This window comes from Acidaminococcus intestini DSM 21505, assembly GCF_000425045.1.
Lineage (GTDB): Bacteria > Bacillota > Negativicutes > Acidaminococcales > Acidaminococcaceae > Acidaminococcus > Acidaminococcus intestini.
This window is the reverse complement of record NZ_AULA01000002.1, coordinates 1-115343: the sequence shown is the minus strand read 5'-3', so window position 1 is coordinate 115343 and position 115343 is coordinate 1. Positions and strand designations below refer to the sequence as shown.

General features: G+C 50.4%; 113 protein-coding genes, 1 tRNA gene and 5 pseudogenes (1 of these 119 running past the window's edge). 108 read left to right on the top strand and 11 right to left on the bottom strand.

Annotated features, from left to right (window positions below; translation table 11 throughout):
- The 7 genes from prmA to H503_RS13025 form a co-directional block, all read left to right on the top strand.
- Positions 1-195 carry the 3' end of a 50S ribosomal protein L11 methyltransferase gene (prmA, locus tag H503_RS0101620; RefSeq protein WP_009015927.1) on the top strand. It extends 747 nt beyond the left edge of the window, so the window shows 195 of its 942 coding nt (coding positions 748-942); its start codon lies beyond the left edge, outside the window; its stop codon occupies positions 193-195.
- Positions 188-931, top strand: coding sequence for a 16S rRNA (uracil(1498)-N(3))-methyltransferase (locus H503_RS0101615; RefSeq protein WP_248604822.1), 744 nt, complete (start codon positions 188-190; stop codon positions 929-931). Before prmA ends, H503_RS0101615 begins: the two co-directional genes overlap by 8 nt.
- A gap of 2 nt (positions 932-933) precedes the next feature.
- On the top strand, positions 934-2241 hold the full coding sequence (gene mtaB, locus H503_RS0101610; RefSeq protein ID WP_009015925.1) for a tRNA (N(6)-L-threonylcarbamoyladenosine(37)-C(2))-methylthiotransferase MtaB: 1308 nt from the start codon (positions 934-936) through the stop codon (positions 2239-2241).
- A gap of 60 nt (positions 2242-2301) precedes the next feature.
- Positions 2302-2637, top strand: coding sequence for a histidine triad nucleotide-binding protein (locus H503_RS0101605; RefSeq protein ID WP_009015924.1), 336 nt, complete (start codon positions 2302-2304; stop codon positions 2635-2637).
- A gap of 94 nt (positions 2638-2731) precedes the next feature.
- Complete coding sequence (rpsU, locus tag H503_RS0101600) at positions 2732-2908, top strand: 30S ribosomal protein S21 (RefSeq protein WP_009015923.1); 177 nt, start codon at positions 2732-2734, stop codon at positions 2906-2908.
- Between the two features lie 20 nt (positions 2909-2928).
- Positions 2929-3378, top strand: coding sequence for a GatB/YqeY domain-containing protein (locus H503_RS0101595; protein ID WP_016459436.1), 450 nt, complete (start codon positions 2929-2931; stop codon positions 3376-3378).
- 156 nt (positions 3379-3534) lie between these two features.
- Positions 3535-3894 (top strand): hypothetical protein, encoded by a 360-nt coding sequence (locus H503_RS13025; RefSeq protein ID WP_026385395.1) that lies wholly within the window; start codon positions 3535-3537, stop codon positions 3892-3894.
- 6 nt (positions 3895-3900) lie between these two features.
- On the opposite strand, the gene H503_RS12795 is transcribed toward H503_RS13025, so the two are convergent.
- Positions 3901-4035 carry a hypothetical protein gene (locus H503_RS12795; protein ID WP_014128735.1) on the bottom strand — a complete coding sequence of 45 codons (135 nt, stop codon included), beginning with the start codon at positions 4033-4035 and terminating at the stop codon, positions 3901-3903.
- 380 nt (positions 4036-4415) lie between these two features.
- On the opposite strand from H503_RS12795, the gene H503_RS0101575 reads away from it, so the two are divergent.
- Positions 4416-5414 (top strand): alpha/beta hydrolase, encoded by a 999-nt coding sequence (locus H503_RS0101575; protein ID WP_009015921.1) that lies wholly within the window; start codon positions 4416-4418, stop codon positions 5412-5414.
- Positions 5415-5565: 151 nt separating this feature from the next.
- Here the strand turns inward: H503_RS0101575 and H503_RS12920 are convergent.
- The 3 pseudogenes from H503_RS12920 to H503_RS12650 form a co-directional block, all read right to left on the bottom strand.
- Positions 5566-5877, bottom strand: a pseudogene (locus H503_RS12920) (transposase); the annotation flags it as partial.
- Positions 5878-5911: 34 nt separating this feature from the next.
- Positions 5912-6079, bottom strand: a pseudogene (locus tag H503_RS12880) (transposase); the annotation flags it as partial.
- A pseudogene (locus H503_RS12650) lies at positions 6077-6631 on the bottom strand (helix-turn-helix domain-containing protein); the annotation flags it as partial. The pseudogenes H503_RS12650 and H503_RS12880, both read right to left, overlap by 3 nt.
- A 297-nt stretch (positions 6632-6928) precedes the next feature.
- Here H503_RS12650 and ahpC point away from each other — a divergent pair.
- Both ahpC and H503_RS0101560 read left to right on the top strand, forming a co-directional pair.
- Positions 6929-7492: an alkyl hydroperoxide reductase subunit C gene (gene ahpC / locus H503_RS0101565; RefSeq protein ID WP_009015776.1), complete on the top strand. Its 564-nt coding sequence runs from the start codon at positions 6929-6931 to the stop codon at positions 7490-7492.
- 63 nt (positions 7493-7555) lie between these two features.
- Positions 7556-9232 (top strand): FAD-dependent oxidoreductase, encoded by a 1677-nt coding sequence (locus H503_RS0101560; protein ID WP_014128732.1) that lies wholly within the window; start codon positions 7556-7558, stop codon positions 9230-9232.
- 112 nt (positions 9233-9344) lie between these two features.
- On the opposite strand, the gene H503_RS0101555 is transcribed toward H503_RS0101560, so the two are convergent.
- Both H503_RS0101555 and H503_RS0101550 read right to left on the bottom strand, forming a co-directional pair.
- A tRNA-Pro gene (locus H503_RS0101555) sits at positions 9345-9421 on the bottom strand.
- A gap of 30 nt (positions 9422-9451) precedes the next feature.
- Positions 9452-11104 carry a DUF4127 family protein gene (locus H503_RS0101550; protein WP_014128731.1) on the bottom strand — a complete coding sequence of 551 codons (1653 nt, stop codon included), beginning with the start codon at positions 11102-11104 and terminating at the stop codon, positions 9452-9454.
- A gap of 71 nt (positions 11105-11175) precedes the next feature.
- Between H503_RS0101550 and rsmD the strand changes: the two genes are divergently transcribed.
- The 4 genes from rsmD to H503_RS0101530 all read left to right on the top strand — a co-directional run bounded on the left by rsmD (position 11176) and on the right by H503_RS0101530 (position 13660).
- Positions 11176-11733, top strand: a complete 558-nt coding sequence (gene rsmD, locus H503_RS0101545) for a 16S rRNA (guanine(966)-N(2))-methyltransferase RsmD (protein WP_014128730.1) — start codon at positions 11176-11178, stop codon at positions 11731-11733.
- 49 nt (positions 11734-11782) lie between these two features.
- Complete coding sequence (gene coaD / locus H503_RS0101540) at positions 11783-12271, top strand: pantetheine-phosphate adenylyltransferase (protein WP_009015772.1); 489 nt, start codon at positions 11783-11785, stop codon at positions 12269-12271.
- A gap of 27 nt (positions 12272-12298) precedes the next feature.
- Positions 12299-12847: a hypothetical protein gene (locus H503_RS0101535; RefSeq protein ID WP_009015771.1), complete on the top strand. Its 549-nt coding sequence runs from the start codon at positions 12299-12301 to the stop codon at positions 12845-12847.
- 318 nt (positions 12848-13165) lie between these two features.
- The gene (locus H503_RS0101530; protein ID WP_016459442.1) at positions 13166-13660 is read left to right on the top strand and encodes a radical SAM protein; all 495 of its coding nucleotides are present in this window, start codon (positions 13166-13168) and stop codon (positions 13658-13660) included.
- Between the two features lie 327 nt (positions 13661-13987).
- Here H503_RS0101530 and H503_RS0101520 read toward each other — a convergent pair whose 3' ends face one another.
- Entirely contained in the window at positions 13988-15196 is a 1209-nt protein-coding gene (locus H503_RS0101520) for a tRNA(Met) cytidine acetate ligase (protein WP_026385393.1), read from the bottom strand.
- A gap of 117 nt (positions 15197-15313) precedes the next feature.
- On the opposite strand from H503_RS0101520, the gene H503_RS0101515 reads away from it, so the two are divergent.
- From H503_RS0101515 to H503_RS0101280, 48 genes are all read left to right on the top strand, one after another.
- Positions 15314-16510 carry an acetate/propionate family kinase gene (locus H503_RS0101515; protein ID WP_026385392.1) on the top strand — a complete coding sequence of 399 codons (1197 nt, stop codon included), beginning with the start codon at positions 15314-15316 and terminating at the stop codon, positions 16508-16510.
- A 65-nt stretch (positions 16511-16575) separates the two neighbouring features.
- Positions 16576-17079 (top strand): YceD family protein, encoded by a 504-nt coding sequence (locus H503_RS0101510; protein ID WP_009015767.1) that lies wholly within the window; start codon positions 16576-16578, stop codon positions 17077-17079.
- A 24-nt stretch (positions 17080-17103) separates the two neighbouring features.
- A complete protein-coding gene (gene rpmF / locus H503_RS0101505) occupies positions 17104-17286 on the top strand; it encodes a 50S ribosomal protein L32 (RefSeq protein ID WP_016459444.1) in 183 nt (60 codons plus the stop codon).
- Positions 17287-17634: 348 nt separating this feature from the next.
- Positions 17635-18225: a transcription factor FapR gene (gene fapR / locus H503_RS0101500; protein WP_009015766.1), complete on the top strand. Its 591-nt coding sequence runs from the start codon at positions 17635-17637 to the stop codon at positions 18223-18225.
- Positions 18209-19225: a phosphate acyltransferase PlsX gene (gene plsX, locus H503_RS0101495; RefSeq protein ID WP_009015765.1), complete on the top strand. Its 1017-nt coding sequence runs from the start codon at positions 18209-18211 to the stop codon at positions 19223-19225. Before fapR ends, plsX begins: the two co-directional genes overlap by 17 nt.
- A 3-nt stretch (positions 19226-19228) precedes the next feature.
- The gene (locus tag H503_RS0101490) at positions 19229-20239 is read left to right on the top strand and encodes a beta-ketoacyl-ACP synthase III (protein ID WP_009015764.1); all 1011 of its coding nucleotides are present in this window, start codon (positions 19229-19231) and stop codon (positions 20237-20239) included.
- A complete protein-coding gene (gene fabD / locus H503_RS0101485; RefSeq protein WP_009015763.1) occupies positions 20236-21183 on the top strand; it encodes an ACP S-malonyltransferase in 948 nt (315 codons plus the stop codon). Before H503_RS0101490 ends, fabD begins: the two co-directional genes overlap by 4 nt.
- 1 nt (position 21184) lies before the next feature.
- Entirely contained in the window at positions 21185-21928 is a 744-nt protein-coding gene (fabG, locus tag H503_RS0101480) for a 3-oxoacyl-ACP reductase FabG (RefSeq protein ID WP_009015762.1), read from the top strand.
- Between the two features lie 36 nt (positions 21929-21964).
- Positions 21965-22207 (top strand): acyl carrier protein, encoded by a 243-nt coding sequence (locus H503_RS0101475; RefSeq protein ID WP_016459446.1) that lies wholly within the window; start codon positions 21965-21967, stop codon positions 22205-22207.
- Positions 22208-22309: 102 nt separating this feature from the next.
- Positions 22310-23263: an NAD(P)H-dependent flavin oxidoreductase gene (locus tag H503_RS0101470; RefSeq protein ID WP_009015760.1), complete on the top strand. Its 954-nt coding sequence runs from the start codon at positions 22310-22312 to the stop codon at positions 23261-23263.
- Between the two features lie 12 nt (positions 23264-23275).
- Positions 23276-24523 carry a beta-ketoacyl-ACP synthase II gene (gene fabF, locus H503_RS0101465; protein WP_009015759.1) on the top strand — a complete coding sequence of 416 codons (1248 nt, stop codon included), beginning with the start codon at positions 23276-23278 and terminating at the stop codon, positions 24521-24523.
- A gap of 6 nt (positions 24524-24529) precedes the next feature.
- Positions 24530-25246, top strand: coding sequence for a ribonuclease III (rnc, locus tag H503_RS0101460; protein ID WP_009015758.1), 717 nt, complete (start codon positions 24530-24532; stop codon positions 25244-25246).
- Positions 25247-25312: 66 nt separating this feature from the next.
- A complete protein-coding gene (locus H503_RS0101455) occupies positions 25313-26311 on the top strand; it encodes an elongator complex protein 3 (RefSeq protein WP_009015757.1) in 999 nt (332 codons plus the stop codon).
- On the top strand, positions 26292-27500 hold the full coding sequence (locus H503_RS0101450) for an alanyl-tRNA editing protein (protein ID WP_009015756.1): 1209 nt from the start codon (positions 26292-26294) through the stop codon (positions 27498-27500). The genes H503_RS0101455 and H503_RS0101450 overlap by 20 nt, the downstream gene beginning before the upstream one ends.
- 148 nt (positions 27501-27648) lie before the next feature.
- Positions 27649-28380 (top strand): 30S ribosomal protein S2, encoded by a 732-nt coding sequence (gene rpsB, locus H503_RS0101445; protein ID WP_009015755.1) that lies wholly within the window; start codon positions 27649-27651, stop codon positions 28378-28380.
- 39 nt (positions 28381-28419) lie between these two features.
- Entirely contained in the window at positions 28420-29301 is an 882-nt protein-coding gene (gene tsf / locus H503_RS0101440; RefSeq protein WP_009015754.1) for a translation elongation factor Ts, read from the top strand.
- 281 nt (positions 29302-29582) lie between these two features.
- Positions 29583-30308: a UMP kinase gene (gene pyrH / locus H503_RS0101435; RefSeq protein WP_009015753.1), complete on the top strand. Its 726-nt coding sequence runs from the start codon at positions 29583-29585 to the stop codon at positions 30306-30308.
- Positions 30308-30871, top strand: coding sequence for a ribosome recycling factor (gene frr / locus H503_RS0101430; protein WP_009015752.1), 564 nt, complete (start codon positions 30308-30310; stop codon positions 30869-30871). The genes pyrH and frr overlap by 1 nt, the downstream gene beginning before the upstream one ends.
- Entirely contained in the window at positions 30871-31119 is a 249-nt protein-coding gene (locus tag H503_RS0101425; RefSeq protein ID WP_009015751.1) for a PASTA domain-containing protein, read from the top strand. Before frr ends, H503_RS0101425 begins: the two co-directional genes overlap by 1 nt.
- A complete protein-coding gene (locus H503_RS0101420) occupies positions 31103-31276 on the top strand; it encodes an indolepyruvate ferredoxin oxidoreductase subunit alpha (RefSeq protein WP_009015750.1) in 174 nt (57 codons plus the stop codon). The genes H503_RS0101425 and H503_RS0101420 overlap by 17 nt, the downstream gene beginning before the upstream one ends.
- Positions 31277-31342: 66 nt before the next feature.
- Positions 31343-32131, top strand: a complete 789-nt coding sequence (locus H503_RS0101415) for an isoprenyl transferase (protein ID WP_009015749.1) — start codon at positions 31343-31345, stop codon at positions 32129-32131.
- A gap of 3 nt (positions 32132-32134) precedes the next feature.
- Positions 32135-32935 (top strand): phosphatidate cytidylyltransferase, encoded by an 801-nt coding sequence (locus H503_RS0101410; protein ID WP_009015748.1) that lies wholly within the window; start codon positions 32135-32137, stop codon positions 32933-32935.
- A gap of 34 nt (positions 32936-32969) precedes the next feature.
- Positions 32970-34130, top strand: a complete 1161-nt coding sequence (locus H503_RS0101405) for a 1-deoxy-D-xylulose-5-phosphate reductoisomerase (RefSeq protein WP_009015747.1) — start codon at positions 32970-32972, stop codon at positions 34128-34130.
- Positions 34131-35147, top strand: coding sequence for an RIP metalloprotease RseP (rseP, locus tag H503_RS0101400; RefSeq protein WP_009015746.1), 1017 nt, complete (start codon positions 34131-34133; stop codon positions 35145-35147).
- An 11-nt stretch (positions 35148-35158) separates the two neighbouring features.
- Positions 35159-36229, top strand: coding sequence for a flavodoxin-dependent (E)-4-hydroxy-3-methylbut-2-enyl-diphosphate synthase (gene ispG / locus H503_RS0101395; protein WP_014128721.1), 1071 nt, complete (start codon positions 35159-35161; stop codon positions 36227-36229).
- Positions 36229-37944, top strand: a complete 1716-nt coding sequence (locus H503_RS0101390) for a proline--tRNA ligase (RefSeq protein ID WP_009015744.1) — start codon at positions 36229-36231, stop codon at positions 37942-37944. Before ispG ends, H503_RS0101390 begins: the two co-directional genes overlap by 1 nt.
- 25 nt (positions 37945-37969) lie before the next feature.
- A complete protein-coding gene (locus tag H503_RS0101385) occupies positions 37970-38656 on the top strand; it encodes an MgtC/SapB family protein (RefSeq protein WP_016459447.1) in 687 nt (228 codons plus the stop codon).
- Positions 38657-38664: 8 nt separating this feature from the next.
- A complete protein-coding gene (locus H503_RS0101380) occupies positions 38665-42297 on the top strand; it encodes a PolC-type DNA polymerase III (RefSeq protein ID WP_026385391.1) in 3633 nt (1210 codons plus the stop codon).
- A 152-nt stretch (positions 42298-42449) separates the two neighbouring features.
- A complete protein-coding gene (locus tag H503_RS0101375; RefSeq protein ID WP_014128717.1) occupies positions 42450-44057 on the top strand; it encodes an MBL fold metallo-hydrolase RNA specificity domain-containing protein in 1608 nt (535 codons plus the stop codon).
- A gap of 218 nt (positions 44058-44275) precedes the next feature.
- Positions 44276-46096, top strand: coding sequence for a translational GTPase TypA (gene typA / locus H503_RS0101370; RefSeq protein ID WP_009015245.1), 1821 nt, complete (start codon positions 44276-44278; stop codon positions 46094-46096).
- Positions 46097-46252: 156 nt separating this feature from the next.
- Positions 46253-47551 carry a purple acid phosphatase family protein gene (locus H503_RS0101365; RefSeq protein WP_016459448.1) on the top strand — a complete coding sequence of 433 codons (1299 nt, stop codon included), beginning with the start codon at positions 46253-46255 and terminating at the stop codon, positions 47549-47551.
- A 127-nt stretch (positions 47552-47678) separates the two neighbouring features.
- Positions 47679-48623, top strand: coding sequence for a hypothetical protein (locus H503_RS0101360; protein WP_009015243.1), 945 nt, complete (start codon positions 47679-47681; stop codon positions 48621-48623).
- Positions 48624-48882: 259 nt separating this feature from the next.
- Entirely contained in the window at positions 48883-49344 is a 462-nt protein-coding gene (locus H503_RS0101355; RefSeq protein WP_009015242.1) for a ribosome maturation factor RimP, read from the top strand.
- 15 nt (positions 49345-49359) lie between these two features.
- Positions 49360-50439 carry a transcription termination factor NusA gene (gene nusA / locus H503_RS0101350; RefSeq protein WP_009015241.1) on the top strand — a complete coding sequence of 360 codons (1080 nt, stop codon included), beginning with the start codon at positions 49360-49362 and terminating at the stop codon, positions 50437-50439.
- On the top strand, positions 50436-50702 hold the full coding sequence (rnpM, locus tag H503_RS0101345; protein WP_014128714.1) for an RNase P modulator RnpM: 267 nt from the start codon (positions 50436-50438) through the stop codon (positions 50700-50702). The genes nusA and rnpM overlap by 4 nt, the downstream gene beginning before the upstream one ends.
- Complete coding sequence (locus H503_RS0101340; RefSeq protein WP_014128713.1) at positions 50699-50992, top strand: L7Ae/L30e/S12e/Gadd45 family ribosomal protein; 294 nt, start codon at positions 50699-50701, stop codon at positions 50990-50992. The genes rnpM and H503_RS0101340 overlap by 4 nt, the downstream gene beginning before the upstream one ends.
- Positions 50993-51014: 22 nt before the next feature.
- Positions 51015-53579: a translation initiation factor IF-2 gene (gene infB, locus H503_RS0101335; protein WP_016459449.1), complete on the top strand. Its 2565-nt coding sequence runs from the start codon at positions 51015-51017 to the stop codon at positions 53577-53579.
- Positions 53580-53590: 11 nt separating this feature from the next.
- On the top strand, positions 53591-53950 hold the full coding sequence (gene rbfA, locus H503_RS0101330; RefSeq protein WP_009015238.1) for a 30S ribosome-binding factor RbfA: 360 nt from the start codon (positions 53591-53593) through the stop codon (positions 53948-53950).
- Complete coding sequence (locus tag H503_RS0101325) at positions 53943-54899, top strand: DHH family phosphoesterase (RefSeq protein ID WP_009015237.1); 957 nt, start codon at positions 53943-53945, stop codon at positions 54897-54899. The genes rbfA and H503_RS0101325 overlap by 8 nt, the downstream gene beginning before the upstream one ends.
- 1 nt (position 54900) lies before the next feature.
- Positions 54901-55767 carry a tRNA pseudouridine(55) synthase TruB gene (gene truB, locus H503_RS0101320; protein WP_009015236.1) on the top strand — a complete coding sequence of 289 codons (867 nt, stop codon included), beginning with the start codon at positions 54901-54903 and terminating at the stop codon, positions 55765-55767.
- Positions 55768-55776: 9 nt separating this feature from the next.
- Positions 55777-56715, top strand: a complete 939-nt coding sequence (locus H503_RS0101315) for a bifunctional riboflavin kinase/FAD synthetase (RefSeq protein ID WP_009015235.1) — start codon at positions 55777-55779, stop codon at positions 56713-56715.
- 109 nt (positions 56716-56824) lie between these two features.
- Positions 56825-57091, top strand: a complete 267-nt coding sequence (rpsO, locus tag H503_RS0101310) for a 30S ribosomal protein S15 (RefSeq protein ID WP_009015234.1) — start codon at positions 56825-56827, stop codon at positions 57089-57091.
- Between the two features lie 131 nt (positions 57092-57222).
- Positions 57223-58401, top strand: coding sequence for a M20 family metallopeptidase (locus H503_RS0101305; protein WP_009015233.1), 1179 nt, complete (start codon positions 57223-57225; stop codon positions 58399-58401).
- On the top strand, positions 58398-59138 hold the full coding sequence (locus tag H503_RS0101300; RefSeq protein WP_009015232.1) for a YoaK family protein: 741 nt from the start codon (positions 58398-58400) through the stop codon (positions 59136-59138). The genes H503_RS0101305 and H503_RS0101300 overlap by 4 nt, the downstream gene beginning before the upstream one ends.
- A 73-nt stretch (positions 59139-59211) precedes the next feature.
- A complete protein-coding gene (locus H503_RS0101295; RefSeq protein WP_009015231.1) occupies positions 59212-59850 on the top strand; it encodes an ABC transporter ATP-binding protein in 639 nt (212 codons plus the stop codon).
- Positions 59847-60638, top strand: a complete 792-nt coding sequence (locus H503_RS0101290; RefSeq protein ID WP_016459450.1) for an ABC transporter permease — start codon at positions 59847-59849, stop codon at positions 60636-60638. Before H503_RS0101295 ends, H503_RS0101290 begins: the two co-directional genes overlap by 4 nt.
- Positions 60639-60847: 209 nt before the next feature.
- Positions 60848-62305, top strand: coding sequence for a nicotinate phosphoribosyltransferase (locus tag H503_RS0101285; protein ID WP_009015229.1), 1458 nt, complete (start codon positions 60848-60850; stop codon positions 62303-62305).
- Positions 62306-63025: 720 nt separating this feature from the next.
- Positions 63026-64009, top strand: a complete 984-nt coding sequence (locus tag H503_RS0101280) for a gamma-glutamyl-gamma-aminobutyrate hydrolase family protein (protein ID WP_009015228.1) — start codon at positions 63026-63028, stop codon at positions 64007-64009.
- A gap of 89 nt (positions 64010-64098) precedes the next feature.
- Here H503_RS0101280 and H503_RS0101275 read toward each other — a convergent pair whose 3' ends face one another.
- Positions 64099-65040 (bottom strand): LysR family transcriptional regulator, encoded by a 942-nt coding sequence (locus H503_RS0101275; protein ID WP_026385390.1) that lies wholly within the window; start codon positions 65038-65040, stop codon positions 64099-64101.
- A 277-nt stretch (positions 65041-65317) separates the two neighbouring features.
- On the opposite strand from H503_RS0101275, the gene H503_RS0101270 reads away from it, so the two are divergent.
- From H503_RS0101270 to H503_RS0101130, 27 genes and pseudogenes are all read left to right on the top strand, one after another.
- A complete protein-coding gene (locus H503_RS0101270) occupies positions 65318-66646 on the top strand; it encodes an enolase C-terminal domain-like protein (RefSeq protein ID WP_009015226.1) in 1329 nt (442 codons plus the stop codon).
- A 106-nt stretch (positions 66647-66752) separates the two neighbouring features.
- A complete protein-coding gene (locus H503_RS0101265; protein WP_009015225.1) occupies positions 66753-68168 on the top strand; it encodes a GntP family permease in 1416 nt (471 codons plus the stop codon).
- A gap of 63 nt (positions 68169-68231) precedes the next feature.
- A complete protein-coding gene (locus H503_RS0101260; protein WP_009015224.1) occupies positions 68232-69188 on the top strand; it encodes a hydroxyacid dehydrogenase in 957 nt (318 codons plus the stop codon).
- A gap of 50 nt (positions 69189-69238) precedes the next feature.
- Positions 69239-69442: a 4Fe-4S dicluster domain-containing protein gene (locus H503_RS0101255; protein ID WP_026385389.1), complete on the top strand. Its 204-nt coding sequence runs from the start codon at positions 69239-69241 to the stop codon at positions 69440-69442.
- The gene (locus tag H503_RS0101250) at positions 69443-70591 is read left to right on the top strand and encodes a 2-oxoacid:acceptor oxidoreductase subunit alpha (RefSeq protein WP_009015222.1); all 1149 of its coding nucleotides are present in this window, start codon (positions 69443-69445) and stop codon (positions 70589-70591) included.
- Positions 70591-71406: a thiamine pyrophosphate-dependent enzyme gene (locus tag H503_RS0101245; RefSeq protein ID WP_009015221.1), complete on the top strand. Its 816-nt coding sequence runs from the start codon at positions 70591-70593 to the stop codon at positions 71404-71406. Before H503_RS0101250 ends, H503_RS0101245 begins: the two co-directional genes overlap by 1 nt.
- Positions 71407-71408: 2 nt before the next feature.
- The gene (locus tag H503_RS0101240) at positions 71409-71939 is read left to right on the top strand and encodes a 2-oxoacid:acceptor oxidoreductase family protein (protein ID WP_016459453.1); all 531 of its coding nucleotides are present in this window, start codon (positions 71409-71411) and stop codon (positions 71937-71939) included.
- 83 nt (positions 71940-72022) lie between these two features.
- Positions 72023-73717, top strand: coding sequence for a dihydroxy-acid dehydratase (gene ilvD / locus H503_RS0101235; protein ID WP_014128704.1), 1695 nt, complete (start codon positions 72023-72025; stop codon positions 73715-73717).
- A 100-nt stretch (positions 73718-73817) separates the two neighbouring features.
- Positions 73818-74165: a VOC family protein gene (locus H503_RS0101230; RefSeq protein WP_016459454.1), complete on the top strand. Its 348-nt coding sequence runs from the start codon at positions 73818-73820 to the stop codon at positions 74163-74165.
- Between the two features lie 111 nt (positions 74166-74276).
- Positions 74277-74510, top strand: a complete 234-nt coding sequence (locus H503_RS12915) for a nitroreductase family protein (RefSeq protein ID WP_016459455.1) — start codon at positions 74277-74279, stop codon at positions 74508-74510.
- Positions 74468-74770: pseudogene (locus H503_RS0101220) on the top strand (nitroreductase family protein); the annotation flags it as partial. The gene H503_RS12915 and the pseudogene H503_RS0101220, both read left to right, overlap by 43 nt.
- Before the next feature lie 26 nt (positions 74771-74796).
- Entirely contained in the window at positions 74797-76116 is a 1320-nt protein-coding gene (locus H503_RS0101215; RefSeq protein WP_009015216.1) for an acetyl-CoA hydrolase/transferase family protein, read from the top strand.
- Between the two features lie 355 nt (positions 76117-76471).
- On the top strand, positions 76472-77017 hold the full coding sequence (locus H503_RS0101210; protein WP_026385388.1) for a flavodoxin family protein: 546 nt from the start codon (positions 76472-76474) through the stop codon (positions 77015-77017).
- 953 nt (positions 77018-77970) lie between these two features.
- Positions 77971-79368, top strand: a complete 1398-nt coding sequence (locus tag H503_RS0101205) for a hypothetical protein (RefSeq protein WP_016459457.1) — start codon at positions 77971-77973, stop codon at positions 79366-79368.
- A 753-nt stretch (positions 79369-80121) separates the two neighbouring features.
- A complete protein-coding gene (locus tag H503_RS0101195) occupies positions 80122-81510 on the top strand; it encodes an MATE family efflux transporter (protein ID WP_071604132.1) in 1389 nt (462 codons plus the stop codon).
- A 347-nt stretch (positions 81511-81857) separates the two neighbouring features.
- A complete protein-coding gene (locus H503_RS12785; protein ID WP_021736494.1) occupies positions 81858-81992 on the top strand; it encodes a hypothetical protein in 135 nt (44 codons plus the stop codon).
- A gap of 138 nt (positions 81993-82130) precedes the next feature.
- Entirely contained in the window at positions 82131-82919 is a 789-nt protein-coding gene (locus tag H503_RS0101180; RefSeq protein ID WP_016459460.1) for a putative hydro-lyase, read from the top strand.
- 64 nt (positions 82920-82983) lie between these two features.
- The gene (locus H503_RS0101175; RefSeq protein WP_009015210.1) at positions 82984-83526 is read left to right on the top strand and encodes an LOG family protein; all 543 of its coding nucleotides are present in this window, start codon (positions 82984-82986) and stop codon (positions 83524-83526) included.
- Positions 83523-84080, top strand: coding sequence for a phosphodiesterase (yfcE, locus tag H503_RS0101170; RefSeq protein WP_009015209.1), 558 nt, complete (start codon positions 83523-83525; stop codon positions 84078-84080). Before H503_RS0101175 ends, yfcE begins: the two co-directional genes overlap by 4 nt.
- Positions 84081-84360: 280 nt before the next feature.
- On the top strand, positions 84361-85458 hold the full coding sequence (locus H503_RS0101165; RefSeq protein ID WP_009015208.1) for a glutathione S-transferase family protein: 1098 nt from the start codon (positions 84361-84363) through the stop codon (positions 85456-85458).
- Between the two features lie 20 nt (positions 85459-85478).
- Positions 85479-86822, top strand: a complete 1344-nt coding sequence (locus tag H503_RS0101160; protein WP_009015207.1) for an MmgE/PrpD family protein — start codon at positions 85479-85481, stop codon at positions 86820-86822.
- Positions 86819-87652, top strand: a complete 834-nt coding sequence (locus tag H503_RS0101155) for a transporter substrate-binding domain-containing protein (protein ID WP_248604821.1) — start codon at positions 86819-86821, stop codon at positions 87650-87652. The genes H503_RS0101160 and H503_RS0101155 overlap by 4 nt, the downstream gene beginning before the upstream one ends.
- A gap of 54 nt (positions 87653-87706) precedes the next feature.
- Complete coding sequence (locus H503_RS0101150; RefSeq protein WP_009015205.1) at positions 87707-88396, top strand: amino acid ABC transporter permease; 690 nt, start codon at positions 87707-87709, stop codon at positions 88394-88396.
- Positions 88389-89111 carry an amino acid ABC transporter permease gene (locus H503_RS0101145; RefSeq protein WP_009015204.1) on the top strand — a complete coding sequence of 241 codons (723 nt, stop codon included), beginning with the start codon at positions 88389-88391 and terminating at the stop codon, positions 89109-89111. The genes H503_RS0101150 and H503_RS0101145 overlap by 8 nt, the downstream gene beginning before the upstream one ends.
- On the top strand, positions 89108-89917 hold the full coding sequence (locus H503_RS0101140) for an amino acid ABC transporter ATP-binding protein (protein WP_009015203.1): 810 nt from the start codon (positions 89108-89110) through the stop codon (positions 89915-89917). Before H503_RS0101145 ends, H503_RS0101140 begins: the two co-directional genes overlap by 4 nt.
- A complete protein-coding gene (locus H503_RS0101135) occupies positions 89896-90381 on the top strand; it encodes a GNAT family N-acetyltransferase (RefSeq protein ID WP_009015202.1) in 486 nt (161 codons plus the stop codon). The genes H503_RS0101140 and H503_RS0101135 overlap by 22 nt, the downstream gene beginning before the upstream one ends.
- Positions 90382-90480: 99 nt before the next feature.
- On the top strand, positions 90481-90915 hold the full coding sequence (locus H503_RS0101130) for a hypothetical protein (RefSeq protein WP_009015201.1): 435 nt from the start codon (positions 90481-90483) through the stop codon (positions 90913-90915).
- 478 nt (positions 90916-91393) lie between these two features.
- Here H503_RS0101130 and H503_RS0101125 read toward each other — a convergent pair whose 3' ends face one another.
- The gene (locus H503_RS0101125; protein ID WP_009015200.1) at positions 91394-92572 is read right to left on the bottom strand and encodes a MalY/PatB family protein; all 1179 of its coding nucleotides are present in this window, start codon (positions 92570-92572) and stop codon (positions 91394-91396) included.
- Positions 92573-93175: 603 nt separating this feature from the next.
- Between H503_RS0101125 and H503_RS0101115 the strand changes: the two genes are divergently transcribed.
- The gene (locus H503_RS0101115) at positions 93176-95869 is read left to right on the top strand and encodes a YadA-like family protein (RefSeq protein ID WP_248604820.1); all 2694 of its coding nucleotides are present in this window, start codon (positions 93176-93178) and stop codon (positions 95867-95869) included.
- A 64-nt stretch (positions 95870-95933) separates the two neighbouring features.
- Here H503_RS0101115 and bioB read toward each other — a convergent pair whose 3' ends face one another.
- Positions 95934-96905, bottom strand: coding sequence for a biotin synthase BioB (gene bioB, locus H503_RS0101110; protein ID WP_009016193.1), 972 nt, complete (start codon positions 96903-96905; stop codon positions 95934-95936).
- 299 nt (positions 96906-97204) lie between these two features.
- Between bioB and garD the strand changes: the two genes are divergently transcribed.
- On the top strand, positions 97205-98725 hold the full coding sequence (garD, locus tag H503_RS0101105) for a galactarate dehydratase (RefSeq protein WP_016459464.1): 1521 nt from the start codon (positions 97205-97207) through the stop codon (positions 98723-98725).
- 93 nt (positions 98726-98818) lie between these two features.
- The gene (locus tag H503_RS11715) at positions 98819-99058 is read left to right on the top strand and encodes a DUF1653 domain-containing protein (RefSeq protein WP_016459465.1); all 240 of its coding nucleotides are present in this window, start codon (positions 98819-98821) and stop codon (positions 99056-99058) included.
- 905 nt (positions 99059-99963) lie between these two features.
- Here H503_RS11715 and H503_RS0101090 read toward each other — a convergent pair.
- Positions 99964-100182 carry a DUF1858 domain-containing protein gene (locus H503_RS0101090; RefSeq protein WP_014128690.1) on the bottom strand — a complete coding sequence of 73 codons (219 nt, stop codon included), beginning with the start codon at positions 100180-100182 and terminating at the stop codon, positions 99964-99966.
- 413 nt (positions 100183-100595) lie between these two features.
- Here H503_RS0101090 and mraZ point away from each other — a divergent pair, with 413 nt between their 5' ends.
- From mraZ to H503_RS12910, 16 genes and pseudogenes are all read left to right on the top strand, one after another.
- Positions 100596-101018 (top strand): division/cell wall cluster transcriptional repressor MraZ, encoded by a 423-nt coding sequence (mraZ, locus tag H503_RS0101085; RefSeq protein ID WP_016459466.1) that lies wholly within the window; start codon positions 100596-100598, stop codon positions 101016-101018.
- A 21-nt stretch (positions 101019-101039) separates the two neighbouring features.
- On the top strand, positions 101040-101969 hold the full coding sequence (gene rsmH / locus H503_RS0101080; RefSeq protein WP_016459467.1) for a 16S rRNA (cytosine(1402)-N(4))-methyltransferase RsmH: 930 nt from the start codon (positions 101040-101042) through the stop codon (positions 101967-101969).
- A 94-nt stretch (positions 101970-102063) separates the two neighbouring features.
- Positions 102064-102489 (top strand): FtsB/FtsL family cell division protein, encoded by a 426-nt coding sequence (locus tag H503_RS0101075; RefSeq protein WP_016459468.1) that lies wholly within the window; start codon positions 102064-102066, stop codon positions 102487-102489.
- A 105-nt stretch (positions 102490-102594) separates the two neighbouring features.
- Positions 102595-104085, top strand: a complete 1491-nt coding sequence (locus tag H503_RS0101070) for a UDP-N-acetylmuramoyl-L-alanyl-D-glutamate--2,6-diaminopimelate ligase (RefSeq protein ID WP_026385382.1) — start codon at positions 102595-102597, stop codon at positions 104083-104085.
- Entirely contained in the window at positions 104082-105461 is a 1380-nt protein-coding gene (locus H503_RS0101065) for a UDP-N-acetylmuramoyl-tripeptide--D-alanyl-D-alanine ligase (protein ID WP_014128687.1), read from the top strand. Before H503_RS0101070 ends, H503_RS0101065 begins: the two co-directional genes overlap by 4 nt.
- Positions 105458-106423, top strand: a complete 966-nt coding sequence (gene mraY, locus H503_RS0101060; RefSeq protein ID WP_009016202.1) for a phospho-N-acetylmuramoyl-pentapeptide-transferase — start codon at positions 105458-105460, stop codon at positions 106421-106423. The genes H503_RS0101065 and mraY overlap by 4 nt, the downstream gene beginning before the upstream one ends.
- A gap of 16 nt (positions 106424-106439) precedes the next feature.
- Positions 106440-107819, top strand: coding sequence for a UDP-N-acetylmuramoyl-L-alanine--D-glutamate ligase (gene murD, locus H503_RS0101055; RefSeq protein WP_016459469.1), 1380 nt, complete (start codon positions 106440-106442; stop codon positions 107817-107819).
- Positions 107819-108934: an undecaprenyldiphospho-muramoylpentapeptide beta-N-acetylglucosaminyltransferase gene (murG, locus tag H503_RS0101050; protein WP_009016204.1), complete on the top strand. Its 1116-nt coding sequence runs from the start codon at positions 107819-107821 to the stop codon at positions 108932-108934. The genes murD and murG overlap by 1 nt, the downstream gene beginning before the upstream one ends.
- Positions 108935-108938: 4 nt before the next feature.
- A complete protein-coding gene (gene murC, locus H503_RS0101045; RefSeq protein WP_009016205.1) occupies positions 108939-110330 on the top strand; it encodes a UDP-N-acetylmuramate--L-alanine ligase in 1392 nt (463 codons plus the stop codon).
- Positions 110327-111265 (top strand): D-alanine--D-alanine ligase family protein, encoded by a 939-nt coding sequence (locus tag H503_RS0101040; RefSeq protein WP_009016206.1) that lies wholly within the window; start codon positions 110327-110329, stop codon positions 111263-111265. The genes murC and H503_RS0101040 overlap by 4 nt, the downstream gene beginning before the upstream one ends.
- A gap of 5 nt (positions 111266-111270) precedes the next feature.
- Positions 111271-112131, top strand: a complete 861-nt coding sequence (locus H503_RS0101035) for a cell division protein FtsQ/DivIB (protein WP_009016207.1) — start codon at positions 111271-111273, stop codon at positions 112129-112131.
- Between the two features lie 15 nt (positions 112132-112146).
- Entirely contained in the window at positions 112147-112839 is a 693-nt protein-coding gene (locus H503_RS0101030; RefSeq protein ID WP_009016208.1) for a DUF881 domain-containing protein, read from the top strand.
- A gap of 1 nt (position 112840) precedes the next feature.
- Positions 112841-113167 (top strand): small basic family protein, encoded by a 327-nt coding sequence (locus H503_RS0101025; protein ID WP_009016209.1) that lies wholly within the window; start codon positions 112841-112843, stop codon positions 113165-113167.
- 170 nt (positions 113168-113337) lie between these two features.
- On the top strand, positions 113338-114459 hold the full coding sequence (gene ftsZ, locus H503_RS0101020; RefSeq protein ID WP_009016210.1) for a cell division protein FtsZ: 1122 nt from the start codon (positions 113338-113340) through the stop codon (positions 114457-114459).
- A 23-nt stretch (positions 114460-114482) separates the two neighbouring features.
- The gene (gene nrdR, locus H503_RS0101015; protein WP_009016211.1) at positions 114483-114950 is read left to right on the top strand and encodes a transcriptional regulator NrdR; all 468 of its coding nucleotides are present in this window, start codon (positions 114483-114485) and stop codon (positions 114948-114950) included.
- 218 nt (positions 114951-115168) lie between these two features.
- Positions 115169-115343: pseudogene (locus H503_RS12910) on the top strand (ISL3 family transposase); the annotation flags it as partial.

The window sequence follows — 115343 nt, the reverse complement described above, 5'->3', positions numbered from 1 at the left end:
ATTGCTGACATCATCATCACGCTCCTTCCCGATGCATTCAAAAAGCTCCGTCAAGGCGGGCTCTTCCTCGCCTCGGGCGTCATCAAGGAGCGCCTTTGCGATGTGGAAAAAGCGGCTCGGCAACATGGTTTTACTGTCCTTGATGTTAAAAACCGTGCTGGTTGGACCGCAATCACCATGAGAAAGGATGCCTGACGTGTACCGTTTCTTTTTAGGCAAACCCTTTGCCGATACCCTGGAAGTGACAGGCCAGGATGCCCATCACATGGGCCATGTCCTGCGCATGAAAGTAGGGGACGAGGTTCAAATCGTAAGCCTTGACCAGATTGCCGCCGTTATGAAAATTACGGCCTTTTCCAAAGATGCCGTCACCCTTGAAACAGTACGGATCCTTGAAGAAAACCACGAACCGACAGTGAGGGTCACCCTCTATCAGGGGCTTCCCAAGCAGGACAAGATGGAATGGATCATCCAAAAAGCCATTGAACTGGGTATTTCGGAGATCCAACCTGTCAGTATGGCTCATTGTGTCGTTCGCCTTGATGAGGGGAAAACTGCCAAAAAGCTGGAGCGCTGGCAAAAGATTGCTGAGGCAGCGGCCAAGCAAAGCAAGCGGGATATCGTCCCTGTTATCAAGGCCCCTCTGCCGGTAGCGCTCGCCCTGACTTCCTGTGAAGCGGACCTAAAGCTCATGGCCTACGAAGTCGAGGAAGAAGGCAGCCTGCGCAGGACTCTTCAGAAGACTCCTGATGCAAAATCCATTGCTCTTCTCATTGGGCCTGAAGGCGGTTTTTCAGGGGATGAATTTGATCTTGCTGCTGCCCATGACTGGCAGTCTGTCAGCCTTGGACCACGCATCCTGCGCACGGAAACCGCGGCTCTTGCGGCCCTTGCGGCTATCCAATACGAAACCGGAAACCTGGGAGGTTAAGTGTGAAGCACAGCATCAGTTTTTATACTCTGGGCTGCAAAGTGAACCAGTCCGATACGGCTTCCATGGAAAAACTTTTCCGTGAAGCTGGCTATGAAATCGTTCCTTTTGGAGAAGCCAGTGATATTTGTCTCATCAATACCTGCGTCGTCACCAATATGGGGCAGGGGAAATCCCGGCGCATGATCCGCCGTACCATCAAACGTGATCCCAAACCGCTCATAGTCGTTACAGGGTGTTATCCCCAGACGGCGCCGGAAGAGGTTGCGGCCCTTGAGGGCGTGGACCTGCTTGTCGGCAACCGTGACCGGGCCCGCATCGTTGAGCTTGTGGAAGAGCGCCTCGGTGAGCGGGACGCGGCGCCCGTCAATGACGTCCTTGACCTGCCTGTAGGCAGTGAATTTGAAGATCTTGCGGCTTCTGTCGATGACAGCCGTGACCGGGCCTTCCTAAAGATTCAGGAAGGCTGTGATCAGTACTGCTCGTACTGCATCATCCCCTATGCAAGAGGTCATCTGCGTTCCCGACCGCTATCAAGTATCCGCCGCGAAGTGGAGCACCTTACAGAAGAAGGGTATAAGGAAGTCGTTCTCCTTGGTATCCATCTTGGCTGTTATGGTAAGGAGACGGCAAATGGCGAGCGTCTCTCCGATGCCGTTAGCGCTGCCCTTTCTGTACCGGCCCTGTGCCGTCTGCGCTTAGGCTCCTTGGAATCGGTGGAAGTCCAGCCGGAGCTCCTTCGGCTCATGCAGGAAGATCCGCGTTTTTGCTGCCATCTTCATTTGCCTCTTCAATCTGGCTGCGATAAGATACTAAAGGCGATGAACCGGCCTTATGACACAGCCCGCTTCAAGGAGCTCATTGATAGGATCCGTGCAGCTGTTCCGGATGTAGCCATTACAACGGATATCATAGTCGGATTCCCGGGGGAGACGGAAGCTGACTTTGCCCAAACCCTGACCTTTGCTGAGGCCTGCGGCTTTGCCAAGATCCATATCTTTCCTTATTCCAAACGCAAGGGAACGCCGGCAGCAGAACGGAAGGACCAGCTTTCCAATAAGGAAAAGGAAGACAGGGTCCATCGTTTGGAGGCAGTGGACCGCAAAGGAAATGAAATCTTCCGAAAGACCCTCATTGGGCGCCAGTACCCCGTCTTGTGGGAACAAATAGGCAGGAAAGGGCTTTGGGAAGGTCTCACACCCAATTATGTCCGGGTCTACCTTAAGTCCGAAGAAGACCTTACGGGAACCCTTACGACCGTTGCCGTAACCGGCCTTTTTGATGATGGCGTCCTTGCCGAACCCTGCTGACAGTCAGTGATGAAGGGGACGCACTCAAGCGTCGCCCGTCAAGAGAAAGAGGTGTTTTTTATGAGTGATTGTGTATTTTGTAAAATTGTTTCCGGTGAGATTCCAAGCCCCCGCGTCTATGAAGATGATGAAGTCATTGCCATCAATGACCTTAGTCCCATAGCACCAATCCATGTCCTCATCATTCCCAAGAAACACACGGAAAATATCGTTACGGCGCCGGTGGAACTGGTGGCTCATGTAAAGAAAATCCTGCCGGAAGTAACAAAAAAACTTGGAATTGCTGAAAAAGGCTTCCGTCTCATTGTCAATACAGGCGCCGAAGGCGGCCAAACAGTTCCTCATTTGCACTTCCATATCCTGGGCGGTAAAGAACTAGGTTGGCCGAAGCTCTAAAATCGTTGACAGGTACCCCTCTTTTACGGTATAATAACCGAGTGTTAATGTTAAATTACACTTCCCGAAAGAGATCGTGGAGGGAGGGATATAGATGACTGAGATCAGAGTTGGCAAAACTGAATCCATTGACAGTGCGCTTCGTCGTTTTAAGCGTGCGACTCAGAAGGCCGGCGTCCTCTCCGAAGTGAGAAAACGCGAACACTATGAGAAGCCCAGCGTAAAACGCAAAAAGAAGTCTGAAGCTGCCAGAAAACGCAAATCCAGATAATTCGTTTGGGGGCTTTAGTGATGTCTTTACGAGAACTCTTGCAGACGGATATGAAGACCGCCATGAAAGAACGGGAAAGCGGTAAGGAACGCCTTTCCGTCCTGCGTATGGTCTGGGCTGCTGTCCGGAACAAAGAGATTGATGAAAAGACCGAACTTACGGATGATGCCGTCATGGCCGTCTTGATGAAAGAAGTCAAGCAGCGCGAAGACACCATCAAGGAAATCAAGGATGCCAATCGTCCTGACCTTGTCGCTAAGAACGAAGAGGAAATCGAGATTCTTAAGAAGTATCTCCCCGAACCGCTCAGTGATGAGGAACTGAAAAAAGTGATTCAAGATGTCATTGCCACAACCGGCGCCAAGTCCATGAAGGACATGGGAAAGGTCATGGGCCGGGTACTTGCCCAGACCCAAGGCCGCGCAGCTGGTTCGCGCGTCAGTGCCCTCGTCAAGGAATTGCTCAAATAGTAAAAAACTCCGAATAGGTGAGCCTATTCGGAGTTTTTTGTTTTTCACCAGCCATTGGGAAAGTCCTCAAAATCATCGTAAGATTAGACAGGGAGAGCTTTTGTTTGTTCCCCATCTTCTTTTTTATTCTTTTTAACTTCCTAAGGGGATGTAGTGATGGTCATTCCGGCAGAAAATAAAAATCTTCCAACCAATGACCAGAGAGGAGAAAAATTCATAAAATTATGCTATAACTTGGTTCCTCACGCATTTTTGGGGGATGCCAAATCATACGTAGGTAAAGACAGGTACCGAATCAAGGTAAAAAAGTATCTGTCGTTCTTGTACCCATACGCATTTCGTTTGGCAACCGTGATTTTGTTGTTGCATCCTTCCAATCGGCCTGTGTTAATAGGGCATTTGGCGGGGGTTGCCAGACCGTCGATTCGCTTTTCCTTCAGCTTGGCGAATGGTGTCCCAATGGATGCCCGCTATCTTCTGCACGCCGGCAATCGTAAGGCCCTGGGAAAGCAGTGATTTAATCTACACAGCGGCCCGTTTGGTGATTCTCGTTCCAGGACATCTGTACGGATTGAGTTCCGTAATCGTTTCCTGACAGCAAGGGCACAGGAAGCGGTACCCCTCGAAAAGGACAGTGCGCCTGGCATTTGGCTGCATAGGCACCGTCCTTAGGCGGGTTCGGTACGTGCCATAGACATGCATCGGCTCTCCGCAGCAAGGGCAGAGGAAATCGGTATGATGTTTCTGGCCGGTGACCACCCATGCCGTGGAATCATCCAAAGGATCTTCAGGGAAGAAAACAAGGTAATTGGGGTCTTGACAAAAAAGGTCTGCTTGAATAATGTACTAAATAGAGGATATCTCAATTCTCCTTTATTTTGGTTTGGTCACCTTATATTTTGGAGAATTTGATGTCCTTTTTCAATATCCATCTGTCTATGACTCCACAAATTTCCGTGAAGAACCTTGATAATATATGGTTATTTATGTATAATACAAATAAAGTGAAAATTATTTCTATTTAAAAGGAGTAAAAAATGAGATTGACAAAAATATTACTGCCTCTTTTTGTCGGATTTATCATTACAGCCCAAGGCTTTGCAGCTGAGCTCACTTCCATGCATAAAATTTTACCTGAATATCGTGAAAAAGCTGCAACCTTCCTCTTTCATATGGAAAATGAAGCAGATGTAGAAGCTTTTATGAAAGCTCCTGTTCAGTCCTTCCCCAATATAACTCCTGAAGTAATACATGCGGACAATGTTGAATTACGTATTTATCGTCCTAAAAATACAGAAAGCGGTACCGCCCTGCCTGTTATTTACTATTCTCACGGTGGTGGATATTTGCTGCGTGGCGCTTATAACAATATGCCTAAATACCAAATGATGGCTGACCGAATGAATGTTGCAGTAGTAACACCAAAATACAGAACTTCAATGGAAGCTTCGTTCCCTGCAGCACTTGAGGATGCGTACAAAGGCTTAAAATTTGTTAAGACTAGCGGTGCTAACTACGGCTTGAACACTGATAAAATTATAATCATGGGCGATAGTGCCGGTGGTGGATTAACGGCTGCTTTAGCTCTCTACAACCGCGATCACGATAATCTAAAGCTCAACGGACAAATTTTGATTTATCCTATGTTGGATAGCCGTACTGGCAGTAAGGATGACATTTATAATGCTCCGTACACAGGCCAAGTTTGCTGGGATCGCGAAACTAACGCGTTTGCATGGAAAAAGTTGGCCGGTTACAAAAAGATTCCTAAAAAAATGCGTCAATATTATTCTCCTGCCTTTGCTAAAAACTTAAAAGACTTACCGCCAGCCATGATTTATGTTGGCGATTTAGATCTTTTTGTAAATGAAGACATCAGCTATGGCAATAAATTAATTTCTCAGGGGATTGATACGGAAATGCACGTAATCCCGGGCGTTTACCATGGTTTCGATGCAGCGGTTCCAAATGCTAAAGCAACTATTGATTTCTGGAATACTGTTGCTTACAAAGTTGATTGTTTTATGAACAGATAAATATAAATTAATGGAATTTTGGTTGGTATCTGCATGGGTGTTAAGGCATGCGTCAAAAATTATGGTCATTTTATTGGAGGGTATGAAGAAAAGTCTGTAAATAAGGTCTTCTATGATATATAGTAGCGTATGCTAATTGTATACGCTAATCTTACGGAATTAATCGATTTGGATACATAATAGACAGCTCGCCTCTGACCTTGCCCCAGTTTCTAATAGCCATAGTCCATTTCTTAGTGGCTTCAAACGTTGCAAGATATAACGTTTTTAGCAATGCCTGCGCACTCGGGAAAACGTTTCTCTGGCAATTCAAGCGGCGGTAGGATGAATTCAAACTCTCTATCGCATTCGTGGTATAAAAGACCGTACGAACCTCTGTTGAAAATTTAAAAATTGGTGAGATGACATCCCAATTGTCAAACCATCGCTTCATGGACGCCGGATAATAGGGCGTCCATTTTTTCGGTTCTTTGTCAAATTTTGGGGTGCTAAAGTGTCTATGCTCTCCTGAAGAGGACATGCACGAAAGATAGTGCGTGTCCTTTTTCGTTGCGTGTGTTAATGTACAAGATCCTATGACGAAAGCGCTCAAAATTGCGCAGACCAAATGAGATCCGTTTTACCACCTTGATTTTATTGTTGCAGCCTTCAGTAAAGCCGTTGGTGGTTCGTGCCGGAAGAATGACCATTATCCGCTTGGCTTCAGAGTCAGTGATGATGACTTGGTACTTCTGACCGGCAGCATTTCCTTTAAATTCATCGATGGAAAGCACGCGGGGAAGGTGACTGGGACGAGGAATATGGACTTCATTAAAGACGCGAATGACCTGGCTGGTGCTGACATGGCATCGTCTGGCCGCTTCTTGGAAAGAAAGGTGTTGACGCAGCTCCTGGAGCATGACTTGTTGAAGCGAGGAAGAGGTTTGGAAATACGGAGAGGCAAAGGGGCTCTTCTCGTTAACTGTGTGACCACAGCTGCATCTATAGCGTCTCTGGCGATACAGGAGATGCAACTTTTTATGGAGAAGTGGGGAATGTTTGATGAGGCGCGTATAGTAGCCCTTTATGCGTCTTGTAGTGGCCTTGCAATGAGGGCGGATGTGTTCTTGAGGCGGCAGCTGAACCGCTAAAACCAAGGCTGATTCCGTTTCCTTTAAATTTTGAATCCATTCCTCTTTAATTCCTGTTAATTTTTCGATATAATCTAGGGAAGGCATATGTATTCAACTCACTTTCTTTATTGTTTGATCACTTTAATTGTAAGGGATTTGAGTGCATATGACTTTTTTTTATTGAAAAAAAGTAGGCGCTGAAAGGACACGCACCCAGACGGTCACGTTAGCGCCCCAAATTAAATTATAGAACCAAGAAAAGGCTTCCATCAATATCTATTATTGACAGAGAAAAAGTATCCTGTTATACTGTACGTAGTTAGTCAAAACTAACTTTCGCTTCCATCCATCTTTCCCAGCAAATGAAGCGGGAAATCAAGTACCAAAGGAGGATTCTACATTATGAGTCTCATCAACAAAGAAATCAGTGATTTTTCCGTCAAGGCCTTTCACCATAATGAACTCACAGACGTGAGCAAGAAAGACGTTCTTGGTAAATGGTCCCTCTTTTTCTTCTACCCGGCAGACTTTACCTTTGTTTGCCCTACGGAACTGGAAGATCTTGCTTCCAAATATGAAGCCTTTCAAAAGGCGGAATGCGAAATCTATTCCGTTTCCTGCGATACCGCGTTTGTCCATAAAGCCTGGCATGACGCATCGGAAAAGATTGCCAAGATCAAGTATCCTATGCTTGCTGACCCGACCCATGTTCTCGCCAAGGATTTTGATGTCCTTATTGAGGAAGCCGGTGTTGCTGAACGCGGTGCTTTCATCGTCAATCCTGAAGGACGCATTGTCTCTTATGAAGTGACAGCAGGTAATGTCGGGCGCAATGCCGATGAACTTTTCCGTAAGCTTCAAGCCTGCCAGTTTGTCTATGAACACGGTGATGAAGTTTGCCCGGCTAAATGGCAGCCTGGCGAAAAAACGCTGAAGCCGAGTCTTGACCTTGTGGGTCAGCTCTGATTCCTTTGTGTCCCTTTTTATAGGCCTTTGCCTTCTGTGAGCAATTCTCCCCTTTGCTGATGGATGGCGAAGGCCTTCTTTCCAAGTAAAAAGGAGCTTTCTATGATGCAAGTTGCCTCATTATATGATGTTCTTATTATTGGCGGCGGCCCTGCTGGTCTCACGGCAGCCCTTTATTTGGCACGGGCCCGCTATCGCGTCCTGGTCCTTGAAAAGGAAAAATTTGGCGGGCAGATTACCATTACGCAGCGGGTCGTCAATTATCCTGGCGTTCCCTCCATTTCGGGAATGGCCTTGGCAGAAACCATTCGCAGACAGGCCGAATCCTTTGGCGCGGAGGTTATCCTTGCCGAAGTGACCGGTCTTGAAGGAACCGGTGTGGTAAAGACTGTTCATACGGATAGGGGTGATTTCAAGGGTTTTGGAATTCTTCTTGCCACGGGTGCCCATCCGCGCCGTATCGGATTTGACGGCGAGGCCGCGTTTCAAGGCCGTGGTGTTGCCTATTGTGCGACATGCGATGGGGAATTTTTTACGGACCGTGATGTCTATGTTGTGGGCGGTGGTTTTGCTGCGGCTGAAGAAAGTGTGTTTCTTACGAAGTACGCCCGCCACGTGACAGTCCTCATCCGCGGTGATGGGTTCAAATGCGCCGCAAGCGTGGCCGAGCCGGCCCTTCACCACAATAAAATCACGATTCTGCCGCACCATGAAGTGGTCCGTGTCGAAGGAAACGGCATGGTGGAACAGCTTGTTGTCAAAAATAACGTGACTGGAAAAAAGAGGACCCTTTCCGCCCAAGACGGCGGTCCCCTCGGTGTTTTCGTCTTCGTCGGATATGAACCGGAAACCGCCCTTGTCAAAGGACTCGTCGACCTTGACCGGGAGGGATATATCGTAACGGACCGAGCCCAAAAAACAAGCCGGGACGGAATCTATGCGGCAGGTGACGTCTGCATCAAGCCCCTGCGTCAGGTTGTCACCGCTGTGGGGGATGGTGCCCTTGCGGCAACGGAACTGGAACGCTATGCAGCAAAGATGCAGAAAAAGACGGGTCTCCGTCCGCAATCACCTCACCCTGCCAAAAGTCCGGAAATAGCTGTACCCGCTTTGCACATAAAAGAAACAGATGCTGAGGAAAATCCTCTTTTTTCAGCAGATATGAAAAGGCAGATGAAGGGTCTTTTTGACCGCATGGCATCATCCTTGATCCTTGAAGTCCATGAAAACGAATCATCTGCTTCAAAGGAACTGGAAAGATATATCAAAAACCTCTGCAGCCTGACAGACAAGATTTCCTATCAAAAAGGGGCAAACAGTACGGAAGCGGCACCCTTTGTGGCCGTTCTTCGGGCAGAAGGGGAACCTACAGGCCTTCTTTATTACGGCGTTCCCGGCGGTCATGAATTTACTCCCTTCCTCTTGGGCCTTTATAATGCGGCAGGGCCTGGGCAGCCTTTATCAGAGCATGATAGAGCAGCTATCCTTGCCCTGCCAGCTCATGAAATTGATTTGATTGTATCCCTTACATGCAGGATCTGCCCTGATGTGGTGACGGTCGCCCAGCATATTGCAGCCCTTAATCCCAAAATTACGGTCCGTGTCCGTGATCTTGTCCATCATGGTCACTGGAAGGCGCGTTATCATATCATGGGCGTTCCCTGCCTTATCGTTGATGGGGGAAGGGATGTGCAGTTTGGAAAAAAGACCATGAAGGATCTCCTTGATCTCTTGGCATAAGAAAAGATCTGTTCCATCACGAAAAAAAGCTGAGGAAATGAATGTCATTTCCTCAGCTTTTAGGTAATAAAAAAGGAGCCTACCGCTCCTTTCGACCATCCAAATAAAAAGATGGTCGGGACGACAGGATTCGAACCTGCGGCCTCCTAGTCCCGAACCAGGCGCGCTACCAAACTGCGCTACGTCCCGAACAATCAACTTCTTGAGTATAATCGAAATTTATTCTTTTGTCAATTCTTTTTTCCCAAATTTTGGATGGACTGTCAAATCGATTTCAAAAGCCCGCTGCCAAGGAAACGCACTTTCAAAGGAAAGGTCCTGAAGGTAATAGGCGTCATGCTGATCCTGGTAAAAAGGTTCCTGACGCAGGGCCCAGACAAGGAGGGTCTTATAAAAGAAGAGTTCCCTTCCCAGATAATCTTGGGCGCCTGCGAGACTTTTCTCCGAAACAGGGACCTCGGGTGACCCATTTAGACCCGCAAGGACCGCCATGTGGGGCCGAATAACTTTTTGGTAGGCCCAGTCATCCAGGAAGCGGGCCGCATTGAAGGTGAGATTCTGGGCATAAAGACGGGGGAGCTCGTTTTGTGGCAGGTCATGGGCCCGCATGGAAACAATATTTCCCTGGGCAACGGCTGTACCAATGGCGTTTGATGCCGTATTCCATCCTGAATAGGCAAGAAGGCGGCCAATGGGGACCTCCTCCTTGACAAGGGTAGGAAGCAGGCACTCACCGCCCGCAAAATGCATGGATAGATCAACGAGGGCCAGGGGTTTTTCCTTCATGAGTGTCTTTACCCGGTGGGCCACGGGACGGTAATTTTCCGTGCGGTCCGTGCCGCAGTGAATGAAGAGATAATAGTCGGCTTCTTCGTCACTGGCTGTTTCAACGGCGCCAGAAAGGGCAATCTTTTCTTCGGCGATTTCCTGCAAGGTCAATGGAACAAAGGGCAAGGTGTAATCTTTCATGGCGTCCGATCCATAAAGGACCTTGACACGCGGCCGGTGTCCGCTTTCCTGAAGATAGATGCGGCTTGCAGCAAGGGCCCCAAGCTCATCTGCGCCCTGGCTTGTCATGATGGGCGGGTGGACATCGTAATTTTTTACATAACTTTTGACATTGAGCCGATTGTAATTGGGCAGCCCAAAGGGATGGGCATCATCCTGCCCAATCACAAGATCCGTGACAGGATGCTTGGTGGAAAAGTCGATGAGCATCTGGTTAAATGTGTCATTATCCCGATAGAGTGTCATATATTTCCATTTGAGATCCATAGGGATTTCTTTCTTGACGCTTTCATAAAGGGGTTCATCATAGGGCAGGCCGCGGATCTTTTTATCCATATTGACGGCCCAGGTCATAAGATGCCATTGGTACCATCGGTCGGGAAGGACTTGATCACTGATGAGCAGGCGGGGAATGACCGTGAAAAGGGAATATTCCTTTTGAGGATTCTTCTCCATGAGCGCTTCCAGGCGATCGAAAAATTGTGCTGTTGAAGCGGCATCGGCAGGGACAAGGCGGGAATGCAGGAGCCCGCCAAATAAAAGCAGGTCAGTAGATAGGAGGGCACCCCTGCGCCCAGGAAGATCCTTTTCAACATAGTCCCAGACCTGGGGAATATGGGCCGGCACTTCATACCAGTCCATCAGTTCATGGGGCGGTGCTGCAAAGTGGATGCCGGCAAGGGCCCCCAGTTCTTCCGTGAAGCGGCGGCACGGGGGCCGGTCATCAAGGGGAACAAAGGTCCAAGATTCAGAAATTGGCACCGGGGCCGGAGAAAAGGGCACGCCTTTTGGGGCCAAGGTGTGGTACAATACACATACTGCCGCTGCGGCGGCCCCACATAGGTAAAGGGGTCCTTTCTTCATGGCTGAGCTCCTTTCTTTTGACAATCAAATGAGTTTGCTATTTATTATATACGATGGGAGGCAATTTGTGTATGCGAATCATTACGGGACGGGCCCGAGGTATGAAACTGCTTCCACCCAAGGATTATGCCGTACGGCCCACGAGTGACCGTGTCAAGGAAGCACTCTTCAATATCATCAAGGACCGTATTGCCGGCGCTGTGGTTCTGGATGCCTTTGGCGGCACGGGAAACTTAGCTCTGGAAGCGTGGAGCAGGGGGGCAAGGAAAGTCGTCCTCTTTGATAAGAACCGCGAAAGCCTGCGGCTCATTCGTTTTAATGTAGAAAAGGCAAAGGCAGGGGCTGACGCCATTATCCGTCATACCGATGCCATCAAGGGCATTGCCGACGCCAAGGGTAATGGGGAAATCTATGATCTTGTTTTTTCCGACCCCCCTTATGATAAAGGACTCAATGAGGCCCTGTACAAGGCGCTCTGCCAACACGGCATCCTTCGCGACGGCGGTCTTTTGGTTCTTGAACATTCCCTCCTTGAAGATCCCCGGGAGTATGTGAAGGCAGGGACGGAAATCAGGATCGAAAAATATGGCGATACGAAAATCTCACTAATTGAGTGGAAATCTCTATAGGGATTTGATATAATGATGGTTAGAATTCGACTGTTATGGAGGACTTTTCATGCGCAGAGCAGTCTGTCCAGGAAGTTTTGATCCTGTGACCTTGGGACACTTGGATATTTTTGAACGAGCAAGCCATATGTTTGACGAAGTCATTATCAGTGTATTCGTCAATCCCACGAAGGACAAGGCCCTTTTTCCCATGGAGGAACGGGTTGCCCTCATTGAAAAAGCGACGGCTCACCTTCCCAATGTCAGGGTGACAAGTTTTTCGGGACTCCTCAATGAGTTCTGCAGGAAAGAAGAAGCCGCGTTCATTGTCCGGGGCCTTCGGGCGTTTTCCGATTTTGAATATGAATTCCAGCGGGCGCTTTTGATGAAGAAAATCGATCACAGTATTGAGACGGTCTTCATCATGACGGACGAAAGATATTCCTGCCTCAGTTCTTCCGGTGTCCGGGAGATGCTGTATTTCGGCGGCGATATCACGGGGTTTGTTCCCCCTTCGATCAAGGATGATATCATGAAGCGCGCACGATCGGCGCAGTGAAAAAAGAAAAGGAAGGAACGGATAACTATGGAACTGGATAATATCTTAGACGAATTGGATGATGTGCTGTCTTCTGCGGGATCGATTCCTGTTTTGAACTACAAGCTTGTCAAGGCAAGCGATGTGGATATGATCCTTGAAAAACTGCGCGGGGCTGTACCTCTTGAAATCAAACGGGCCCATGACCTGTTGGAAGAGCAAAAGGATATCAAGGAAAAGGCCCACGCGGAAGCTGACCAGATCATCGAGCAGGCCCGGGCCGAAGCCGACCGGATAGTCGACCTTGCCAAAGCCGAAGCCGACCGGCTTGTCCGTCAGGAAGAAGTTGTGAAAGCGGCGGAAGATAAGGCCAACAGCATCATTGCAACGACCCAGCAGTATGACCGCGATATGCGTGCTGCCGCAGATGCCTATGCGGATAAGCTCCACAGCGAATCCATGCAGTATGCCATGGATGTTTTCAACTATCTGGAAGAAAACCTCAACAAGACCTTGACGGCAGTCCGTGATAATGGTCAGGCCCTGCGCTCGTCCTATGAGTCAGACAACCAGATTGAATCGGGCGATCGGAAATAAACAAACAAAAAAGGAACCACTGCGTTAGCGGTGGTTCCTTTTTGTTTGTTGACGAAAAGCAGGCATCGATTATTATAAATTGCTTGAACGTGCACATTAATAAGATATGCTCGTGATGAATGAGGCTGTCCAGGCCTTATTCCGCTGGAAAGGAGCCATCAAGCACGATACAGAGCCCGTTTATCGACCATCTTATGAAGCTGGAGTGCTCCTCAATGAAGCAACGATTGGCTGCAGTCATCATGCCAATCGTTCTGCTCCACGTAGCGGGGACAGCCTTTTTCCGCCGTCTTTTTGTCCCAGATCCAGGAAGATCTCTTGGAGGTACGATCCTATTATGGGAACGGGGTCAAACAGATTATTCTTGTAACCGGAGATGCTTTTGCCTTGCCTACCAGGGACCTTAAGGGCATAGGAAAACTGATTGCTTCTATTTTCCCTCGTATCGATACCATTTCCATGTATGCTTCTATCAGGAACATCAAGGACAAGACCGATGAAGAGCTTCTGGCGCTCCGTGCCCTGAAGCTGAATGATTTCAACATTGGGGTTGACTCTGGCAGTGAGGCTGCCCTTGCTTTTTTTGATGAAGGCTTTCCCCTACATGAGGCAAAAGAGCAGCTTTTGCGCTTAAAACGTCTCGGCTGCTGCTATAGCATCAATTTGATGCTGGGGGCAGGCGACAGGGGAAAGGGACTGGAAAGTGCCAGAGCTAACGCTCTTTTAGCGAACTTGGTCCAGTCGCGGCTGATTTTTGGCTCACCCCTTCATGTTGATCGGGGCAGTGCCTTGGGGCGCCTTATCCAGGCGTGACAGTTTGCCGAAAACATCCTTGGCGAACAGATGGAAGAAAAGCTTGCCTTTTTGAAAGCACTGAATCTTCAGGATATAGAATTTTTTGGCCTCCATATGTCAAATGTCCTTCCCATAAATAGGCAGTATCCCCGCGATGAAAAGGTACTTGTAAGGGAGCTCGATGGGCATTATGCCGCTTTCCCAGAAACCCTGAAGCAGGCGCATCCTGAACGGGGACGGGAAGGCCGCGTTCTATTGTAACCCCCTTATTAGCAGGCTGCAGAAAATCACCGTGACAAAGGTTAGCCTTTATATCACGGTGATGGACTTTTAACAAGGATACGGTCAGTCCTTGATGGGAGCCTCTTTATAGTCACGGCCGGTAGCGGTCCCTGTTGCCACAAGTTCCCAGAGTGAAGTGGCCGCAAGGTCAAGCTCGAGTTTCCGCCTTGCTTCTTCGTTAAGGTGCCGGGCGGTATCTTTATTGACGAGCGAAAAAAGAGGGCGCGTTGCTGTTTCTTTCATCAGATGGAGAAGCTCTTTGCCTCGCTTTGAAAAAGCAAGGACACGCAGATAAGGGGCCTCGTCACTAAGCCCTGTGAAGGCCTTTGTTTCACCGGTACAAAGCAGCTGGAGCATGAGCCGCCGGATACGGGAACGGGAATAGCGTCTGCCGCTGCAGGCTGCCGCGATGGCGTCAAAGGAACCTTTTCGGCGGGCTTTTATAAGGGCTCTTTCAAGGCCTTCAGTGGCTTCAATATGGCGGGAAAGATGCTCGGCATCGGTGCTTTCAAGGGCGTAAGCCATCAATAGATCAAGGCGCTGCTTATGGAAAAGGGGAGAGGGGAGGGAGGCCAGATGGGCCTCTTCCTCTTTAGCCTGGATCCCCATGGCTGCAAAAACGGTAGCTGAGGGTCCTTCTTCCTCAAGAAAATGACGCAGGGCAGCCGCGCTTGCCGCTTTTTCCGTAAGACTTTCTTCATTATAGGGAGTTCCCTCTCTCAGGATGGGAAGAAGTGCGGCCGAGGGGAAGACCTGCCTTGCCATTTTTGCATAGCTAAGGGCAAGAAGGTTGTTGGAGCCCTTAAAAAAAGAGGCGTAAGCGGGGTCTTTTTTTGTGTAGGCTAGGGCCATGCTCTCAGCATAGGAAGTTCCTGCTTTCAGGACCCTTTCAAAAGCTTCGTGGTCCGGGGGTTCAGCAGCCAGCATGGTTAGTTTTGCTCGATCCGGATCTTCCATGCCAAAAGAAATATGGGTGACGAGGCCTGTGTGGCGCATGACCGAAAGGGCTCCGGCGGCAAAATGATCAGCTGAGCGCAGGACGCTTGCGGCGGGAAGTTCCAGAACGAGGTCGACCCCGCCCCGCAGGGCAAGTCGGGCCCGTTCCCATTTATCCCATAGGGCCAGTTCCCCACGCTGGGTGACGGAGCCGCTCATGACGGCAATGATGGGAACGTTACCCAAGGTCTTACGAATCACGTTGATTTGGTGGGCGTGCCCCTTGTGAAAGGGGTTGTATTCAGCCGTTATGGCGGCGACCGTTTGTAGTTCCATAAAATTCCTTCCTCAAATCGTTTTACAAGACGTCAATTCTTTGATATATTATTATAGTGCTGATTCAATCAGAAAAGAAACTGGTTTTTTGACCAGCAACAATCAGGAGGCTAGGGAATGAAGATTTTTGTTGTTAACTGTGGCAGTTCTTCCATTAAGTATCAGCTGATCAACATGGAAGATGAATCCGTCATCGCCAAAGGCCTGGTAGAACGTATCGGTATCGATGGTTCTGTCCTGACCCACACGCCGGCAGGCAAGGATAAGGTTCGCATGGAAAGCGAGATCCCCGATCATGTAGATGGGATCAAGAAAGTCCTTGCTGTCCTTGTTGACCCCAACCATGGTGTCATCAAATCCATGGATGAAATCGATGCCGTTGGTCACCGTGTTGTCCATGGCGGCGAAGTGTTCAGTGAATCCGTTCTCGTTACGGAAGAAAACCTGAAGCAGATTGAAGCCCTGAGTGATATGGCTCCGCTTCATCAGCCGCCTAATGTTGCTGGTATCCGCGCTTGCCAGAAACTGATGCCGAACACCCCGCAAGTGGCTGTCTTTGATACGGCTTTCCATCAGACCATGCCTCCTGTGGCCTTCATGTACGGCGTCAAATATGAAGAATACAAAAAGTACGGAATCCGTAAATACGGCTTCCATGGTACGAGCCATCGCTATGTAGCTGCCTGTGCCGCTGAGCTTCTCGGCAAGAAACCGGAAGATACCAAGATCATTACTTGCCATTTGGGCAATGGGTCTTCCATCACCGCTGTTGATGGCGGCAAATCCGTGGATACGTCCATGGGCTTCACGCCTCTTGATGGGGTCCTCATGGGCACCCGCTGCGGCTCCATCGATCCGGCAATCGTTCCGATCTTGATGCAGAAAAAGGGTCTGGACAATGCAGGAATGGACAAATATATGAACAAGGAATGCGGCGTTCTTGGCATCTCCGGCATTTCCAGCGACTTCCGTGACCTCGAAGATGCGGCCAATAAAGGGGACGAAAAAGCACAGCTTGCCCTTGACATGTTCTGCTATCAAGTCAAACGCTACATTGGTGCCTATGCAGCTGCCATGGGTGGCGTTGATGCCATTGTCTTCACGGCTGGCGTCGGCGAAAACGATATCGGAACCCGTGCCAAGGTCTGCAAAGGGCTTGAATTCCTCGGTGTTGAACTCGACGCTGAACGCAACAATGTTCGCGGCAAGGTTACGGAAATCAGCAAGGCTGACAGCAAAGTCAAAGTCTTCCTGATTCCGACGAACGAAGAACTCGTCATCGCCCGCGATACGAACCGCCTTTGCGGTAAATAAGGAATTCCCTCCTTTGTATTGACAAAGAAAGGGGACACCGTTATAATAAAGCGGTTGATACTATTATGATAAAGATCAATGTAGCAGAAATCAAAAAGCAGCTTATAGGTTCGGCATCCTATCATTATGAACTGGATCCGGAAGCCCTTGACCTCACGGAAGACGATGTTTCCCTTGAGGGTCAGGTGGTGGCGGACTTCACGCTCCATAATGGGGGAGAGTTGATCCTTCTTGATGGAAGCCTTCACTTTTCTGTCAAAGGAGAATGTGGACGCTGTCTCAAACCTTTGGTGCAGCCCCTGGTTTCCACTTTGGAAGAACGGTACTATCCGGAAGGAACGGAGAACCTTCCCGATGATGCTTTCACTTATAAGTTTGATGTGGTTGATGTTACGGATGCTTTGAGGGAGTCCCTTCTGCTGACTGTTCCTGCACGTATGCTGTGCAAACCGGACTGCAAGGGAATCTGTCCGGTCTGTGGAGCTGATAGGAACGTGGCACCATGCAATTGTGACACAAGAACCATCGATCCTCGATTACAGGCTCTCGAGGCATTGTTAGAGAAATAGGTTGAGTTTAGGAGGTGTTTCGTAATGGCAGTACCAAAGAGAAAAATGTCTAAAGCTCGTCGCGATTCCCGTCGCGCTAATTGGAAACTGACTGCTCCTGGCTTGGTTGAATGTCCGCAATGCCATGAGCAGATGCGTCCTCACCATGTATGCCCTGAATGCGGTTACTACGATGGTAAGGAAGTCGTCAAGACCGAAGAGGAATAAGACATCAAGAAAAAAAGGCCATCGCTTTTGGGCGGTGGCCTTTTTTCCGTTTCAGCCTGATCCTGGAGCGCAGGAAGAGTCACTGCCTATTCTTGAGTGCCTTTTGTACAGGATCTTCATAGGCTTTTTGCTCAGCGCAGGGTCGTTTGGGGTAGAGCAGTGTCTTTGATGCCAAGCGCTTTTCGGGTAGGTTTTCCTCGTTTTGACGGCAGCACTTTCCAGAGGGGAATGTCACCGTTCTTTCACCTTTTATAGGCCCTTTTTACTTGCTTTTTAGGCTCGTTATCTTTATAATGAGTGTAGCTGTTATGACTAGGTACTAAAAGTAGGTGTAAAGTAGGTGATGGAATGGGCTCAGCGCAAAGTAAAAAGGTGCGTCAGCAGCGCCTCGAAGCTGCTCTTATCAAGAATCCTTTCCTGACTGATGCCCACCTGGCAGAACAGTTTGAGGTCAGTATCCAGACCATTCGGCTCGATCGGCTGGCCCTTGGGATCCCAGAACTTCGGGAACGGACGCGCCATATGGCGGAAAATGCCCAGAAGAAGCTCCAGGCGATTACCAGTGAAGACATTGTGGGTGAACTCATTGACCTTGAAATTGGGGTGAGCGGCATTTCCATGATGACCGTCAATAAGGAAATGGTCCTGCAAAAAACCGGTGTATGCCGGGGGCAATATATGTTTGCCCAGGCCAATTCCCTGGCTTTGGCCGTTATTGACGCACCGGCAGCCCTGACGGGCGTGGCCAATGTAAAATACAAGATTCCTGTTCTCAGCGGTGCCGTCCTTGTGGCGCGGGCCGAGGTTGTGAGAAAGCAGGAAGACAAATATACCATCTGGGTCAAGATCAGAAACAATCGGAAAGAGGTCTTTCGGGCCAAATTCCTGATTGTTTCCTTACCTGAAGAGAGGAACCAAGAAAATGAAAATCGCAGTTGATGTCATGGGAACCGATTACGGTCCTGCTGAAATCATTAAAGGCGTCCTTCAGGCTGTCAAGGAATATGGCTGCGATGCCGTCCTTGTCGGTGACGAGGACGTCATTAAGGCTGAACTTCGCAGGGAACACGAGGAAAACAATCCCCATGTGACCATCCACCATGCCAGTGAGGTCATTGAAATGAAGGATCACCCTGGCATCAGCGTCAAAAAGAAGCGGGATGCTTCCATCGTTGTTGCAACCGATCTTTTGCGCCAAAAAGAATGTGATGCCCTTGTTTCTTCGGGAAGTACAGGGGCAGCTGTTGCTTCTGCCCTGTTCGGCTTGGGCCGTATCAAGGGCATTGAACGGCCGGCTATTGCAACGGTTATTCCAAGTCTCACAGGGGCAACGGTCCTGTTGGATTCTGGTGCCAAGGTGGACGCAAAACCGGAGCAGCTTGTCCAAAGTGCCATCATGGGATCGGTTTATGCTGAATCCCAGCTTGGTATCAAAAATCCCCGGGTCGGACTCCTTAATATTGGGGAGGAAGAGACCAAGGGAAATGAGCAGTGCCTTGCAACGTATCCACTTCTTAAGGCCAATCCCCATATCCATTTCATCGGGAATGTGGAAGGCCGGGACATCAATAAAGGAACCGTCGATGTTGTTGTCTGCGACGGTTTTACGGGAAACGTTGTCTTAAAGACCATGGAGGGGCTTGGATCTGCTGTCTTGGAAATCATTCGTTCCGCAGTTAAAGGCAGCGGTTTCCTTTCCAAGTTTGGGGCCCTTCTTATGAAACCTGCCCTGACGGAAGTGAAGCGGAAAATGGATGCCTCCGAATATGGCGGTGCCCTGCTTCTTGGCGTACGTGCCCCCTTCATCATCTGCCATGGCAGTTCCAAAGCAAAAGCCATCAAGAACGCCGTGAGGGTAGCCATTGAACTGACAGAAAAGGATATTGTCGGAAAAATTGGCAGGGAAATCCTCCGGGACGAAGAAAGTGGGGAATTATAACTTATGTCAGGAATCAGTGTGGGTTTTTTGGGGATGGGTTCCTATGTCCCTGAAAAAATCATGACAAACTATGACCTGGAAAAATTGGTTGATACGAGCAATGAATGGATCGTGGAACGCACGGGTATCCGGCAGCGCCATATTGCCGCTCCGGAACAGGCAACCAGTGATCTTGCCTTTATCGCTGCCCAGCGCGCGCTGGATGATGCCAACTTGAAAGCGGAAGACTTGGACCTTATTGTAGTTGCTTCCGAGTCACCGGACATGAAGTTTCCTTCTGTGGCCTGCATGCTGCAGGACCGGTTGGGAGCCAGCCATGCCGCGGCCTTTGACCTGGGCGCGGGGTGCACGGGATTTGCCTATGCCTGCGGGATTGTCAGTCAGACCATTGCCTCCGGCCTTTATAAGCATGTGCTTGTTGTAGGGGCAGAAACCCTTTCCCGGATCCTTGACTTTACGGACCGCAATACGTGCATCCTCTTTGGTGATGGCGCCGGTGCGGCTATTCTGGGACCGGTAGAAGACGGTTACGGCATCCTTTCCGTAGATCTTGGAGCCGACGGCTCCGGTGGAAAATACCTGAATATGCCCGGCGGGGGATCGCGTCATCCAGCAAGCCACGAAACGGTGGATCACCATGAACACTTCATCCACATGAATGGAAAAGAAGTCTTTAAATTCGCTGTTCGCGTCCTCGGCCGCAGTGTCATGAAAGCCTTGGACAAAATTGGCATGACGAAAAATGATATCGACCTTCTGGTGCCGCACCAGGCCAACGTACGGATCATTGATTCTGCGGCCAAACGGCTTGACCTTCCGCTTAATAAAGTCATGGTCAACGTCGATCAGTATGCCAATACATCCGCCGCGTCCATTCCAATTGCCCTGTGTGACGCCCGTGACCAAGGCCGCTTGAAACGGGATGAAATTGTTGTCCTTGTCGGCTTTGGGGCTGGGCTCACGTATGGATCCCTTGTCATCAAATGGCAGAAAACAGAGGAGGCCAAAAAATGAGTAAGATTGCGTTCATGTTCCCTGGTCAGGGTTCCCAGAAAGTAGGGATGATGAAAGACCTTTATGATAATTACAGTGTCGTAAAGGACGTTTTCAAGGAAGCTGACGAAGCCCTTGGCTTTTCCATGACGGACCTTTGCTTCAAAGGCCCGGAAGAACAGCTGCGCCTGACCTATAATACACAGCCTGCAATTTTGACGTGCAGTGTCGCTGCGATGAAAGTCCTGGAAGAAAATGAAATTATTCCCTCCGTTGTAGCCGGTCATTCCTTGGGTGAATATTCTGCCCTTGTCTGTGCCGGTGCCATGAGCTTTGCCGATGCGGTCCGCACGGTCCGCAAGAGAGGCCAGTTCATGCAGGAAGCCGTCCCCGTTGGGGAAGGTGCCATGGCTGCCATCATTGGCCTTGATACAGATAAAATCAAGGAAATCTGTGCAGAAACGGCAAACATGACGAATCAGTGTGTCCAGGCAGTCAACTTCAACTGCCCTGGCCAGATTGTCATCGCTGGTGCGACGGAAGCTGTCCATAAAGCCTGTGACAGGCTGAAGGAAGCCGGTGCCAAACGCGCCATCCTCCTTCCTGTCAGTGCTCCCTTCCACAGCACGCTCATGCAGCCTGCTGCAGATCGTCTGAAGGAAGTCCTTGACAGCGTTGAGATCGTGGATGCCAAGATTCCCGTGGTGGCAAACGTCAATGCCAAGCCGGAAACAAAGGCGGATGAAATCCGCTCCCAGCTCGTCCTGCAGGCCGCAAGCCCTGTATTATGGGAAGATTCGGTCCGCCGTATGATGAATGACGGCGTCGATACCTTTGTGGAAGTTGGCCCTGGCAAAGTTCTCTGCGGCTTCATCAAGAAAGTGGACCGTTCCTATGCACCGCTCAATGTGGAAGACATGGAATCTTTGGAAAAATCGCTTGCTTATTTAAAGGAGGTTCGATAAAATGACGTTATTCGGCAAGGTAGCGCTTGTAACCGGCGGTTCTCGCGGCATTGGCCGTGCCATTGTCCTGACGCTGGCAAAAGCAGGGGCTGACGTGGCCATCAATTATGCCGGCAATACAGCCGCCGCTGAAGAAACCGCAGAAGCTGTCAAGGCAATGGGCCGCAAGGCCATTGTCCTTAAAGGGGATGTTGCCGATACAGCTGTCTGCGAAGACATGATCAAGCAGGCAGTCGCTGAATTGGGACGCCTCGATATCCTTGTCAACAACGCCGGAATCACCCGTGATGGGCTTCTGATGCGTATGAAGGAAGAAGATTGGGATGCCGTTATTGCAACGAATCTCAAGAGCATGTATAACTGTTCCAAAGCCGTTATGCGCACCATGATGAAGCAAAAGGCAGGCCGAATCATCAATATGGCCTCCGTGGTGGGCGAGACGGGCAATGCCGGTCAGGCCAACTATGCCGCTGCCAAAGCGGGCGTCATTGGCTTTACCAAGGCTCTTGCCAAGGAAGTGAGTTCTCGCGGCATTACAGCAAACGTCATTGCACCGGGCTTTATTGCTACGGACATGACGAAAGTCCTCGGAGAGTCCGTTCAGGAGGAAATGCTCAAGACCATTCCTCTGGGACGCCCTGGGGATCCGCAAGATGTTGCCAATGCAGTCTTATTCTTCGCCAGCGAAGAAGCTGCTTATATAACCGGCCAAGTTTTAAATGTGGACGGTGGCATGGTAATGTAGTATGATTGTATGAAGAAGGGGAAGGAGGTGAAAGGTATGAGCGAACAGAGCACTTTCGAAAAAGTAAAGGCAATCACCGTTGACCAGCTGAGCGTTGCTCCGGAAGACGTAAAGATGGACTCTACTTTCATCGATGACTTGGGAGCTGACTCTCTCGACATTGTTGAGCTGATCATGGCATTTGAAGAGGAATTCAACACGGAAATCCCCGATGATGTTGCTGAAAAGATCCGCACCGTAAGAGATGCAGTAGAACTCCTGGATAAAGCTGACAAATAATCGGATATCCATCCAGTCGGAAGGTCCCTTTTCGGGACTTTCCGAGCTTTATCCTATTTTTTATTGATTTGATTTCCATGATCCTGAAATGGGGGATTTTAGTTGAAATTGCCAGAACTGAAGATTGGTGAAAAAGTTGCCACTGTGCCGATTGTGCAGGGTGGTATGGCGATCCGTCTTTCAACGGCCCGCCTGGCAGCTTCAGTAGCCAATGAAGGCGGTGTAGGCCTCATTGCTGCTTCCGGCCTGCCGTTTGATGAACTGCGCAAAGAAATCCGCCTTGCCCGGAAACTTTCCAATGGCAAGGGTATGATTGGCATCAATGCTATGGTAGCCGCTCGTGAATTCAAGGGGCTCATTACTACGGCAGCACAGGAAAAAGTCGATTTGATAGTGGCCGGCGCCGGCTTTTCCCGAGATATGTTTTCCGTCGGCAAGGAATATGGGGTTCCCATTGTTCCAATTGTTTCCTATGCCAAACTTGCGAAAATTGCTGAACGCTTGGGCGCTTCCGCTATTGTTGTGGAAGGAACAGAGGCCGGTGGCCATCTGGGGACCCAACGTTCGATTAAAGATATTCTGCCGGAAATCCTTTCGGTTGTTAAGATCCCGGTCATTGCGGCCGGCGGCGCCATCACGGGCAGTGATGTAGCCGATCTCCTTCATATGGGTGCCAGCGGCGTCCAGATGGGGAGCCGTTTTGCTGCGAGCGAGGAATCCAATGGAGCACCTCAGCTTAAGGAATTTTACTTGAAGATGACGAAAGATGATGTGATCCAGATTGATAGTCCCGTGGGATTCAAGGGTCGCGCCGTCCTCAGTCCGTTTTCCAAGGCTGCCTTGGAAGGGCATCCGCCAAAGCCGCTTACTTGTGACAGCTGCCTCAAGCACTGTTCTCGAAGCTTCTGCATCATCAAGGCCCTGACACGGGCCCAGCAGGGAGATCTTGAAACAGGTCTCGTCTTTACGGGCGCCAATATGTGGAAAATCAAGGAAATATTACCTGTTCATGAAATTTTCAGGAGACTGAAAGAAGAATTAAGCAAATCTTACTAAGAGGTGATCCCTTTGAAACGAAGAGTCGTCGTAACAGGCGTCAGTGCCATTACCCCGATTGGTATCGGTAAAGACGAATTTTGGAAGAACCTGACGGCAGGTAAAAGCGGTATTGGCCGCATTACCCTGTTTGATCCGTCCCGTCTGAACTGTCAGATTGCTGGGGAAGTCAAGGACTTTGATTTCGGTCAGTATGGGGATAAGAAAGAAGCCAAGCGGATGGACCGCGTGACCCAGTTTGCCGTAGCCTGCGGCAACATGGCATTTGCTGATTCAGGGCTCAAGCTCGAGGACGAAAATCCCAAGCGCATCGGTGTCTGCGTTGGCTCCGGTATCGGCGGTATGCAGACTTTTGTTGATGTGGCCATGAAGTACGCTGAAAAGGGTCCAAGCCGCATCAGTCCTTTCTTCATCCCGATGGAAATTCCCAATATGCCGGCCGCCCAGATTGCCATTGCCCTTGGCCTTAAAGGACCGAATACGGCCATCGTTACGGCTTGCGCAACAGGGACCAACTGCATTGGTGATGCCCTGCGCACCATTCAATACGGTGATGCCGATGTCATGCTTGCCGGGGGCAGTGAGGCTGCCATTACTGAAATGGCCATCGCTGGCTTTGATAACATGAAGGCATTGTCCCGCAATAATGAGGAACCGGAAAAGGCATCTTGCCCCTTTGATAAAAAAAGAAGCGGTTTTGTTATGGGCGAAGGCGCGGGTGTCATTGTCCTTGAAGAATTGGAACACGCCAAAAAACGCGGTGCCCATATCTATGCCGAAGTCATCGGCTACGGCTATAACAGTGATGCCTATCACATCACGGCTCCGGATCCGAGCGGGGAGATGCCGGCAGAATGCATGCTTGCTGCCATTTCTGACGGCGGAATCACGCCGGACGATGTCAGCTATGTCAATGCCCATGGGACATCGACCCATCGCAATGACCTTAATGAAACGCTGGCCTGCAAAAAGATTTTTGGGGATCGTGCCAAACAGGTGCCCATCAGCTCCAATAAATCCATGACGGGTCATCTGCTTGGGGCTGCCGGCGGCATGGAAGCCGTTGCTTCCGTCCTCACTATTGAAACCGGCATCATTCCTCCGACCATCAATTACGAAGATCCGGATACAGAAGATGAAATGGATCTTGACTACGTCCCCAATGTTGCCCGCAAGGCAGATGTGGACGTTGTCCTTTCCAATAATTTCGGCTTTGGCGGCCATAATGCCTGTGTCGCCTTCCGGAAATACAAGGACTGACCTTACATGCGCAAGGAACGTAAAGAGGCCCTGGAAAGCTTCCTTGTCCGTCTGGGTGTCACGATGCAGGATCTGTCCCTCATGGATACGGCCCTGACCCATTCTTCCTATGCCTATGAGTGCAAGGAAAAAGTGGTTCCGGAGTTCAACCAGCGCCTTGAGTTTTTGGGTGATTCCGTTCTCAGCCTTGTTGTCAGTACCCATCTGTACCTTGCCTACCCGGAGATGGATGAAGGAGCGCTTTCCAAGTTTAGGGCATTCCTTGTTTGCGAAGAGACCTTGGCGGAACTGGCTCAAGACCTTGCCATTGGAGACTATCTCCTCCTTGGCCGAGGGGAATGTCACATGGGTGGCCGTTACAATCCTTCCATCCTGGCAGATGCCTTTGAATCCGTTATGGGAGCGTACTACCTTGATGCAGGATATGAAAAGGTGAGGGATCTCCTTACAAGGGTCCTCATCGACAAGATCCCGGAACTGACCGCGGATGGGATCGATCGGGACTATAAGACCCGCTTCCAGGAACTCATCCAGGCACAAGGACAGACGGATATCCATTATGAAGAAGCGGGCTTTGACGGACCGCCCCATAACCGGACCTTTTTTATGAAGGTCATTGTAGGGGAAAAAACCTACGGAACCGGTTCGGGAAGGACGAAGAAGCTTGCTGAGCAGCGCGCTGCCCGTGAGGCACTGCGCCTAGTAAAGAAAAAGCAGGGGTGACCCTGTAAGAAACCTGTCACAAGGAGATTCTCCTTATGGCGGGTTTTTCTTGTACGAGGAGAGGCTATGATCATTCCCCTTTTTGTTTCCTTTAAAGGCTGTCCCCATCGCTGCCTTTTCTGCAATCAGCCCATCATCAACGGTACTGCCTATCATGGCGTGGAAGATGTCAAGAGTCAGCTCAGGACCCTTGCCGGCTGGGTCAGAAAGGACCATCGCAATGAGCTTGCTTTTTATGGCGGTTCCTTCACAGCCCTTCCGTTGGCGGAACAGGAAGCCCTGCTGGAACTTGTCATGCCTTATCGTAAGGCTGGCTATTTTACGGACCTACGCCTTTCCACCCGGCCTGATGCCATAAGTCCAGCCAGCTTAAGTCTGCTTAGAGACTACGGCGTTCGCACAGTTGAACTGGGCGTCCAGTCTCTTGACGATGTAACGTTGACGCTTCTTGACAGGGGACATGACGCGCACTGCGTCTATGAGGCCACGGCACAGCTTCAAGCAGCAGGCTTTGCTGTCATCCATCAGCTTATGGTCAATTTGCCTGGGGAAACGGAAGAAACCCTGAAAAAGACCCTTCGCGGTGTTACGGCCATGCATCCAGAGGGATGCCGTATCTATCCGCTCCTTGTGATTGAGGGAACCAAACTTGCCGATTGGTACCGTAAGGGGTGTTATACGCCCCTTGACCTTGCTGAAACGGTTCGCCGCTGCGCCTATCTTTACGAAGGGCTCACAGCAGCTGGCATCCCCGTCATCCGGATGGGGCTTCAGCCCGATGAGGATCTTAGGGCGCCGGGCAGGATTCTCGCCGGTCCCTTCCACCCCTCTTTTGGGGAACTCGTCCATTCCTATGTCTGGCAAAAAAAGATTGACGCCCTTATTGCAGAGCAGAAAAGCGGGAATTATAATATGGTTATTACGGTGCCAGACCGCCTTTCTTCTATTGTACGGGGTCAGCATCGTTCCAATATTCGGCACTGGGAAGCTTCCGGAAGGATCAAGGTCCAAGTGGAAGCTGGGTGCCAATTCGAGGTGACCTTCCATGACCAAAAAATGGTATGAAAATGATTCACTCCGCAAGGAGTGCAGCGCGACGGTTCTGTCGACAAAGGAAGTGGGGGACCATTTTGAAATCGTCCTCGATGGAACCGTGATCTTCCCCGAAGGGGGCGGGCAGCTTTCCGACCAGGGCTGGATTGATGATATTCCCGTCTATTACGCGGCTGAATCAGGAGATGACGTGCGCCATTTTACCCACAAGGCCCTGCCGGTGGGGGAAAAAGTGACCGTTCGCCTCGATTGGGATGTCAGGCTTGACCGCATGCAGCAGCACTGCGGAGAGCATATGTTGAGTTATGCTTTTTGGAAGACCTGCGGCGCCAATAATGTAGGGTTTCATATGAATGAAGAGAGCGTGTTCATTGACCTTGATAAGGAAGTAGACGAAAAAACCGTCAAAGAAGCGGAACTTTCAGCCAATGCCGCGGTTTGGGAAAATCATCCCATTACCCTTCATTATGTTCCTTACACGGAACTCGGAAAGTATGGCCTTCGTAAGAAAAACGATAAGCTGCGGGGCATCGTCCGCCTCGTCGATATCAAAGAGGGCGATACCTGTACCTGCTGCGGGACCCATCCGCCCTTTACGGGCATGGTGGGGCTCATCAAGGTCATCCGCTTCAACCGCTATAAAGGCGGCAGCCGCATAGAGTTCCTCTGCGGCAAACGAGCCGTGGAAGCCATCCATGAACGCAGTCGCATCCTGGAAGAAACGAGCAATCTCCTTTCTGTCAAAAGTGAAGAAGTCCTGCCAGCTGTGGAAAAACTCCATCAGGAAGTCCTAGACCTCAAGGCTAGCCTGCGGGAAAGGACCCAGGACCTTTTCCAGGCTGAGCTGCCTGCCCTTTTGGAAAAGGCACCTCTTCTTGCGTCAGGTACACGTTTTGTCTTCGTCCTGACCGAAGGAACCCCAAGGGACGGGAAGAGCCTCATGAAACTATTGACAGGAAAGGAAAAGATCTTGGCGGCCCTTATCCTTAAAAATGGCGATAAGGTCATGTACCAATTTGCCGCGACAAAAGGGGCAGAAGAGCGCTGCCGTGACTTGTGTACCATGGCAGGAAACGTCTTTCATGGCCGCGGTGGGGGCAGCCCGACATCGAGCCAAGGCGGGGGTATAGCCGGGTCTGATTGGAAGGCACAGGCAAAGGCTCTTGAAAAGGCCATGCTGGAAGCGCTTAACAGCAAATAACAAAAAGCTTGCTTAATCAGACCTTGGTATGCTATAATGCTATCCGGTGCGCACAGCACCCCTAACAACACACGCAGCGTTTGACGTACCTGTCCTTTTTAGGAGATTCGGAAAATAGCTGCGGAGGAAAAAACAGGAGGAAATAAAAATGGCTATTGTATCGATGAAACAACTTCTTGAAGCAGGCGTACACTTCGGTCATCAGACTCGCCGCTGGAACCCTAAGATGGCTCCTTACATCTTCACGGAACGCAACGGAATCTATATCATTGACCTGCAGAAGACCGTCAAGAAAGTAGAAGAATGCTACAACTTCCTGCGTGAACTGGCGGCCCAGGGCGGTAAGGTTCTCTTCGTTGGAACGAAGAAACAGGCCCAGAGCGCAATCAAGGAAGAATCCACCCGTGCTGGCATGTTCTATGTCAACGAAAGATGGCTCGGCGGTATGCTGACCAACTTCAAGACCATCCAGACCCGTATCAAACGGCTCCATGAACTCGAAAAAATGGAAGAAGACGGCACCTTTGCCCTGCTTCCTAAGAAAGAAGTCATTGTGCTTCGTCATGAAATGGCGAAACTTGAAAAATACCTCGGCGGTATCAAGGAAATGAAGAAACTTCCGGATGCCATCTTTGTTATCGATCCCCGCAAGGAACACAACACGATCCTGGAAGCCCGCAAGCTCCATATCCCTGTTGTTGCCACGGTTGACACCAACTGCGATCCGGATGAAGTGGATTACCTGATGCCGGCTAACGACGACGCTATCCGTGCCGTCAGACTGCTCACCAGCAAAATGGCTGATGCAATCCTCGAAGGCAAGGCCAGTGCTGTCGACGAAGAAGCTGCTGAAGCAAAAGCAGAAGACGCTGCTGAATAATCATCAGCATTAGCAACATCACTTGAGGAGGAAAAACACATGGCAATTACTGCAAGTCAAGTCAAGGAACTGCGTGAACGCACCGGCGCTGGCATGATGGACTGCAAAAAAGCCCTGACCGCTACCGACGGCGATATGGATAAAGCCATCGACTACCTGAGAGAAAAAGGCCTGTCCAAGGCGGCTAAGAAAGCCAGCCGCGTTGCTGCTGAAGGTCTTGTTGATATCTATCTGGACGAAGCAAACAAAGTGGCTGCTCTCGTAGAAGTCAACTGCGAAACTGACTTTGTCGCCAACACCGATGATTACAAGAACCTTGTTCATTCCATTACCAAACATGTTGCCCTGACGAAACCGGCTGATATGCAGGCCCTGCTCGATTCCACTTTCACTGGTTCTGATAAGAAGGTCAGTGAAATCGTGACGGAAGCCATCGCTAAGATTGGTGAAAAAGTTGATATCCGCCGTTTCTCTGTCTATGAATATGGCAGCCATACCCTGGGTCACTATATCCATGGCGCAGGCAAGATTGGCGTCCTCGTTGAACTCGAAGGCGGCGATGAAGAACTGGCCAAACATGTTGCCATGCACATTGCAGCTGCTAACCCTGGCTACATGGATCGCACTGTTGTGCCGGCTGATGTTCTGGACCATGAAAAGGAAGTTCTTGCTGAACAGGCTCGCAACGAAGGCAAACCGGAAAAGATCATCGAAAAGATGGTCATGGGCCGCATCCAAAAATTCTATAAGGAAAACTGCTTGGTTGATCAGGAATTCGTCATGGATCCTGATAAGACCATCAGCGGTCTCCTGAAAGAAAAGAATGCCAAAGCCATTCGCTTTGTCCGCTATCAGCTTGGCGAAGGCATTGAAAAGAAGCAGGAAGATTTTGCTTCTGAAGTCCAGAGCTTCATTAAATAAGAAATAAAGTATGGAAAAGGAGGAGGCTGTACCGAAAATTGCGCCATGCGTTTTTTGGGCAGCTTCCTTTTTTGCGGCCTGAAATGGTGTAGGAGGCAGAATCCGTGACAAATTTGGATTCTGTCTTGCATGTACCCTTTTTTTTTCATATAATGAATGAAAGTGGATAAAGGGGGAAGTGCCCCCCTTTTGCTGAGAAGGAGCCCGCATCCATCCTTTGGGTTGGGATGCCTTCTTGCTTCTTCCAAATGATAGATGACTCATGGGAGGAATGTAAGCAGATGTCAGCAAAACGAAAATTCAAACGCGTCATTCTTAAACTCAGTGGAGAAGCCTTAGCAGGAGAAAAAGGTTATGGTATCGATCCTGTAACGGTAGACAGCATTGCCGGTCAGATCCAAGCCGTCCGTGAAAGCGGATTGGATGTCGCCATCGTCAACGGCGGCGGCAACATCTGGAGAGGTCTTTCAGGCAGCTCCAAGGGTATGGACCGCGCGACTGCTGACTATATGGGAATGCTCGCAACGGTCATCAACTCCTTGGCTCTCCAGGACGCCTTGGAAAACCGCGGCGTGCCGACTCGGGTACAAACGGCCATTGAAATGCGTCAAATTGCTGAACCCTACATTCGCCGCCGTGCTGTACGGCACCTTGAAAAGGGCCGTGTCGTGATCTTTGCGGCTGGAACGGGGAATCCTTATTTTTCAACGGATACGACGGCTGCCCTGCGCGCCGCTGAAATCGAAGCCGACGCTATCCTGATGGCTAAAAAAGGCGTCGATGGGGTTTATGACAGTGATCCGAAGAAGAACCCTGAGGCCAAGAAGTTCGATCATCTTGAATACCTTGAAGTCATCCAAAAGAATCTGGGTGTCATGGATTCCACGGCAATCAGTCTCTGCATGGATAATGATATTCCTATTGTTGTATTTAATATTGACCGCCCGGGCAACATTGCAAAGGTGGCCGCGGGAGAAGAAATTGGAACCGTAGTAGGAGGACTCTGATGGCTACGATTGAAGAACTGAAAGCGGACAGCGAAAGAAAGATGACAAGTGCCCTTAAGGCCCTGCATACGGAACTTGCTGCCATCCGCACGGGAAGAGCAACACCGTCCCTGCTAGATCAAGTCAAAGTAGATTATTACGGAACGGCGACCCCTGTCAACCAGCTTGCCAATGTTTCCGTTCCGGAACCCCGCATGATTGTGATCCAGCCTTGGGACAAGAGCCTGATGAAAGAAATTGAAAAGGCAATCATGACGAGCGACCTTGGTCTGAATCCCAATAATGATGGGACTGTCATTCGTCTGAGCCTGCCTATTTTAACCGAAGAAAGACGTAAGGAACTCGTCAAGGTTGTTCATAAAAAGGGTGAAAGTGCCCGTGTTGCCGTCCGCAACATCCGTCGTGAATACAATGATGCCGTGAAGAAACTGCTGAAAGGCAAGGAAATCACGGAAGATGATTCCAAGGATGCTATGGATGCTTCCCAAAAACTGACTGACCAGTATATGAAGCAAATCGATGACATCCTTGCGAAAAAGGAAAAGGAAGTCATGTCCATCTAATGGAATGTGAGATGATTGTTCCCGACCTGGTCGCCCGTCCCCTTGCAGAAGCCGTCTTGATGGCCAAAGAGGCGGGACTTTCGGTGACGCTTGTGAAGGCTGAACCGGCCTTCCATCGTGATACGCTAGTCTGGCGCGATGATTTTGCTTACGTGTTGAAGCAAATCAATGCGCTTGACCATAAAGTAACATTGATTATTGGTTGTCAATTTGAAGGGAGGTGTACACATAATGGCACACAAGATTGATCAAGATGCATGCATCGGTTGTGGTTCCTGCGCTGGTACCTGCCCGGTTGGTGCTATCTCTGAAGACAATGGCAAGTACAAGGTTGATGAAGCTAGCTGCATCGACTGCGACGCTTGCACCGGCGCTTGCCCGGTTGGCGCTATCGCTGCTGAATAAGCAGGAGGCGCGTTGCGCAGCTTGCAATGATGCAGGCTGCGCTAATTTTTTTATAGGGGAACGCTTATGTTAACTCATCTTTTTCGCTCCGAACCGTCCACTCCTTCGGCACAAACCCATCCTGCCAGTGAGGAACTGGACCTTAAAAAGATTCCCCGCCATGTTGCCATGATCATGGACGGTAATGGCCGCTGGGCCAAACGGCAGGGAAAACCGAGAACCTTTGGTCATACCTATGGGGCCAAAGCGCTGCGCGAAATTGTGCGCTATGCTGATTCCATCGGGATAGAGGCCCTCACAGCCTACGCGTTTTCCACGGAAAATTGGAAGCGCCCCGTGACGGAAGTCAGTTTCATCATGAAGCTCCTTGTTGAATATCTCACCAATGAGCTTGAAGAATTCAAGAAATACCAGGTCCGTATGCGTTTCATTGGCTCCCGCAAGGAGCTGCCCGACCTTGTCCTCAAGAAGATGGAAGAAGCCGAGCAGGAAACAAAGGACAATCAAGGAATTCTCTTAACCATCGCAATCAATTACGGCGGACAGGCGGAAATCCTTCACGCGGCAACGGAGATTGCCCGGCAGGTGAAGGCTGGTACGCTGCAGCCGGATGACATAACAAAGGCTCTATTTGAGGACCATCTCTATACACGGGGCATCCCTGCTCCGGATCTTTTGATCCGCACGGGCGGTGACCTCAGGGTGAGCAATTTCCTGCTCTGGCAGATTGCTTATTCGGAACTGTGGACGACAGACGTCTGCTGGCCCGATTTTACGCCGGAACGATTCAAGGAAGCGCTCCTCAGCTATCAAAAACGGGACCGCCGCTTCGGCGGCCTGACAAAGAAGGCGTAACTCATGGGACAACGAATCCGTACGGCACTCATTGCCATTCCAATTGCTCTCCTTTTGATCAAACTGGGAGGTCTGTTTTTTTCACTGGGGACTTTGTTGCTTGCTGCCGTAGCATATAAGGAATATCGGGATATGATTCACGCGGCAGGTTATGACCTTTATGGAAAGGCCGCCTTTTTAGGCATTGTGCTCCTTGTAGCAGCAGCTTCCCTTGTTTTTTTGGATAGCTCCTTATCCCATGCACTCCTTGTGCCTGTGACCATCCTTTTTTCCCTTCTGATCATGCTGGATGGTCTGTTTCATCATGGGGAGGGCCAGTTTCTTGAAAAAACTGCTTTGAGCACGCTTTCCCTGCTTTATATTGGGCTTCCTTTTGCCCATTTCATCTTTCTTCGCTCTCTGGGGGAAGGTCTCCTCTGGACAGTCATGGTAGGAACCTGGGCCAGTGATACGTTTGCCTATTTTGGTGGCAGGATGTGGGGAAAGACGCCGCTGGCACCGACGGTCAGCCCCAAAAAGACTCGGGAAGGCGCTCTTTGCGGTTTTTTGGGAACCCTTGCCGTTATCTATCTCATTGGGCATACCTATCTTGGCTATCAAAGCGTTCGTGTCCTCATCCTTGCGCTCTTGGTCGGTTTCTTTGCCCCTTTGGGCGATCTTGTGGAATCCATTATGAAGCGTTGCTGTAAGATCAAGGATTCAGGCACCTTCTTTCCCGGTCATGGCGGTGTTCTTGACCGCTGTGACAGCTTGATTTTTTCCATTCCAATTGCTTATTACTTCGTGGAGTTCTTCCTTTTTTGACGGAAGGATCCCCATCTATCGATAAGGAGACGCTATGAAAGGTCTATCCATCTTAGGGTCGACCGGGTCCATTGGAACCCAGACCCTTGAGGTTGTGGCGGCAAGCCCTGAAAGGCTCAGTGTTGCAGCCCTTGCTGCCCATACCAACGATGCGCTTTTGGAAGCGCAGATCCGGAAATTTCGGCCGCACGTGGCCGCCCTCAGCGATGAAAAGGCTGCCGCAAGGCTGCGGGCCCGCTATGACGGACCTACGGAAATCCTTTCCGGTGAAGAAGGCATCCTTGCCTGTGCGACGGTTGGAGAGGCGGACACAGTTCTTGGAGCCATGGTCGGTTATGCAGGCTTGAAGCCAATCCTTGCCGCCATTGCAGCCCATAAGAACATCGCCCTTGCCAATAAAGAAACCCTTGTTGCAGCCGGAAGCCTTGTCATGGACGCGGTTAAAAAAAATGGCGTGCGCCTGACCCCTGTCGACAGTGAGCACAGTGCCATCTTCCAATCCTTGGAAGGCAATGACCACAAGGCCTTGAAACGCATCCTGCTTACGGCTTCGGGAGGTCCTTTCCGTGGCAAGAAACGGGAAGAACTAAGGCACGTAACCGTCAAGGAATGTATGAACCATCCCACTTGGAGCATGGGAACGAAGGTTACGCTTGATTCATCGACCCTTGCCAATAAGGGGCTTGAGGTCATCGAAGCCCATTGGCTCTTTGAGGCTTCCTATGATCAAATTGTGCCCATCATCCATCCCCAAAGCATTGTTCATTCCCTCGTGGAATATCAAGACGGGGCTGTCATTGCCCAGCTTGGCGCGCCCGATATGCGGCTGCCCATCCAGTATGCGCTCAGCTATCCAGAGCGCTGGCCCGTTCACTTTGAAACCTTGGACCTTCTTTCCTGTGGGCCCCTGACGTTCTTTGAACCGGACCGGGAGGTCTTCCGCGCCCTGCCCCTTGCCATTGAAGCCGGTAGGGCAGGCGGCATCATGCCGACAGTTTTCAATGCGGCAAACGAAGTGGCAGACGATGCCTTTATCAAAGGACAGATTCCTTTTCTTGCCATGGCCGACCTCATTGAGGCCGTCCTCAGCAAAGTGGAACCTGTTTCCCCATTATCCTATGAAACAATCGTGGAAGCAGATCGTAAAGCGCGGGAAGTGGCCCGCACCCTTCTGTCCTCCATGGGGGAGGTCTAAATGACGACCCTTCTTGCCGCGCTTATTGTCTTTGGCGTGCTCATCACAGTGCATGAACTGGGCCATTTTGCGGCGGCTAAACTTGTCGGGATGCAGGTCGATGAATTTGCCATTGGCTTTGGTCCCAAACTTTATCAAACCGAGGAAAAGGGCACGGTCTATACGCTGCGGGCCCTGCCGCTTGGGGGATTTAACCGTATTGCCGGCATGGAGCCTGGCGAGGAAAACGTGGAAAATGGCTTTCATACAAAACCCCTGTGGGCCCGAATGGTAGTCATCCTTGCCGGTGTCACCATGAACTTTCTCCTGCCGCTTTTGCTTTTCTTCGGAATCTTCTTTTTCCATGGGACAGAGACCCCGGTCAATGAACCCGTCTTGGGCCGCGTTATGGATCATCAGCCTGCCAGCGATGCCGGACTGATGAAGGGGGACCGGATCATTTCCATCAACGGAACGAAACTATCGGCCTGGACGGATGTGTCTACCCTGATCCAAGAAGCAGGCAGCAAGAAAAGCACGCTTGTTATCCAACGAGGAGGGAAGACCCTCGAAAAGACCTTGATTCCTCAATTTGATCAGGAAGCGGGACGCTATCTGATCGGGGTCATGCCTACTTTGGAAAAACGGCCTCTAGGTCTTTCGGAAAGTGTCCGTTACGCCGTATTAACGGAAGGCCGTATCATGAAGGGAATGGTGGATGGCCTGCGTCAGATCCTTACCGGCAAAGCGGGAGTCAATGTGGCAGGCCCGATTGGTGTGGCGCAAATGGCGGGCAGTGTGGCCCAGGAAGGCATGATTCCCTTTTTGACCTTTATCGCCTTTTTGAGTCTGAACCTTGGTATTTTGAACCTCATTCCTATACCGGCCCTTGATGGGGGTCAGTTCCTCATCCTCGCTGTTGAGGGTATCCTTCGGCATCCCCTTCCTCCTAAGGCCAAGGAACGGGTTCAGCTCGTCGGTGTCGCTCTCATCCTGGGGCTCACGATTTATGCAACAATCAGTGATATCCTGCGCTAAGGAGATGTAATATGGAAAGAAGAAAAACGAGGGAAGTACAGGTCGGTTCTGTCACCATTGGCGGCGGCCATCCCGTCGTAGTCCAATCCATGACCAATACAAAGACGGAAGACGCGGCAGCCACCCTTGCCCAGATCCGTGACCTGCAAGAACTGGGCTGTGAAGTGATCCGCTGTGCGGTTCCTACCATGGAGGCTGCAGAGGCCCTTTCCGTCATTACCAAGGAAAGCCCCATTCCCGTCATTGCCGATATCCATTTTGATTATCGCTTGGCCCTTGCCGCTATTGATGCCGGAGTTTCGGCCTTGCGTCTCAATCCGGGCAATATTGGGGGACGGGACCGGGTAGAGGCCGTTGTCAAAAAGGCCAAGGAACGTCGTATTCCTATCCGAATTGGTGTCAATGCGGGCTCGCTTCCCAAGGACCTTTTGGAGGCCTACGGTCATCCTACGGCCCATGCTATGGCAGAAGCGGCTTGGCGGCACATCCGCATCCTTGAGGAGATGGATTTTCATGATATCGTCATTTCCTTGAAGGCCCATGATGTACCCCTTACGGTAGAGGCCTATCGAAAGATGGCGGCGGCCTGCGATTACCCCCTTCATGTAGGCATTACGGAAGCGGGAACCTATCATATGGGCATCGTCAAATCTGCCGTTGGCATTGGTACCCTCCTTGCTGAGGGTATTGGGGATACGGTCCGTGTATCCCTTACGGGGGATCCTCGCCCAGAAGTCGTAACTGCCTATGAAATTCTCAAGTCCTTGGGCCTCCGTACCTATGGGCCGACCCTTGTTTCCTGTCCAACTTGCGGCAGAACCTGTGTTCCCTTGGAAAAGCTTGCCTTGGAAGTGGAAAAACGACTCTCCGGTCTCCGCGATCCTTTGACCATTGCTGTCATGGGATGCGCTGTCAATGGTCCTGGTGAAGCCAGGGAAGCCGATGTGGGGATTGCCGGCGGAAAAGGGGAGGGTCTTTTATTCCGCAAAGGGGAGATCCTTCGCCGTGTCCCAGAAGATGAACTTGTCGATCAGCTGTTTGTTGAAATCCATAAAATCATTGAGGAAAGGAAGAACTCATAATGCTCGTTTCAAAACTCTATGCGCCGACCCTTCGTGAAGTGCCGGCAGAAGCTGTCCTTGAAAGCCACAAATTGATGCTGCGTGCTGGCTATATCCGTAAGATTGCTGGCGGGCTTTATACCTACCTTCCACTGGCGTGGAAAAGCATCAAGAAGATTGAACGCATCATCCGGGAGGAAATGGACGCCATCGATTCGCAGGAAATCATGATGCCGATTGTACAGCCTTCCGAAATCTGGAAGGAAAGCGGCCGTTGGGATGTCTATGGGGCGGAAATGTTCCGTGTGCGGGATCGCCACGGCCGAGAATTCTGCCTGGGCCCAACGCATGAAGAAATGATTACCACCCTCGTTAAGAATGAGCTCCATTCCTACCGTCAGCTGCCGACGAGCCTTTATCAGATCCAGAGCAAGTTCCGTGATGAAAAGCGGCCCCGCTTCGGCCTCATGAGAAGCCGCGAATTCATCATGAAGGATGCCTATACCTTCGATGCGGATGAAGCGGGCCTTGATGAGTCCTATCAGAAGATGTATGATGCCTACGCCCGCATCTTTGACCGCTGCGGGCTCAACTACCGACCGGTTGAAGCAGACCCCGGCGCCATTGGCGGCAATGGATCCCATGAATTCATGGGAATCGCGGCAAGCGGCGAAGCTGGCATTGTGTACTGTGATACGTGTGATTATGCAGCCGATGTGGAAAAGGCTGAATGTGAAGCCCTGCCCAGCCAAGAGGAAGCTCCGCGCGAGCTTCATACCATAGGTACCCCGGGCTGCAACACCATTGAAGCGGTCTGTGAGTATCTCCATGCACCGATTGAAAAGAGCGTCAAGGCCGTTGCTCTGACAAGCGATAAGGGCGGTCTGATCCTTTGTTTTGTCCGCGGCGACCATGAAGTGAACGAAATCAAGGTCACCAATGCGGTTGGGGCCAATGAAGTCATGATGGCTTCCGACGAGCAGATCCGGGCGGCAGGAACCGTTCCGGGCTTTATGGGCCCTATTGGACTCGACCTTAATAAGTGCACCATCCTCATTGACGCCACGGTCATGAATATGCACAATGTCTGCTGTGGTGCCAATGAAGTGGATACCCATTATGTTGACGCCGAACCTTGTCGTGACTTTGTCTATACCAAGGTCCTTGACATCCGCACGGCCCATGAAGGGGACCAGTGCCCTCACTGCAAAGGGCATTTGAAAGAAGCCCGAGGCATTGAAGTGGGGCAGGTCTTCAAACTCTATACCAAATACTCCGAAGCCCTCCATGCCACGTTCCTTGACCCGGAAGGGAAGGAAAAGCCGTTTTACATGGGCTCCTATGGCATCGGTGTCGGCCGGACCCTGGCAGCTGTTATAGAACAGTACCATGATGCAAACGGAGCCATCATGCCCAAAAACATCGCCCCTTATGAAGTAATCGTTTTGCCTGTCAATGTAAAGGATGAAGAAAGCTTTGCCAAGGCAGGGGAAATCTATCAGGCCCTCAATGCCCAGGGAATCGATGCCATCCTTGATGACCGTGATGAACGGGCTGGTGTCAAATTCAAGGATGCCGACCTCATCGGTTATCCCGTCCGCGTCGTGGTTGGCCCCAAGACTTTGCAGCGGGGCGCCATGGAAGTCAAGGTTCGCTATACCGGTGAAATGTGCGATTTGCCCTTGGACGGGGATTACGTGTCCGCTTTGAAGGATATCCTTTCCAAGACGTTGTAAGCTGATCGTGAAGGAGGTTTGACCCATGTTTGACACTCAGTTCATGCATCTTGTGCTCCGGCTTCTCCTAACCGCTTTTCTCGGCGGGATCATTGGTCTGGAGCGCAGCGCCGGAGACCGTCCGGCAGGCCTTAGGACCCATGTGCTGGTGGCAACGGGGTCAGCCCTTTTGATGATTGTTTCCATTTATGGCATTGACGGTCATCCTCTGAACCGCGACCCGTCCCGGATTGCTTCCCAGGTTGTGACCGGTGTCGGCTTCTTAGGCGCCGGTACCATCCTGCATGAGGGACTTACGGTCAAGGGGCTTACAACCGCGGCCAGCGTCTGGATGGTTTCTGCCATTGGGCTTACCGTTGGCTGCGGTATGCTTGGTCTGGGGGTCGTGGCTACCATCGTGTCCCTCATTACCTTGATGGCCATTCGGGGAATCGAAAAAAAAGTCCTTCCTTCGGGACGCAATGTGAAAGTAAAGCTCGCCATCGTCTGTGAGAGCAATCCGGACAGTATGATGGATGTCATGGACTACTTTTCCCGTCATAACGTGAAGACCCGCGTCCTTGATATGGCAAGCCGGCCGGAAGAACAAACCTTACGGATCGTTGTCAATGCCAAGATCAGCAAATATGAAAATGCCAATGAAATCCTTGATGGACTCCTCCAACTGAGAGCCGTCAAAAAAATAAAGAATCTGTCGAATATGGAAGAATAGGAGGCATCATGCATTCTGAGAGTTATCGGATCATTCCGGACAGACATAACTTCCTTTCCTTCCTGCAAACGTTGGAACTGTCTCCGGAACAGAATGCCTGTATCAGGAAAATCCCGCTTGACTATGTTGAAATCAATGAGCGGACCAATACGTGGAAGATCTCCTATGGCGTAGAAACCAATCCTCTGGAAGAACAGAACCTCATGGCAGTGGCAAAGAAAATTGCCGCTGCCTGCTGCGTTGAGGAGGTCTCCTTCATCAATGAAAAGGCGAGGGATGTCTATCCTCCCTGTGAGGAAGATAAACCGAGGGATTCCGTGGACGTTGCTTTTTCTTTGCCCGAAATGCCGGAAATGGAAATCATTCCTCTTCCGGAAGAACCGCCGGAACTGCTGGACGAGAATGAAGAACCCATGGATGCGGCCGCGGAAATGACCTTTCAAAGCAAGGCCTATCAAAATGCCCTGCGCGCCCTGCAGCAGCAGGGCAATCAAAAAAGCGGCGGCAAGGATGTCGTCTATGGCCGTAAGATAACGAAAAAACCGCGGACCATGGATGAAATTGTCGAAGAGGAAAACGGCGTTGTCGTTGAAGGTGACGTTGTTGGCTTTGAAGAACGGGAACTGCGGACCAATGCTGTTATCCTTTCTATTTTGCTGCGCGATGAGACGAATGGACTCTTGGCCAAGATCCGTTTTGGGTCCTTTAAGGAAGAAAATGATTTGGTCAAGAACAAGAAGGAGGCAGAAGCTCTCCAGAAAAAGATTCCCAAGGGATCCCATGTCCTTATCCAGGGCAATGTGGAAGTGGACCGCTATGAAAACAGCGAACTGGTCATGACCATCGTCAAGGGCATCATGCTCCTGCCCAAAAAAGCACGGGAAGACAAGTCGGAAGTCAAGCGGATTGAGCTTCACTGCCATACCAAAATGAGCAAGATGGATGGCCTGACGCCTATTGAAGAACTTGTCGATACGGCGGCAAAATGGGGTCACAAGGCCCTTGCCATTACGGACCATGGTGTGGTCCAGGCTTATCCTTTTGCCTATGATGAGGCAGTGAAGTTCAAGGACTTCAAGCTGATTTTTGGGGTAGAAGGATACCTTTGCCACAGTAAGGAAGATAAGAAAAATTACCACATCATCCTGCTGGCAAAAAGCTTTGCTGGCCTGCGGAACCTATACCGCCTTGTGTCCCTTTCCCACTTGCAGTATTTTGGGGGAAAGCCAAAGCGGCCCCGTATGACCAAGGGACTCATTGAGCAGTACCGCGACGACATCATCATTGGTTCAGCCTGTGCAGCCGGTGAAGTTTACCGCGCAATCCTTTCGGGAGCAAGCCACGAAGAGCTCCTTCAAATTGCCGATTTTTATGATTACCTTGAAATCCAGCCCTGCGGGAATAACCAGTACCTGCTCCGCGATGACCGTTATCCGGAAATCAATACTTGGGAAGACCTGCAGACCATCAATAAAAAGATTCTCGCCTTGGGGGATGAATTGGGAAAACTCGTCGTAGCCACTTGCGACGTCCACTTCCTCAATCCTGAGGATGCCATTGCCCGCCGCATCCTGCAGGCCGGTATGGGCTATCCTGATGAGGAGCAGCCGCCCTTGTACCTGCGGACAACGGAAGAGATGCTTGAAGAATTTTCCTATTTGGGGAAGGAACGGGCCTATGAGGTCGTTGTCGAAAATACCAATAAGATCAACGACATGATTGAAAAGTTCAAACCTGTCCCAGACCGAGATCAGCTCTATTCCCCGATGATTCCCGGGGCGAAGGAAAAAGTGGAATCCATGAGTTATGGCAGGGCCCATGAATGGTATGGACCAAAACTGCCTAAAATCGTGGAGGACCGCCTTAAACTCGAACTGTCATCCATTATTGGCAATGGCTTTTCCGTCTTGTATTACATTGCCCACCTGCTCGTCAAAAAATCCAATGACGACGGGTACATGGTAGGGTCCAGAGGCAGTGTAGGTTCTTCTTTTGTTGCAACCATGCTGAACATTACGGAAGTGAATCCCCTTCCGCCGCATTATCGCTGTCCTCATTGCTACCATACGGAGTGGTTTACCGATGGCAGTGTCGGCTCCGGTTTTGACCTTGCTGACAAGGCTTGCCCGGAATGCGGGACCATGATGGTCAAGGATGGCCACAATATCCCGTTTGCCGTCTTTCTGGGATTCCACGGGGATAAAGTTCCTGATATCGATCTGAACTTCTCCGGTGAATACCAGCCGCGGGCCCATAAATACACAGAAGACCTCTTTGGTCGGGATAATGTCTTCCGCGCCGGCACGCTGGGAACCATTGCCGATAAGACGGCTTATGGCTACATTAAGAAGTACTATGAAAACCGCAACGAACCCAAACGGACGGCTTTTATCGAAGGCCTCATCCCAAAGCTTGTCGGTGTCAAAAGGACCACCGGTCAGCATCCGGCCGGGATCATGGTTGTGCCGCGCGATCTTGACGTCCATTATCTGACGCCTGTTTCCTACCCAGCTGACGATCCGACCTGCGGCACCATCACGACCCATTATGATTATTATTCCATCAATGACCGTATCGTTAAGCTTGATATCCTCGGCCACGATGATCCGACCATGATCCGTATGCTTGATAACATGCTGGGGGAGGGCTACTGCAAGAATATTCCTGTAGGCGACCCTGATACGATGGAGCTTTTCCTTAGTACCAAATCCATTGGTGTGTCCCCTGAAGACATCATGACCGACGTTGCGACCTACGGTGTCCCGGAATGTGGGACCCGCTTTGTACGGCAGATGATTTCTGACGTTAAGCCAAAGAATTTTTCCGACCTCCTGCGTATTTCCGGGTACTCCCACGGAACCGACGTATGGCTCAACAATGCTCAGGACCTGATCAAGAACGGGACGCCAACAGAAGATACCATCTCAACTCGTGACGATATCATGAACTGGCTCATCAATAAAGGCATGGAGCCCAGCATGGCTTTTGGCATCATGGAATGGGCCCGTAAAGGAAAAGCCCATAAACAGGGCTTCAAGGCCGAGCAGGAAGAAGCTTTCAAGAAAGCCAATATTCCTGAATTCTATATCAAGAGCTGCAAAACGCTGCAGTATCTTTTCCCTAAAGCCCATGCCGTAGCGTATGTCCTGTCGGCTTACCGCATTGCCTACTGTAAGGTCCATCATCCAAAGGAATTTTATTCGGCCTATTTTACGATCCGGGCCCCGAAGTTTGACTTTGTGGAAGTCCATAAAGGCATCAATTTCATGCGTTCCTTCATCAAGAATGTAGGACAGCAGGGAACAAAGGCTTCTGTCAACGACAAGGAAACGGCCACCTATATGGAACTGGCCGTGGAAATGCTCGCCCGGGGATTTGAATTTGAAGACGTGGACCTGTACCGTTCTGATGCTCATCAATTCATTGTAACCGATAAAGGTCTTTTGCCGCCCTTGGGTGCCATTGGCGGAATTGGCGGTGTCGCCGCTGAAAATATTGTAAAAGCCCGCAGCAAAGGCCCCTTCATTTCAAGGGAAGACTTGCGGAACCGGGCCAAGATCAGCAATACCGCTGTAGAAGTCCTGGCCGACCTGGGAGTCCTTGAAGGCCTGCCTGAGACGGATCAGATTGAACTTTTTTGAGGGATTTCCCCTGCAAGGAGCCGCTACGGCTTGCTGCAGGGGTTTTTCTTTTTGGGTAAAAAAGGGGGAAATTTTTTCCTCTTTTTGTCACATATACATGGTATAATATAGGCAATAATCAGAAAATATTTCCGCTAAGGAAGGTGACTATCATGAAGATCCGGTTCCTCGGTGCCGATAAGGTCGTAACAGGTTCCTGCCACATGCTTGAAGTGGGCAGCAAGAAAATCCTGCTTGACTGTGGCATGTTCCAAGGGCCCAAACTGATCCGCAGCCTCAATCGCAAACCATTTGCCTTTCACCCTGGTGAAATCGACGCGGTTGTACTCAGCCATGCCCATGTCGACCACAGCGGGCTTTTGCCCCGTCTCGTCAAGGAAGGCTTTAAAGGCCCCATTTACTGTACCCATGTAACAAAGGAGCTGTGCGAGATCCTCTTGCCGGACTGCGGCCATATCCAGGAACAGGATGCGGAGATCGAGACCCGTAAAGGACTGCGTAAAGGCAAAGAAGCCGTGACGCCCCTTTATACCGTGGACGACGCGTATCTGGCATTAAAACAGTTTGTCTGCCACGATTATGATGAAAATTTTGAAATTTGTGACGGGGTGACCATTCGCTTCCGTGTTGCCGGTCATATCCTAGGAAGTGCCCTCGTAAATGTCATTGTACGCGAAAACGGCAAGGAAACAAAGCTCATCTATACGGGCGATATTGGCCAGCCAAACGTGCCTATCCTTGATGATCCCCATCAGCTTTCCGGAGCGGATTTCATCATCACGGAATCCACTTATGGCAACCGGGTCCATGAAACGGCAGACCGCGAGGCAGAACTTCTCGAAATCATCAAGGATGCCCTTTCCCGCGGCGGCAACATCATCATTCCGGCCTTTGCCGTTGGCCGTACACAGGTCATGCTCTACTATTTCCAGAAACTCATGTCAAGCGGTAAGCTTCCAACTGTTCCCATTATGGTTGATAGCCCTATGGCCATTAAAGCAACCAAGGTCATGCTCTTCAATCCGGATGAGTATGATGAAGAGGCACGGTCCATCTATCAAAAACAGGGGGGACGCCTCATCGACATGCCCAACGTCCATTATACTGAAACACCGGAAGAATCGCGGGCCATCAATGACATGCCAAGCCCAATGATCATCATTTCTGCCAGCGGCATGGCTGACGCGGGCCGTGTGCTCCATCATTTGAAACACAACCTGTGGCGTAAGGATAGTTCCGTCATATTTGCCGGCTATCAGGCAGAAGGCAGTTTGGGACGGCAGCTCGTGGATGGTGCCAAGAAAGTCAAGATTATGGGCGAAGAAATCGTCGTCGGAGCCAAAATCTATAATATGACCGGCTTTTCGGCCCATGCGGATAAACATCAGATGATGGACCTTTATAAGGGCATGATCCGGCGCCCCAACGCATTCTTTGTGGTCCATGGTGAATACGATTCTGCAGCCACCTTTGCTGAATTGCTTCGGACGGAATTGGGAACAGCTGCCTATATCCCCAATTATGGCGATACGGCTGTCATCGATGGGACGCAGTGGCATATCATCCCGACGGAGGTTGTCCAGATGGAACCGGCTGTCCAGGAATTGAGCGACCTGATGCACAGCCTCGAAAAGACCTACTTGGTCTACAAGGGGCGGATCATGCAGAAAGTGGTCCACAATGTGGCTCTTGTCCCGGATATCAAGGGACGCCTCATGAAGATCAAGAAATACGTCGACGACATCATGAAAAATGTGTAAGCCGTCTTTTCGCCTAAAAAGCGCTTCCTTTACCTCTTTCCGTTGCCCGTGACTCTTTCTGAACGGCGGGAAATCAGGGAATAAGGATTTTCTGTTGACAGTATTCCTTTAAAAGAATATAATTGTTAAGTCGAATTTTGTAGTCTAAGGAGGATGCTTTCTATAAGCATCCTCTTGATTTATCTATCTGAATCAAGTGTAGAGGGGATAAGGCTTTTATGATTAGAAATGATTTGCGTAACATTGCCATCATCGCTCACGTTGACCATGGTAAGACGACTTTGGTCGATGCCATGCTGAAACAGAGCCATGTCTTCCGTGCCAATGAAAAGGTGCAGGAACGTGTCATGGACTCCAATGATCAGGAACGTGAACGCGGCATTACGATCCTTGCCAAGAACACGTCCGTCATGCATGAAGGCACCAAGATCAATATCTTGGATACGCCGGGCCACGCTGACTTCGGCGGCGAAGTGGAACGTGTGCTCAACATGGTAGACGGTGTATTACTGCTCGTAGATGCATATGAAGGCCCGATGCCCCAGACCAAATACGTGCTCCGTAAGGCTTTGGAACATCATCTGAAACCAGTTGTCGTCATCAACAAGATCGACCGTCCGGATCAGCGCGTGGATGAAGTTGTTGATGAGGTCCTTGACCTTTTCATTGAACTGAATGCCTCCGATGATCAGCTTGATTTCCCTGTTGTCTATTGCTCTGCCAAGAAGGGCATTGCGAAACTTTCCATGGATGATGACAGTGATAACCTCGATCCGCTCTTTAAGGTCATCATGGACACCATCCCGGCTCCTGATGTTGATGTGGACGGCCCGCTCCAGATGCTTGCCAATACCCTCGACTATGATGACTATGTCGGCCGCATCGTTGTCGGCCGTATTGTCCGCGGGACCATCAAGAATGGCCAGATGATCTGTCTTATGCACGACGATCAGCGGACCAATGAAAAAATTGGCCGTCTGTATACCTATGAAGGCCTGAAACGGGTCGAGACCCAGGAAGCCAAAGCCGGGGAAATCATTGCTCTCATAGGGCTGCAGGATGTTGAAATCGGCGATACCATTGCTGATTCGGAAAATCCGGAACAGCTCGCTGGCATCAAAGTTGACGAACCGACCCTGTCCATGACCTTTTCGGTCAACGACAGTCCTTTTGCCGGTCAGGAAGGGGATTTCATCACAAGCCGCCATATTCGTGAACGCCTGTATAAAGAAGTGGAAACAAACGTGTCCATGCGTGTTGAGGATACGGATTCCCCAGATACCTTCAAGGTTTCCGGCCGTGGTGAACTCCATCTGTCCGTCCTGATCGAAGCCATGCGCCGTGAAGGGTTTGAACTGCAGGTTGGTAAACCGAGTGTTATCATGCGCCGCGACGAAAACGGCAAGCTCCTGGAACCAATGGAAGCTCTGACCATTGACGTCCCGCAGGACTTCATGGGTCCTGTCATGGAAGGTCTGGGCATTCGTAAGGCCGAACTCCAGAACATGACGGAAATGTCCGGGTATCTGCGCATGGAATTCATCATTCCGGCCCGCGGCCTCATTGGCTTCCGCAGCCAGTTCCTCACCGATACCAAAGGCAACGGCATCATGAATCACGTCTTTGCCGGTTGGGGTGCCTATAAGGGGGATATCCCCGGCCGTACGCGCGGCAGCCTTGTTGCTTTTGAAGCTGGTGAAACGACCGCTTATGGCATTGATAAGTGCCAGGCTCGCGGCACTATGTATATCAATCCGGGTGAACAGGTCTATGAAGGCCAGATTGTTGGGGAAAACAGCCGTGAGGATGATATGGATGTCAATCCCTGCAAGAAGAAGCATGTTTCCAACATGCGTGCCGCTGGCAGTGATGATGCCGTCCGGCTCATTCCGCCGCAAACCTTCTCTTTGGAAGGCGCTTTGGAACATATCAACGAAGATGAAACGGTGGAAGTGACGCCTAAGAGCATTAGGATGAGAAAGAAGATCCTTTCCCGTTTGGAACGCGCCCGTCAAAGAGCCCGCAACGCAAAAGCTTAATCCATATATCCATATATCGAAAGGGTACCGCTTCGGTGGGCCCTTTCTTTTTTATGCTTATGAGGTATGGACCGTCATGCATAAGAAATAGTTTTCTTCCGCCTGATTTTACAGTATGATAGGAGCCAGTAAAACGAAAGGACAAGGTTTTTCCCCATGAAAAGAAGAAAATACGTACTGACGGCCGTCATGTTTCTCATAGCTGCCTTGGTGATATGCTTCACATTGCCTCAGCTGGCAGAACCTCGCTTCCAAGTCGAAAATAAGATTCGTTCCCTTCTCCATCGCTATGATCTGACAAGCCGTGCTGATGCTTATGAAATCCGGCAGATCATGACCCAAGATCCTTCCACGAGTCGGACCTTGATGTGGCAGTCCCAGGATGAAGACAATAGAGCGCTTGCCGAAATCCGGAAAAAAGGGGAGAAGGCAAGCCAAGTTGTCCCGGCCACGTCTTCCGTCTTTACTGATAACGGAGTCACGCGTCATCTCCATACGGCCATGGTGACTGGCCTTACGCCCGGTACAAGCTATGAATACCGCGTTGGCAACGACCGGAAACGCAGCCCCTGGATGCCCCTTGAAACGCCGGCACAGGGCTCTTTTTCGGCGCTTATCTTTCCCGATTCCCAGTCCGCTGATTACAGCGGCTGGAAGGCCCTTGCTCAAAAGGCCTTTAAAGACCATCCTGACGTGTCCTTTTTTGTGAATATGGGGGACCTTGTGGATAACGGGGAGCATGCCTACCAGTGGGATGCCTGGTTTGATGCCCTTCAAGGCGTGATTGAACGGATCCCCGTGGCTCCCCTCCTCGGCAATCATGAGACCTATACCCTTGATTGGAAAGTGCGCCGACCTCTGGCTTATCTCCAGCTTTTTCAGCTGCCTGCAGGCGATGCCCGCTATGCCGGGGAATTTTATTCCTTTGATGTCGGGGAGGTCCATTTCACGGTCCTCAATACCCAGGACAGTGAACTCAAGGCGTGGGAACCGAATCTTCTTAAGGATGAGGCGGAATGGCTGCGGCGTGATCTGGCAGGAACAAAAAAGAAATGGAAAGTCGTTCTTATGCACCGTGATGTGCTGCAGTATGGATTTGCCTCAAGACCGACCCCGCGGGAGGAAGGTTTTTCTGATACAGGACGCTTTTTTATGCCCATTTTTGACGAGGCTCAAGTGGATGCCGTGCTTACGGCCCATCTCCATACCTTCCGGGACCGCGGGCATATCAAGGGGTTCCGCCGTGATGAAACAGGGCCCCTTTACCTTTTGACCGGGGTTGCCGGTGATGTGCAGTACCCGGGGCTATGGAAGCAGCATGCCCTTGACAAGATGGTGGCACCCCAACCGGAGGATAGGAATTATCTGCTTCTTCGGGCTTCAAATGAGGCCTTGGAGTTTATCTGTTATGACAAAAATGGACGAAAGATGCACGCCGTAACCGTTACAAAATAGCTGGAGGAAAGGAAAGCGCCGCGCTTTTCCTTATGCTGCCTTGAGGATAAATTGGCCTGACGGAGCGCTTAAAATATGGTAAAATAAAAAGGTTAAAATAAGTTTTTGGGGGAAAGGAAATTTAGCCATGAAAAAGCAAATCATCACCGTCCTGGTCCTCGGCGCGATTGCAGCCATGCCCTTTTCGGCAGCGGTAAGCGCCGCGGAAAGTGCCCAGTGGCGGAAATATACAACCAGGGCCAAACAAAGAGCTGCCGAGGAAGCGGCTGCTAAGGAAGAAAAAGATAAAGAAGCGGCTCTTGCCCGTCAAAAAGCAGAAGAAGTCCTTTCCAACGAGCCTCTGTGGAAACGCTATACGAGCCGCGGCAAAGCGGCACGAGAAGCGCTTGCGGGAAAAGGCCTGACTGGAGAAGCCCTTGGAACTTCAACCGGAGAAGAGGCTGCACCTAAAAAGACCGTGCAGCCTGAAACATCGGCCCAATCCGTGGCGGGGAGAAAAGAAATGGCAGCCGTCCCAGCAAAGAAAATGGATGTGCCCCAAAAAATGGCGGATCCTATCGCGGAAAAGGCCAAAGCAAAATCTGTGGCGGAACAGGAAGAGCCTTCCTGGAAAAAGTATTTGAGACGGGCGGAAGAAAAAAATAAAATGAGGCAGGAATCTACGGAAGAAGCGGCAACATCCTCCCAAAAAGGAAACAAGCTTTCAACCCTTGAGGAAGAATCTCTTCCCACCGTGCCGAGTGACAAGGAGGCTGCCTGGGAACTGGCTGCCATGAACTCCCACTATGAAGTCTATTTTGATTCCCGTTCCCTAAGCTATGATAAAGAGACGGGCATACTGACGGTCTGGAACAAATGGGTCCGCCGGGGAGGTAACACGACCTTTCTTTATTCCCGTTACGATGTGAGACTCAAGACCTATATGGACCTGTACCGCGCGGATTACAGCCGCCGGCAGGGCACCATGATCAGCGAGTCCACCGTCCGTGACAGCGCTTGGACGCCCTTATCTCCTCATACGCTGGGGATGGAGTTATCCCAGGCCTTAAACGCGTATCTGCTCAACCAATAAGGCGGGAAGCCGAAGAGAGCGCACAGTTCCTTGCCTTTCCTTGGCGTACGTGTTATAATGAACGATAGAAAACTGAGGCAAACCTTGGAGAGTGGGTATTTATACCCGCTCTTTCGTTTACAAGGAGCAAAAGGAGCATGCTCCCAGTCGATTTTCCTTCTCCCTGGAAGTGGGGAGGGGGCAGCAAGGTGCGGACCGATGTTTTGCTCCAATATCCGGTGCTCTCCGGAATCATGAATGAAAAAGAAGCAGGTGCCAAATGGACAAAAAGAAAATCGTGGAACAGGTCAGCGAGCTCGCCCTTCCCATTTGTGAAGCGTGCGGCGTAGAACTTGTCGATGTGGAATATGTCCGGGAACGGGACTGGTATCTCCGGGTCTACATCGATAAAGAAGGGGGTATCGATATCGATGACTGCACGGCTGTAAGCGGTGACCTTGAAAAAGTATTGGATGAAAAAGACGTCATCAAGGAACAGTACTATCTGGAAGTCTCTTCCCCCGGGATTGACAGACCGCTTAAAAAGGACAGTGATTACGTCGATCACTATGGAAAAAAGATTGATGTATCCTTTTATGCCCCGTTTGAAGGCAAGAAGGTGCAGACCTATGAACTCGTCAGCCACGATGAAGCCCATTTGGTCGTGAAAAACTTCAAGAAACAGAAAGTGACCCTGGAGCGGTCGCTTATTTCATCTGTCAGACCACATTTGGATTTTTAAGGGAGGATTTTACAAGTGAATGCGGATTTTGTAAGAGCCATTGCGCAGCTGGCCAAGGAGAAGCATATTTCTCCGGACGTACTGTACAGTGCGGTGGAAGAGGCGCTCATCACAGCCTATAAGAAGAATTTCGGCTCCACTCAGAATGTCAGGGTTTCCATGAACAAGGAAAATGGGGAAATCCACGTCTATGCGCAGAAAAATATCGTAACGGAAGTGGAAAATCCCCTGACCGAAATCAGCCTTGACGAAGCGTTCAAGCTGAACCCGCGCTATCAGGCGGGGGACGTTGTGGAAGAAGAAGTGACGCCCAAGAACTTTGGCCGCATTGCTGCCCAAAATGCCAAACAAGTCATTGTCCAACGCATCCGCGAAGCAGAGCGAGGGATGGTCTACGAAAAGTATTCCGATCGGGAAAACGATATTGTTACCGGAACTATCCAGCGCATCGAGGGCCGCAACATCTTTGTCGATCTGGGCACGGCCGAGGGAACGCTCCTTCCCAACGAACAGATTCCGGGGGAAACCTATGAATACCATCAGCGGATCAAATGTTATGTGGTCGAAGTCAAAAAGACGACCAAGGGGCCGCAAATTATCCTGTCACGGACCCATCCTGGTCTTTTGAAACGTCTTTTTGAATTGGAAGTGGCGGAAATCCAGGATGGAACTGTCATCATTGACAGCGTTGCCCGTGAACCGGGGATGCGCAGCAAAATTGCGGTCCACAGCACCAATCCCAGTGTTGACCCTGTTGGTGCCTGCGTCGGTCCTAAGGGAATGCGTGTCCAGACCGTTGTTGATGAATTGGGCGGCGAAAAGATTGACATTGTCAAATACAGTGACAATCCGGAAGAATATGTCGCCAGCGCCCTTTCCCCATCGAAGGTCGTATCGGCAGCAGCCGATGCCGAACACAAGATTTGCCGTGTCGTCGTACCTGACTTCCAGCTTTCCCTTGCTATTGGCAAGGAAGGCCAGAATGCTCGGCTTGCAGCTAAACTCACTGGCTGGAAAATCGACATCAAGAGTGAGACCCAGGCTCGTGAAAGTGCGGAAGCCGCAGCTGGTGAAGAAAACGGGGATGAAGCATGAAGGTCAAGAAGATCCCGCAGCGGAGCTGTATTGGCTGCGGCACCAAAAAGGACAAGAAGGATCTGATTCGCATCGTTCGGACACCGGATGGGGACATTGTCCTTGACCGGACCGGAAAAAAGGCGGGCCGCGGTGCCTATGTCTGTGATGATCCCAGCTGCATCCAAAAAGCCTTTGCTTCAAAGAGCTTGGAACGGGCTTTTGACATACCTGTATCCAAGGAATGCAAGGATGCCTTGTTAGAGGAACTGAAAAAATCATGAAGACCGATGAACAGCTCTATTTTGCTTTGGGCCTTGCCCAAAAGGCAGGAAAGACCGCATCTGGCGATATGGCCGTCAGCGAAGCCCTGAAAAAGGGAATGGGTTGCTATGCTGTCCTTGCCGAGGACGCAGCACCCCGGACGGTCGAAAAAGTGGTGGCTCTCTGCAAAGAGACCCATGTTCCTTTTACCAAACGTCTTACAGCCGCAAGGCTTGGCCAAGCCCTTGGGAAGGCCCCTCGCGCTGCTGTCGTGTTATTAGATAAGAACTTTATGAAAATGATGATATAGTCGTTTTACTGGAGGTGTGCGGATGACAAAATTTAGAATATATGAGATCGCCAAAGAAATCAATGTGGACAGCAAGGAAATCGTGTCCTTCCTGAAGGGCCGCAACATTGCTGTCAAGAGTAACCTGAGCTCCGTCGATGAAGGGGTCCGGCAAACGGTCCTCAAGGAAATGGGCCGCAAGGGAAATGGACCCAAAGCCCCGCAAAAGGTTCAGGCGCCTCAGCAATCTTCTGGCCAGCCGAAGGAACGAGTTGCTCCCAAGGCTGCTCCTGTTCATCCAGCGCAGCCTGCTCAGAAAGACCAGCAGCGGGAAGACCGCCGCAAGGAAGGCCACAATCAGCAGGGAAGCCAACATGGCGACCATAACGGTCATGGCGGGGAGAGCCGTCGCCCTGACAATCGGGACCGTCAAAACAGCGGCCGCATGAATCAGCAAAATGGTCAGCGCACTCAGCATAATGGAGCAAGCACTGCCCATAATGACCATAATGATCGCAGCCGCGGCAGCCAGCAGAACCATGGCAGAGCAAATGGGAATGGCCCCCGTCATAATGACAATCGGGATAACCGCGGCGGTACCAGCAATAACCGCCGCAGCCAGAACAATCCCCGCAATAACGGCGGCCGTCCGCAAAACAGCGGATTCAATATGAACAGCCCCCATGCCGGAAAGGATATGGGAAAAAGAAACCAGAACTTCGGACATAAGGAGAAAAAGGAAAAAATCAAGGGATCGTACGCAAGCCGCGATACACGCCCCTTACGCAGTGCAGATCATATGATGAAAAACCATAAACACAAAAACAACAACCAGGCCGCACCGAAAAAGCAGGCTGAAGTCGTTCGTCCGACGAGCATTGAAGTAGGCGAGAGCATCAGTGTCAAGGACTTTGCCAAACTTTTGTGCCGCGATGTCAATGAAGTCATCAAGAAGCTCTTCCTCTTAGGGAAGATGGTGACCATCAATCAGGAAATTGACCATGAAACGGCCGAGCTCGTAGGTATGGACTTCAACTGTGAAATCAAGGAACCGCCTCCTGAACAGGATCCGACGGAACTTCCGGAAGTCGAAGATGATCCGGCCAAACGCAAGCCCCGTCCCCCTGTTGTTACCGTCATGGGTCACGTTGACCATGGGAAGACGTCCCTTCTTGACGCTATCCGTAAGACCAATGTGACGGCCCGTGAAGCTGGCGGGATTACGCAGCACATCGGTGCCTACCGTGTTATTTGCCAAGGCAGGCCCATTGTCTTTTTGGATACGCCGGGCCATGAAGCCTTTACGGCCATGCGTGCCAGAGGGGCTCAGGTCACGGATATTGCTGTCCTTGTTGTTGCCGCGGACGACGGCGTCATGCCCCAGACACTGGAAGCCATCAACCATGCCAAGGCCGCCAATGTGCCTGTTATCGTTGCCATCAACAAAATCGATAAAGAAGGGGCCAACCCTGACTTTGTCATGCAGCAGCTGTCCGAACACGGTCTCATTCCGGAAGCTTGGGGCGGCGATACCATCATGGTTCCTGTTTCGGCCCGCCAGAAGACGGGGATTTCCGATATCCTTGAAATGATTCTCTTGGAAGCCGATATGCTCGAATTGAAAGCAAACCCCGACCTGCCCGCCCATGGTACCATCATTGAAGCTAAACTGGATAAGGGCCGTGGACCGGTGGCAACGGTCCTTGTTGACCGCGGGACGCTCCATATCGGTGATTCCATCCTTGCTGGAACAACTTATGGCAAAGTCCGTGCCATGGTCAACGACCGGGGTGAAAAAGTAAAGAAGGCCGGCCCTTCTACGCCGGTTGAGGTCCTGGGCCTCAACGATGTGCCAGAAGCCGGTGACTTCCTTGATGCAACGGATGAACATACGGCGCGCGTTGTTGCTGAAAAACGGCTGGATAAGCAAAAGATGGACGAGCAGAAGAAAGCCAAGGTTTCCCTTGATGATATCTTTAGCCGTATCCAGGAAGGGGAAATGAAGGACCTGAACATCGTTGTCAAAGCCGATGTCCAAGGAACCATCCAGGCCCTTGAACAGGCCCTTACGAATATCAAGAACACGGAAGTCAAGGTTGTGATTGTGCACTCCGGTGTCGGTACGATCAACGAATCGGACGTCATGCTCGCCAGTGCTTCCAATGCCCTCATCATTGGCTTCAACGTTCGTCCTGATGCCAATGCGCGCAAAGCTGCCGAGACCGAACAGGTCGATATCCGGACCTACCGCGTCATCTATGATGCCCTCAATGATGTTGAAGCGGCTATCAAGGGGATGCTGGCACCGAAGTTCCGGGAAAAGATCATTGGCCATGTTGAAATCCGTAAGGTTATTCCCATCAACAAGAACCTTATTGCCGGTGCTTATGTCAAGGACGGGAAGATTACGAGAAACGCCAAGATTCGCCTTGTCCGCGACGGAATCATTGTCCATGAAGGTGAACTTGATTCCCTGCGCCGCTTCAAAGATGATGTCAAGGAAGTTGCGGCCAGCTATGAATGCGGTCTCACCCTTGCCGACTATCGCGATATCAAGGAAGGCGACCAGCTCGAAGTCTACATCATGGAAGAAGTCGCAGCTGACTAAGGAGAAGTACTATGTCAAAATTACGGGCTGAAAAACTTCAGGCCCTGATCAAACAGGAATTGAGCAATATGCTGCTGCGTGAAGTCAAGGACCCGCGTGTAAAATTTGTTACCATTACGGGCGTTGAAGTCACAAATGAACTCAGCTATGCCAAGATCTATGTGAGCCTTTATGGCTCTGAAAAACAGCAGGAGGAGGCCTGGAAAGGCCTTCAGAGCTGCCTGGGATATTTCCGGACGGAAATTGCCAAACGCATCAAACTTCGGATGGCGCCCCATTTAAGCTTCCATAAAGATACGTCCATGGAATACTCGGCTCATATTGAGTCTATCCTGAAGGAAATCAAAGAGAAAGAAGACCATCATGAGTAAAAACGTGGGCTATCAGGAAACGTGGAATCTCATTATGACGGCTTCCCGCATTGCCATCGTCAGCCATATCGGCCCTGATGGGGATACGACGGGATCCGGGCTTGCCCTTGCTGAAGCACTCCGTCAAAAGGGAAAGACGGTGCACCTTCTTGTGGATGATGTCATTCCCCCGACCTATCGATTCATGCCCGGTGCGGATGGGTACCATCAGGTGGCGGAAGGGGAGACCATTCCCACGGATCTTACTGTTGTGGTTGATGCTAGCTCCAAGGACCGGATGGGGGCCAATGAAGCGGCCTTGTCATCTCCCATCCTCAACATCGATCACCATATTTCTAATACGCATTACGCCGACTACCTGCTCCTTGACCCAAAGGCAGCGGCAACCGGTGAGATCATTTATCGGCTCTTTAAGGAAAATCACGTTCCCATCAATAAAAACATGGCCATCTGCCTTTATACGGCAATTGTCACGGACTGCGGCTTCTTTAAGTATGGAAATACGACGCCGGCGTGCATGATGGCTGCCGCAGAGCTTCTGCCTTATGGCGTCCATCCCGACGAGATTTCCGATATCCTGGAGATGAAATCAAGGGAGACCATCGAACTGCTGGCCAAGGTCCTGCCGACGCTGACCTTCTATGAAGGTGGAAAGATCAGCACCTTGGAAATCCATCATGGCCTTTATCGAAAGGAGATTTCCACGGACAGCTTCATCTACTATCCACGCTATATTGAAGGCGTGGAAGTGGCCGTGGTCTTCAAGGCTGTGGAAGAAGATGAGACGCGGGTCAGCATGCGTTCTCGTTCGGTCGATGTCAGTCAGATTGCCCTTTCCTTTGGCGGCGGTGGGCACGTGAAAGCTGCGGGATGTACCATCAAAGCGCCTCTTCCCGAAGCCAAAGAATCATTGATCAAGGCCCTTTCGAAGGCCCTGCAAGGAGCCTAACATGGACGGCATCTTCAATGTGCTGAAACCACCGGGGATGACCAGTCACGATGTTGTTGGCGCCATGCGGAAGATCCTCCAAATGAAAAAAATCGGTCATGCAGGAACCCTTGATCCCATGGCTGCCGGTGTCTTACCTGTCTTTACTGGGCAGGCAACGCGCTTTTTGGAATATGCGGCCCATGACCGCAAGACCTACCGGGCGGAGCTGACCTTTGGCTTTCGTACCGATACGGGAGATTTGGAGGGAAAAGTCCTTGCGGAAAGTCCTGTTCGGGACCTTGATCTTGCTGAACTCAAGGAAACCCTCCAATCCTTTGTTGGGGAGGGCATGCAGGTTCCCCCCATGTATTCGGCAATCAGTGTGGGCGGCAAAAAACTCTATAAACTAGCCAGACAGGGGATTGTAGTGGAACGGGAGCCTCGACCCATTACCATCCATGATCTATCCCTTTTGACTTATCGGAAAAAGACCCTGCTCTTTGAAGTCACTTGTTCCAAGGGAACCTTTATCCGGACCCTGTGTGAGGATATTGCTAAAAAGCTTGCCATGGAAGGAACCATGAGTTTTCTTTTACGCACAAAAGTGGGGGACTTCACCTTGGAAAACGCTCATACCTTGGAGGAAATCCAGCAGGACCCCTATGGGACCGCTCTTTCATTGGATGTGGTGCTGCGTCATTTTCCGCATCGTGAGGTCAATGACATCCAAGCCCGCCGCATTGCCCAAGGGGTCGCCACGACGGTTCGCGGCATTGAAGAAGGACAACTTTATGTCATCGAGCGCAACGGTCATGAGGTCATTGGCCTTGCCCGTGCTAAACAAGGACGGCTGTGTCCCCATAAAATCATCTACATTCCGGAGTGATGGCGTACCATGCAAATCATAACAACATTGGATGAACTGAATCAGGCGGTGCTGCCGCCCTCGGCAGCGGCACTGGGAACCTTTGACGGACTCCATAGAGGGCATCAGAAGGTCATCCATACGACCAGGGCCTATGCGAAGGAGCATGGACTTTCTTCCTTGGTCTTTACCTTCAGCAATCATCCCTTGGCTTTTTTGAAGCCGGAAAAGGAACCGCCCCGGCTTCTTTCCAATCCCGATAAGATCGCTCTTCTTGAGGAAATGGGAATTGATATTCTCTGTAACATTCCCTTCACCCGGGAATTGGCAGATCTTTCCGCAGACGGATTTCTCACGCTCCTTGAAGACAAGGGCGTACGGGCCGTTGGGATTGGGACCAATTTCAGCTTTGGCGCCGGCGGTACCGGGAATGTGGACTTTTTGAACAAAGTCCATGAAAAGTATGAGCTCACCATCTTGACCAGTCCTCTTTTGACCTTGGATGGCTGCGTGATTTCCAGTACGCAGATCAGACGGGCCATTGGGGAGGGACAGATCCATAAAGCCAATTTCATGTTGGGACGGCCCTACGTAATCCATGGAACCGTCGTCCATGGGGATAAACGGGGCCGTACCCTGGGGTTCCCCACGGCTAATATCAGCCTTATGAATGCAAAGATTGCCATTCCCCAATATGGTGTCTATGCTGGTCTTGTCAAGGCCAAAGGCGCATGGTACAAAGCCATGCTCAATGTGGGCAACAATCCCACCTTTGATACGGAGGACATCCGGTTGGAAGCCCATCTGTTCGGCTTTGATCGCAATCTTTATGGTGAGACCATCACCGTGAAGCTGATGGAAAAAATTCGTGATGAAATCCGTTTTTCCTCGGCAGAACAGTTGATCCGGCAAATGGAAAAGGATAAAAAAGCGACGCTGCTCATGGATTTTAGTTGCGGCGGCTTCTAAACTATGATATACTACCAACGTGCCCACAAGGGCGAGCCATGACGCTGCCATGCGATCTCCGACGCTGGCTGCAGTTATCGGCATGATCTGTATTGAGGAGGAATTTATTATGTTGACACCTGCAAGAAAAAAAGAACTGATCGAAACCTACCGCATCAACGAAGCTGACACGGGATCCCCGGAAGTCCAGATTGCCATTCTTTCTGAACGCATCAGCTATCTGACAGAACACCTGAAGAACAACAAGAAAGACCATCATTCCCGTCGCGGTCTTCTGAAAATGGTTGGTCAGCGCCGCGGCCTTCTGAATTACCTCATGAAGAAGGATATCGAAAGATACCGCTCCATCGTTGAAAGACTGGGTCTTCGCAAATAATTTTGTACCTGAACCTGAAGCGTCACTGCAAACATCCGTTTGTGGTGACGTTTTTTTTGAGGGTTTGACAAGCGGAAGCAGCCTTTCTATACTTAGGAAAGAAGCAACAAGGAAAAGAGGGGGATTTTCCATTGGATACACAAAAAGAAGCCCTTTGGCACCTCATTGATGAACAAAAGGGGGTACTCATTTCGACGGCTGACGACATTTATGACCACCCTGAATGGGAAGGAAAGGAGGTCCATGCAGCTTCGCTGCTGACGGGCCTTTTGAAGGAAATGGGGTTTGCAGTGGAACTTGGCGTGGGCGGACTTCCAACCGCCTTTCGTGCACGGTACCAACATGAGGAGGGCGGGCCATCTATCGGCCTATTATGCGAATATGACGCACTTAAGGATTTTGGTCACGGCTGCGGCCATCATCTCCAAGGACCGGCCGTGATTGGAGCGGCCCATGCCTTGAAAGAAATCCTCACTGACCGTCCCTACCAGCTTGTCATTTACGGAACGCCAGCTGAAGAAAGCTTTGGCGGCAAGATCAATATGCTTGAAGCCGGTCTTTTCCAGGATATTGATGTCGCACTCATGATGCATGGCGGTCCTTACACCCAAACCGATGTCAAGAGCCTTGCCCTCAGTGAGATCCTTGCCACCTTCCATGGCAAATCCTCCCATGCGGCCATTGCACCCCACAAAGGGCGGTCGGCACTGGACGCCCTGCTTCTTGCCTTTAACGGAATCGAATATCTGCGCGAACATGTGCCTGACGATGTACGCATGCACTATACCATTGAAACCTTGCCCGGTCCCAATAATATCGTTCCCGATACAGCAGTCGGATCCTTCTGCCTTCGCTCTTATTCCCGGGAAGCCCTTGATGAAGTTGTAAGCCGCGTTCGCGATATCCTAAAGGGCGCGGCCCTTATGGCTGGTGTAACGGTTACTATGGTTGACCGTCCTTCTTTTGACGATAAACTGCCTGCACCAACCCTCAATGCCGTCATCATGGAAAATGCCAAGGCCTGCGGCGCTCCAGGGATTGCACCGCCTCGCGAAAAGACAGGTTCCACGGATTTTGGCAATGTCCTTCACCGCATGCCCGGCGCCTGCGCCCGCATCAAGTTCGTTCCGGAAGGCGCGGCAGCCCATTCCCAGGAATATTTGGATCATGGCAAGGATGACATGGGCCATGCCGCCATCCTATATGGTGCCAAGATTCTTGCAGGAACGGCTTATGACCTCATTTGCGGCAAGGATCTCATGGACCGGATCAAAGAAGATTTTCAAAAGGAGCTTACGAAACGCCAATGATACCCAATAAGAACACAGGCGGCTATTTTGCCACCCATTATGATGAAATCATCCACTGGCTCATGGCCTGCTATGCTGGCTTTGGCGGGATGTATTCCGTAGTGCTCCATGCCCGGAATTTTGTCAATGCCCAGACGGGAAACCTCATGAGCATTACGGAAGATTTTTTGGGCGGTGATTTTTTCTCCGTCATGACGAGGGTAGGGGCCCTCATCATGTTTGCCGCTGGGGTTGTGGTTTCTTTCCTGCTTTCCCAGAAAATCCAAAAAGATATGCGCAAAATCGTCATCTGCGTCAATGCCGTTGCCATAACCCTCGTAGCGCTCATGCCTCTTACTTGGGACCCCATTATGACCATCTATCCCATGATTTTTGCGGCTAGTTTTCAATGGGGAACTTTTTCCGAAGCCCAGGGCTATGCCAGTGCGACCATCTTTCTTTCAAATAACACGAAGCAGTCCGTACTTGCTTGGACCCAGTTTTTCATGACGAAGGACTGGAAATATTTCCACAAGGCCATTCTCTATACAGGAACCATCCTTTCCTTTATGGCTGGCTGCCTGGCAGCCGGATTTGCTGTCCTGCGGGAAGGCGTCTATGGAGCCTTTTATGGGTATGCCCTTCTTGTCATTGCCATGATCCTTGTCCATCTTTCCGACCGGTATGGCGGAACAGAAGAGGAAGAGGCCATGGATCGGATCAAAGAAGTGGAAGAAGAAGAAAAGATGCCCGTATGATGGTTCCTCCTATTTTCGTGCTCACTTGCAGAAAAAAGGATCTATTAAAAGGGAATAAAAGGGGATGACAGCAATGAACAATCCGATTTTATATTCTGATGATCAAATGACAGCTTTGGGAAGGATCGTGTACCCGGAAATCAAGATTGAACGAGGGACCATGACCTTCCTCATCGGACCCAGCGGCTGCGGCAAAAGTACCTATCTGCGTCTCCTTAACGGCACACTCCTGCCAGATAAAGGAACCGTCCGTTATGAGGGAAGGCCGCTTGCCAGCTATGACATCCTCAGCTATCGGAAAAAAGTACTTCGTGTACCTCAGGAACCTTTTTTATTTGAAGGTACCATCAAGGAAAACTTTGAAGCGTATTATGGGGTCCTGCGTGAAAAGCCGCCTTATCTGGATCAGATGCGGGAAGCTCTTCGGCGGGCCGCCCTCCCTATTTCCATCGAAACTGACTGCCGCAGTCTTTCTGGCGGGGAACGGCAGCGCGCTTATCTTGCCCTTTTTCTTTCTTTTTCCCCTGATGTTCTGCTGCTGGATGAACCCACTGCGTCCCTTGATGAAGATACAGCACGAACCCTGTTTCATTCTTTAAAGGAAGAAAGCCATCAGACGGGAAGGACCCTCTTATGTGTGTGCCATGATACCCACCTCACGCATGAATTTGCTGATGCCACGATTTTTCTAGCAGGAGGCCATGAAAAATGAACCTGTTCCTGATGCAGTTTCTGCAATTTTCGACGGTTTATCTCTTGCTCCTTTTGATCCTTTTTATTATGAAGCGGTGCCGCATTGAAAAGACAGGCCTGCTTCTTATGGCAAGCGCGAAGATGACCATCCAGCTCATCCTTTCAGGATGGGTCCTGACCTATCTTTTTGATAGACCCAACTCGTTATGGACCGGTCTTTATTTATTTGTCATGATGGCTTTTTCCATCCACCGCGTCCTATCCAAAAATCCGGGCCTTTCTCCTTCTTTCCGTTTTGTGATTGGGCTATCCATGACTCTAGGCGGGTTTTCCATTTTAGCCTTCTTTGTCATGGCTGTCGCAAGAAGATCTTTTTTTGACCCCCAGTATGTCATCCCTTTGGGCGGCATGCTCCTCGGTAATGCCATGAACAGCGTTTCCCTAGGCATCAAGACCTTTCGGGAGACCCTGGTGGGGCAGCAGGCCCGTATGGAAGCCTTGGCCTGCCTAGGCGCGGATAGTGGAGACATTCTCCAGCCATTTGTCATCAGAGCCCTTGAAACGGCCATGGTGCCGACGCTGAACTCCATGGTGGGCATGGGAATCGTATCCCTGCCGGGCATGATGACCGGGCAGATCCTTGCTGGGGCGCCTCCGCTTTTGGCCATTCTCTACCAGATCTCCATCATGATTGCCATTGCTTCCGTCGTTACCTTGACAAGTTTTGCCTCCCTTTATGCAGGAGCACGGACCCTTTACGATAAAAAGACACAGATGATTCGGCTCCCTGAAACAAAAGGGCACTGACTTGTCAGACGTGCAGTTTTTCAGATAATTGCCATGACTTTTTCTATGCAACATGATAAAATGAAACATATTGACGCTTGTCATGAGAACGGAATGGCCAACAGGCTGAGAGGGGACGCTTCTTCCCGCCCCCAAGACAAGCGGCTCATTATCAGAGGCCCACAAGGAATTCCCCTTCGTGGGCCAAAACCTTGGGAGGGTATGCACCAATGCAATCAGATGAACGAAATTTGTCCCTTGTTATGGATCTTTATGAAATGACCATGGCAAATGGCTATTTTAGTGATGGTCTGGACAAGATAAAGAAAGTCACTTTCGATGTCTTTTATCGAAACAATCCTGATAATGGCGGCTATGCCATCTTTGCTGGCCTGGAACAAGTGCTCGAACTGGTGAAGAATTTCCATTTCTCAAAGAGTGACGTAGCTTATTTCCGCAGCCTCCATCTGTTTAGCGAAGAATTCTTGACCTATCTTGAAAGCTATCATTTCCATGGCGATATCGATGCCCTGCCCGAAGGAACCGTCATGTATCCCCATGAACCCATCCTAACGGTTACCGCGCCCATGCTCGATGCCCAGTTGCTTGAAACCGCTATCCTTGCGGAAATCAATCATCAGTCCCTCATTGCGACAAAGACGAACCGGATTGTCCGTGCGGCCCAGGGCCGCGTTGTATCTGACTTTGGTGCACGCCGGGCCCACAACATGGATGCAGCTGTCTACGGAGCCCGTGCCGCTTATATTGGCGGGGCCAATGGGACCGCAACCGTCTTTGCAGGCAAGGAATTTGGCATTCCCGTAGGCGGTACCATGGCCCACAGCTGGGTGATGTACTTTGATGACGAATTTGAAGCCTTCAAAAAATATGCGGAGATCTACCCGGATAATGTGGTCCTTCTCATTGATACGTATGACGTCATCCATTCCGGTCTGCCCAATGCTATCCGGACGGCAAAGGAAATCCTTCATCCCATGGGCAAACGGCTCAAAGGCGTGCGCATTGATTCTGGGGACCTGGCTTACCTTTCCAAACGGGTCCGCAAGATCCTTGATGATGAAGGGCTCCATGACTGTCAAATTGTGGCTTCAAACAGCCTTGATGAATATACCATTCGGTCCATCCTTGATCAGGGCGGACGCATCGATTCCTTTGGCGTTGGTGAACGCCTCATTACCGCTAAAAGCGATCCGGTCTTCGGTGCGGTTTATAAGCTGGTTGCTGTCGAAAACCAAGACAAGACCTGGACGCCGCGCATCAAGGTTTCTGAATCCATTGAAAAGATTACGAATCCTGGCCGGAAGGACCTGTACCGTATCTATAACAGCAATGGCAAGGCCCTTTGTGATCTCATTGCCTGCGAGGGTGAAACGGTTGACCTTTCGGCGCCCTTCCGCTATGTCGATCCCAAGGAACCTTGGCGTCTCCGTCACTATACAAACTGCACGGCCAAAGCCCTCAAGGTTCCCGTTGTCCGTGACGGCAAGGTAATCTATCAAACACCAAGCCTTGACGCAATCCGTGAGTTTGTGCGGCATCAGCTGACCGAAGAAATCTGGGAGGAAGAACAACGCTTTGAAAATCCGCATCCTCACTTCATGGATATGACGCCAGCCTACTACGAAGAAAAAATGCAGGTCTTGGCTCAATCGAGAAAAGGCCGCTAAAAACGTTGCCCTGTCCTTATGAGGACAGGGTTTTCTTTTTTCTTTATCAAGCGACTTGAGGATAAAGAGGGGACTTCCCGAATTGCTTCTAAGACGGAGTCGGGGATAGGCCGATTGCAGTTCTTTCATTATAATGGCGATATCGCACCGGCCGCAAGATAAATGTCCCCGCTGATTACCATTCCCTTTATCATTTCTTCTTCCGTTCGGCCCACGAGGGAAAGGATTTCTTCGCGCGGGGCTGTAGGAGCCGGCGTGCTTCGGTGAGAATCAGGCCTTTTTTTGCCGCGCGGAAAAAGCGCTTCCCCAGTTCGTGTTCCAGTTCCAGAAGGGGCCTTGATAAGGTAAGCTCGTCAAATGATGGAATGATGCTGCTTTGGTTATGTTTTCTTCTCGGGCAGCCGCCAAGAAGCAGCGTAGGGATTGCGGCTTCATATACTTCATATAACTTTCTTAAGGATCGAAAAACGTATGATAAAGGACGTAACCATCATTTCGTCGATTATATTCTTTTCTTTTACTGAAACAAAGAGACGATGAGTGGGGGGGGAAGAGGAACCTTCAGCCGTGGGTATCAACGTTAGAAGCCAGTGAATCGATGAAATGATTTCAAGAATCGATGCAGATTGATTCAAAGCTGTCTTTTTTTTGACTTCTTTTCAGCGTCTTGATACACTGGAATCAGTTACTTAAACGGAATACAGAAAGGAGTAGGAAAAGATGAAAAAATGGAGTCATGTTTTATCTGCGGCGATTCTTACGGTAGGAATTTGCCTAGGCTATGGGCAGGAAGCCCAGGCCATGGTGGGCGGAAAACCGGTCATTGGAATTTCCTGGAAAAGTCCTAAACAGGCAAAATCGTATGAGGCTTTCAAAAAGATCATTACAATGGCCGGTGGAATTCCTGTCGAACTGGATCAGATCAAAAGCACGGACGTTACCTACGCCGCCGATGGAACGGTGGACAAGGCCTATGTGGAACCTTCTGGGATGCTGAAACAGGCGTATGCTGATAAAATTCGCCATGATGGATTCGAACGGACCAATATCCAGACTGTGATGCAGGGAATCGACGGTGTGTTTGGAACGGGTGGGGAAGACATCAGTCCCTCCCTGTATAAAGTACCGGAGACAGAAAAAAATCACGGTGAAACAATCAATGCGGCCCGGGATATTTCTGACTATGCATTGCAGGACTACTGCCGCCGTCATGACATTCCCGTTCTTAACGTATGCCGCAGCGAACAGATGATGGGCATTGTGTACGGCGTCACCTTCATTCAAGATATTCCTGATTATTACAAGACACAGGGCGTCAAGGCCTATAAGGAAATCCATCGCATGGCGCCGGGAACGCCCAATCGCGATTACACCCATCATGCAATCCGTATCCTGCCCGTGAACAGCAAGTTACGCAGCATTGTAGGGGACGATACGTTTGACAAGGTTTCTTCTTGGCATCATCAGAATATCCTTTCCGTTGCAGGAACGGGTCTCATCCAGACGGCAGAATATACCGATCAGGGACTGAGCCTTGTCGAGGGCGTTGAAGATCCTCATCGCAAATTTGCAGTTGGGCTTCAATTCCATCCGGAAAATGATATCAAGCAAGTTGTCCTGAACCATAAGGACCCAAAAGGCTATGCTGATGTTGACATCTGTCTTGCTTTCTTTAAGGCGTTGATCGCTGCTTCCCAAAAATAAGGACAACATAAAATGCCCGCTCCACTGAAATGTACCCTCTTTACTGGACACCCAGTAAGGAGGGTACATTTCACAAGGAGCGTTTTTTTTTACTTTTGATTTGTCAGGAGCGGGTCTTTTTCAGTGAAATACCTAACAATCAGCTCTTTATAGCAGGCCATGGCCTTGCTGACGTAGGTATCTTTTTTGTGGACCGTACACATTTCCCACAAGGGATCGCCGGGAATTCGGTAAAACGCCACATCGTCCTTGCCGCGGATATAGCCCGCCGAGGTGATGGTACAGGCAAGACCGCTTGCCACGATCTTTAACAGGGCGCGGATGCTGCCTGATTCAAAAAGGACATAGGGACAGATCTTAGCTGCCCCGAGGATCCGGTTGATGAGGCTTCGCATGGTCGATTCCTTGTAGATGAGCACAAAGGGCAGCTCCTTGATTGCTGATAGGTCCATATAGGGAAGGTCTTCCAAATAGGTCCCTACAGGCGCCGCGTCCTTGGCCAGGGGATGCTTCCGCGGCAGGCACAGGAGCAGGGGCTCATAGCGGATGTGGTCATACTGCAGATCGGCCAGTTTCTGCTGCTCCGAAAGCGTGACAAGTCCCAGGTCAACATAGCCTTGGGCAATCTGGAGCTGCTGGTTATGGACGCGCATTTCGTGAGGCTCCACGATGATGCCGGGAAACTGACGGTGGAAGGCAGGGTATGTGGCAACAAACATATCAAGGCCGCGCTCCCGAGAAAAGGTAAAGGAAAGATGGCCTAAGTTGTCTTGAGCAAGGTCGTTGATGATGTTGTAGGCTTCCCTTTTTTCAATGAGCATCTGCCGGCCATATTTTAGATAGACCTTTCCTGCATCCGTTGGCGTAAGGTCGTGCTTTCTGCGGTAAAACAGCTTGATGCCCAAGGCATTTTCCAGTTTGAGAAGCTGCTGGTTGAGGGCGGACTGGGTCACAAAAAGTTGCTCGGCTGCCCGTGTGATATTCCCCGTTTCTGCAATCTTGACAATGTATTCAATCTGTTTTAGGTCCATGGATGCCTCCTTGGGCACGTATGCCCGCCTTTAAAAAGGGGAGAGCTGCCGACATGTATCGTTTCATGCAGGGTAGGCTCTTTTTTAGAAATTAGGTTAACTTTTAATTAGAATTTCTTAGAATAATTCTAAAAACAAACAATTTGAATTATAGTACCATGGACCGTACAATAAAGTCAACGAGAGAATCTTAAAAAGATTCTAAAATAACTGAAAACACTTATTTCAGGATGGGCATCTGTAACAAGGTGCATAACACGAAGGAGGAAAAAGCGTAATGGTTCCTGTGATTACCAAAATGGAAGTATATCCTGTTGCCGGTCACGACAGCATGCTGCTCAATCTCAGCGGAGGTCATGCCCCATACTTTACCCGCAACATCGTAATTCTGACGGACAGCGAAGGCAATACAGGGGTAGGGGAAGTTCCGGGAGGGCCCAAGATCACGACAGCCCTTGAAAATGTGAGCGATATTGTTGTAGGGACGAAAGTCTCGGATTACCGCAATACGCTTCTTAAGGTCCAGGCTGAACTTGATAAGAGCGGTGAAAAGGATGAACGCGGCGCCCAGACCTTCGACCTTCGTACAGGTGTCCACGTCCTGACGGCCATTGAGGCTCCTTGCCTTGACCTTTTGGGCAAAGCACTCGATATGCCGGTCTGCCGTCTTCTTGGCGCCGGTCAGCAACGTGATTTTGTCCGCTTCCTGGGTTACCTGTTCTTTGTTGGCGACCGTAAGAAAACTGATCTGCCTTATCAGTCCGAAGAAGATTCCGACTGCGAATGGTATCGTCTCCGCAATGAAGAAGCCATCGATGCCGAACATGTTGTGGCCTTGTGCAAAGCCGCCAAGAATAAATATGGTTTCAAGGATTTCAAACTAAAAGGCGGAGTCCTGCGCGGTGACGAAGAGATGAAAGTCATCAAAGCCATGAAGAAGGCTTTCCCTGATGCCCGTATGGACCTTGATCCCAACGGCGCTTGGCATCTTGATGATGCCGTCCGCTATGTAGCGGATATGCACGGCATATTGACCTACTGTGAAGATCCCTGCGGAGCCGAAGACGGTTATTCCGGCCGCGAAATCATGAGCGAATTCCGCCGCCGCACTGGTTTTCCGACGGCAACGAACATGATTGCTACGGATTGGCGTCAAGTCGGTCACTCCCTGGAAAGCCAAGCGGTCGACATTATCCTTGCTGATCCCCATTTCTGGACCATGAATGGTTCCGTCCGTGTGGCCCAAATGTGCCACGAATTCGGCTATACCTGGGGCAGCCACTCCAACAACCACTTCGATATTTCCCTTGCCATGTGCGTCCATGTCGGTGCTGCCGTACCGGGTGAATACAATGCCCTGGATACGCACTGGATCTGGCAGGAAGGTCGTGAACGCTTGACCAAGGAGCCGCTCAAGATTGCGAACGGCGGGATCAAGGTCCCGGATAAACCGGGCCTGGGCGTTGAAATCGACCGTGACCAGGTGATGAAAGCCCATGAACTTTACAAGAAACATTGCTTGGGCGCTCGCAATGACGCCATCACCATGCAGTACCTGATTCCGGGCTGGAAATTTGATGCCAAGTCTCCGTGCCTTGTTCGCTGATTAAAAAAGACCTGCCGAGGTGAGGCGGCAAGTCGAACGGGAAAGGAGTGAGGCCTTTCCCGTTTCATCCAAGTAAAAAAGAAAATATGTGAGGGAGTTTCAAAAAATGGCAGAATCTACACGGATGCTCCTGGGCTTAAGCCTTGGCATCATAACCATGATCATCTTGGTTGCCAAAACCAAGGTCCATAGTTTCATTGCAATGCTCTTAGCTGCCCTGATTACAGGCATTATCGGCGGCATGCCGATCGTGACCGTCAAAGCAGCTGATGGAAAGACCATCGTTGGTGTCATCAATGCCATTACCACGGGCTTTGGCAACACCCTGTCAAGCACGGGCATCATCATTGGCCTTGGCGTCATGATGGGCGCCATTCTGGAAAAATCCGGCGCAGCCGAACGTCTTGCTGTAAGCTTCATCAAGGCCGTAGGCAAGGGCAATGAAGAATGGGCCCTAGGCGTAACGGGCTGGGTGGTTTCCATTCCAGTTTTTGCTGACTCGGCTGTCGTTATGCTCTGCCCGCTCTGCAAGGCCATTTCCAAGGTGACGGGCAAATCCGTCATCGGCTTGGGACTAGCCCTTGCCTGCGGGCTCCAGCTGACCCACGTCCTTGTACCGCCCACCCCAGGACCTTTGACGGCGGCGGGCATGCTTGGCGTTGACGTTGGTCAGATGATTGCCGGCGGTGCGCTCTTGACGATTCCCATGCTGATTGTGGTCGTACCGTATTGCATGTGGATTGGAAAGAAAATCTATCAAGTCGTCAATGAGGACGATGAATATGTTCGCCCCAGTAAAGATGGCGACGTGAAACGGGCATCAACGGATCTTTTGGACCAGTTCCTGAATCGGGACGACCTGCCCGGTTTCTGGATTTCCGCAGCGCCGATTGTGGTTCCACTCTTCCTGATCCTCTTAAAGACCGTTCTTGACCTTGCTGGCGTCGATAAGGCAGCTGCTTATTATCCGGCCCTGGCTCTATTTGGGAGTCCTATCGTGGCGCTGATGATTGGCTGCCTGATCGCCATCTATGGATTGATGCCGGAGCGAAAGACCAAGGAAGTCCTTGATATCATGAATGAAGGCATCAAGGATACAGGGCTCATCATGCTCATTACGGGTGTGGGCGGCTCCCTGGGCTATGTTGTCCGTGCTTCTGGTATTGGCAGTGTCCTCGGTAAGATGGTTGTGGGACTTCCCATTCCGGCTGTCCTCATTCCCTTTTGCATTGCAGCCCTGATGCGAATTGTCCTGGGCTCTGCCACGGTTGCCATCGTCACGGCGGCTTCGCTGACCATGCCGCTTATGGGCCAGCTGACCATCAGCCCGCTGCTTATGGCCATGAGCTGCTGCGTCGGTGCCATTTCCTTCGGCTATTTTACGGATTCCGGATTCTGGGTATGGAACGGGATGTTTGGTGTTTCTGACCTTAAGGAACAGCTTGCCTGCAAAACGGCTGTTTCCATGATCATGGCGGGTGTGGGGCTTGTAGAGCTGCTCGTCATCCAGTTCTTTCTGTAAGTCAAATCAAGGGAAAAGCATTTGCTTTTCCCTTTCCTGTAAGACAGGGGAGGCGATTTATCCATGTATAAGATCTTGATTCCAAAAGCCCTGAAAGAGTCGGCGCGTACGTTCCTTACGGATAAAGGCTATGAACTCGTCGAACTTCAAGGCACGGATGAAGAAACCATGAAAAAGGCAATCAGCGACGTTGATGCCGTCATTGCCCGTACGGAAAAATATACACCTGCTGTCATTAAAGCCGCTAGGAACCTCAAGATCATTGCCCGTTACGGCATTGGCTACGAAAACATCAATCTTGAGGCCTGCGACAAAAAAGGCGTTACCGTGACGCTCGCCCGTGGGTGCAACACCTATTCCGTGGCTGAGCATGCCATTACGCTCATGCTCGCCGCCCTGCGCCAGATTTCACAGCTTGACCGGGAAGTCCGCAAAGGGGATTGGAAGAGCCGTGACCGTGTAGAAACTCACGAAGCCCGCGGCAAGGTCTTTGGTTCTATTGGCATTGGGCCCATTGGTATGGAGGCCGTCAAGATTGCTCATTTTGGGTTTCAGATGAAGATCCTTGTCTATGATAAATTTGTGGACCAGTCGAAGTTCCCGGATTGGATCGAATTTACGAACACCTTGGACGACCTGATGGAGCGCAGCGATGTGGTATCGCCCCATCTGCCCCTTAACAAGGGAACGTTCCATATCCTAAATGAAGAGAGTATTTCCCATATGAAACGCGGCGGTATACTCCTGAATGTTTCCCGCGGTGCCATCTGGGATGAAAAAGCTGTCTATCAGGCTTTGCAGGAGGGACGGATCGGAGCCGCGGCCGGAGACGTTTTTGAAACGGAACCGCCGACGCCGGACAATCCACTTTTTGCACTGCCAAACTTCATCGGGACGCCGCATACAGCGGCCCTTAGTGAAGAAGCTGTTACTGCGGTTGCCATGAATTGTGCTCATGCCATTGATGATCTCTTTTCTGGTAAAGAGCCGCTTTATATCATCAATCATCCGACCCGCTGAGGGCTGGGGTGCTGTTAACTGTCCTCTAGGGGGACAATCTGTATGGAGGGATGACCATGGAAGGAAAGTTTCTCATCAAGATCAACACAAAGTTCTGCAAGCAATGCGGAATCTGCTCTGCCCTGTGTCCGAAACAGGTCTTTGATCAGGAAGTAGGCAAACCGCCTGTTGCCGCGCGTGCTGACGTATGCATTGGCTGCAAGATGTGCGCCATGCGTTGCCCGGACTTTGCTATTGATGTGGAGGGAAAGTAAATGGGAAAAACTGTCAAGAAATTTATGGAAGGCAATGATGCCATGGTGGCCGGCGCCATCGCTGCCGGTGCTCGTTTCTATGCGGGCTATCCGATTTCCCCGAGTTCGGAAGTCGCTAAGGGAGCTGCCAAGGAACTGCCCCGTCACGGCGGTGTCTATATCCAAATGGAAGATGAAATCAGCTCCATGGCTGCCCTGTGCGGGGCTTCCCTTGCTGGGAAGAAAGCCTTTACGGCAACCAGCGGTCCTGGCTTCTCCCTGATGCAGGAAAACCTCGGCCTTGCTGTCATGAGTGAACTGCCCTGCGTCGTTTATGATGTACAGCGCAGCGGTCCTTCGACGGGGGCTGCCACGAAACCGGCCCAAGGGGACCTCATGCAGGCCCGCTATGGGACCCATGGGGATCACAGCATCATTGCCCTGGCTCCGTCTTCCGTCCAGGATTGCTATGATCTTTCCATTACGGCGTTCAACCTTGCTGAGAAATATCGCACGCCGGTCATTTTCTTGGCTGATGAAGTCATTGGCCACCTCCGTGAAACGGTCCGCATCCGCAAACCGGAACCGGAAGAAATCATTGACCGCAAAGCGCCTGCAAAGGGAACGGCTCAAAAAGACTTCCATCCCTATGACTATTCCTCCGATGTGCCCGCTCCCATGGTTGGTGCCGGAGACCGAGACCTCCTTATGAGAACGACGGGTTCCACCCATGATGAAAAAGGTGAATTCAGACCGACGCCGGAAAATATTAACCGCGTAACCCATTATCTCATTGATAAGATTGAAAATCATACTGATGATATCACCATCACCCGTGAATATCAGATGGAAGATGCAGATACGGTCATCATCTCCTTTGGCTGCTCTGTCCGCAGCTCCCGTACAGCCGTCGATCTGCTCCGTAAGGAAGGCGTCAAAGCAGGGATGCTGCAGCTTGTAACCGTGTGGCCCATGCCGGAAAAAGCCATCCGCAAAGCCCTTCAGCAGGCAAAGACCGTTGTCGTTGCCGAACTCAACATGGGTCAGCTGGCTGGTGAAGTCCGCAAATACAATGACTATGGTGCCAGGGTTGTTCAAGCAAACCGCACCGATGGCGTCCTCATTACCCCGGAGGAAGTTGTAAGCGCTGTTAAAGGAGGTCGGGAATAATGAAGTCCTACAAGGATTATATGCTCTTTGATAAATTGCCGCAGACCTGGTGCGCCGGCTGCAGCCACGGCATTGTGCTCCAGTCCATTGCCGCTGTCATGGCTGAACTGGAAGTGGATAAGCACGACATGGCCCTTGTCAGCGGGATTGGCTGCTTTGGCCGTGTTGATGACTACCTGGACATCAACTGCATGCACGTGACGCACGGCCGTGCCCTTGCGGCCGCAACCGGGGTTGCCCTTGGCAATCCGAACCTCAATGTCCTTGTCACCATGGGTGACGGCGACGGCACGACCATCGGCGGCAACCACCTCATCCATGCGGCCCGCCGCAACATCAATGTGACGGCCATCATTTCCAATAACTATAACTATGGCCAGACCGGCGGCCAGTATTCCGCCACGACGCCGACCCACAGCATTACCCAGACCTCTCCTTATGGCCATGTTGAACAGGCTTTTGATATCTGCCAGCTTGCCATTGCCGCAGGAGCCAGCTACGTTGGCCGTGCCACGGCCTATAACCCCCTCATGATCCGCAAGCTCATCAAGGAAGGAATGCAGGTCAAAGGGTTCTCCCTCATTGAAGTCATGAGTGCCTGCCCGACCCACTATGGGAAATTCAATAAACTAGGTGAAGCTTCCCGCATGCTCAAGCTCATGAACGAGCAGAGCGTCACCGTCAGCCAGGCGGCGAAACTGTCTCCGGAAGAGCTGAAAGGGAAACTCGTTGTGGGCTGCCTGAAGAACGAACCGCGGGATGATTACTATACGGAATATGCCCGGATCATTGAAGCCCAGAAAGTTGAGGATTGAAGATGAAAAAAGAAATCGTTTTGAGTGGTGTCGGCGGACAAGGGGTTGTTTCTGTTGGCGAAGTCATGGGTCTTGCAGCTTCCCTTTATGAAGAAAACCTGAACGCAACTATGTCGGCGTCCTATGGTTCCGAAGCTCGCGGAACCTTCACGAAAACGGATGTCATCATAAGCGATGGGGAAATCGGCTATCCGAATGTTGCTTCCCCGGATATCATCCTCTGCCTGGCCCAGGTTGCCTACGACCGTTATGTTGACGCTTTCCGTGATGACACAATCGTCTTTTATGACAGCGAGGAAGTTACGCCAAAGGCGGGCGCCAAAGGTGAACATATCGGTTTTCCGTATCGCAGTGAAGCCATTGCCCTTGGCAGTATCCAAAGCGCCAATTTCGTTGCCCTGGGAACCATGAGCAAAAAGACGGGACTTTTGGGTGCTGAAGGCTGCCTTAAAGCTATCGAAGACCGTTTCGGCGGCAAGAAGAAAGTGGTAGAATCGAACCAAAAGGCCTTCAAGCGAGGCCTTGAACTGTAATCGCTGATCAAACAAGCGGCGATCGAGCAATTAGAAAAGGAAGAGGAAGGGCATGCGCCTTTCCTTAGAAAGAGGGATTCCCCATGAGTGACAAAGAAGAATTGCGTTACAAGGACGAGCGAAGCGGTATCCTTGTCAATGGAGTGGGGCGCAGCGGAAACCGGGCACTGCTTTACAGCATGGGTCTCGAGGAAGATGATTTCCGCAAACCCATGATTGGGATTGCTAACTCCTTTAGTGAACTCGTCCCTGGCCATATCCATCTCCGTGAACTGGCCCGGGATGTAAGCGATGGTATCCTTGAAGGCGGCGGGATTCCCCGCGAATTCGACACCATTGCCCTTTGCGATGGCCTCTGCCAAGGCCACTGCGGTATGCGCTACTCCCTGCCGAGCCGTGAGATCATTGCCGACTCCGTAGAAGCTGTTGTCGAAGGCAACCAGCTTGACGGTGTCGTGCTCATCGCCAGCTGCGACAAGATTGTACCGGGGATGATGATGGCGGCAGCCCGCTTGTCCATCCCGGCTATTGTCGTAACGGGCGGCCCTATGATTGCCGGTAAATGCAATGGCAGGACCAATATCTGCCTGAGCAACCTGCGCGAATTTGTCGGTGAATATCAGGTCGGCAAGATGACCTATGATGAACTTCGCAAGATGGAAATGGCATCGCTTCCGACGGTGGGTTCCTGCTCCATGTTCGGGACGGCCAATACCATGAGTGCCTTGGCCGAAGTCCTGGGCCTCACCCTGCCCTTTATGGGTACTTGCCCGGCTGTCGCGTCGGAAAAACGGCGCCTTGCCCGTGCCAGCGGCAAACGCATCGTAAAGATGGTTAAAGAAGGCCTTTCCACGGATAAGATCCTTACCAAAGAAGCTTTCCTCAATGGCATCAAGGCTGTCATGGCCCTTGGCGCTTCTACAAACTCCGTCCTGCATCTGATGGCCATTTCCCATGAAGCCCATGCGGACATCACCCTTGATGACTTTGACCGGATCAGCCGGCAGGTACCCTATCTGTGCAACCTGCGTCCGTCCGGCGCCTATGCTGTGGATGTGCTCCATGATAACGGCGGTATTCCTGCCGTCCTAAAGGCCATCCAGGATAAGATTGATGATTCCCAGATCACGGTCACGGGTCACTCCATCAAGGAAGTGCTGGAAGCCCAACCCCTTGTGGAAAATGATGTCATTTATCCTCGGTCGGCACCGAAAAACAAGCAGGGCGGCATTGCTATCCTCCATGGCAACCTGGCTCCTGATGGCGCTGTCGTCAAGGCCAGTGGTGTCAAACCGTCCATGCACCAGTTCACGGGCAAGGCCCGCGTCTTTAACAGCATGGAAGACTCCATTACGGCCATTGAAAACGGCGAAATCCATGCTGGCGAAGTCATTGTCCTGCGCTATGAAGGCCCGAAAGGCGGCCCTGGCATGCGGGAAATGTTCCTTGTCACGGCCCTTCTTGTGGGACGCGGCATGGATGAAAGCACGGCCCTTATTACAGACGGGCGTTTTTCCGGGTCGACCCGTGGGCCCTGCATTGGTCATATTTCTCCGGAAGCGGCCGCTGGCGGTCCCATTGGCCTTATTGAAGACGGCGATATCATTCACATCGATATCCCGAACCGCTCACTGACTGTGGATCTTTCTGACGAGGAACTGGCCGCGCGGCGTAAACACTTTACCCCTGTTGTGAAGGCAACGTCTCCGCTCCTTAAGAAATACTCAGCCCTTGTATCTTCTGCGGATAAAGGAGCCATCCTCCATACCCATGATTGATTTTGATCAGGGACTTTCCTTACGGCCTATGGTACAATAGGGGAGTACCTTGTCATGACAAGGCCCAATGACTATGCTCAAATGAGGAGGAATGCCCACCATGGCAGTAACCTATCGACTGAAACATGTTGGCATCAATTGTGAAAATGAGGCCGAGGCCAAAAAGCTTGTCAGTCTTTTGTGCCATCTCTTCAACATGGAAACCGGCCACGAAAACGATACCCATACCTTTGTTTCCACGGCTTTTGAAGTGATGAAGCATAACCAGATCGGAACGCACGGGCACATTGCTCTCCAGACCGATGATGTTGAGGCGGCCATGAAAGACCTCGCCTCTAAAGGCATCACCTTCAAAGAAAATACCATTCGAAGAAATGAAGAAGGAAAGATTACCTTTATCTACCTTGATGGTGATATTGCAGGTTTTTCCTTCCATCTGACGGTCTAAGCCATCCCCCTCTTATCCTTGGACCGTCTGAAACCCTTCTTTACACGCAACTCTAGGCAGCATGCTGTCTAGAGTTGCGGCGTATCTGGGAAAAGCAAAAAGGAGACCTTGATGGACATTTTTGAGAGTCGGACCAGTGTCCGGGCATTTACGGACGAACCTGTGGCCAAAAGTCAGGTGATGGCACTTCTTCGCGCCGCCATGCTGGCGCCTTCGGCGTGCAACCAGCAGCCTTGGCGGTTTTACGTCATTTATGACAAAAGCTTCAACAGGCGCTTTGTGATACCAGCCCCTACGCGGCATTTGGCGCAAAGGCCCCGGTCCTTATTGTCATCACCTATGTGACTGACTGCATCGTTTCTGAATTTGCTCCCATCGATGCCTCCTGTGCCGCGGAAAACCTCTGGCTCAAGACCGCAGAACTGGGGCTTGGCGGAACATTGATGGGCGTTTATCCAAGACGCGAGCGAGCCCTTGCCGTAAAAAAACTCCTTGGCCTTCCTGTTAAGGAAGAGGCCTTTGCCCTTTTTGCTTTGGGGCACCCTCAAAAGACGCGGAGCGCCGAAGACCGTTGGCATCCTGAATGGATCCATGAAAGAAGGTAAATTCAGTTCCTGAAAGGAGTATCGTTATGCTTGAAAAATATCGCAGTAAAGTTGTGACCGCTGACAAAGCGGCAGAAGCCATTAAAAGCGGCGACTGGGTTGATTTTGGTTTTGGCTCCGGCTTCCCGGAACTGATGGATGCCGCCCTTGCTAAAAGAAAGGGGGCCGTAACGGATGTCAAGATCCGCGGCGGTCTTGTCTACCGGCCATCCATTGCCGTCGTTGAATGCGACCCGGACCACGAAAGCTTTGATTACTACAGCTGGCATTTGGGAAACGCGGAACGCAAGTACTTCTCGGCTGGACAGATCCATTTTGCTCCCATGTTGCTTCGCCTTTTGCCGCAGATGTACCGTGAATACCTAACCGTTGACGTCGCCTGCATTCCGGTCTCCAAGCCTGATGAAAATGGCTGCTGCGGATTGGGTCTTGCCAGCTATGCCTGGAAGACCATCATGAAAAAAGCCCGGACCGTCATATTTGAAGTCAATGAACACATGCCGACTCTTCAGGGTGTGGATGGTTCTCACCGCGTGAGCCTTGACGACGCTGATCTCATCGTCGAAGGGGAACACGCACCGCTTGCTGCCAACAAGTACCGTACACCGTCGGAAGCGGACATCAAGATTGCTGAATATGTCGTCAATGAAATCCCAAATGGCGCCACCTTGTCCCTTGGTGTGGGAACGGTTCCCTTTACCATTGCCGAGATGCTCGCAAAATCCGATAAGGAAGATCTGGGCTGCCATACGGGAACCATCAGCGATGCCTTCCTGATGCTCTATCAAGCCGGGAAACTGACGGGTCGCAGGAAGGAAATCAATACCGGTCTTGCCGCATGGAACCTTGCAAGCGGCAGTGCGGAACTTTATCAGTGGCTGAACGATCGCCCGGATCTTTTCTATCCTGCCGATGTGGACTATATCCACAACCCGCGCAACATGGAAAAACTGTCAAACTTCATTAGTATCAATGGCGGTGTCCAGCTTGACCTCATGGGACAGGAAAATGCTGAATCTGTCGGAACCCGCCAGCTTTCCGGTACGGGCGGCCAGCTGGACTTTCTCGAAGGGGCTTTCCTTTCTCCGGGCGGGGCGGGTTATATTTGCATCAATTCGGCCCGCAAAGATAAGAAAGGGCAGCTTCATTCCAATATTCTTGCTTCCATTCCTGCCGGAAGTACCATTTCCGCACCGCGCGGCCTCATCCAAAATGTCGCTACCGAATACGGCGTGGCCCATCTCACAGGCCTTACCTTGAAAGAAAGGGCCTATGCCATGATTTCCGTCGCTCATCCAGCCTTTAGGGACGAACTGAAGGCTTATGCCGACGCAACCTTTAAATAAGAAATAGCAAAAGGCACGGGGCCGATAAGAAGTGATTCTTATCGGCTCCTTTTGGATGTCGTCTTGCAGAACATACTCCTGATAACACAGCTTTCACACTGTCGTTAGGGCCTTACGGTGTTTTCCCTTCTGGTCTTTTAGCCTCACAGCATCCCAGCTTCACGGCATCAAAGCAGTGCCTTTATGGCTTTAGCAGCATGAGCTTTTTCGTGCATTTTTCGTCGAATCGGAGCGATTTTGGTTCTGATAAAAAATATCATAGCTTTTACGCATGGAATTCCCTACATCATAAGTATTGGAAGGGATGTCCCTTTCTCGTTATACTGAAAGAAAAGAAGAAAGGAAGCATGCCCTTATGACGAAAAAAGTCCTCATCATTTCAAGTTCCCTTCGCAAAGGGGGAAATTCTGAAACGCTTTGTGATGCCTTTCAAAAAGGCGCGGAAGAAGCGGGATATCAGGTGGAAAAAGTGAGCCTTGCCGGAAAGCAACTGGCATTTTGCCAAGGCTGTCTTTCCTGTCAGGAAACGCGGCACTGCATCCTTCATGATGATGCGGAAGCCATTACGGCAGAAATGAAAGCAAGTGATGTGATTGTCTTTGCTTCTCCTGTCTACTACTATGGCCTGACAGGTCAGCTAAAGACCCTTCTTGACCGGGCCAATCCGTTATTTGCGTCAGATTACAAGTTCCGTGACATTTATTTTCTTACAAGCGCTGCGGAAGAGGGAGCAAAGACGCCGTCAAGATCCATCACAAGTCTGGAAGGCTGGATTGAATGCTTTCCCAAAGCGCACCTTACAGGCACCGTCTTTGCGGGCGGCGTAACGCGTGTCGGCGACATTAAAGGTCACCCGGCCCTAAAAAAAGCCTATGACATGGGACGTTCCCTTGGAGAATAAGGGATGGGGAGAGGCTGTGAAAAATGATTTGTTCATTTTTTCACGGCTTTTTTTTGGAAAAATGGGAAGAGGTGGCACATGGGGTTCTTAAAAAAGTACAGAAAACACGTAGGAATTGTTTCACAATCGCGGTACGATTTTCTTTTGTGCTAACAAGGGACGTGCACGATAAAAGTTATTGCGGCATTTGGTCATTTTTCCTACGTGTTTTGCCTTAGCGCTCGGTGCGCAGCATCAATCCGCCTTACCAAGGCGGGGAACCATCAAGTGGGATCATGACATGACCTCCTTTATGGTGGTGGATGATGAGACTGGTTTTTGCCCGACGTTTCCTTGCGAGCGGGAACAAGGCAGATTCGCCCGGAGTTTCGAAGGATGCTTTTGGAGCGAAGCGGAATGACGATGAACATGTTTGAGGGCGAATTAAGTTTTAGCTTGATAGCTAGAGCCGTAGGCTCGTGACAGCTGGACCGCTTGCTACCCTGTATTAACTCGGCGTGATTTATGTTACGTAGACTGCGCTTTTTTCCTCACGATTTTTTATTTCCATTTGCTTTTTTTAAATAGGGCATAGACGTGGTCAGCGGCTAAGAGCACCCGGCTTCATCGACGACGGCATACGGTTTGTGTATAGCGAGGAGATTGAGGTTGTGGGCGACAACGCTGCTGGCTGCGTATAGGTCCATAGGCTGAAAAAGCCTCTTGCCTGATAAGCTGGGCGCTGGAAGTGACGACACGTGGTTAGGAGGAAAAGCACCCAGGCACCAACTGTCCCCAAACGTGAGATGGCCCATTGTACGATAGGCCATGAGCCCCTTGCCTCAGATCAATATGTCCTATAGCAAAGGGTTCACGTATGTTCAACAAATCAGAGCGATTTTTGCTCTGACTAAAAAAGGTTCTTCATCCCGCCTTCACTTCATTCCCTTATGATAGAATCCGAGGTGATTGCCATGAAAAAAATGACAGCGGCCGTATTGGCGGCCCTTCTTATGAGTCCCCTAGGGACATCTTTTTATGCTGCGTGTGAAGCGGCAAGTACGGACCTGCGTGTTTCCAGTGCCTCTTCACAGCCACTGCCGCCTAGTCCTCCGCCGGATGGAATGCCCCCGCAAGGAATGCCGCCGCAAGGGGGAATGGGCGGCTTCAATCCACCGCAAACGGTGATGCAGGGAACTGCGAAGGTGACCGTAACTAAGGCGCAAACCCTTACGGAAAAGACCTATACCTCCACAGGGAGCAATGAAAATGCCCTGCGCGTCAAAGGTGCCACAGTCACGCTAAAAAGCAGCAAAATCGAAAAATTGGGCGGCACTTCGTCTTCTACGGAAGGCGGCGACTTCTACGGCATGAATGCAGCTGTTTTGGCAACGGATGGGGCAGCGCTTACTGTGGAAGATACAGCCATTACGTCAAACGCACCCAATGGCAACGCCCTTTTTAGCTACGGCAAAGGTACGAAAGTATCGGCACAAAATGTCACCATCCATACGACAGGACGCAATTCCGGCGGTCTTCAGACAACAGGCGGAGCCAGCATGAAGGCCGTTGACGTAAAGGTCTTGACAGAGGGAGATTCCGCTGCGGCCATTCGTTCCGACCGAGGGGGCGGAACGGTCCGCGTTACTGGCGGCACGTTTGAGACCAAGGGACATGGATCCCCGGCCATCTACTCCACAGCAGATATTGCCGTAACAGGAGCGGCTTTGCGTGCGGCCCATTCTGAAGGGGCCGTTATTGAAGGCAAAAATAGTATTTCCCTTACGGACTGCAGTTTGGAAGGCGCCATGGATGAATCGCGCCTGATGGGCCCTAAAACAATCCAAGAAGAAAATACGCAGGGAATCATGATCTATCAATCCATGAGCGGCGATGCGGAAGAAGGCAAGAGTACTTTTTCCATGGTCGGGGGATCCCTTATGGTTCATAAAGGCGATGTCATTTATGTAACCAACACGAAATGCCGTATTTTCCTGGACCATGTGGACATTAAGCAGGAGGAGGCCCAAAAAGCCCTTATCCGTGTCTCGGGTAACAGCGCCTCGAGGGGCTGGGGGAAAGCTGGTGTCAATGGAGGAGATGCTGTCATTACGACCAAGGACCAGACTCTTTCCGGCCGCATTGTGACCGATACCATTTCCAAACTGGACCTCACTTTGGGGGCGGGAAGCACTTTTACGGGTTCGACCCAAATTGAAGAAAATCGTGCGGCGTCAAAAGCGGACGGCACCCTTTCTGTGACCGTTGAAAAAGGCGCCGTGTGGGACCTGACAGAAGACTCCGTTGTGACGCAGCTTGTCAATCACGGCACCATCCATAAAAACGGCCATACCTTGACCGTTAAGAAATGAAAGTGATAGGGGATTGATGCAGACGCCTAAACCTGCAAGCAGGAAGGCTAAAGCTGCCTGTGATAACTAGCTGAAAGGCCCAACGCACGGCGCCAAACCATCCCTCTTCAAGAGAGGGCGCCGAATATATTTTTCGATAACACGGTTTTGCGGTCTGCCTGGCCAGCAGAGCTTGTGCCTACGGACAGCCTTGAATCATCGAAAAATGCCCCTTGCTCCTTCTCGTGTGTAGACGTCTTACCAAAATCGCTCCATGAAGGGGTTCAATTCATGAACCCTTTCATGGTCTCCCACCCTGGTAAGGAAGAACAGCATATGCCGTCTCTAAGGAAAAAGATAGAACCAGATAGAGCTAATAAGAAGAAATTGCTTCCTAATTTCATGCTGTAAAACATCTTTAGGTTAATTAAAAATAAAAATATTGCTGGTCCAACAAGAAGGTCTCAAACCGAATTCGTGTCTTGATTCGGTTTGAGGCTTTCTTTATATTTTTTTTCTTTAGGTTCGATGCACGTCTTACGGTCTTTTCCCCTCCGATTTTCAGCCTCCTAGCCTCCTAAGCCAGGCGAATCGTCTTAGCCAAGGGTCATCTTTCATTTCATATCGCCCGCTTTAGCCAAGCTGCCCTAGCAGCGCCTTAGTTAACCGCTTAGGCTCCATCACCCGACTTTTCGCCCAATTTACCCCATAAATTGTTTACAAATAAATCACACAATATGGTAGAATAAGGAAATCATGGAAGCTTGGAGGAACATGGCTGTGAGAAAAAGACGCAATCTTGATATGACGCACGGACCTCTGCTTGGGAAAATTCTTCTTTTCAGTGTGCCCGTCATGCTGACAAGCCTTCTGCAGGTTGCCTTTAACGCGGCCGATGTCATTGTGGTCGGTCAGTTTGCGGGCTATAGCAGCCTTGCTGCCGTTGGCAGTTCGACATCAACCATCTTTCTCTTCATCAACATGCTGGTTGGGATTTCCGTTGGCGTCAATGTCCTCATTGCCAACTATGTTGGCGCCGGAGATAAGTACCGGGAAATTTCCCATGCCCTTCATACGGCGATGACCGTTGCCCTTGTAGGCGGTCTTATCATGGGGAGCGTTGCCATCATCTTCATTCCTTACGTCTTGCACTGGATGAGTACACCGCCGGATGTCTATGATAAAGCGCTCCTTTATATGCGTATCTATTTTTCAGGAACCCTCTTTCTCATGGCCTATAACTATGGGACGGCAGCGCTGCGCGCCATTGGTGATACGGAGCGGCCGCTTTTCTTCCTCATCATTAGTGGCGTGACGAATGTGGTGCTGAACCTCATCTTTGTCATTTTCCTGAAGCTTGATGTGGCCGGTGTAGCTCTTGCGACCATCATTAGTGAGGCCCTCAGTGCCTTCTTGGTCCTTCGCTGCCTTAGCAAGGAAACAGGGCCCTGGCGTTTTGACGTTCGGCGCCTTGCCATCCATCGCAACGCCCTTTATGACCTTTGCCGTATCGGTGTTCCTGCGGGCATCCAGGCCTGTCTTTTCAGTCTTTCCAACGTCGTCATCCAAGGCGCTATCAATACTTATGGCAGTCTGGTCGTAGCAGCTTGCGGCGCCGCGGCCAACATTGAAAACGTCATGTATATCCTCATGAATGCCTTCCATCAGGCGAGCATGACCTTTGTGGGACAAAACCTGGGCGCCGGTAAATGGGAGCGCGTGAAACGGGTTGTTACAATCTGTGTCAGCCTTGTGACCTGTGTAGGCATCATGGAGGCCATTGCCGCGCGGCTCTGGGCACCGGAAATGATTGGCCTTTTTAACAGCAACCCTGATGTCATCGCTTATGGTGTAGAACGGCTTTTGTGGGTGACCGCCCCTTATTTTGTTTTTGGCATTGCAGACGTCCTCGTTGGCAGTATCCGCGGCTTCGGGATTTCCGTTGCTCCCATGGTCGTGAACCTTTTTGCGACCTGCGTCTTCCGCCTGGGCTGGATTGCCTACCTCGGCGCCCCGAACTGCCCTGTTTCCCTTGTTTATTTGTCTTGGCCCATTTCCTGGGTTATCCTTCTTACCGTCCTTTCAAGCTACTGGTTCTACCTCTATCACAAGATGGGGCGCCTTCAAAGACGCAAAGGGGATGTGACCATGACCGTTGCCTGAGGATGCTTGTTGTTCAGAAAAATACAGATCCTAAAAAATATTGCCCTCCACATGAGAAAAGGAAATCCTATCTCGTGTGGATTTTTACTGATAAAATAGAACGGTTAAATGAAAATAAACTCAAGAAATTGGTGAAATGTGATAAGTTTTTCGAGATTAAGTAAAATTAATTACAATATAAATGAACTTGCAAATTGAAATTGTGAAGGATTTGTGAAGGCCTTTACGTGAACGAAAAGGAGCGTATAATGAAAAACATTCAAGAAAGGAATAATCAAAATCCGTTTCTTGAAGGGAAACTGATCTTCCCAGCTCATTTGAACCAATCTGAAAGGGAGGGATTCTTCATGATTAAAATGGCAGAAGAAAAGATGTTTCGTACCTGGGACCTCGTTATGGTCTTTCTAGCAACAGGTTCCTTTTCCTCAAAAAAATCTGGCATGACGGGTCCTGCCCGTCAGTGGAACGCACTCATTTCCTGAAATGAAGGCCGCTGCCTACGGGCGGCGGCCTTTGCCGCTGAAAAAAGAGTTCACAAAGCCATCAAGATAGGGTATAGTGAAAGGAGCATAAGTATATTTTACAAGGATGCCGCTTAGACGGCAAAAGGAGGCATGACAATGGACTGCAGTACCATGAAACCGACCGCTTTTCGTGAGCTTGTTCGTTCCGGCCGCTTTACAGGTCAGACTTCTGGCGTTTGCAATGGCTACGCTCAAGCAAACCTCGTCATTTTGCCCAAGGACCTGGCCTTTGATTTTCTCCTTTTTGCAACACGCAATCCCAAACCTTGCCCCATCCTTGATGTAACGGAAGTGGGAAACCCCGAGCCGCGCCTTGCCGCGCCCGGTGCCGACCTGCGCTATGACATTCCCAAATACCGCATCTATCGTCACGGCGAGATGGCAGAAGAAGTGGCCACCCTTGAACAATATTGGCGTGATGACCTTGTCGCCTTTCTTCTCGGCTGCAGCTTTTCCTTTGAAGGACCGCTCCTTGACGCGGGCCTTGAAGTACGCCACATCACGGAAGGGCACAACGTTCCCATGTATATTACGAACCGCGAATGCATCCCCGCCGGCGTCTTCCATGGACCAACTGTTGTTTCTATGCGCCCTATGAAGATGAAGGACGCCATCCGTGCCGTCCAGGTCACAAGCCGTATGCCCAACGTCCATGGCGCTCCCATTCATATGGGGGACCCTGCCGCCATCGGGATCAAGGACATCAATCATCCTGATTTTGGGGAACCAAGCACCATTGGTCCTGGGGAAATTCCTGTATTCTGGGCCTGCGGCGTAACGCCTCAAGCCGTCGCCATGGCCGTAAAACCTGAGTTTATGATTACGCATGCTCCTGGTCACATGTTCGTCACCGACCTTCTTAACTCAGAACTAAGCATTCTCTGATTACTTTGGATCCACGCCCCTTGCGGAGTGGGTCCTTTTCCTCAATTATCCAAAGGAGTTTTCTATGAATATCACCGTCTACTGTGGATCCCAGTTTGGTGCGGATCCCATTTACCAAGAAAAAGCCAAAGAACTGGGACACTGGATTGGCACAAATGGCCATACCCTCATCTATGGAGGTGGCAAGATTGGCCTTATGGGTGCCGTAGCGGACGCGGTGCTTGCCGAGGGAGGTCCCGTCATTGGGGTCATCCCGGAATTTTTGAAGACCCCGGATAAGGTCCATGACCGGCTCACAAAGCTTTATACGGTGAAAACCATGGAAGATCGCAAAAGACGGATGATCGACCTGGGCGAAGCCTTCATTGCCCTTCCCGGCGGGCCAGGAACCTTGGAAGAGATCTCTGAAATCATGAGCCTAAGACGCCTCAAAAAGTGCACCGCGCCCTGCCTCATCTACAATGTAAGCGGCTATTATGATCCTTTGGAATCCATGTGTCAGCGCATGGGCCGGCAGGAATTCATCGTTTCTGACTATGAAGAAATTGTGCTCTTTCCTCGCTGCCTCGACGAGATCCGTTATTATCTGGAGGAGGAAGAAGGATGAAGAAGATTATCGTAGCGTCTGACCTTCATGGTTCGGGTTTTTACACGAAAAAACTCATGGCAGCAGCCGCACGGGAAAAGGCGGAACGAATGCTTCTGTTGGGGGACCTGCTATACCATGGGGCCCGCAATGATCTTCCCAAAGGCTATGCCCCTAAGGAAGTCATTGCGCTACTTACGAACGCGCCTTGCCCCATATCGGCTGTACGGGGCAATTGCGACAGTGAAGTTGATCAAATGGTCCTTGCTTTCCCTATCATGGCGGATTATGCCCTCATGATGGTAGGGGAACGGACCTATTTTGTGACCCATGGCCATCATTATAACCTGAGTGCCTTGCCGCCCTTGGGCCCAGGTGATATCCTGCTCCATGGCCATACCCATGTGCCTAATTGGACGCCCTTTGGGACAGATCACTGGGTTCTCAATCCTGGGTCCGTGACCTTACCCAAAGAGAATTCGCCCCATAGCTACCTCGTCATAAAGGGCAGCAAAGTCACGTGGAAAACCCTTGACGGGGAGATTTTTCATGAGATGGATCTTACAAATTACTAGTTTTTCAGTAGGATAAGAAATCAATGCTTTATTTGTTGGCTTTTCGCAGAGGCAGTTTGATTGGCTGATGCGAAAAGCTTTTTTTGTGCGATAAAGCGCATAGAAACACGGTTTATCTCAAGCCATCCCAATAAACGGCTTTATAATCATATCATTAAGATTATTAATAATAAGAATATAGTTTATGAAAAAAATTGATTGACAAATTAGACTAAAGTGCTATGATATAGGGCATAACCAAAAACATAGAAAATATATAGGAATTAAAGGAGCGGATAAGATGAGTTTTGCAAAAGATCCTGAAATCGCAGCAGAATGGAAAAAGGTTACGGTAAAAAAAGCCATGAACCCATGCCCCATTGATTTTTCCGAGTTTCATTCCAGTAATCCCCGGGCCCATACGGTTCAAAAGGAATATGATGGACAGGACCATTCCAACTTCAATCGTCGCCAAAAATATGCTGACGACGAGGAACCGCAGTTTACGACGCCCTTTGGTGAAGGACCGGGTTTCCTTCCTGTGGAAGCGGGACGGTATCGTCTCATTTGGTCCCGCCATTGTCCGTGGGCTCATAGGATTGCCATTGCCATCGATCTGTTAGGTCTTGATCAAGTGATTTCCAAGGGGGTTGTCGATCCCCTGCGTCCTGCCGGTGTTGTTGGTGATTGGTTCTTCACCCTTGATCCCGACGGCGTTGACCCTGTTTTGAAGGTTCATTCCCTGGGGGAATGCTATCGAAAAGGCAATCCTCATTATGATCAGCGCAGCACCGTTCCTGCCATTGTTGATGTCACAACGGGCGCTGTTGTCAATAATGACTACCACGACCTTACGACGGAGCTGGAAACGGCCTGGAAAAAATACTTCCGTCCTGACGCACCGGATCTTTATCCAGAAGCCCTGCATGATGATATTGATGCCCTCAATGACATCATCTATGCTGACGTCAATCTTGCAGTCAACCTGGCAGCCCTTGTTACCAGCCAGAAGGATTATGAATTCTACTACAATAAAGTCTTTGACCGTCTGGACTGGCTGGAAAAACGTCTTAGTTCACGGCGCTACCTATTTGGCGATACCATCACCGATCCGGATATTCGGCTTTATGTGACCCTTGCCCGTTTCGATCTTGTGTTCTATCAAAAATATTATGTGAACAAAAAACGGCTCGTGGATTATCCCAATCTTTGGAATTATGCAAAGGATCTTTATTCCCATCCGGCCTTTGGAAAGAATACGGATTTTGACTCCATGCGCAAGCGTTTTTATTATGTAGATCACACGCCTTTTGAAGATTTTCCGCGCATTGTGCCTAAAGGCCCGGATATGTCAATTTGGGAAGAGCCTAATGACCGGGCGGCAAAATTCGCTAAATAAAAGCGGCAGGGGTGGAAACCATGGATGACATTACGGGAACCATTGTCCGGCTCATCAAGGAAACAGATCTGACCCATCGGGACGATCTTTTGCTGGAAGCAAGAAGAGCGTTCTTGGACTACCTCGCTTCCCTTTATCGGGCGGTAGGGAGGCAGAAAGTCAAGGCGGCGGCACACTGGGCCCAGGGGTTTGCCGGTAAGGGTCTTATGGTGGGACAGAAGGGAACCAGCTACCCCATTTTTGCTGCCTTTTATAACGGGTTTGCTTCCCATTATCTTGACCTTGATGATGCCCAATCAAATATTGCCGGTCATTTCAGTACCGTTCTTTTTTCCGTCCTCCTTTCTGTTATGGCGTCGCGGCAGTCAGTCAAAGACTTCTTGACCGCCTATGTTGTGGGCGCTGAATTGGAAGGCCTATTGGGAAGTCTTGTCAATCCCGAACATAAATGGCAGGGGTGGCATTCCACAGGAACCTTGGGCCCTTTGGGCGGCGCCTGCGCCCTAGCTAAATGGGCCCAACTTGACGAGTCTAAAACGGCGCAGCTCTTATCCCTCTGCGGCAGTCAGTCCGGCGGTCTGGGGATGCAGGCCGGCAGTGATGGAAAACCCCTTCATTCAGGCTTTGCTGCAAGAAACGCGGTCTTTGCCTTTGACCTTGTAACCGCTGTCGGGCTGTCCGCTAGGGAAACACCCTTCAATTCCCAAACGGGATGGCTGAAAACCTTTTCAGCACCAACGGGTAGTGCTGAATTTTTTGAGTCTAACTGGCTCAATAAAGGGCAGATCCTCGATCCCGGGTTATGGATGAAGACCCATCCTTACTGCAGTGCCGCCATTGGTGGGGAAGCTGCTTGTAAGAAGCTATGGCAGCAGGGTATTCGGCTCGATGACCTTCAAAAAATTGTTTTTCATTTTCCGCCTGGCGCAGATAAAGCCCTTCGCTATGAGGCGCCTCTAACAGGAGTGGAAGGGAAGTTTTCCATGGAATACGTCGCTTATCAGGTTCTGACCCAAGGGTGCGTAGAAGACCGATTCTTTGATCTGGAAAAGGTCCCGGAAAGCTTTACAAAAGCCTTACCCAGAATGCAGCGGAGCCGTGATTTGCCGCGTGTCCCCAAAAGTGTGCGCAGGATTGTTGTAACAGTCCAGACAAGATCGGGAAAGGTCATCACGGCAGAGGAATCCGCACCGCCAGGGTCGCCCAATCGACCCTTTACAGAGGAAGACCTATTTGAAAAATTGGCCCTTTCGAAGGATGAAAACTGGGCCGGAAAAGTTATGGAACAAACGAGGAATTGGCCCAAGGGGACCATGGAGTCACTTTGGCCGCTCCTAAGTGTAGAATCAGGGGAGGAAGTATGATGAAGATAAACCGCGTGAAAAAATGGACGGCTGTTTTGACCGTTGTCGCTGCTGTCGTTGCCTTGGCCGGCTGCGGAAATGATAAAAAAGAAGGGAATGTCCCCCATAAAGAGGCTCAAAAGATTGTGGTGGCCACCCGTGGAACGGCGAAACCGTTCACCTATACGGACGATAAGGGAAACCTCACCGGTTATGATGTGGAAATCCTTAAGGAAGTGGAACGCCGTGATCCGAGTCTGCATTTTGAATTCAAGGCAATGGCCGTCGATGCTGCCATTGTTGCCATGAACTCCAAACAAGTTGATGCCATCGCCAACCAAATGCGGCGCAATCCGGCTCGCGAAGGAAAGTACCTTTATACGAATGTGCCCAATAACTACACGGCTCGGAAACTTGTTGTCAAAGAAGGCTGTACGGACATCAAGAGTCTCGACGACCTCAAGGGAAAGAAGGTTGCCCTTACGGCAAATTCTGAGTTCCGCGATCTCATCAACGATCTCAATAAGAAAAATGGCAATGCCATTGAGGCCATTTACAGTGATAAGGGATCTGCGGAAAACCTGAATCTTGTTGCAACAGGACGGGCAGATGCCGCAGGAGAATATGAATATGTCGTGGCTGCGGCCCGAAAGGACAAGAATCTCCCTGTTGTTTCTGTTGGCCCCGTCTTCCAGTCTGTTCCGACCTATTTCATGTTCCGTAAGGATCCTAAGTTTGAATCCGTCATCCAAAAGATTGATAAGGTGCTAAAAGAAATGCAGGCAGACGGAACCTTGAAAAAGCTCTCCGAACAGTACCTTGGCAAGGACTACACCGTCCAGCCAAAATAAAGAACCAAGGAAAGGAGTGAAACAAAAATAGGAAGTTATTTCAGTTCAGCCTATATGCTTGCCTCGCTGCCCAAACTGGCCGGCTACCTTTCCGTAACGCTCTTTGTGACGCTCCTATCCGTTGTCCCAGGACTTATTTTGGCAGCCCTTCTGGCCGTATGGAAGGATCAGGGATCGCGCATAGTAAGTGGGGGCTATCGAATCTTTATTTCCTTTATCCGCAGTACTCCCTTTATCGTCCAACTCTTTGTTGTCTATTTTGGTGTTCCCCAGCTTCTTTCAGGTGCAGGCGTGGATGTGTCGGACCTGCCGCCCTTGCTCTTTGTTTTGGTGATCTTTGCACTCCACGTTGCTGGCTATGGGGCGGAAATCCTGCGTGGGAGCTTAGCGGCCATCCAGCCGGGAGAAAAAGAGGCCGCTGCCAGTTTAGGAATGACCGATGCCCAGATTTATCGGCGCATCGTCCTTCCTCAGGCTTTTGTGCTTTCCATCCCGCCTCTTGTGAATGAGGTCATCAGCACCCTTAAAGGCACGGCCTTGATCTTTAATGTAGGCATTGTTGATGTTATGCGCCAAGCTGAACTCATGGGCGGAAATTCCCAGCGGTATCTGGAACTATACGTGGATGTCGCCATCCTTTATGGGGCGATGATCTTTGCCCTTACCTTATTGGGACGGGCCCTTGAACATCATTTTCGGATTTCAGAAGACACCTTGACCGTGATAGGAGGAGAATATGAATAGTACAGCTTTTTTTGATCCATCCTATATTGTCTCAGGCCTCGTCTACATTTTTCCCTATCTCAAGGTGACTTTGGGACTGACTGTCAGCAGTGTTTGTCTAGGCACTTTCTGGGCCCTTTTCTGCGCTTTTCTTGAAATCCGCAGAGTCCCTCTTTTTAAGGAACTGGCCGCCCTTTATGTCCTCATCTGCCGTAGCTTGCCGAATATGGTCCTGCTCTATCTTGTCTATTATGGACTGCCCATTTTTGTTATGGCCATGGACCAAGAAGGCGTATTTCATTTTCCCGTGGAAAAAGTAACAGCCCTCCAAGTAGCTGTCGTGGGGCTCACCCTCCATACCGGGGCGTATTTAACGGAGATTTTTCGAGCTGCCTATGAAGCAGTACCGGAAGGTCAGAAAGAAGCCGCCAAATCCATTGGAATGACAGGACTTCAGGCTTTTTTTCGGGTCATCTTCCCTCAAGCAGTAACGGTGGCCCTGCCCATGTTTGCCAATCAGTTTCTTTCGACTATGAAAAGTACAAGTATCGTCTTTGTCATTACCGTAGTTGAGCTTTTTGGTGCAGCCAAATTGTTCAGCGAAGACAGTATGCGCTACTTTGAAGCCTATATGGCAGTAGCAATCCTTTATTGGCTTATGGGCGTCGGATTTGAATTTATTTTTGGGAAGATGGAAGTTAGAAGCAATCGGTTTAGAAAGGGGAATCTAGCATGATCCGCATTGAGCACGTTGAAAAAAGCTATGGGAAACGCCCGGTCCTAAAAGATGTCAGCCTTGAGGTGCCAACGGGCAGTGTGACAGTCATCATAGGCCCTTCTGGGAGTGGGAAAACGACCTTTTTGAGAACCATTAATTTTTTGGGACCCGCTGATAAAGGGACGCTTCAGCTTGATGAGGAACCCATCATTGATATGAAACGCGCCAGCAAAAAGGAAATCCTTCATGTCCGCCGCAATACGGCCATGGTTTTTCAGCTTTACAATCTTTTTTCCAATATGACCGTTCTTCAAAATGTGATGGAAGGGCTTGTGACGGTCCAGAAAATGGCCAAAAAGGAAGCCCGTGAAAAAGCCATTGCCTGCCTGCAGCAGGTCGGCATGGCAGAATATCTGAATGCCTATCCCATCCAGCTTTCAGGCGGTCAGCAGCAGCGCGTTGGCATTGCCCGGGCCCTTGCCATGAATCCTAAGGTCATCTTGTTTGATGAACCAACGAGCGCCCTGGACCCTGAAATCGTGGGAGAAGTGTTGTCTGTGATCCGAGAGATTGCCTCAAAATTAAAGATTACCATGATTATTGTGACTCACGAGATTGCCTTTGCCAGGGAAGTGGCCGATCAAGTTGTCTTTATGGAAAATGGCTATATTGTGGAGCGGGGGAGTGCCCAGGAAGTCCTCGTCCATCCGAAGGAGAAAAGGACCCGTCAGTTCCTTAGCCGGTTCCTGGCTCCGCAATGCCTTTCCTGCGATGAAATGGACCCCAAAAAGGAGGCTGCCTTGTGGTTGAATACCGCCTCTTGACTAAAGACGATGGAGATGCTTATTTTGACGTCCTCCATCGAAGCTACGCAACTGACCGGCCATATCCACTTTCTTTTGACGCCATGGATGAAACGCGGGAAGAGGCCATACAATGGCTCCAGGAAGAGCCGACCTTTGGTCTTTTTGTGGACCATAAGCTCGTGAGTGCCATTTCCCTGCGGATGCCTTGGGGGCACCATCCTGGCCCCTTTGGTGTGCCCCATATTGGACACTTCATTACGGATCCCGATGAGGCGCATCAAGGAAACGCCACTAAACTCCTTCATTATGTAGAAATAGAAATCTTGACCAAGCTGCTTCATGCACCCGCCGTGACCCTTGGTACGGCCAAGAGTCATCCTTGGCTTGCGGCGATGTACCGGCACCTTGGCTTTACGGAAGTGGGAGAAAAACAGCTTGCTGGGAAAAAGCATGTGACCGTCTATTTCAAAAAAGAACTGTAAGGGATCATCCCTCCCTGCAGTTTTCTTTTTGTCACAAATTGTCCAAATCTTTTGGGTACAATAGAGAAAACATATCTGCCAGGAAGTAGGAGGACAAAAATGATCAAGAAACAATTTATTGCAGGTGTTCTTGCCGCATCCCTTTTTGGCTTTGGCGGTGGGGTGATGACGGCTCAGGCTTTTGATTTTGGATCCGTTCTGAAACTCGGCGGTATCAGCTACCTCGTCAATCAGTTTGGCGGAGAAATCAATACCTTCATCAACAAGATTTTTTCCCAAAATGAAGTCAGTACGGACTATGCAACAAAGGTCGTGCCCATCCTCAGTATGGGGACGGGCGGCTACATCGGTGCTGTCCAGGTCGTGGGGCCAAAAGCCCAAGTGGATAAGGTAAAAGCCGTGGGCCAGCTTGAATTTAAATTCAGTAAGATTGCCCGTATCAAAGGCCTCATCCCCATTGACAACATCAATATTACAAACGTGAATCGCGTCGAAGGCGTCGGCGTCTCCGCTGTTATCGATTTTAAGCTGTAAGAGAAAAAGAAAAAGGCCGCACAGAAATGATGGAATCATTTCTGTGCGGCCTTTTTCTGTGATGATGGGGGATGGGCTAACTCGTCACTGGCAGCTCTTTTTTCTGCAGGGACAAGAAACGTACCCCCGACAACGCGATGGTCGCGCAGCAGCAATCCGTCCCTTTGCCGGGGCGGGGAACCATCAAGCGGGTGGGAAGGGGGTGCCCCGACATTACAATATGAGCGGGAGCAAGGAGCATTTTTCGATGGTTCAAGGCTCTCCGTAGGCAGGGCATTTACCATATCAGGCAGACCGCAGAACCGTGTTATTGAAAAATCAATTCGGCCTCCGGTTCCGAAGGACGGTTTGGGTCCGCACCCTTAGAGATTGTCTCTTGCGGTCTTTTGGAATCATAACATCAATCGGTGTATTTGGGCCGCCCGATTAAGAGCATATTAAATAAAAGGGTAGCCCGATTTTTGGACTGACCTTTTATTTAATTTTCCAGTGCCTTCTTTAATCTCCCAAAGGCCTCCTCAATCACAGCCCTCGGTGCCGCCATATTGAAGCGCTCGAATTGGGCGGTTTCCGGCCCGAAGATCTTTCCCGAGTCAAGCCAGAGTTTGGCTTTATCCGTAACGGCTTCTTCCAAGCCTTCATCCGAAAGACCATATCCGGAAAAGTCAATCCATACAAGATAGGTGCCTTCGGGATCGGTCATGACTGCTTGAGGAAGGTTCTTCTTGACAAAGTCCCTCGTCCAGTCGATATTGCCCTTGATGTAGGCTACAAGTTCCTTTACCCAGGCGTCCCCTTTGGTGTAGCAGCTTTTTACGGCAATCTGCCCCATAATGCTGCCCTGACTGTAGCCAGACGCGGCATTGGCCCGGCGATACGCTTGGCGGAGTGTTTCATCAGGGATGATGATATTTCCCGGTTGGAAGCCTGCAACGTTGAATGTTTTGCTGGGCGATGTAAAGACGGCGAGGTTCCTGCGATATTTTTCATCAAGGGTCAGGAAACTTGTGAAGTGATGGGGCGCATAGACAAAATCGCAGTGGATCTCGTCGCAGAGGATGATGACATGGTGGGTAAGGCAAAGGTCTCCTAGGCGTTCCAGCTCTTTTCGTGACCAGACGCGTCCCACAGGATTATGGGGACTGCAAAGGAGCAGGGCTTTCACGTTGTGGGCGATCATCTTTTTTTCTACATCGTCAAAGTCAATCGTATAGCGGCCTCCTTCATTACGAAGCTGGCTATTGACAAAGACGCGGCCATTATCTTCAATGACTTCACGAAAAGGGTAGTAGACCGGCTGCTGAATCAAAATCGCGTCATTTGGGCGTGTAAAGGCCTTGATGGCTGTAGCAAGACCATAGACGACGCCGCAGCCCACTGTCACCCATTCAGGTTTGATGTGGTACCCGTGGTGGCGGGAAAACCAGCCATCCAAGGCTTCGTAGTAGTCCGCGTCAGGGTCGGTATAACCAAAGATTCCGTGATCGATACGGGCGTGAAAATCAGCGAGGATATCCTTTGGGAGAGCAAAATCCATATCAGCAACCCACATGGGAAGAAGGTCCGTACGGCCTTTTCGGGCAAGACCAAAATCATATTTGAGGCAGCTTGTTCCGTGTCGGTTCACCAATTCGTCAAAGGGGCTGTTGGGAGCCATTGTGCATCCTTCTTTCCTACTAATTATGTGTGATACATCCTATCATATCGGGGAACACTTTTTCTGTCAATGAATCGCAGGCAGCTTAACTTTTTTAGCTAAGAATAACTTTTTGCTGAAATGTGATATTAAATATCGCAAAAGATTAAATAAATAGCGATAAACAAACTAATATAATATAAAATATAAATATAATTTAAAATAAAATTTAACCGTGATTAATCTAAAATTATCCGTAATATTTACAAAATCATAAAGTTAATATATACTATCAATTAAATAAAGGCCTTTTTTGAGAAAAAGAACCGATAGCCATTTAAAATTATCAATAAAAAACAATGGCTTGTTCGTGAGAATGCCGCTTTGGAGAGCGGTATAAAAAACATACTCCGGATGGGGGAAGGGCTTTACCATGAAGCACTGGGGAAAAGGGTTACCCATACTTACCTTTTATCACCACGGCCATATGAATGGAATTTCAGGACCAAATAATCCAGGGACTATCATCCATACGGTCTTTTGTGCTGTAAATCGTGAAGCGGTTTGTATTTCTGCCGATGGGACCAACAAAAGGGCCATTTTTCAGTGAGAGGAGTCATGACAATGAAACAACACAAGAACCTTTTAACCAAGGGAACGCTCGCCGCTGCCGTGCTTGCCATGGTTTTTGCTGGTACGGCTTATGCCGCTGACACGGCGACCGGTACCGGAAATGGAGTTGCCCAAGGAACCAATTCACAAGCAACGGATGCTACGGATACAGCAGTTGGAAAAACTGCGAAAGCGACGGGAAAGGGAAGTACGGCGATTGGCAACGGTGCCGCTGCGTCCGGGGCTAATTCGGTAGCAGAAGGAAACGGTGCCACTGCATCTGGGGTTAATTCGGTAGCAGAAGGCTACCAAGCGAAAGCAAGTGCTTCAAGTGCCTTGGCTGTGGGAAATGGCGCAAATGCAACGGCAGAAAACGCTGCCGCTTTTGGTGCGTTGTCCCGAGCCATAGGAATCGGCAGTGTTTCGCTGGGTGCTAGTTCAACGGCTAATTCAGAGGGAACCGTGGCGTTGGGCAGAAGTTCGTTCGCCGATGGAAAATCCTCTATAGCGATTGGTGATTATGCCCAGGTAAAATCCAATGGATATTCCCTAACCAGTATCGCTATCGGTCGAAATGCCTACGTCCTCAACGGAACGGGACAGCAGGAATACGAATTCAGCTTTAACAAGGATTCTTGGATAAAGACGAGTAGTGGTTTTTTTAGTTACAAGTATGATCCCAAAGAGGGAACGGATGCACTAGATCGACTTCCCGGCGGCATTGCAATCGGCACCAATGCCTATGCCCGTACGGGTTCTGTGGAAATCGGCAGTCATACTATGCAGGGGATGACTATGGCTGGAACGACTGTTGATAAGACATCGGCGAATATCATTGACATGACGACCATCGGTACGAACTCATACAACAAAGGTATGATGGCGACCATCGTCGGTGCCTATTCCATCAATACCGGAGACTTTGATGGCAGCGGTGGGTTTAATAGCCTTTCTTACGGTTCGCAGAACATGGGGTCCGTCCTCATTGGGTCCTTGAACCAGAACCGTTCCAAGGGAAATGGCGGCTATAGTGGCATTGCCAATACGATGGTCGGCGTTGCCAACATTGCAGAAAACGCGAATGGGGCACTCATTTACGGGGCGGGAAACAAGATTACGAATTCCAATAGTTACATCAACTTTAGTGGAAATACTGGCGCTGATTCGGCAGACGACCTGTTGGATAAACTTGCCACTGCGGTAAAAAATAGCGATGCTGGTGGAGCGGTTCTTGCCATTGGCGGCGGCAACACGGCAGATTACGCAAAGCATTCGATGATGATTGGCGTCAATACCACGCTTACTGGTACACAGAGCGATGTAAGTGAATTCAACATGATCAATGGGTTTGATGTGACGGCAAAAAATGTTGATCATGTGACGTCCATCGGGTACAAGAATACAATCAGTGATTCGAGTACGGTCCAGCTTATAGGCGACAACCGGAAATTGACAAATGTTAAGAACTCCGTGATTCTCGGCTCTGCCGAAAGCGAAATGGAACTGACCGCTTCGAAGGCCACCATCCTTGGCTACAATGCGAACGTACAGGCTGAAGGCGGCGTGGCTCTGGGTGCCGGATCCATTTTGAATGACTCGGAATCGGGATTGGATCAGTCCGGGTATAATCCGGCGACGAAGACAAACTCCACCGACACAAGCTACATTTGGCGTCCGACCCTAGCTGCTGTGTCTGTTGGTGTCAGCGGCACGGATACGCGCCGCATTACGAATGTCGCTGCCGGCATCAATGATACGGATGCGGTCAACGTGGCCCAGCTGAAACAGGTGGCAGGCAGCGCCGGCGGTTCGGCAAACCTCATTGCCGGCGACGGCATCAAGCTCGTCAAGGGTACCGACGGCTCCTGGACAATCAGCACGAACTTCGAGAACTCTGGCTCGGATGAAGTGACGTATAAGGATGCGACGAACACGGGGGATACGACCAACACGGACAGTGGCACGACTTCGGACACAGGCAAGGCGGCTGTCATCGAAACGAAACTTACGGCCGATGACGGCAATACGACAAGCCTTGGGGACAATAATGACAATCAGCTTGGCATCAAGGGCGACGGCGAAAACATCAAGACCAGCGTCAGTGGCAGTGATGTGAAGGTTGCCCTCAGCAAGGACCTTAGCGTAAGCAGCATCACCATCAATAACGGCGGCCCGACCATCAACGAGGGCGGCATCGACATGAACAATACGAAGATCACCAATATCGCCGACGGGGATGTCTATGAAGGCTCCAAGGATGCCGTGAACGGCGGCCAGCTGTGGAGCGTCCAGCAAGGCATGAATGGACGCATCAGCCGCCTTGATACGAAAATCAATCGTGTCGGTGCCGGTGCAGCGGCCTTGGCAAACCTTCATCCCCTTGATTTTGATCCTGACGACAAGTGGAGTTTCTCCACTGGCTTTGGGAACTATCGCAATGCCAATGCCCTGGCTGTCGGTGCCTTTTATCGCCCCGATGAAAAGAGTATGGTAAACATCAGCGGTACCTTTGGCAACGGCGAAAACATGGTTGGTCTGGGTGCAAGCTTCAAGCTTGGCAAGGAATCCTCCGTGACAAAGGGAAATCTCCAAAAGACCATTACAAACCTCCAGACGCTTGTGGCAAGTCAGGATAAAGCCATGAAAGCGCAAAATGAAAAAATCGCCAAGCTGGAAGCCATAGTGGCCCAGCTCATGGCAAAATAAGCTCACCAAAAACAAAAAAACTCCGCCCTTCGGGGACGGAGTTTTTTGTTTTTGGATGATGTGATCAGTGGTTGACTAGGCCAAGGCGGGCAATCATTTCCATGTCTTCTTTGATGGTTGTACCGCTTGTGGTAAGCATATTTCCCGTAATGGAAGCAGATGCACCGTGAAGCAGGGCCGATTCCCCGTTATCAGGAAGCAGCTTCCGGCCTGCGGCAAGACGGATGTTTGCCGTCGGGTTAATGAAGCGGAAGAGGGCGATGGTCCGCAGGATGTCTTCGGCAGGAAGGGAAGGGCGGCCTTCCATCCCTGTTCCGGGAATGGCCATAAGGGCATTGATGGGGATGGACTCGATGCCGAGCTCTTGAAGGGTAAAGGCCATATCGATGCGGTCCTGCCAAGTTTCTCCCATGCCGATGATGCCGCCGGAGCAAACACAGAAACCCGCGCGCTGGGCGGCCTTGATGGTGCGGATGCGGTCATCGAAGGTATGGCTCGTGCAGATATGAGGGAAAAAGCGGCGGCTGGTTTCAATGTTATGATGGTAGCTTGTGACGCCGGACGCAAAAAGGCGGCGCAGCTGGTCTTCGCTTAAGATGCCATGGGACGCGCAGAGGTCAATCGTCAGGTCTTTTTTCATGGCCTTGTAGATGGAAAGCGCTTTATCGAAATCCTTTCCCGTGAGGGCGCGGCCGCTCGTGACCATGGCAAAGCGGTTGGCACCGGCGTCCTGGTCCATTTTGGCCGTTTCCATGATGGTCTTTTCGTCAAGAAAATCGTATTCTTCACAGCTTGTGTGATGGCAGGCAGCTTGGGCGCAGTATTTGCAGTTTTCGCCGCAGCGTCCGCTTCGAGCATTGATGATGGTGCAGAAATCAACATGGTTGCCGCAAAAATGGCGCTGTAGGGCGCCGGCACCTTCTTGAAGTGCTGCAAGCGGCATGGTCAGCATATCCTGAACAAAGGCATCGTCTTTCTTGAGGCGATAGCCATCGATGATGGATTGTGTCATGGTTTTGATCGTTTGATCTGACATGGTCTCATAACCTCCCTTAATTGTACAGGTATCAGTATAACGAAAAAGAAAAACGAGAGTCAACGGTTAAATAATTATGGTTAACATAAAATGAAAGGGAACCGTGGAAAATCAGTTCATTGATATTATCGTGATAAAATCACGAAAATATCATAAATCACTTAATTAAATTAAGTAAAGTACTAAAAAACTAGAAGATACTGGGTGATTGTAATCGTCCGACAACTTGAATTATAATGAAGTCAAGAGAGATGACGGGCTGCCGCGCAGCCTGTCCAAGGAAAAAGGGAGGTTTATTTATGACAGCTCCTCTTGTCATTCGTGTCAAGGACCGCGATAATGTTGCCATTGCCGTCCATGACCTGGAAACGGACGTTGAAGTCATGCCCGGTGTTGTTACCCGTGACCCCATTCCACAAGCCCATAAGGTGGCCCTTGTGGATATACCCAAAGGGGGTGAAATTATCCGCTACGGGGTTGTCCTCGGTTATGCCAAGGACGACATTGCCTGCGGCAGCTGGATCAATGAACATATGCTGAATCTGCCCCAAAGTCCTTCCGTAGAACATATGGAATATGGGACCCATATTGTGCCGATGGAGGAACTCCCCACGCCGCCACGCACGACATGGATGGGTTATAAAAATACCGTCGGGCCTGCCGGTACGCGCAATATCCTCGGTATTGTGACGACTGTCCAGTGCGCTGCCGGTGTGGTCAACGTAGCCGTTCAGAAGATTAAACAGGAACTTTTGCCCAAATACCCTCACGTTGACGACGTTGTTGCCGTGAACCATCCTTATGGCTGTGGGGTTGCTATCAACGCCCCCCTTGCCGTCATTCCCATTCGTGCTGTGAGGAACCTTATCCGTCACCCGAACTTTGGTGGAGAAATCATGCTGGTTGGTCTGGGCTGCGAAAAACTGACCTATGACCGGCTTCTTGAAGAGAATGAAATCAATGCTGAAAACTGTCTCACCCTGCAGGACTGCAAGGGGCATGACGCCATGATGAAAGCCTTGATGGAAATGGCGGAACGGAAACTGCAACGCCTCAATCAGCGGCACCGTGAAGTCCTGCCTTTATCGGAACTGGTTGTAGGTATGCAGTGTGGCGGCAGTGACGCCTTCTCCGGCCTTACGGCAAATCCCAGTGCCGGGTATGCTGCTGATATGCTTGTTAAGGGCGGCGCCACGGTCATGTTCAGCGAAGTTACGGAAGTGCGTGACGGTGTCCATATGCTGGCCGCCCGCTGCGTCAATAAGGAAGTGAGGGACAAACTGGCTGCCGAAATGAAATGGTATGATGATTATCTGGCTGAAGGCGGCGTTGATCGCGATGCCAACCCGACGCCAGGCAATAAAAAAGGCGGCCTTGCCAATATCGTGGAAAAAGCCATGGGTTCCATCGCCAAAAGCGGTACAAGCCCCATTGTGGAAGTCCTGTCGCCGGCTGAAAAACCGACCAAACATGGACTCATCTATGCCGCTACCCCGGCAAGTGACATTGTCTGCGGGCCGAGCCAGCTGGCAAGCGGCATTGGGCTGCAGGTCTTCATGACGGGCCGCGGCACCCCTTATGGCCTTGCCATCGCTCCTGTCATCAAAGTCTGCAGCCGCAATGAAATGAAGGACAACTGGTTTGACCTCATCGATATCTCGGCTGGCGGCGTTGCGACGGGAGAGAAGACCATTCCTGAAGTCGGAACGGAAATCTTCAATTATATCCTGGATGTAGCAAGCGGGACGAAAATCCCCTATTCCGACCAGTATGGCTTCCATAACGACCTATGTATCTTTAATCCGGCCCCGATTACCTGATAAAAAATGAAGCCCTTGCTCCATTTCATAGAGAGCAGGGGCTTTTTTTGCATCTATTTGCTGTGTTACAATGGAAAAAAGGAGGAAAGAGCCATGGAAAGAGCACTGCCTAAAGCTGGGGAAACTTGGCTTCATTTTAAAAATAAACGCTATGAAATCATTGCCTGTCCCGTCATCCATTCAGAAACACGGGAACAGTACTGCGTCTATAAAGCACTTTATGGCGATGGCGGCATCTACTGCCGCCCCCTCGACATGTTCATGAGTGAAGTGGACCATGTCAAGTATCCTGACGTAAGGCAAAAATATCGGTTTGAAAAGATTGGGAAGTAGAAGAAAATCGCTTGGCACCGGCGTAAGGCAAAAGACCCGACAGGGACGGTTCGATGCATTCTGCATCAAACCTAAAGAAGAATAAAAGAGGGAAAGCCTCAAACTGAATCAAGACATGCATTCGGTTTGAGGCTTATTCTTTGGGCTGGCAACGCAGATGGACCGATAGGGACCGTAGGCGAAAAAGGTTTCCTACATCATCCGAAAAAAATCCAAGGAGCGGCCCGCCCAAGGGCTCCATTTTTTCGGACGTCTTAGAAATGAGATTGTGGTACGTACCTTCTTGCGACGGGACATGTCATCATTGGCATCAGATATATCTTTTTAAAGCCAATGATGACACGCAACTGCATCGAATCGGAGCGATTTTTGCTCCGAGTAGATTCTACAGGCAGAAAGGGAAACTTCGTTTTCGTTTGCATGCAAAATCCTCAGCAAAGATGAAGGAGAAGGTGAGGGCCATTCTAGACAGCAACAAACCAACTTCGAATGAGGATAGGTCCATCAGGCTGAAACAGTTCATCTAAGGATGGATCAATGATTTCAAGCTGGCAGACATGAAACAGCTGCTCACGGAAGTAGACACATGGATACGGCGGAAAATCCTGGGCAATCTACTGGAAACAGTGGAAGAAGGTGCGAACAAGGTGCCGCATGATACGCCACTGCGCGATTCCAGAATGGAAAGTGCATGAACTGGTAAATTGCCGAAAAGGACCATGGAGAGCGGCGCTTATGCTGAGCTCGGTCCTTACGAACAAAAAAATAGCCCGCCCTGGTTATATATCCATGACGAGCTATTACAAATAAGTATGTGAAAATGAGGAAACCGCCGCGCTTTGAACGGTACGCACGGTGGTGTGAGAGGAGTGATTTCTATTTAGAAATCACTCCTCTCGATTTTCTTATTCCTTGTCTCCTTCAGCAGCAGCGATGCAGTCGTTGATGTCTGCAATGAGGGCATCGACGTCCAGCCCGTGGGCAGTTGCGCCCTGGCCGATGGTTTCAAAGTTGGCGGCCATGCAGCCGACACAGCCGAGGCCATATTGCATGAAGATTTCGATGATCTCCGGATGCTGCTGCACCGTGAGGATAATCGGGGAATCTGCAGTGACTTTTTCCATGGTAGGATAACCTCCTTGTTCTTTTATCCTAGTCATTATATCGGAGAGGTACAAAGAATGCAATACTTCCCAAAAAGATGGAAGGGAAAGAATACAAGTTCCATACCTAGGTAGGGTAAAAAAGAGGCTTTTTGTTAAAATTTCATATATCTAAATAAAGTGATATAAAAATTTCATAGAAACCACCAAACATACAAGGTATTGTACCTGTTTTCATACCAACCACAATACCTTGTGCTTTTGTTTCTTTGCTTCTTTGGCTGTCCAATTTGATTTCCCCCACATGGGAAAACCTTAGGTAAAATCAGGCTTTTTCGCTCCTAATTGAATTGATTTTTTGGATATTGTGCTTTATAATGGGGAAAAGTGGTGGAAAGTGGTGAATTTCGGAAAGAAAGGTGGGAATTGCAGCCATGCTCATGGGTGAATATGAACATAGTGTAGACGCCAAAGGCCGTCTTTTTGTTCCTGCCAAACTCCGGAGTGAATTGGGAAAGACGTTTGTCATCACCAAAGGAGTCGATGGCTGTATCGATGTCTATCCCATGGATGCCTGGGATCGTCTGCAGCAGAGCTTTGCTCAGCAGACGCTCCCCAAGAAAAAAGCCCGTGATGTTTCCCGCTTCCTTTTTGGCAATTCCATGGAAGTGGAACCGGATAAACAGGGCCGCATCCTTCTGCCGCAAACGCTTCGCAAATTTGCCCAGATCGAGGGCTTGGCGACCATTATCGGTACGGGGACCAAGGCGGAAATCTGGGATACCAAGCGGTATGAAGCTTATAGCAGTGAAGTGGAAAGCGATGTTGCCGCCATCGTGGAAGATCTTGAAATTTAGTGACTGAAAAGAGGGATGACGGTGAACTTTGTACACAAAAGTGTGCTCCTAAGGGAAAGCGTTGACTGGATTGTCACCGATCCCAAAGGGATTTACGTCGACTGCACGTTGGGCGGTGCTGGTCATTCCCATGCTATAGCTGAAGAATTGGACCCGGAAGGTCTCCTTATTGGCATCGATCAGGATGAAGACGCCATTATGGCTGCCTCAAAACGTCTTGAGGATGCTGCGTGCAAGGTCAAGATTGTTCATTCCAATTTCCGAAACCTGGGAACCATCCTTGAGGGACTGAATCTACAGGAAGTGGACGGCATCTTTTTTGACCTCGGCGTTTCTTCTTATCAGCTGGATACGCCGGAACGGGGGTTTTCCTATATGCATGATGGTCCTCTTGATATGAGGATGGACCAGGAGGGAAAACTGACGGCTGCTGACGTGGTGAATACATACAAGGAAGAAGACTTGGCAGACCTGATCTATAAGTATGGGGAAGAACGCTGGAGCCGTCGTATCGCCCAGTTTATTGTGGAAAAACGAAAGGAAAAGCCGCTGCGCACAACAAGCGATCTTGTTTCAGTAATCAAGGCCGCCATTCCGAAAAAGGCCCGTCAAGATGGACCTCACCCCGCCAAACGGACTTTTCAGGCGATTCGGATCGAAGTCAATGATGAACTGAAGATCCTTGATTCGACAATGGAAACGGCTGTCAAACACCTTAAAAAAGGGGGACGCATTGGCGTCATTACCTTTCATTCTTTGGAAGACCGCATCATCAAGCAAAGTTTCAAACGAATGGCCAAAGGCTGCATCTGTCCGCCGGAACTGCCCGTTTGTGTGTGCGGGCACAAACCAGAACTAAAGAAACTGAAGGAATTTATTCCGTCGGAAACGGAATTGGAGGATAATCCTCGCGCTCGGAGCGCACGGCTCCGCGGAGCCATCAAGATATAGGATCCTTACCTTATAAAGGACCATTCCTGATGCGTAAGAAAAGCGGGGAGAGAGTACTCGCTGGATGAATGAATCAGTAGTAGGGGATATTGCCATGCTTAAAAATAAACACAAGGTCTATGGGACCTTTGCCTATCATACGGCTTATAACTATGGAAATACGGCAGCACAAGAGGAACCGCTTTACGAGGTACCTTTCTACGAGCCTGCCAAAAAAAGCCGAACTCGGTCCAAGGTGGCTTCCGCTGCTAGCAAGAAATTTGTACTTTCTATCGTAATCATGTTAATATTAGTAGCTGCCAATACCTTTCTTGCAAAAGTTGTCATGGATCAATCCTATAACCTGATCCAGATGAAGAAGCAGGAAGCGGCGCTCATCGACAAGAATGTAACCCTTCGGATTGATGTGAGCCGGCTCAAGAGCCCCAACCGCATTGCTTCGATTGCCAGTAAAAAATTAGGCCTCAATACAGCGAGAGAAAATATCTACGTCAATATTAACGTGCCCCCAATAAAATAGGGTTCCTTTGGCGTGCTGTATTGGGCTTATCCTGAAAAAAGGCAGCCACCATTGGCTGCTCTTTTTACGTGGCAGCGATTTTGTAACCATTGAGGAGGAATTATTATGGAAAGAACGCTTCAAGACGTGATTTCCCATATTAAGGGATGTACCGTGACAGGCGACCCAAAAAACAAAATCATTACGGACCTTACGATTGATTCACGGACGGCAGGCAAGGGCAGTCTCTTCATTTGTCTTGTTGGCGTCCATACAGATGGTCATGCCTATATCGAAAAAGCAGCAAGCTTAGGGGCGGAGGCAGTCCTTGTGGAAAAGGACGTGCCGCCTGTACCGGGACTTGTCATGATCCGTGTGAAGAGTACACAGGAAACCATGACGGAACTTGCTCCGTGGTTTTATGATTATCCTGCTCAGAAGATGCGCATGATTGGCATTACAGGGACCAACGGCAAGACAACAACTACCAATATCCTGCGAACCTTGCTCACTAATACGGCCCATAAAGTAGGGCTCATTGGAACCATCAATATCATGATCGGCGATGAGGTGGAAGCAAGTCACAATACAACGCCCGACGTGGTGGATCTGCAGCGGACCCTTTGCCGCATGGCAGATGCAGGCTGTGATTATGTCGTAATGGAAGTGTCAAGCCACGCCTTGGCCCTGAATCGTGTCGCCGGCATCGAATATGATACGGCGGCCCTTACAAACATTACCCAGGACCATCTTGATTTCCACAAGACCATGGAAAATTACCGTGAGGCCAAGGCACTGCTCTTTACCCATCTCCATGAAGGCCGCAAAAAGGGAAAGACGGCCATCTTCAACATGGATGACGCGTCCAGCCCACTGATCATGAACCGCGTGAAGACAAAGGTCATGACCTATGGCAAAGCACGGACCAACGATGTGTATCCCATCCGCTTCCATGTCGGGGCCAAACATATGGAACTGTCCCTTCATACGCCGGAAGGGAATATGGACTTAAGGCTTCACATTACAGGGGAATTCAATGTTTATAACGTCATGACCGCGGTCTGCGCTGCGTTAGCGGAAGGCCTCAAGCATGATGATATTGTCCGCGGCCTCGACAATTTTGCCGGTGTGCCCGGTCGCTTTCAGCTCATCGATGCAGGCCAGCCCTTTACGGTTATCGTGGACTATGCCCATACGCCGGACGGTCTGGACAATGTCCTAAGGACTGCAAGACAGATCACCAAGGGCAGATTGTGGGCCGTCTTCGGCTGCGGCGGTGACCGGGATGCCAAAAAGCGTCCCATCATGGGAAAGCTGGCTCTGGAGCTTGCTGATATCCTTGTTGTTACGAGCGACAACCCGCGCAGTGAAGATCCGGACACCATCATTCGCGATATCGAGACGGGTTTTTCAGACAATCCGCAGCATAAAGAAATCTATACTATTTCCGATCGTCGGGAAGCAATTCAATTTGCTATCTCCCATGCACGCCCGGAAGATGTTATAATGATTGCCGGAAAAGGTCATGAGAACTACCAGATCCTCAAGGACCGGACCATTCATTTTGATGATGGGGAAGTTGTTCGCGACTTCTTCCGGAAGGGAAACAGAGCATGATCAAAATCGATCTCATAAAAAAAGCAACGCAGGCAAAGACGCTTCTTCCTGACAGTATAGATTTTATTGATGTTTCCACTGATTCCAGAAGCATAGGGCCGGGGACGCTCTTTGTAGCACTCCGGGGTGAAAAGTTTGATGGTCATGATTATGTGGCAGCCGCCCTTGAAAAAGGAGCTACAGCCGCTCTCGTAGATCATAATCCGGGTGTGGCGCCGCAAAAATGCATCCTCGTGCCTGACACACTTAAGGCCTATCAGGAGATTGCCTCAGCGTACCGACTTTCCAAGAAGAACCTCAAGGTCATTGCCATTACCGGGTCGAACGGAAAGACGAGTACGAAGGATATGACGGCAGCGGTTCTTGCTGCCCGTTACAACGTCGTTAAGACGCAGGCAAACTTCAATAACGAAATTGGCCTTCCTATGACGCTCCTGCGCATCAAGGACAATACGGAAGTAGCCGTTGTCGAAATGGGAATGCGCGGTCTTGGACAGATTCGTGAGATGAAGCAGATTGCCTATCCTGACGCCGCCATCATAACCAATGTGGGGGAAACCCATTTGGAACTTCTTGGCTCTTTGGAAAACATTGCAAAGGCAAAAAGTGAGATTCTGGAAGACTTTACGAAAGACAACTGGGCCGTGCTCAATGCCGATGACCCCCGCGTGTCTGTCATGAGGACCGGGGCCTCGGTGCGGACCTATGGCATCGACCATGACTGTGATGTAAGGGCACGGGATATTACGACCATTGGCCTTGTGACCTGCTTTACCTATGAAAGCAAGATCACTGGCGCTAAACAGAAGGTGGCCCTGCCCATGCTGGGACGCCACAATGTCATGAATGCTCTTGCGTCCATCACCATGGCGGAACTTTACGGTGTACCTGATACGGCCATTGCGGAATCCCTGCAAAACATCAAGATGACAGGGAAACGGCAGGAATTCCTGCGCCTTGGCGATAAGACCATCATCAATGATGCCTATAACGCCAGTCCCGCTTCCGTGGCCGTGGCTTTTGAAACGCTTCAAGAAGTGGTGAAGAACCAAGGCTATGGCAGAGAGATTGCCGTCCTTGCCGATATGCTCGAACTGGGGAGCGTCAGCGAAGAAAGCCACCGCAAAGTAGGACGCTGGACGGCAGTCTATGGAATCGAGGAAGTCATTTGCTACGGGAAAGAGGCCCGCTTTATTTATGAGGAAGCAAAAAAGGCCGGCGTTTCCGCCCATTATGCATTTGATAAAATTGAAGCTGCGTCCCTCTTGAAGGACCTTGTGAAGACTGGAGACGTGATCCTCCTTAAAGGTTCCCATTCCATGGAAGTTGACACGGTTGCGGACCTTGCTTTTGGGAAGGAAGGCCTCCAGAAATGAATATCACGTTCTTTTGGCAGTTTGCGACAGCGTTTGCATTGACCGTTTTCATTGGAAAATTCCTGATTCCGGAACTGCATAAATGGCATTTTGGACAGAGCATCAGGGAATGTGGCCCGAAGGAGCATCTCAAGAAAGGCGGTACGCCCACCATGGGTGGAATCATGATGATTCTGGCCGTCATTGCAGCAAACCTTTTATGGAACGGTCATGACCGGACCATGTACCTTGCCCTTTGGCTTTTTGTGGGGTACGGACTCATCGGATTTATTGACGATGGCCTCAAGATTTTCTTTAAACGCAATTTGGGGCTTACGTCCAAACAGAAGATGGCCCTGCAGATCCTTGTTGCTGGTATCTACCTATTTTTACCCGGTGACGTACTAAGTACCCGTCTTTGGATTCCCATCCTTAATGTGACCGTCAACCTTGGCACGGCTGGGTATGCTCTTTTTATCCTGCTGCTCCTTGTAGGAACCACCAATGCCGTAAACCTGACCGATGGCCTTGACGGCCTTGCTGCCAGCGTAACCGTCTTTGTGATGCTGGCCTATTCGGCCATTGGCTTTTTGGCCGGCGAGCGTTCCATCAGTTTGTTCAGTCTTTCCATTGTAGGCAGCTGCCTTGGCTTTTTGGTCTATAATCATCATCCGGCCAAGGTTTTCATGGGCGATACCGGTTCCCTTGCCCTTGGCGGAGCGGTTGCCGCGGCGGCCATTGGGTCCCATACGGAACTGCTGCTTGTGATCATTGGCGGCGTCTATGTCTTGGAAACCCTGTCCGTCATCATCCAGGTAACGTACTTTAAGCTGACGGGCGGTAAACGTGTCTTTCGCATGACACCGATCCATCACCATTTTGAGCTGGGCGGCTGGAAGGAAACGAAGGTCGTTGCTCGGTTCAGTATGCTGAGCTTACTTCTTTCCCTTGTGGGATTTTTTATCTATACAAACCGATTTTAACTAGGGGGCGTCTATCTTGGCACAACATGATTTCGTATTCGTTTATGGCGCTGGCATCAGCGGTCAGGGCGTGTCCCAGGTCCTACTCGACCAGGGCGAAAAAGTAATTTTATATAATGATGAACAAAAGGATTTGGAACAAACGTTTCGTGAGGATATGAAAAAACGGGGGGGAAAAATCGTCTTTTCCGAAGACCCCCGACCCTATCTGAAAAAGAGCAAGCTTTTCATCATTTCCCCAGGGATCCCCTTTACGACAGATGTCGTAAAAAAAGCCCGCGAGGAGAAACTCGAAATCATTGGTGAAGCAGAATATGCAAGCCGCCTCTATAAAGGCCACTGGGTGGGCATTACGGGAACGAACGGCAAGACGACAACAACGACCCTTGTTTCTCGGATGCTTGCAACGCTGCCGGTTCCGACGACGGTTGCCGGCAACATCGGCTATGCCCTTTCCAAGGAATTGGAACACATGGGACCGGAATCCTATGTGGCGGCTGAATTGTCAAGTTTCCAGCTCGAGGGAATGACGACCTTCCATCCGCAGATTGCCTGTATCGTCAATATCACGCCTGACCATTTTGAACGGCACGGCAACATGGAAAACTACATCAACGCCAAGGCTCAGATTTTTGCCCATCAAACGGCAGAGGATGTGCTGGTCTTGAATTATGACAATGAACCTGATCGTAAGCTTGCATCCCGCGCGGCAAGCCGTGTCTTTTTCTTCAGCACCGAAGAAAAACTTGAAAAGGGAGCCTGGATCGAAGAGGGAAACTTTGTCTTTGATGTCGATGGCTCGAAGCATGTGGTCTGCAAGGTGTCCGATCTGAAAATTTTTGGCGCCCATAATGAGCAAAACGTTCTTGCAGCCATCCTTTGCTGCCACTTTGCTGGCGTCACCGTAGAAAATATGGAAAAGGTCCTGAAAGCCTTTGAAGGGGTGGAGCACCGTCTTGAATATGTGACGACTATCAAGGGCGTGCCGTATTATAACGACTCCAAGGCAACGAATACTGATTCTGCTGTGAAGGCCCTTGAAGCCTTCAAGGAAGGGCATGTGATCCTTCTTGCCGGTGGTCATGACAAGATGACGGACCTTACGGAATTCATGCAGGTGACGGCTAGGAAAACAGATGCCTTGATCCTTTTGGGAGAGGCTCGCCAGCGTTTTTTAAAAGCGGCCCAAAAAAATGGTGTCAAGAACATCGTCATGTGTGATGGCTCCTTTGAAGACGCTGTGCGCCTAGCGTACGATATGGCCAAACCACCTCAGGTTGTGCTCCTGTCGCCGGCCTGCTCTTCCTATGATATGTTTGCAAACTTCCCGGAACGGGGACGTGTCTTTAAGTCCATTGTCCATACACTCAAAAAGGAAGCAGGGGAGGAAGCATAATGAAGGTCCTCATTGCTGGCGGTGGTACGGGCGGCCATATCTACCCGGCCCTGACCATTGCTGATGCCATTCGGCACAAGGTCCCTGATGCGGAAATCACCTTTGTCGGGACGCGTAAGGGACTCGAAAGGGATATTGTTCCCCGATATGGATATCCGTTGGAATTTATCCGCGTCGCCGGGTTTGAACGCCATCTGGGTGTGGGAACGCTCAAAAGCGCGGCGGCTCTGGTCAGCGGAATGAGCGACGCCTACAACCTGGTGAACCGAATCGAACCTGATCTTGTTATAGGCACGGGCGGCTATGTTTGCGGGCCTGTCCTTTTTTGGGGCGCCATGAAACGGGTACCTACGGCAATCCAGGAACAAAATGCCATGCCCGGCGTGACCAATAAGATCCTTTCCCATTTTGTGGATAAGGTCTTTTTGGGTTACAAGGATGCGGAAAAATATTTTTCCACTCATGCTAAGATGATTGTTACAGGCAATCCAGTTCGCCGAGATGTCACGGAAGCGGATCGGCAGGAAGGGTATAAGAAGCTCGGCCTTGATCCCATGAAAAAGACCCTCCTCGTCTTTGGCGGGTCAAGGGGAGCGCGGACCATCAATGAAAGCATGGTCTATGTGGAAAAGAAACTTGCTGGAAACCGAAGAATCCAGATTCTCCACGCGACGGGAGATTTAGGCTACAAGGCCCATTTGGAGGCTTTGGGAAGCTTTCTTGAAGGGGCTGACAATCTTCACATTGTGAATTATCTCCATGAAATGCCCCTTGCACTTTCTGTTGCCGATCTTGCGGTTTCACGGGCTGGGGCCATTGGCCTTGCGGAACTCATGGCGCGTGGCATCCCGTCCATCCTTGTTCCATATCCCTATGCAACGGCGAACCATCAGGAGTACAATGCCCGGGCCCTCAAGGCTCAGGGAGCAGCCGAAGTCATTCTCGATAGGGAGCTTACGGGAGAGACTTTGTATAACGTGATGGAACGGCTTTTGAAGGACCCCGATCTTTTGAACATGATGCATCGGGGAGCCCTGAAAGCAGGACAGAAGGATGCGGCGGACCGTATTGCCGCAGAAGCCCTTGCCATGACCGGTGAGGGTAGGGAGGGATAACAGCGTGATCGATTTGGATCAGATCAAAAACATTCATTTTATCGGCATTGGCGGCGCCGGCATGAGTGCCCTTGCCAATGTCCTCATTAAACGCGGGTTCCATGTCTCTGGGTCCGATGCAAAACCGGGAGACATGGCGACCAAGCTCGCAAAAGAAGGTGCCCTTGTCTTTATCGGCCATGCTGCCTGTCAGATTGAGCGAGCCGAGGTCATTGTCGTTTCAACGGCCATCCATCCAGACAATCCAGAGCTGGTGGAAGCTCACAAGCGCGGTGTTCCTGTCATTCATCGCAGTGACGTCCTGGCTTATCTCATGAATAAGCATAAAGGCATTGCTGTAGCCGGTGCCCATGGAAAAACAACGACAAGTTCTATGCTGAGCCTTATTACCTGTGATAACGGCATCGATCCGACTGTCGTCGTAGGTGGCGTGGTCAATAATCTAGGAACCAACTCCGTCAATGGCAAAAGCGATTATGTCGTAGCAGAAGCTGACGAAAGCGATGGGTCCTTCCTTAAGTTCCGTCCTTATTTGGCTGTCATTACAAATATTGAAAATGACCATCTGGACCATTATGGAACGGAAGAAAAGATCCAGGAAGCCTTCCAGCAGTTTGTCGATCAAGTCAAGGAACAAGGCAAGGCCATTCTTTGCTATGATAATGAAAAGGTGCGCCGCGTCGGGGAAAAGACCGCGACCGAGGTCATCAGCTATGGCATCGACGCAAAGGATGCGGACTACCGCGCCGAAAATATCGAATATGGTAAGGATGGCACCCACTATGATATCCTTTTCCGCGGTAAAAAGATCGGAAAAGGCCATCTGATCGTGCCGGGCCGGCATAATGTCCTCAATGCCTTGGGCGCTTTGGCAGCGGCTCGTGAACTGGGTCTTTCCGTGGAAGAAATTTCTAGGAGCCTCGAAAAGTTTACGGGAGCTAAACGGCGCTTTGAGACCAAGGGACGGGTACGCGGCATCTGGGTCGTCGATGATTATGCCCATCATCCTACGGAAATCAAGGTTACGCTAAAAGCTGCGCGCCAGACGCAGCCCAAACGGCTGATTGTTGTTTTCCAGCCCCACCGTTACACGCGGACACAGCTCCTGCTTGACGAATTTGCCGTTGCTTTCAAGGAGGCTGATGAACTCATTGTGACGGATATCTATGCTGCCAGTGAGGATCCCATTCCCGGCATTTCAGGCAAGATGCTGGCTGAGACCATCCAACGGACGACGGGGCAGGATGTGAGCTATATGAGCGGTTTTGAATCCATAAAAAACTACCTTGTGGATCATGCAGCCGCCGGTGACCTTGTCATGACCATCGGTGCCGGCAGTATCAATCAGCTGGGCGCAAGCCTTGTGGAAGCATTGGAAGGGAGTCATAAAGCATGATGAAGACAAAACGAATTGGCGTTGTTATGGGCGGCCCCAGCAAGGAGCGGGAAGTATCCCTGAATACAGGCTCGGCCATTGTGGAAGCGTTAAAGGAAAAAGGTTATGACGCGGTACCCATCGACCTTGATCCGTCCCTTTTCCCCTCCCAGATTGAGGATGCAGGAGTTAAAGTCGTTTTTAATGCCGTCCACGGTCTTTATGGAGAAGATGGAAGGCTGCAGGCCGTCCTTGAAATGCTTGGCGTTCCTTACACAGGGTCGGGCGTTCTTTCAAGCGCCATTGCCATGAATAAGTTCTACACCAAGCGAATGTTTGAAGCAAACGGCGTAAAGACCGCTAACTGCCTTTATCTAACCGATAAAGACAGACAAACGGCCAAACAAGATATCATCCGTAAGCTTGGAATTCCTTGCGTCGTCAAACCGGCAGAACAGGGTTCGAGCATTGGCGTGACCATCGTCAAAAAGGAAGAAGACCTGGATAAGGCCCTTGAAGAAGCGTTTTCCTATGGAAAACTGGTCCTTGCCGAAGCTTTCTTTACGGGTAAGGAAGTGGCCGCGGGCGTCATGATGGATAGCAGTGGAAACCCGATTGCGATGCCCCTTGTCCTCATTGAGCCCCATGTCGACTTTTATGACTACCACAATAAATATACTAAGGGAGCCACGACCTACACCTGCCCAGCACCTTTTGATGAATGCCTCACAAAGGCGCTCCAAGAAGAAGCCGTCAAGGCCTATAAGGCCCTTGGCTGCAGTGGGGTCGCCCGCGTTGATGAAATGGTTGACGCAGAAGGCAACTTCATCTGCCTTGAAGTAAATACCATTCCTGGCATGACGGCAACGAGCCTTGTGCCAAAAGCAGCAAAGGCCATGGGTCTGTCTTTCCCGGATCTGTGTGAAAAGATCCTTGAGACGGCTCATTTGGGCTAATTGCTATGGAACCGCCAAAGTGGAATCGGCAGCCTTTTCGCCCGCCCGTGCCGCCTGCCCCTCATGAAAAGGGGAAAGGAAAGGAGGCTGGGGAAAGACGGACCGGTAAAAAACGAAAGAAACACTGGCATTTCAGGCCGTCCCTCATGCTCCCCAGTCTTTCCCCCCGTGTGGTGAGCGCGCTCCTTGCCTTCTTGGTTGCCTTTGGACTCTTTTGGTTCCTGATCCATCGTCCGGGTCTTCATATTGGGAAAATCCGCATCATAGGGGCCACCTATGTCACGCGGGAAGAAGTCTTGGAAGAAGGCGGCCTGTGGGAACCTATCAATGTCCTTGATATTGACCGAAAGCAGCTGATCCAGAATCTTGAAAAGGATGTACGCATTGAAAAAGCGAGCATTTCCTTTGCCTTTCCTACGTATTTTGATATCCATATCACGGAACGGCTGCCCGGCCTGTACGTGGAATGTGATGGTCCGCAGTTTGCTAAGGTTTCCTATTCAGGACACGTCCTTGCCGTCCATAGCAGCATCCCTGACGCGACAGCACCGCTATTGACAGGCTATCATGGGGGTAACCTCATGGAAGGAGACGAAATCGAAGATGAGGATGTAAGGGGGCTCTTGCAGTTTTTGGGCCGCTTGGAACCTTCCATTCAGGACCAGATTACGGAAGTTTCCATGGATGGGCGGAAGCAGATCACTATCCATCTGCGCCGGAGCCTTCCCATTATCGTTGGCGATGCGGAAAATGCCAACAAAAAGATCGATACCTTTGTGATGCTCTGCCGGGAAATGGGGAACCGGAAATTCAAGGGTAAATATATCGATATTACGTATGAACAGCCTTATGTCAAGCTCGAGTAGAAGGAGAACGCTCTAATGGCTTATAAAGATAAAAAAGAGAAGTTCTTCATGTTTCTCGTTTTCCTTGTGCTCGGAATCATGGTCTCCACGCAGTTTCGCAGTGCCGAAATGCAGCGGAGCCATAATATCAACCAGCAACGGGCCGAGGATTTGGTAGAGAAACTCAAGACTTCGGAAAAGGAAAAGACGGCCCTTCAGGAACGGGTCAAGAAACTGGAAGAAACCGGTGCAGGCAACAGCGATCCCAAGGAAACCTTTGCCATGAAGATGCGGGCAGGGGAAGTGACCATGCAGGGACCCGGCGTCGAAGTGACCTTGGATGACAGCAAAGTGCCGGCCAAACAGGGGGAAGACCCAAACCTTTACATCATCCACGATGATGACCTCCTGCGTATCCTCAATGAATTGCGGGCAGCTGGCGCGGAAGCCATTTCCCTGAACGATCAGCGCATCCTCGATATTTCGGAAGTGCGCTGTGCTGGACCGACCGTTTCCGTCAACAACACACGGTTTTCACCGCCTTATGTGGTCCGTGCCATTGGCGACCCCAAACGACTTGAAAGTGCCCTGCGCCTGCGCGGCGGTGTGGTCGAGACGCTGAAGTTCTGGGGGATTACGGTCGATGTGATCAAAAAGGACCAAGTGACGGTTCCCGCCTTTGAAGGGACCCGCCATTATGAGTTTGCCAAACCAAAGGAGGAGAAGTGATATGGTCTATGCCATCTTTGGTCTAGCTCTAGGTATTGCACTGGGTGCTTACCTGCCGGTCTTTCCCCAGGTCTACAGCAAGCTTGTTGCCGTTGCCTTTATGGCGTCCCTTGACGCTGGTTTTGGCGGACTTCGTGCCGTAAAAGAAGGAACCTATGACAGCAGTGTCTTCATTAGTGGCTTTTTTGCAAACGGTCTTTTCGCTGTTTTTCTCTGCTATTTTGGCATGAGATTAGGCATTGACCTTTATTATGTAGCCGTTTTAGCCTTTGGCCTCCGGATCTTCAATAACATTGCCATTATCCGCCGGCTATTCATGAAAAAGTAGGAGTTCAGATCGGGGTTCCCAATAAAGAACTCAAAAAGCGAAAGGTTTCTTGAATTTTCTTGTAAAAGTGCGTGAAATAAAGCGCGCCAAATGGTATACTATAGTACAGGATATTTTTAAGATTACAATCTAAATCTATTCAGATAATCGATGTGAGGAGGACCATGGAGATGTTTGAAGCGGAAAAGCAACAGGCTGGGCAACAGCCGCTGGAAAAAATCAAAGTTATCGGTGTCGGTGGTGGCGGAAACAACGCCGTAAACCGCATGATCGATACGGGTCTGCAAGGTGTTGAATTCGTGGCTGTAAACTGCGATGCACAGGCACTGATGACCAGCAAGGCCCCCACCAAGATCCAGATTGGTGAAGAAGTAACGAGAGGACTCGGCGCAGGTGCCGATCCGGAAGTCGGTGAGAAAGCGGCCCAAGAAAATAAGGACCAGCTGGCAGATCTCCTCAAAGGTTCGGATATGGTCTTTGTTACGGCCGGCATGGGCGGTGGTACTGGCACGGGGGCTGCCCACATCGTGGCTGAATGCGCAAAACAGGCTGGCGCCCTGACTGTTGGTGTTGTCACCAAACCGTTCACTTTCGAAGGCCGCCGCCGCTATAATGTTGCCGAACAGGGCATTGCCAACCTCAAGAGCAAGGTTGACGCCCTCATTACCATCCCGAACGACCGTCTTCTCCAAGTTGTGGACCGCCGTACGAGCATGGTTGATGCATTCAAGATTGCCGATGACGTCCTGCGTCAGGGTGTCCAGGGCATTAGTGACCTCATCAGCGTGCCTGGTCTGATCAACGTTGACTTCAATGATGTGAAGACCATTATGTCCAATGCTGGTTCTGCTATGATGGGTATTGGCTCTTCCAATGGGGAAGAAGGCGCTGCCGCTGCTGCAGAAGCGGCCATCAAGAGCCCGCTGCTTGACAGTACCATTTCCGGTGCCAAAGGGGTGCTCCTTAACATCACGGGCGGCCCGAACCTGTCCTTGATCGATGTCAACGAAGCCAGCAAAATCATCACCGATGCCGTTGATCCGGATGCCACCATCATCTTTGGAGCTTCCATCGACGAAAACATGGGTGACACCATCCGTGTCACTGTCATCGCCACGGGGATTGATGACACCAATGGCGGTTCCATCAAGGCTCCGAAACCGGCTCCTTTCACCAAACCGGAAACCCCGCAGAGCCGTTTTACCAAGGCTGCTGAAAAAGAAGCTGCTGGCAAGGTTGGCTCCTTCGGCGCTCCGAGCTCGGAGATTCCGCCCTGGATCCGCAATAAATAAGGAATCCTTTTGAGGTAACGCTTATGAAATGTCCATTCTGTTCCTATGCTGACAGCCGTGTCATTGACTCCCGTTCCGTTGATAACGGGACTTCAATCAGACGCCGTCGGGAGTGCCCGGAATGTGGGCGCCGTTTCACGACTTACGAAAAATACGAGGAAACGCCGCTCCTGGTCATCAAAAAAGATGGCCGCCGGGAACTGTTTGACAGCCAAAAATTGACCAACGGCTTGCTGAAAGCTTTCGAAAAAAGACCTTTCTCCTATGAACAGATCCAGTCCATCGCGTCTGGTATTGAACGGGACCTGAGGGCTTTGGGCGAAAGTGAGGTCAAATCGACCCTCATTGGCGAAACCGTCATGAAGGCACTGGAAAAGATTGACCAGATTGCCTATGTCCGCTTTGCTTCTGTCTATCGTCAATTTGCTGATGTAAATAGTTTTATGCAGGAAATCCAAGGCATGCTGAGCAAGATGGACGACAAAAAATAATTACTGAAACCGAGGAAGAGCTGTGAAGCAAGATGCTTCATGGCTCTTTTCCTTTTGCCCGAACAGGTGCGCCTTTGCGGTAAAAGTTTAGGTTCTATAATAAATGTTGGGGTGAGGAAATATTCTTTCCTCACCCCATTTTTGCATAAAAAAGTGGACATAGACGGCATCCACTCTTACAATTAAATCGCCAAACCTAAATGAAAGGAAGATGGCCTATGTCCACATTTGATTATATAGCAAATTCCTTGAATGTCAAAGGTAACGTAATAAAAAAATGCATCCACAGTGAGCAACAAATTGAATTTATTATGGAACTGAATCGAGCTGTTGTCCAATGCCCTAATTGTCATGCGAAGACTGATAGAATCAAGGATTACCGTTGGCAAAGGA

What these genes read in the sequence shown, in the direction of transcription:
- H503_RS13025 (WP_026385395.1), top strand. Translation starts at nt 3,535, where the DNA reads ATGGTCATTCCGGCAGAAAATAAAAATCTTCCAACCAATGACCAGAGA.
- H503_RS0101040 (WP_009016206.1), top strand. Translation starts at nt 110,327, where the DNA reads ATGATGAAGACAAAACGAATTGGCGTTGTTATGGGCGGCCCCAGCAAG.
- H503_RS0101375 (WP_014128717.1), top strand. Translation starts at nt 42,450, where the DNA reads ATGAAGATCCGGTTCCTCGGTGCCGATAAGGTCGTAACAGGTTCCTGC.
- coaD (WP_009015772.1), top strand. Translation starts at nt 11,783, where the DNA reads ATGCGCAGAGCAGTCTGTCCAGGAAGTTTTGATCCTGTGACCTTGGGA.
- H503_RS0101145 (WP_009015204.1), top strand. Translation starts at nt 88,389, where the DNA reads ATGAATAGTACAGCTTTTTTTGATCCATCCTATATTGTCTCAGGCCTC.
- H503_RS0101450 (WP_009015756.1), top strand. Translation starts at nt 26,292, where the DNA reads ATGACCAAAAAATGGTATGAAAATGATTCACTCCGCAAGGAGTGCAGC.
- H503_RS0101595 (WP_016459436.1), top strand. Translation starts at nt 2,929, where the DNA reads ATGTCTTTACGAGAACTCTTGCAGACGGATATGAAGACCGCCATGAAA.
- H503_RS0101140 (WP_009015203.1), top strand. Translation starts at nt 89,108, where the DNA reads ATGATCCGCATTGAGCACGTTGAAAAAAGCTATGGGAAACGCCCGGTC.
- H503_RS0101130 (WP_009015201.1), top strand. Translation starts at nt 90,481, where the DNA reads ATGATCAAGAAACAATTTATTGCAGGTGTTCTTGCCGCATCCCTTTTT.
- fapR (WP_009015766.1), top strand. Translation starts at nt 17,635, where the DNA reads ATGGGCTCAGCGCAAAGTAAAAAGGTGCGTCAGCAGCGCCTCGAAGCT.
- bioB (WP_009016193.1), bottom strand. Translation starts at nt 96,905, where the DNA reads ATGTCAGATCAAACGATCAAAACCATGACACAATCCATCATCGATGGC.
- H503_RS0101515 (WP_026385392.1), top strand. Translation starts at nt 15,314, where the DNA reads ATGAAGATTTTTGTTGTTAACTGTGGCAGTTCTTCCATTAAGTATCAG.
- rbfA (WP_009015238.1), top strand. Translation starts at nt 53,591, where the DNA reads ATGTCAAAATTACGGGCTGAAAAACTTCAGGCCCTGATCAAACAGGAA.
- tsf (WP_009015754.1), top strand. Translation starts at nt 28,420, where the DNA reads ATGGCAATTACTGCAAGTCAAGTCAAGGAACTGCGTGAACGCACCGGC.
- H503_RS0101405 (WP_009015747.1), top strand. Translation starts at nt 32,970, where the DNA reads ATGAAAGGTCTATCCATCTTAGGGTCGACCGGGTCCATTGGAACCCAG.
- rseP (WP_009015746.1), top strand. Translation starts at nt 34,131, where the DNA reads ATGACGACCCTTCTTGCCGCGCTTATTGTCTTTGGCGTGCTCATCACA.
- H503_RS0101295 (WP_009015231.1), top strand. Translation starts at nt 59,212, where the DNA reads ATGAACAATCCGATTTTATATTCTGATGATCAAATGACAGCTTTGGGA.
- H503_RS0101520 (WP_026385393.1), bottom strand. Translation starts at nt 15,196, where the DNA reads ATGGAACTACAAACGGTCGCCGCCATAACGGCTGAATACAACCCCTTT.
- H503_RS0101115 (WP_248604820.1), top strand. Translation starts at nt 93,176, where the DNA reads ATGAAACAACACAAGAACCTTTTAACCAAGGGAACGCTCGCCGCTGCC.
- H503_RS0101150 (WP_009015205.1), top strand. Translation starts at nt 87,707, where the DNA reads ATGCTTGCCTCGCTGCCCAAACTGGCCGGCTACCTTTCCGTAACGCTC.
- fabD (WP_009015763.1), top strand. Translation starts at nt 20,236, where the DNA reads ATGAGTAAGATTGCGTTCATGTTCCCTGGTCAGGGTTCCCAGAAAGTA.
- H503_RS0101090 (WP_014128690.1), bottom strand. Translation starts at nt 100,182, where the DNA reads ATGGAAAAAGTCACTGCAGATTCCCCGATTATCCTCACGGTGCAGCAG.
- H503_RS0101510 (WP_009015767.1), top strand. Translation starts at nt 16,576, where the DNA reads ATGATAAAGATCAATGTAGCAGAAATCAAAAAGCAGCTTATAGGTTCG.
- H503_RS0101260 (WP_009015224.1), top strand. Translation starts at nt 68,232, where the DNA reads ATGTATAAGATCTTGATTCCAAAAGCCCTGAAAGAGTCGGCGCGTACG.
- H503_RS0101425 (WP_009015751.1), top strand. Translation starts at nt 30,871, where the DNA reads ATGGAATGTGAGATGATTGTTCCCGACCTGGTCGCCCGTCCCCTTGCA.
- H503_RS12915 (WP_016459455.1), top strand. Translation starts at nt 74,277, where the DNA reads ATGGACATTTTTGAGAGTCGGACCAGTGTCCGGGCATTTACGGACGAA.
- H503_RS0101455 (WP_009015757.1), top strand. Translation starts at nt 25,313, where the DNA reads ATGATCATTCCCCTTTTTGTTTCCTTTAAAGGCTGTCCCCATCGCTGC.
- H503_RS0101255 (WP_026385389.1), top strand. Translation starts at nt 69,239, where the DNA reads ATGACCATGGAAGGAAAGTTTCTCATCAAGATCAACACAAAGTTCTGC.
- H503_RS0101210 (WP_026385388.1), top strand. Translation starts at nt 76,472, where the DNA reads ATGACGAAAAAAGTCCTCATCATTTCAAGTTCCCTTCGCAAAGGGGGA.
- nrdR (WP_009016211.1), top strand. Translation starts at nt 114,483, where the DNA reads ATGAAATGTCCATTCTGTTCCTATGCTGACAGCCGTGTCATTGACTCC.
- H503_RS0101390 (WP_009015744.1), top strand. Translation starts at nt 36,229, where the DNA reads ATGCTCGTTTCAAAACTCTATGCGCCGACCCTTCGTGAAGTGCCGGCA.
- H503_RS0101035 (WP_009016207.1), top strand. Translation starts at nt 111,271, where the DNA reads ATGGAACCGCCAAAGTGGAATCGGCAGCCTTTTCGCCCGCCCGTGCCG.
- H503_RS0101380 (WP_026385391.1), top strand. Translation starts at nt 38,665, where the DNA reads ATGCATTCTGAGAGTTATCGGATCATTCCGGACAGACATAACTTCCTT.
- H503_RS0101300 (WP_009015232.1), top strand. Translation starts at nt 58,398, where the DNA reads ATGATACCCAATAAGAACACAGGCGGCTATTTTGCCACCCATTATGAT.
- H503_RS0101340 (WP_014128713.1), top strand. Translation starts at nt 50,699, where the DNA reads ATGAAGACCGATGAACAGCTCTATTTTGCTTTGGGCCTTGCCCAAAAG.
- rnpM (WP_014128714.1), top strand. Translation starts at nt 50,436, where the DNA reads ATGAAGGTCAAGAAGATCCCGCAGCGGAGCTGTATTGGCTGCGGCACC.
- H503_RS0101250 (WP_009015222.1), top strand. Translation starts at nt 69,443, where the DNA reads ATGGGAAAAACTGTCAAGAAATTTATGGAAGGCAATGATGCCATGGTG.
- pyrH (WP_009015753.1), top strand. Translation starts at nt 29,583, where the DNA reads ATGTCAGCAAAACGAAAATTCAAACGCGTCATTCTTAAACTCAGTGGA.
- H503_RS0101275 (WP_026385390.1), bottom strand. Translation starts at nt 65,040, where the DNA reads ATGGACCTAAAACAGATTGAATACATTGTCAAGATTGCAGAAACGGGG.
- rpsU (WP_009015923.1), top strand. Translation starts at nt 2,732, where the DNA reads ATGACTGAGATCAGAGTTGGCAAAACTGAATCCATTGACAGTGCGCTT.
- H503_RS0101270 (WP_009015226.1), top strand. Translation starts at nt 65,318, where the DNA reads ATGGTTCCTGTGATTACCAAAATGGAAGTATATCCTGTTGCCGGTCAC.
- H503_RS0101285 (WP_009015229.1), top strand. Translation starts at nt 60,848, where the DNA reads ATGCAATCAGATGAACGAAATTTGTCCCTTGTTATGGATCTTTATGAA.
- H503_RS12795 (WP_014128735.1), bottom strand. Translation starts at nt 4,035, where the DNA reads ATGCAGCCAAATGCCAGGCGCACTGTCCTTTTCGAGGGGTACCGCTTC.
- ispG (WP_014128721.1), top strand. Translation starts at nt 35,159, where the DNA reads ATGGAAAGAAGAAAAACGAGGGAAGTACAGGTCGGTTCTGTCACCATT.
- infB (WP_016459449.1), top strand. Translation starts at nt 51,015, where the DNA reads ATGACAAAATTTAGAATATATGAGATCGCCAAAGAAATCAATGTGGAC.
- mraY (WP_009016202.1), top strand. Translation starts at nt 105,458, where the DNA reads ATGAATATCACGTTCTTTTGGCAGTTTGCGACAGCGTTTGCATTGACC.
- yfcE (WP_009015209.1), top strand. Translation starts at nt 83,523, where the DNA reads ATGAAGAAGATTATCGTAGCGTCTGACCTTCATGGTTCGGGTTTTTAC.
- garD (WP_016459464.1), top strand. Translation starts at nt 97,205, where the DNA reads ATGACAGCTCCTCTTGTCATTCGTGTCAAGGACCGCGATAATGTTGCC.
- H503_RS0101195 (WP_071604132.1), top strand. Translation starts at nt 80,122, where the DNA reads ATGGCTGTGAGAAAAAGACGCAATCTTGATATGACGCACGGACCTCTG.
- H503_RS0101070 (WP_026385382.1), top strand. Translation starts at nt 102,595, where the DNA reads ATGGAAAGAACGCTTCAAGACGTGATTTCCCATATTAAGGGATGTACC.
- H503_RS0101240 (WP_016459453.1), top strand. Translation starts at nt 71,409, where the DNA reads ATGAAAAAAGAAATCGTTTTGAGTGGTGTCGGCGGACAAGGGGTTGTT.
- H503_RS11715 (WP_016459465.1), top strand. Translation starts at nt 98,819, where the DNA reads ATGGAAAGAGCACTGCCTAAAGCTGGGGAAACTTGGCTTCATTTTAAA.
- ahpC (WP_009015776.1), top strand. Translation starts at nt 6,929, where the DNA reads ATGAGTCTCATCAACAAAGAAATCAGTGATTTTTCCGTCAAGGCCTTT.
- H503_RS0101415 (WP_009015749.1), top strand. Translation starts at nt 31,343, where the DNA reads ATGTTAACTCATCTTTTTCGCTCCGAACCGTCCACTCCTTCGGCACAA.
- H503_RS0101575 (WP_009015921.1), top strand. Translation starts at nt 4,416, where the DNA reads ATGAGATTGACAAAAATATTACTGCCTCTTTTTGTCGGATTTATCATT.
- H503_RS0101230 (WP_016459454.1), top strand. Translation starts at nt 73,818, where the DNA reads ATGGCAGTAACCTATCGACTGAAACATGTTGGCATCAATTGTGAAAAT.
- truB (WP_009015236.1), top strand. Translation starts at nt 54,901, where the DNA reads ATGGACGGCATCTTCAATGTGCTGAAACCACCGGGGATGACCAGTCAC.
- ilvD (WP_014128704.1), top strand. Translation starts at nt 72,023, where the DNA reads ATGAGTGACAAAGAAGAATTGCGTTACAAGGACGAGCGAAGCGGTATC.
- H503_RS0101385 (WP_016459447.1), top strand. Translation starts at nt 37,970, where the DNA reads ATGTTTGACACTCAGTTCATGCATCTTGTGCTCCGGCTTCTCCTAACC.
- H503_RS0101180 (WP_016459460.1), top strand. Translation starts at nt 82,131, where the DNA reads ATGGACTGCAGTACCATGAAACCGACCGCTTTTCGTGAGCTTGTTCGT.
- H503_RS0101615 (WP_248604822.1), top strand. Translation starts at nt 188, where the DNA reads ATGCCTGACGTGTACCGTTTCTTTTTAGGCAAACCCTTTGCCGATACC.
- rpsB (WP_009015755.1), top strand. Translation starts at nt 27,649, where the DNA reads ATGGCTATTGTATCGATGAAACAACTTCTTGAAGCAGGCGTACACTTC.
- plsX (WP_009015765.1), top strand. Translation starts at nt 18,209, where the DNA reads ATGAAAATCGCAGTTGATGTCATGGGAACCGATTACGGTCCTGCTGAA.
- H503_RS0101315 (WP_009015235.1), top strand. Translation starts at nt 55,777, where the DNA reads ATGCAAATCATAACAACATTGGATGAACTGAATCAGGCGGTGCTGCCG.
- H503_RS0101175 (WP_009015210.1), top strand. Translation starts at nt 82,984, where the DNA reads ATGAATATCACCGTCTACTGTGGATCCCAGTTTGGTGCGGATCCCATT.
- H503_RS0101245 (WP_009015221.1), top strand. Translation starts at nt 70,591, where the DNA reads ATGAAGTCCTACAAGGATTATATGCTCTTTGATAAATTGCCGCAGACC.
- rpmF (WP_016459444.1), top strand. Translation starts at nt 17,104, where the DNA reads ATGGCAGTACCAAAGAGAAAAATGTCTAAAGCTCGTCGCGATTCCCGT.
- H503_RS0101205 (WP_016459457.1), top strand. Translation starts at nt 77,971, where the DNA reads ATGAAAAAAATGACAGCGGCCGTATTGGCGGCCCTTCTTATGAGTCCC.
- H503_RS0101265 (WP_009015225.1), top strand. Translation starts at nt 66,753, where the DNA reads ATGGCAGAATCTACACGGATGCTCCTGGGCTTAAGCCTTGGCATCATA.
- H503_RS0101475 (WP_016459446.1), top strand. Translation starts at nt 21,965, where the DNA reads ATGAGCGAACAGAGCACTTTCGAAAAAGTAAAGGCAATCACCGTTGAC.
- H503_RS0101165 (WP_009015208.1), top strand. Translation starts at nt 84,361, where the DNA reads ATGAGTTTTGCAAAAGATCCTGAAATCGCAGCAGAATGGAAAAAGGTT.
- frr (WP_009015752.1), top strand. Translation starts at nt 30,308, where the DNA reads ATGGCTACGATTGAAGAACTGAAAGCGGACAGCGAAAGAAAGATGACA.
- rpsO (WP_009015234.1), top strand. Translation starts at nt 56,825, where the DNA reads ATGTTGACACCTGCAAGAAAAAAAGAACTGATCGAAACCTACCGCATC.
- ftsZ (WP_009016210.1), top strand. Translation starts at nt 113,338, where the DNA reads ATGTTTGAAGCGGAAAAGCAACAGGCTGGGCAACAGCCGCTGGAAAAA.
- H503_RS0101155 (WP_248604821.1), top strand. Translation starts at nt 86,819, where the DNA reads ATGATGAAGATAAACCGCGTGAAAAAATGGACGGCTGTTTTGACCGTT.
- rnc (WP_009015758.1), top strand. Translation starts at nt 24,530, where the DNA reads ATGCGCAAGGAACGTAAAGAGGCCCTGGAAAGCTTCCTTGTCCGTCTG.
- rsmD (WP_014128730.1), top strand. Translation starts at nt 11,176, where the DNA reads ATGCGAATCATTACGGGACGGGCCCGAGGTATGAAACTGCTTCCACCC.
- H503_RS0101550 (WP_014128731.1), bottom strand. Translation starts at nt 11,104, where the DNA reads ATGAAGAAAGGACCCCTTTACCTATGTGGGGCCGCCGCAGCGGCAGTA.
- H503_RS0101560 (WP_014128732.1), top strand. Translation starts at nt 7,556, where the DNA reads ATGGCGAAGGCCTTCTTTCCAAGTAAAAAGGAGCTTTCTATGATGCAA.
- H503_RS0101125 (WP_009015200.1), bottom strand. Translation starts at nt 92,572, where the DNA reads ATGGCTCCCAACAGCCCCTTTGACGAATTGGTGAACCGACACGGAACA.
- H503_RS0101605 (WP_009015924.1), top strand. Translation starts at nt 2,302, where the DNA reads ATGAGTGATTGTGTATTTTGTAAAATTGTTTCCGGTGAGATTCCAAGC.
- typA (WP_009015245.1), top strand. Translation starts at nt 44,276, where the DNA reads ATGATTAGAAATGATTTGCGTAACATTGCCATCATCGCTCACGTTGAC.
- H503_RS0101160 (WP_009015207.1), top strand. Translation starts at nt 85,479, where the DNA reads ATGGATGACATTACGGGAACCATTGTCCGGCTCATCAAGGAAACAGAT.
- H503_RS0101355 (WP_009015242.1), top strand. Translation starts at nt 48,883, where the DNA reads ATGGACAAAAAGAAAATCGTGGAACAGGTCAGCGAGCTCGCCCTTCCC.
- H503_RS0101280 (WP_009015228.1), top strand. Translation starts at nt 63,026, where the DNA reads ATGAAAAAATGGAGTCATGTTTTATCTGCGGCGATTCTTACGGTAGGA.
- H503_RS0101030 (WP_009016208.1), top strand. Translation starts at nt 112,147, where the DNA reads ATGGCTTATAAAGATAAAAAAGAGAAGTTCTTCATGTTTCTCGTTTTC.
- H503_RS0101215 (WP_009015216.1), top strand. Translation starts at nt 74,797, where the DNA reads ATGCTTGAAAAATATCGCAGTAAAGTTGTGACCGCTGACAAAGCGGCA.
- H503_RS0101025 (WP_009016209.1), top strand. Translation starts at nt 112,841, where the DNA reads ATGGTCTATGCCATCTTTGGTCTAGCTCTAGGTATTGCACTGGGTGCT.
- H503_RS0101075 (WP_016459468.1), top strand. Translation starts at nt 102,064, where the DNA reads ATGCTTAAAAATAAACACAAGGTCTATGGGACCTTTGCCTATCATACG.
- murG (WP_009016204.1), top strand. Translation starts at nt 107,819, where the DNA reads ATGAAGGTCCTCATTGCTGGCGGTGGTACGGGCGGCCATATCTACCCG.
- H503_RS0101535 (WP_009015771.1), top strand. Translation starts at nt 12,299, where the DNA reads ATGGAACTGGATAATATCTTAGACGAATTGGATGATGTGCTGTCTTCT.
- H503_RS0101360 (WP_009015243.1), top strand. Translation starts at nt 47,679, where the DNA reads ATGAAAAAGCAAATCATCACCGTCCTGGTCCTCGGCGCGATTGCAGCC.
- H503_RS0101325 (WP_009015237.1), top strand. Translation starts at nt 53,943, where the DNA reads ATGAGTAAAAACGTGGGCTATCAGGAAACGTGGAATCTCATTATGACG.
- H503_RS0101490 (WP_009015764.1), top strand. Translation starts at nt 19,229, where the DNA reads ATGTCAGGAATCAGTGTGGGTTTTTTGGGGATGGGTTCCTATGTCCCT.
- fabG (WP_009015762.1), top strand. Translation starts at nt 21,185, where the DNA reads ATGACGTTATTCGGCAAGGTAGCGCTTGTAACCGGCGGTTCTCGCGGC.
- H503_RS12785 (WP_021736494.1), top strand. Translation starts at nt 81,858, where the DNA reads ATGATTAAAATGGCAGAAGAAAAGATGTTTCGTACCTGGGACCTCGTT.
- H503_RS0101065 (WP_014128687.1), top strand. Translation starts at nt 104,082, where the DNA reads ATGATCAAAATCGATCTCATAAAAAAAGCAACGCAGGCAAAGACGCTT.
- H503_RS0101365 (WP_016459448.1), top strand. Translation starts at nt 46,253, where the DNA reads ATGAAAAGAAGAAAATACGTACTGACGGCCGTCATGTTTCTCATAGCT.
- H503_RS0101420 (WP_009015750.1), top strand. Translation starts at nt 31,103, where the DNA reads ATGGCACACAAGATTGATCAAGATGCATGCATCGGTTGTGGTTCCTGC.
- H503_RS0101410 (WP_009015748.1), top strand. Translation starts at nt 32,135, where the DNA reads ATGGGACAACGAATCCGTACGGCACTCATTGCCATTCCAATTGCTCTC.
- mraZ (WP_016459466.1), top strand. Translation starts at nt 100,596, where the DNA reads ATGCTCATGGGTGAATATGAACATAGTGTAGACGCCAAAGGCCGTCTT.
- H503_RS0101290 (WP_016459450.1), top strand. Translation starts at nt 59,847, where the DNA reads ATGAACCTGTTCCTGATGCAGTTTCTGCAATTTTCGACGGTTTATCTC.